Raw genomic sequence first — 115343 nt, 5'->3', positions numbered from 1 at the left:
TTTGCGAACCTACGTCGTCCACAAGCAAGTTCGGATGATAAATTAATTGACTTGCTCGTGGATGGAAAAGGTAAGACTCTAAATAAACACCAAATTGCGCTACCTAGAGATATGTTTTGGAAACCAGCATCTCAGCATCAACCAACTGATTCCAAAGATATGGTTGATTCAGTTGCGCCTGCAAAATCAGAATTTTAACTGGGATCATTAACCACGAAACTCTTATAATCCACAAGTCTCGGCGCTCAATATTCTGATGTATAATATACAGTATAAGAAGGATTTATAGCATCTGCTAAACGATAGGAGATTCTGATTATGGACGTGGATATTTTATATATAGAAGATGATATTTTTGATATTGAAGCGATGCAACATGTATTTGCCAAAATGGAAAAAAAGGTGAATATTGCTATAGCCAAGGATGGGAAACAAGCACTGGATATGTTGTATGGACGTCATGGCAAGCAAAAAATTAACCCGAAGGTGATATTGCTTGATCTCAACTTACCCAAGATGAATGGTATCGATTTTTTGAAGGAAGTAAGAAAAACGTTTGATTTTGAAAAAGTGAAAGTTTTTTTACTTACCGGTGAATATACGACTAAAGAAAAAATTGCTAAAAGTGAGTTACATGTGTCAGGCTGCATTATCAAACCCTTGCAATATACCGATGCACTCAACATTGCATGGTGTCTTTCTGCCACCGAAGAAATATCGAAGCTACTGTTTATGCAGTAATTGCAACGATACCAGTACGATTTAAATTCACTGATCTCGTAATATCCAGCTCATTCTAAAAAATAATGGGATACACCTAGGCTCAAACAATAGATTTTATTCCTCGAAATCCGAAATAATACTTGGTTTGACGCTATATTGTTGTATCGACGGAATTTTTTTACAGAGACCGCTTTCCTCTTTTGACCCCTTGCTTTAAAATTCCTTTGTGGATGCAAAGAATAACAATAATTTGCCAACCTGGAAGGTAAAAATTATTTTATTATGTTAGACCGCGCAAATGAGGAACTCTATGGGGTATACATTCAAAAGATTTTATCTTGCAATGATCTTAGTCGTTGTAAGTCCTATTCTTTCCGCAAAGGCAATTATCGATGCCGACGTACTTCAAAAGTTTAAATATCCTAAAGGTTCAAAGCAGGCTACATTATCACTTCTGGTTTTCTTGCATAATCAATTGGAAAAAGAATCGTTTATCGAAGAAATTAAAAAAATTCCGGATGTAAATATACAAGATTTAGGGTTTATGCCTGCAGTCGCACTACAAGTTCCAAAGGATCGCAACATACTCTATCAAATTGCTCATTTAGACGCAGCGGCACAAATTTCTTCACATACCGCAGCCTCACCGGAGTTGGATGTCAATGCCCAAGTTTTAAAATTGGCACCTTCATCTTTTTATCCGAATGTAAATAATTGGTGGGCGCATGGTTATACTGGCCAAAAAGGAATTGTTGGCATAATCGACACTGGGGTAGATCCTTTGCATCCGTCTTTATCCAACAAAAAATTAATAGTGCAGCAAGATGTAGGTTCTGGGTATTCAAATCATCTTAATGGCGTAAAAGAACCCCATGCAACAGGAGTAGCCTGTATTTATGCGAGTAACCATGAAAAATACAAAGGCATGTCTTATGGAGCATCTACCATCATTTCTGGGTTAGCTGGAGAGGAAACCCCGGATCCAACAAGTATTATGCGTACTATGGAAACTTTAGATTGGATGGTGAACCGTTCTGAAATTAAGCCCACTATCATTAATTACAGTATGGGAAATGGTCGACTGGATTTAAATTGTCCTGCTTGTCCTGAATGGAGCGGGCTCGCAAAAGTCATAGACTATGTAGTGAATACCCAAAAAATCCTCTGGGTAAAATCAGCGGGAAATGCTGGATATATAGAGCCAGCACATCAATATACTTTTGCCTCTACGCTAACCGTCCCTGGTGATAATTACAATGGACTTACAATTGCCAATATGAATACCGTGGTTACCGAAAATGATTCGGTTATTGTTAAAACCGCAGATAGAAGCAAACATCGTATAAGGGAAACCAGCAGCCGAGGGCCTACGCCATTTGGAAGACGTAAACCTGATTTAACCGCCCCAGGTCATGATACCTTTACATGCGCTCCTGATCCTAAAGTTTATGGCTTTGTCTATTCGAATGCGATGAAGTATAAAGATGGATACCGCCTCATGGGTGGCACCAGTTCTGCAGCACCGCATGTAGGTGCGTCTGCATTGTTATTACAGGATGCAGGAATTACAAATCCTATGGCCATCAAAGCGTTACTTATTAACAGCGCAGACACCTGGACCGATGCCGGTACAGCAGACTCTGGACATACTAAAATCATGGGCTCCGCGTGGAATAGAACCTACGGCTGGGGGTATCTCAACATGGAAAAAGCATTTCAACAGAAAAATAATATTATAGAAAGTGAGTTAACAGTAGAAAAACCAATATGGGAATATGAGACCATCCTTAAAAGAGGGCAAAAGGTTACCCTAGTCCATGAACGACGTGTGGGTTACACTGACGAAGGAAATGAGTGGAAGTTGAGTCATTTGGCATTAACTCTTATTGATTTAGAACACCAAAAAGTGATTGATAGCGACAACAGTCCTATCGATACGGTACATCAAGTTGCCAATTGTAAACGTGAACCGCAAGAAACAAAATGTTCTGAGGAAAGTAAGACAATGCGAGTTTTAGTTCGAGTGCAATTATTAAATAATTTCATCGAAGGCAGTTCCAATGAGCCTTTTGCTATTGTGGTTCCTCCGAATGAGAATTCCGTTAAAAACGCAGAAAAATAATGGTCTATGAATTTTAGTAGAGGTTTAGTGAACCTCAAAGAATGGTCGGGCCAAGGCCCGACCTAAGTGTTATTGGTGGTTTCGAATCGTTAGAAGAGGCAGCATACCTCATAGCATCAGATGAACTTGCAGTCGTTCCCTATACAGTAACACAGCCTGCTTGCATTAGGACAAGTCCAAGGAGGCAAGTACTAAGAAGAGTTGTCCGGTTCATTATTACTCCATATAAACCATTCTCGATTAGCTAATTATAGGTGACCCACACGTCAATGTATCAATCTAAAGCACCCTAAGTCGGGATCCATTATTGTATGAGCATGGTGCTCAATCATGGATGAACTCCCGCCCTCGCGGGAATGACACCATTCACTTTTTGCTTAACTTGACCGCTATGGAGGTATATAGCCAGGCATCTTCCCCTTAGGTCCAAATGATCGTTACAATAACTGCATGTGCTATAATTGTACATATCATCTGGAATTATAAGAAGTTTTTATGCCCCAATTTAATGAAATGAGGGATGAAACTAAAGTAAGTATAGTTAATGATTTGATTAAAAAAATAAAATTGACGCTTCCTTCTGCTGGTCTTCAACTTAGGACGCTTGATGATATTGAAAAAATCGCACCCTTTTTATCTCGATTAGAAATCATAGATAGATTGGAATCTTTGAAAAACAACGTCCCCAAACCAGATCAAAATTTACTCCTCATACTCCTCATACAAGAAGCGATAAGACACCTAAGCAGAGATAAATCACTTTTTGAAAATAGTAATGCTAAAGGTCTTGCGGCTTTATCGGTCGTGTTGCAAGAAACAACAGGATATACCAGTAGAGAGAAATTAATGAGTAGGCTGGTTGACGAGACAGCTGCGATGCTAAAAAAGGATTTACTTAAGTTACCTGAACAGTTTAATGAACCTTACCAAAAACACATAGAAGATTCTATACGGCTTATCATCCATCACTCGAAGAGTGAACCAGAGGGATTAGAAAAATGTAGGATCATTCTTTCTGATGTTTTGCAGTCGTTACACATTCGAAAAGATCATGCCCAATATGAAGAATTGATGAGTTTTGTCAATAAGCTAATGAATCAAGTAAACATTCAAATAGACGATCAAGAATACACAATTGATTTCAATCAACCATTAACTGACAATGACAAAGAAATGATCAAGAAGACTATTGAGCAGTCAAAAAAAAGAAATCCAGATGACATTGAAGATGTAAAAATAAGAAAGAATGAAATTTTTTTCGTTCAAACGCCGCATGGCATTTCAAAATGTTCATTATCACATTCAGTTTTACCCGAGCAAGGCAAGAAAAATACTAAATATGAAGTAGTCGGTTTACGTTTGGGAATGGGAGGAGCAGGGACGGTTAAGTTTATTCTTAAAACCCTTAAAATAAGTGGTGATAAATTAATCGAGAAAGAACGCAATGAAGATAATGCAAAAGTTGTTAAAGCAGTGTCGATTCAAAGTGATAGTCTTGGACTTAAAACTCGTGAGCAGGTTGTACGTGTTACTGAGGAAGAAGCGAATTTAAATAGCAAATTTATTGAGGGAAATAAAAATGTAACGCATAGAGAGAGAAAGGAGTCTAAAAAGTCTACTTCGTATCACAAGTCTTATCTTTTTATGCCCTACATAAAAGGACAGCCCATCTCGAAATTTACACCGGATGGCAAATCGCCTCAACAATTATTTGATCTAATTAACAATCTCGTTCAGGCTGTAGCAAAAATGCATGCTACAGGTTGGGCTCATTTAGATCTTAATGCAAAGAATATATTATTCGATAGCAAAACGGACGAAGTGTATTTAATTGATTTTGGCACCGCAAGACGTTTGGGGCATAAGTCGAGGTTAGGGGGAGTGAGTCCATCTATATTCCCCATAGATTTGCTCAGTGCTTTTAGTAAGCAAATCGAGGTAATGATTGACGATAAAATTGACGTATATTCGGTCGGGTGCATCATCTCGATACTGCTACAAAAGATAGAAAAATTGGCAAGCCCAACGTTTTCTCCCGAACTGGATATGGGACTTAGGTCTTTAGTCAACAAGATGGTTTTACGATCTTCTGACGATAGGCCTAGTATGGATGAAGTGATTTCGACTCTGAATCACTTAAAGAAGGCGTTCTTGGAAGAAGAGAGCAAAATTGATGTTACCCCCCCCATGAAGTGATTAAGGCGTCACTGAGCGCATAATTGGATTTTGCAGGGAGATAAGGGTTTCGGTGGATTGCACCTCCTCAATAAGCTGAATTTTATTCACCAAAAGTTGCTGTAAGGTATCAATTGACTGGCACATGACTTTAATAAAAATATTAAAATGATGACCAATAGTGTAATAAGCCTCAAGGACTTCTTCTAGAGCTTCTAACTTTTTCAGGACGGATTGGTAATCTTTCGCATGATTCAGAGTAATCCCGATAAAACAACAGACATCATACCCCAGCCGTTTGGGGTTAATGTGCACATGCACCCCTTCAATAATACCTGCTTGCCGCATTTTTTCAACGCGAACATGAATTGTAGCCGGACTTACAGCATAAGCTTTAGCTAATTCTGCATAAGCAGTACGTGCATTTTTTATTAATGCATGGAGTATTTTCTTGTCAAGATCATCGATTTGATAATTTTCCAGGTCTTTCATAGGTTATTTTTATATATTATTTAATTTATTTGCTATTTTATTAAAAATTATTTTGTATATCTATACATATTTTAATTTGATAATAAAAATAATAGAAAAATACAATATAATGTTAACTTAATTTTATTGTGGGGTAGTTGAATGAAACAGGCATATATTGAAAAACAAAAACAAATAAGTTTTGTGAAATCTTTTTTTTCTCGTGAACTTGAACAACGGTTAGGCCTTGTGGAAGTGCAAGCACCATTATTGGCTTGTGTAGGCGATGGCGTGCAAGATAATTTGTCAGGTACAGAACAAGCAGTTTCAGTCAAGGTTAAAGCCATACCGGATCGTACTTATGAAATCGTTCATTCCTTAGCTAAATGGAAAAGAAAGTTACTGGGAGAATTCGCCTTTCCAACTGGAGAAGGCATCTATACCCATATGATTGCTTTAAGACCTGACGAAGAGGTATTAACTGCGACTCATTCTGTATTGGTGGATCAATGGGATTGGGAGCGTGTTATCGATACTAAAGACCGTGGCTTGAATTATTTAAAACAAACGGTCATCGAGCTCTATGATGCCATAAAAAAAACGGAAAAAACCGTCAGTGATCTTTATGGTTTAACTCCATTTTTACCCTCATACATTCATTTTATGTATACAGAAGAATTACTTGCTCTATATCCTAATCTATCTCCTAAAGAGAGAGAGCGGGCTATTACCAAAAAATATGGTGCTGTTTTTTTAATTGGAATTGGTGGTTCTTTATCAGATGGAAAACCGCATGATGTTCGTGCTCCAGATTATGACGATTGGAGCTCAGTAAATGAGGTGGGATTTACAGGCTTAAATGGAGACATTCTGGTATGGAACCCAATCATCGATGATGTTTTTGAAATTTCTTCTATGGGTATCCGAGTGAATGAAGCCATATTGAAATATCAATTGGCATTAACAGGTCATCAACATCGTTTGGATTATGATTGGCATCAGCGATTGATTGCGGGCTCTTTGCCGCAAACAATTGGTGGTGGCATAGGGCAATCGCGTTTGGTGATGCTTCTGTTGCAAAAAAAGCATATTGGGCAAGTTCAATGTGGTGTTTGGCCTGATGAATGCATTGCAATTGGAGACATGCGAACATGTTGATCATCGCAGGGGTGAAGGGAAGCGCCTAAGCTAAAATCAACAGGTCACTTCAATCCACTTATCAGATTTTGTGTTCCATAGGTTGGTCTACTGTATTTTCTGGCATGATTTAATAAGCTCAGAACCATTTGAGTGGTTTACTAGATATTGATTTCTTCCCATTATATATTAATGAATAGGGGCAATTGAGAAAATGGTCATCCATGAAACTTATAATTAATAAAAAAAATAGTGCAGAATCAATCACTCTCGATCTGCAATCATCAACAGCAGTGAATGAATTGATGTTTATTCTTTATGCTCGTAGGAGTAACAATTACGAACAGTGTTCTTTTAGTGAATATCAAAAATTTATTTCGGTGTATCAGTGTGTTCTGTATGCGGATCGATTTAAAAATAAATTACTACCTGACACTCATTTAAGTGACTATCAGCTTGAGGATCCCTGTCATTTGATCTGGGAAGAGTTCCCTGAGGAGCAGTGCCTATTAGTTCCTCATGACGATATAGATAGACGGTTTCTTTTTTGGAATCCCAGTACCAATACAAGTAGAGCGAACATTAAAAAAGAGTCTTTCTCGGACGATAATAAGCAGCATTTGCCACCCAATGCCCCTTAAATGGGTATACGATAAAGACACCATTTCTAGGTTTGATCACCACCTGAAATGGTGAAGCGCGCTTTAAAAGTCTGCCGAAGGCTCCATGCGCCGTCAACAGAGTTGAAATAAGCTCTCTTGTGAGCCTGGCTTGGGTGAATGAAGAGCTTGCTTAGGTTCTGCAGGTGCAAATACATTTTTAACGTAAGGTCCTATATCTTGAGGTTCCCCCATATGTGTTAAATCTTTTTTAGGTTGAGGGGGAAAACCTAATGCAGACAAAGGATTAAAGGTTTTCTCTCTAGGCGTTTCTAAATCGAGTGTGGTCCCTTTATTGGTTTCAGCCAATACAACTTCCTGTTGTTTAAACCGGTACAAATTGGTTAACACAATAGCCGATTCAAGCACCATCATTGCAACACCGAGGATGGGATTCAGCGCAAAACCAATGGCCACAAACAATCCTGCTGCCACTAAAGTAATGACTGAGTTATAAGTTAAGCTCACAAACAAATTTTGGGCAATATTTTGTTTTGTTTTTGCTGCTACATCAAATGCAGTGGCGATAGGAAATAATACGCCCTGGTGAATGACGATACCTGCTTTTTGTTGGATGATCTTATCACCAATACGTGATTTAACTGCAATGGCGAGATCAGCGTATGCAAAGGCTTCCAGATCATTGGTGGCATCACCTATCATCGCCACTTTATATCCTTTGCGTTTTAGCTCTTGGATGTAATTTTTTTTAGGCTTTTCATTAGGCTTAGTGGCGGTACCTACAGTATTTGCACTAATATTTTGGGGGGAAATACCCAGTAATGCAGCATATTTTTCTGCGGTGTCTTGATCTGCTCCGGTACAAATATGTACTGTTTTTCCCAGCTCTTTTAATTGTTCTACCGTCGCAAAAGCGTCTTCACGTAGAGGGTCAAATAAAGAAATTTGGCCTATAACTTGGGTCCCGCGCACAATATAAACAGAACCCTTTTTTGGATCATTATAAGGTTCATTAATCGTTCTAATTCCATTCGCAAGCAGCATCTCTTTATTGCCTACCATGAATGTTTCGCCATCAATGTCGCCTTTTATGCCAGAATGATAACTTTTATCAACGGAGGTTATTTTTAACTGCTGATCTGTAACAACGCCTTGGCCTGCTATGTAAGACTTAATGGTTGATGCCATCGGATGATCGGACTGGCTTTCTAATAATGCGAGGTGGTGTAAAAATTTTTTATCGTCAATTTTTAGTGATTGCACCACACTTTTGCCTTGGGTAAGGGTGCCATTTAAATCAAAAACAACGGTATCTATATCAGCTGCTGCTTGCAGATCTTTTCCGTTGTTAAACTGAATTCCGTTTTCAGAGGCTTTTTTCATGCCGATTTTAACTGCCATGGGTGTAATCAAACTCAAAGCGCAGGGACATGCACTGACAAGAACGGAGATCACACATTGAATAGCCAGTGCAGGGTTAACCAGAGTACCTATGACAATACCCGAAACAAGAGCGACCAGGAGTAAACCAGGAACAAAATATTTCACGACTTGATTTGCAAATAGCTCGACAGGGGCTTTCTCATCATTTGCTTTATCAATATTTTCTGCGATTAATGACAGGTAGGATTTTTGATAGGTTGTTGTAACGCGCATTTCCAACGAAGGAATATGATCGGCTAAGCGCATGCCTGCTTTCACCTCATCCCCAGGCTTGAACTCCTTAAGCTCGGGAGAGCCATCAATTCGAGTCGTATAAAGCAATGCTTTCTGCGTTAATATTCCATCAACCGGAATCACCTCTCCTTTTTTAATGATGATCTTATCGTTAGGAATTAAATTTCGGACCGAAATTTCCTTATTGGGTTTACCCTTTAATAGGACTAATGAAGGCAAACAATCACGAACATCTAATTTTTTTTCAATTGCACCGACTAAGGTATGTTCAATTCCTTCACCTAAATGCCAAAACCCCAAAACTAATGGAGCCGCCTCGAACATCATTGGGAGTCCTGGAATAAACAGGCTTGCAAGCGACACCGCGACGATAGTTAAAGTGCTGATCGTGTATAAAGCAGTGGTATCCCATTTCTTTTCAAGTAATGAATACCATGCTGATTTATATACATTATATCCCAAATATAAGGTCATTAAAGTGGTAAGGCCAGTGATAAGAATATAGGCTGTTAGAGGAATATTAAAACTGGCAATAGAAAGAGCGAGCAGACCTATTCCCCAAATCAAACCTAATGCAGCTTTAAGCCAATGATTTTCATGACCATCCTCATCGGAATGACCGTGACCATGACTGTGGCTGTGACCATGACTGTGGCTGTGACCATGACTATGGCTGTGACCATGACTATGGCCGTGTTCATGACTAAGGTCATGACCCTGACCATGGTCGTGAAAATGGTCTAGAGACTTTACATGAGAACCCTCATCGGCATGCTCATGCGGTTTACGTTTTTTTCGCTTCTTTTTAAGATGTTCAGAATGTACCGGTTGAGATGGAGAAACAGGATTTTCATGTGGTGTTTCCTCATCATACCAAAGGGTTTCATTCTCGAGCAATTCGGTTAATGCAATCCCTTTTTCCATTAAACGCTCAGCTATGGTTGTTTGTAAAACCTGGGTATCTGGGGATTTACATAATAAGCTGATACTTGGGTTAGGATCAGTCAAATCGATTGCTACCCGTATTAACTTCAGGTTGTGGGTATCATGCAAAATTTGTTCGATGTGTGCTGCAGTTTGTTCTTGGGCGAAAAGTTGGGCGTCACCTGAAAGGCGGAATCTATAATAATTAAGATGCATGGTTTCCTCCATTTATAGGACATATAGATGTTAATGAGGGGTAACTATCCACTTTTTGTAAAAGCCCACTGGTAGAGAGCTTTCCTGACTTTATCAGTTGTACGTCAATATTAATTTCAGACATATCATGACCATTACAGTACTTTTTAAACCTAACGATTCGATTTTGAGTCTGGTGCAGCAAAGAATTTTCTGCTAAAAAATCGCCAGAATAGTGACTGCTAAACATTCTAATATCAAAAAAGTGTTACATTGTAACATTATCTTGCCAAAGAACAAGACACTTTTAATGATTTTTAAACCAAAACAACTTTTACAATTAATTTAATTCTTTTTTTAAAATAAGGTCGGTTTACATCAACGCTCACTTCAGACAAGAGATCTCCCACGTAAAACGGTATTACAGTGTAGAATCCCATCACTGTGTCCGATTTTGACCTTGTTTATGAACAAGAGAGTAGAATGGTAAACAGACACTAAGGACTGTGGTATAATAGAATATTCGAGCACTTTAAATAAAAATGATTGATGAAATGCACTTTGTTGGACAAGGCCTATAAGCATTGTATAAAACATGGCTACCGATTTACGGAGCCAAGAGAGCGTGTCCTCAAAATATTAGCGGATGCGAGAAAACCTCTTGGTGCATATGAAATTCTGCAAAGATTATCCCAACAAATTGAAAATCCAAAACCACCTACAGTTTATCGTGCGATTCAATTTTGGCATCAAGAAGGGTTTATCCATTGTATTGATAGCCTTAAATCCTATGTTGCTTGTTTGCATGGACATCATGTGGGGCAGGCGCAATTTCTCATTTGCAATCAATGTGATTTCGTCAAAGAATTAGAATGCATTATTGATTTCGCCGCGGTTACAGAATTTGCAAATTCAATTGAGTTTTCAATAATCAATTGTACTGTAGAAATTAAAGGGCTGTGTGAGCAGTGTAGGCGGAACAATCTAAAATCCGAGAAGTTGATCTAAGAAATGACAGACAACTTCAATCATGAAAGTGATTTAAAGATAGGGTAGTTCTGTTTGCGCCGCACCTGTGCTTTCAGTTTCTATTGGACTGCTGCAATCTTGTTGTGAGGATTTCATGATGGATTTTTCCGGTGTCTTTAGAAAAAATGAAATCATGGTTCCATGCTTTGATTTTCCGGAATTCCGGCTGCTTGCTACAGCAGCACTGGGTTGAGGAGCTGGTTTAGGGTGATAAGAGCCTATAATCTGCAAAGCCGTTTGATTATCATGTTCCTTAGCGATGTCGTAAGCTGATTTTTCATGGGTATTAGTGAGTTCGGCGTTGGCCCCTGCTGCTAAAAGCATTTGAAAGAGTGCGGGCTTCTTTTGTGTGTAGGATGATTTGCAGGCTAACATTAAGGGAGTCATCCCTTTGGCGTTTGTCGGGTTCACTTCAATACGATCATCTCGAAGTAGCAGTTTCACAATCGCTTCATTACCATATTTACAAGCAATTCCAAGTGGGTAATTTCCAGCATGATCGCAAGATTGGTTGATGTTGATTGTAGGAATATTTTTGAGTTGATTCATAATGTCTGATCGATTGCATGCTGCTGCATAAAAGAGCGCATGTTCTAATTCGGATTGACTGATTACAGGAGATTTTTTATGTAAGTGCAGTAGTTCTCGCACGGTATTGCGATCATCATTTTGCACGGCCAGAGCGAGAGCTCCATAACCACGACAATTGGTGATTAGGGGGTTTTTGGAGTGGACAGGGTATAATGAACCAAGCCCCCGGATATGTTCAGTTAATCTTCGCTGACCTGTTTTCGCAATGAAAGAACAATGAACTATTAAATGCTTGCTGGTTTCAAAAAGGGATTGATACAAAATGGGGACCAGTTCTTCACTCGTTAAAAGTTGATAGGGGTATTCCTCAGTTTGTTCATACATGTGATTGATATCCAAAAATAACCAAGTATTGTCTTTATGCTTTTTAAAGCCAACCGTATGTTCTTCGCTGCTGCATACCACCACGACTTGATTTTTAGCGTTGAGGAGCACATTAAGTTGATGAAAAAATTCGTTAACCTCTTTGGGGGATGCGAAGCCCATTGTTTTACTAAAAAGATTTTTAACGGTATTTTGCTTTCTACTCAGGTTCAACTGAATCATCTTGTAGATGATATCGATGTCGGACTGCTGGATTGATTGGGCATAAATTTCAGCGTAATCATCGGGAGATTGAGCCAGGCAGACGGCTTCAAGAAAGGGCTTTATTTCATTGAGTTTTCGCTCTTTTTTGGTTAATGACAGACTTGCTTTTATTTTTTCGGTAATTGTATGTAAGGTATGGGGTAAGGTTGCCTTTTCTTTTTTAATTAAGTTAAGTCGATTATAAAATTGATAATCTAACCCTAGAGCTGCTTCCTGTGCCCAGGTTAATGTAAAACCATGGCATACACCATCGCCATGTTCATAATTAAATTTATCAAAAAGAGTTAATAAATCTTCATGCTCTAAAGCATTACGTTTTGATGTAAAGTAGGATAAGGACGGAATTATTTGATTAAATGATATCAACTTAAGTTTCAATACAATCATTAGACTGATTAAGAGAAACAAATAAAGGACGTATATCATTATACTTGCCAGTTAATTCCCTTTAGTAAAATCAAAACATAATCACTAAACGAAAGCAACTGCATCCCATCGCATCGACTGGAGCATTCGAAATAATGGGCTATTTTTTATAATAAGTTCCATTGGCATAGACATTATGTCCAAAACCACAATCAAAATCAGCACCTTCTTGTTTTACAGACACCATTCCTGGTTTGATGAAGGTTATTGTAATGGTACATTGGCCAAATTCAGATGAAGAGTAAATTGCCGTATCCCCTTTAATACGGGCTATGCCGGATAATTCTCCAGTATTGGCTTGAAGCGCTCCATTGGCCATATAAGGGTATATTAACTGAAAAGAAATTTTAATTTTTCCACCACCCAATGCATCGACAGTGAGCGTATTGGTAACATCATTATGAGGGGCAGGAAAATGCATAATGAAGGTACCATTCACTTCTTCTTTAGAGACACTGTCCCTGTGCGTTTCAGTAAAACCAAAGGTTGAGTAGGTGAAGAGTAGACTGCATAAGATACTTTTAATAATCCAATGGTTCATGATGTTTGAGCTAATATTGGTATTGATTTCTTAAAGCTATCATGAATGTACCCTTAAAACCACCCCATTCAAGAAGACATCATTCAGTTACATTTTGTCTCAGAAAGTTAATGGTTTCATCAACGACTATATCTTTGTCGTTATCTGCTGTAACAATATGATAACTGTTAGTTAAAATGACTTTTTTCTTAGTCTTAGATTGAATCTTTTTTTCTAGAAATCGTACATTTCGAACACTTGCCGTTTCATCTTCAGCGGCATGGATCATCAGTATGGGACAATTGATATTCGCTAAATGTCGTTTCACGTTTTTGTTTAATCGCTGTGCCTCATAGAGCCGGTAATAGGATATTTTTGAGCCACCTGTAATGGAGTATCGATTTTCCTGCATTTCATCTTCAATCATTTTTCTTGTTTCTTCATTTTTAATGCCATAGGGTGCCTTTTCTTTATAATAAAAAAAATATTTCAGCGGCGTGTGATAAATAATCGGCGATAAAAAGGAATACCAGGGCACGGCCCAACCATCATAAAAAAAGGAGGGGGAAAGAATGATCAACGATTTAACCTGTGAGGGAAACAATGCAGCAAGTTTCAGACTGAGAATAGAACCAACGCATAACCCTCCAACTGAAACGGTTTTATATTTTTTTTTCATGCGCTGAAAATAGCGAGCTATTGATTCTATCCATTCTTCATGAGGGACATTCGTGTTTTTATCTTTAAGATAGGCATAGCCATCAATATGAGGAATTTCAATGCTATAACCTTGTTGATTGAGATTTCTGGCTAAATACATTAATTCAAGCGGCGTACCACTAAGCCCATATAATAATAAGACGGCATGTTCTCCGCCCTCAAAATGGATATCCTGAGGCAAATTTTTAGCGGGGAACGATTGTGCAATCGGTTTTTTAAATTGCAGTTGCTCTAAAAGATAATGACTCAGCGATGCAATGTGATCGTTTTCAAAAAATACCTCATTCGTTAGAGTAATCGTATCTCCTAAAAGCTTTTGCAGCGTGTTTTTGAATTCAATGAACATTACAGAGTCGAGGCCCAGTTCCAAAAAACGACGAGTTGGATCAATCACCGTCTCTTGAGGTAAATGCGCTATGTCTTTAACGAGCTGTTGCAGATAATTTTGCAAAAGTTGTGGGCGTTTATCCTCTGGCGTATCTTCAAGAATGGACATCAGTTGATTTTCCAATTTTTGATAAGACAAATTATTTTCTTTTAAATCATCTGTTGCACAATAGGAGAATAAAGGGGTAATTTTATTTTCCTCTATGAGTTCTTTGCATTTGATTCGCTGTAATTTACCACTTGTGGTCTTAGGAATTGATTTGGGAGGTACTAATAGGATTTGTTTTGCTGCAAGATGAATTTCCTGGGCGAGCATTTGATTGATCTTAGTGGTCATTTCAGGATAGGAGTGCGGCTCAGTATTTGCTTTTACCTCAGCGACAATAACTACTCCTTCTTCATCATTAAATTGATTGGCATAGGCAACAACGCAGCTTTTGCGAATTGAGGGATCGGCATGAGCAACAGCTAATTCAATATCATGGGGATAATAATTTTGGCCACGAATAATGATCATATTTTTTATTCGCCCACATACATACAGCTCATTCTGATATAAAAAACCAAGATCACCTGTCCGCAGATAATGCCCTTGATCTGGGTTATTTTTTAGACGCGCATGAAATGCTTTCTCTGTTTCATCTGGGTTATTGTAATAACCTTTTGCTACAGACCGACTTTGTACCCAAATTTCACCAATTTCTAAGGACGCACATTCGTTCTGATCAACGGGATTCACTATTTTTAAAGGCATTCGTGGTGTTCCGGAACTGACAAGAACCGTTTTTTCTGTTTCGATCTCACATGCCTCAACAAGATTATGTTTTAATTTTTTCTTATTGACTGAAAAGGTTATATCGTCAGTCAAACATGATTTACCAGATACCATCAGTGTAGACTCAGCCAAGCCATAACAGGGTAAGAAGACATTTCGTTTGAGGCCTGCTTTAGCAAAAGTATTATAAAATAGTTCCATTGTTTTATAGTGAATTGGCTCTGCCCCATTGGCCGCAGTAAGTAAACAACTTAAATCCAGCTGATTCAGCAAGTCTTCAGGAGTTTTTAACGCACATAACTCATAAGCAAAATTAGGTCCCCCGGTGAGATTGCAACGGTATTTGGAGATTCCCTCAACCCAACGAGCAGGGCGCTGAATAAAGTCTAAGGTTGGTAATATAATAGAGGTTCCACCAGCATAAGTTGGTTGGATAATTCCCGCAATTAGCCCCATATCATGATAAGGGGGGAGCCAGGAGTAGGTAATTACGTCTTCAGAGTTCTTTTCAGAATTTTGACACATTTCTTTAATAATGCTGGAGTTATGCATAAGATTAGCATGAGTAACTAAAACACCTTTGGGATCAGAAGTAGATCCAGAAGTATATTGAATGAATGCGACATCGTTTTCTGCACAGGGATAGACAATTTCTGATGGTGGATTTACTTCATGCGATGGGTCAATAAATAAGGTATTAAGAGGTGTATCTTTCAGTTGATTAAATAAATGTTCATGGATACTTGATACCCTTAGAAACGGCTTTAATAAATGTGGCATAAACTGATTGGACTTTTGATCTATATGCAGCATGTGTGACGTTTTTTTATCAAATAAAATTAATTGAGCTTCTACATTATTAATAATATGTAAAAATCGATTTATCATCATTTTATTGAGAGGGGGGATCAATGGGACTGCTATCGTTCCTGTAGCGAGACACGCATAAAAGCCCACAATAAAATCCAAACCAGGTTGCGCACAAAGTATTACTCGGTCTTGGGGGTTGGTTCTTTGCTGGATTTGGTACCCCAAATGAAATACCTGGCGACACAACTCATCGTAGGTTATGTAACCCGACTCGCTGTCCTTATTGATAAATCGATAGGCAACTTTTTGAGGATTTTTATTTTTATGCTCAATAATTTGATGGAAAATTGTGTGAAATGAATACAACGAAGAGTACATTTTTAATACAACCTGTGTAAATACCAAGCCTAATTATTAGAGAGTATAGTAGATAAAACAAAAAAACATCGTTTGATGAGTAATTTTTTACTGCACTGCAGCAAATAGGGCTCATTTAGCATGTACAAGAAAATCCCGCATTATGAGTAACTCATACGGGTTATTCTTAAAAGACTTGAGAAAATAGTTATAAATTAGTGGGAAACGCTGGGCGTTTGCACATTCTTTAATAAGCGTGATTCGGAAGGATTTGTTAGCGACCCACGATGCAATGAAGGGGAGTTCTCTTGTAAACCTTGTTCCAGAAAAACAAATGTTTCAGAATTAATCCAAAAAGGACTCCACGCCAGCATACCTTTAGGAGTAATTCTCATGGTCTTCCCTGATGCAAGCTCAAGTGTCCAAATGGCCGGCGGAGGTTCATCCCAGTTTTTCCTGTGGATGTTTTCATCCATATCTACGTCCATAATCAATGTTTTTCCATTGGGAGAGACGTGAATACGGGAGCCACTGCTCATCATGCCGTGAGGAATTATTGCATTGAGTGGCCATTTTTTTATTAGATTACCTTCAAAATCCATCCAATAAATTGTTTCAATATCATGACTGAGAAAAGATTTTCCATCTGCAGCCCACGCAGGGCTGTATTCATCTTCAGTATTCTTGATGATGCGATAACCACTGCCATCGATATTGATTAAGGCCAGATGCCAATGACTGCCTACAAATGTATTGAACAGTAATTTTTTACTATCAGGCGACCATACCGGATTGAAATTATTTGCAGAAGGCATATTGTTCAATTGGGTTACCTTACCGGATGCAAGCTCTACTACAGCAAGGTAACGGTTTCCTGATGGGCTATTATACATTACATTGTAGGCAATATATTTCCCGTCAGGAGAAATTTCTGGGATGTAACCCTGGGTTACTTTTTGGGCTTGACTGCCATCAAGGCAGGCAGTCCAAATGGAACCATTACGTTCAAAAGCAATCATCGGTTGTGCTTGAACAACGGCACAATAGACTAAGGCAAACAGGAACAAATGAATTCTCATAAGAAGTAAATGTCCTTTAAAAATAGAAACAAAAGAGAGTTAATTATTTTGACTGACAAGGCTATTGAGGTCAAATTTCCCTTTAACGCCATCCACCATAGTCGTTTGTTCCATATTCTTCACCACCGACATTCTGGGGAATGGAGTTTTTATTGCCTGCACAAGAACCAAGGAATAAGACAACGCTTCCTAAATAAAAAATGATGATCATTTTTCTAAACAATTGATATGTACTCATTATACATTCCTTGTTGATTGATAACCGACCCTGTCCATTTACATAATCTCGTGCTTACCCGAAAATGATCAGTCATTTGGCTAAGCATAGGGCTCATTATTTTAAAATGTGAATGTTGCCGAACAGAGTTTATAAGAAGAAAGTAGCTGATACAACTTTTGGGAGTGCATAAGTCTAGCAAATAATATATGCGGATAATTTCCCTTCTCTCCATTGGGGAGAAGCCGTCTAAGGGAGGATGAGGGATTGACGCCTTACTTTGCAAAAGGAATTTCTTTTTGCCTTGATCACACTTTATAGTGAAAGGGTCTATTAAAATTTCAAGGGTAAACCTCAGTGCGATTTATTCTTACTTACCATCTATTTATTCACCATATACGGTGATAACATCAGCAGCGATTAAGTAACGCTAAGGAAAGTGATACTATGAATGAAGGAGTTAATTCATTTGTTTTTTTTGTTGCCTTGATTGCCGGATTCGGTGGCTTTTTATTTGGTTTTGATTCCAGTGTGATTGCCGATGTGAAGGATCAGGTCATGGTCCAATTATCTCTCTCAGAATGGCAATGGTCTGAGGTGGTGAGTATCAGTTTACTCGGTTGCGTTTTGGGTATTCCTTTCAGCGGACTCTTTGCGGATAAACTCAGTCGGCGTTATCTGTTAAAAACAGTTGCTTTGGGTTTTATTTTTGGAACCCTTCTTTGCGCACTGACGCATGATCTCACGCTTTTATTAATGGGGCGATTCATCATCGGCATTTGTATTGGCATTGCTTCTTATATTGCACCATTATTTATCGCCGAAATCGCTCCACCAAATCGCAGAGGAACTTTAATATTAATAAATGGCTTAGCGATTACTTTTGGTCAGGCTATCGCCTATTTAATTGGCTATTTCTTTCATGATTACTCTGCAAACAGCTGGCGATTTTTATTTGCTATGGGCACTATTCCTGCCTTGGTTTTATTTGTAGGAATGCATTTTGTTCCTCATTCACCGCGTTGGCTCATGAAAAAATATGGCATCGATAAGGCAATGCATGCCTTAAAAAGGATTCGTCCTGCGGGTTATAACGTTCAAAAAGAAATTGATGAAATTCAGCGAAACTTAACTACGGTTCAGCCCAAATTTAATCTTTTAATTAAGCCACCCATTATTTTTGTTCTTTCAGTAGGAATCGCTTTGGGAATATTTCAACAATTTTCAGGGATAAATGCGGTGATGTATTACGGGCCGGTGATCTTTGAATCAGCCGGATTTTATCCGATTTCCAATGCGATTTTAGCTACTTTTTGCATGGGGGTTGTTAATTTTTTATTTACATTATTGACTTTATTCTATGTTGATAAACTAGGTCGACGTTTTTTATTGTTAGCCGGTACGCTTATTGCGGCACTGAGTCTTTTTGCGGTTGGCTTGTTATTTAATATGGAAGTGCCGAGTCAAAAATTTTGGATTTTGGGTGCTTTATCAATCTATGTGATGGGTTATTGCATTAGTGTTGGTTCTTTATTCTGGGTCCTGATCTCTGAAATTTATCCTGTATCTGTCCGTGGTTTAGCGATGAGTATTGCCACGGTGGTGCAATGGGGGGCTAATTTTGTAGTCTCGATCTCCTTCTTAGCAATTTACCAAAATTTAGGCGTACTTACTTTTGTTTTATTTGGTTCATTATGCTTTGCGGCTTTTTTCTTTATTTATTATTTTGTACCCGAGACAACGGGAACTTCCCTGGAGGAAATAGAAAAAAATTTGTTGGCGGGTAAGAAAATCAGAGATATAGGTCAAGAATTATCGGGAATAAAAACAAACGAATTTGAATTAGTGAGAGATTAGAAATGGACAGTACAAATCTACAAAGAATGTGTCGTATAGGAATCATTGGTGCGGGACGAATCGGTAAATTGCACGCCGAAAATATCAAATATCATTTGCCTCAATTTGAGTTACAAGCGATAGCTGATCCTTATCTGAATAAAGCATGGGCGGATAAATTGTCTATTACCGGTCAATATACTCAATTTGAGGAAGTGCTTGCGCATCCCAATTTAGATGCCATTTTGATTGCTTCCCCATCGAATTTACATGTGGAACAGATTAAAGCAGTAAGCGAAGCGGGCAAGGCTATTTTCTGTGAAAAACCAATTGGCTTGCATGAAGAAGAAATTTTGGAGGTACTAAAAACAATTCAGGCGAACAATACGTTACTACAACTTGGCTTTAACCGTCGATTTGACCCCAGTTTTTCCCATTTACAAAGACAAGTACAAGCAGGTGAAATTGGTGCAGTGCATCTTGTTAAAATTACTTCTCGCGATCCGGTTTGTCCTACTAAAGAATATTGTGCAACCTCAGGCGGCCTGTTTCTGGATATGACCATCCATGATTTTGATATGGCACGTTTTCTGACTCAATCCGAAGTCGTTGAAGTGTATGCGACGGGTGCTGTGCTGATTAATCCTGATTTTGAAGCATTGGACGATATCGATACAGCAATTATCCAAATGCGTTTTGCTAATGGGGCATTAGGAGTAATTGATAACAGTCGTCAGGCCGTTTATGGATATGATCAACGGATTGAGGTATTTGGCAAAGAAGGGATGCTAATAGCAAATAATCATTTGAAGCATTCGGTGATGCATTACGCCAATGCAGTCACAGAGCAAGCGAATCCTGAATACTTTTTTCTAGAACGCTATCATCAAGCTTTTAGGGCAGAATTAGATTCTTTCTACAATGCCTGGCTTCATAACAGCCCAAGTCCAGTTTCTGGAAGGGATGGTTTACAGGCTTTGCGTATTGCACAAGCAGCGAAACAATCTTTAGTGACAAAATTGCCTGTTTCTTTGAGTTGAGGACCTATGACTTATCCACCATTTTATTATGATGTGAAAAGACCTGTTGATTTGATTTGTATGGGACGTGTGGCTGTTGATCTGTATGCAGAGCAAATTGGTGTATCCCTCGGTGAGGCACAGAGTTTTAGAAAATATTTAGGCGGTTGCGCAGGAAATATTGCTGTAGGCGTAGCACGTCTTGGGTTGAAGTGCATGATGTTTTCTTGTGTTGGCCAGGATGAGATGGGGCGATTTTTAAAACATGAATTAGAACTTGAGGGTGTCAATACTGATTTGCTCTATGAAACCGAAAATCATTTGACTGGACTCGTCTTGCTGGGCATTAAGCCCCCTAATGAATTTCCCTTAATGTTTTATCGTACTGATTGCGCCGACATGCAAATTAAATCGACGCACATTAACAAAGACATATTACAACAAGCCAAAGCCATTTTAATCACCGGCACAGGATTATCGACAGATGCCATGTTGCACACTACAGAAGAAGTGATTCAGCTTGCAAGACACACGGAAACTGCCGTAGTGCTCGATCTGGATTACCGTCCCGTGCTTTGGGGCTTGACCGCGCGTGGGAATGGAGAAACGCGATACTGCTCGAGTCAGAAAGTAAGTAAAACCTACCAAGGCATCGTGCCTTTTTGTGATTTAATCGTCGGTACTGAAGAGGAAATTTGTATCGCGGGCGGGAGTGATGAGGTTCATACGGCGCTTAAGAACATCAGAGCATTGACTCAGGCTCCTGTAGTGCTCAAGCGAGGTGAAAAAGGGGCTGAGGTATATTTTGCGGGCAACAGCCAACCTTTATCCTCTAAACCATTTCCTGTTGAAGTCCTTAATGTATTGGGAGCCGGCGATGGATTCATGGCGGGTCTCTTATCTGCGTTGTTACAAGGAGGATCTTGGGAGCTCGCTACGACTCATGCAAATGCCAGTGGCGCTTTAGTCGTTACCCGTCATGGTTGTGCTCCAGCCATACCCTATAAAGAAGAATTAGACTATTTTATTCAACATTTTGATGCACAGCCGCAGATTTGGAACAGTGCTTATTTGAGTCAATTACATCAAAAAAACGTGGCGCGTAATCCACAGATTTTGATTAAAAACCCACAAGGTTTTGCTCGGGGAGCGAATGCAATTGTTACTATGGATCCCCTCTCCGATAGCGGTATGAATTTTAGCTCGCTTAAATTAGATGCTGGACAAAAATATTTATTTAATGAGCAGTACGAGTTTGCGGCATTGTTAATGATTGGAAAAGTCGTATTTCATTATGCACATCAAAGCCAACATGCGGAGCGTTACGATTATTTTTCTCAAGAACCTATTGTTTTACATTGCCCTTCAGGCCAAATTGCCTCGGTTGAAGCCTTGAGCGATTGTGAGATTTTGTTGATTGAAACTGAGAATGACGCTTCCTTTGCTCCTTTATTATTTAACCACGCGAATCTTTTAGAATTGGATAATCGCGGAAAAGATATTTTGGAGGACAGCTCTTACCGCATTGTGAGGACAGTATTTGATAAGCGCAATAGACCCGAGTCTAATTTAGTGGTGGGCGAAATCATTACGTTCCAAGGACGTTGGTCAAGTTATCCCTCCCATTATCATGACCAACCTGAAATCTACCATTACCGTTTTTCTGAACCTCAAGGCTATGCATTTGGGGAGAATGGGAAAGAGATCTTGCGCATCGAGAATTATGATACCTATCACATTGCAAAGGGGCAGAGTCATGCTCACTGTGCGGCGCCAGGATATGCGCTTTATACTCTTTGGTTTATACGGCATTTAAAGGACAACCCCTATACGATACCGACTTTTGTTAAAGAGCATGAATGGACGAGAACCAGTAAAGCGAATAATCGGGTATGGAAGGAAGAGGGTAATGTTCGGAAAAATAAATAATACGAAAGGATGTTTATGAAAATTCGATTAACAATGGCTCAGGCTTTATTACGGTTTTTAGCGAATCAATATGTAGTCATGGACAGTAAAGAACATCAATTTGTCGCAGGGGTATTTGGAATTTTTGGTCATGGTAATGTCACGGGTTTAGGTGAGGCTCTTGAATACGATAATTATGGTTTGACTTATTACCAAGGCCATAATGAACAAGGAATGGCTCATGCTGCTACCGCTTATGCAAAACAAAAAAACAGATTAAGTATTTTTGCCTGTACCTCATCTATAGGACCGGGGGCGACCAATATGATTACGGCTGCGGCAACAGCAACTACGAACAGAATTCCTTTGCTGTTGCTTCCAGGCGATACATTCAGCTGCAGACAGCCAGATCCCGTATTACAGCAACTTGAAGTGGCCTACGATTACACCCTATCGGTAAATGATTGTTTCAAACCCGTCAGTAAATATTGGGACCGGATTGCTCGGCCGGAGCAATTGATGACGGCATGCCTCAACGCGATGAGGGTTTTAACTGATCCTGCTGAAACGGGTACAGTCACCCTATGTCTGCCACAAGATGTGCAATCCGAGGCATACGATTATGAGGCCTCTTTTTTTAACAAACGGTTTTGGCATATTGATAGAGAATCCGTTAGTGAGCGCGCCCTTGAAGAAGCAAGCCAACTGCTTCTAAAAGCAAAAAAACCACTCATTATTGCAGGAGGAGGGGTGCATTATTCATTGGCTACCCAGGTTTTAGCGCAATTTGCAGCACATCACAAAATTCCAGTCGCGGAAACCCAGGCTGGAAAAAGTGCATTGCCAGCGAGTCATCCCATGAATGTGGGGGGAATAGGCGTCACTGGCTCGGAAGTAGCGAATATTCTTGCTGCGCAAGCGGACGTTATTTTAGTGATTGGCTCACGGCTACAAGATTTTACTACCGCATCCAAATGGGGTTTTAAAAATGAAGAGAGCCGTATCATTCATCTAAATATCTCGCGCTTTGATGCGATCAAAATGAATGGTTTGATGTTAAAGGGCGATGCGAAAACAGGTTTAGAGCAAATAGGGAAGAAATTAGCAAGTTATCAAACATCTAAAGAATATCAGCAAGGCGTACAACACTATCAGAACGAATGGCAACAGGAATTAAAACGTATTGCTGCCGTGACTGATGCTGAGCAACAGGGGTTATCGCAAACCAAAGTGCTTGGACTGTTAAACGAGATGGTAACGGAAGAGGATGTGATTATCTGCGCAGCAGGTAGTTTGCCTGGTGACTTGCATCGTCTTTGGAAATCCAAAAAACCCAAAGATTATCATCTGGAATATGCCTATTCTTGTATGGGTTATGAAGTCGCTGCAGGTTTAGGCGTGCGGTTGGCGCAAGCCAACAATACGGGTGAGGTTTACGTATTCGTAGGCGATGGGAGTTTTGTGATGATGCATTCAGAGTTGCTAACCAGCATTCAAGAACATCAAAAAATGACGATCATTCTTTTTAATAATCATGGTTTTCAATGCATTAGAAACTTACAGGAAAGTCAGGGCAGTCAAGGTTTTGGTAATGAGTTTCGCTATCGGGAAGAACAAACCCATCAATTGTCTGGAGAATATCTACCGATTGATTTTTGTAAGTACGCCGAGGGGTTAGGGGCGAAAACCTTTTTTGTAGATTCTTACGAGCAATTGGCTGGGGCTATGGATGCGGCACGTCATGAAAAACATTCTTCAGTGATCGTCTTACCCATATTACCTAAAACAATGAGTCATGGTTATCAAACCTGGTGGCGTGTAGGTGTTGCCGAGGTATCTAATTCTGTAGAAGTAACCAATGCGCATCAAGCAATGCGCGAACAGTTGAAACAAGTGAGAGAATATTAAGGAAATTATTTATGCACATTAAACTGGGAATTGCACCAATAAATTGGTGCAATGATGATGATCCTGAATTAGGTAAAGAGATTAGTTTTGAACAAAGCATTAAGGAAATGTCAGAAGCAGGCTATGTGGGTACTGAATTAGGGAATAAATACCCGCGCGATGTGTCCATTTTAAAAAAAGCATTAGCTGAGCGTGGATTACATTTATCAAGTGCGTGGTTCAGTACCTTTTTTACTGAGCCAGGACAATATGAACCTACGTTATCACGCTTTATGGACCATTTAAGTTTTATGAGAGCGATGGGTGCATCGTTTATCAATGTATGTGAATGTGGGCATGCGATTCAAGGAACAGAACTTCCTATCCTAAGTCCACATAAACCTGAATTTAGTGAGCAGCAGTGGGAACAGCTGATTCAAGGATTACATGCTCTGGGTCGTATTGCCCATGATTTTAATATGCACCTTGTTTATCACTATCATGCAGGAACAGGGGTTTTTTATGAGCATGAAATTGATTATTTAATGGAAAATACCAGCCCCCAATTGATCTCGTTATTACTGGATACCGGACATGCGGCATTTGCTGATATTGATTCCCTTGCTCTAATCAATAAATACCATGAGCGTATTTTATATGTTCATTTAAAGGATATTCGCGCGGACGTGCTGAATAAAGTGAAGCACGAACACATGAACTTTATGGATGCCGTACGTGCAGGCGTATTCACTGTTCCAGGCGATGGAGCTCTTGAATTTGCTCCCATCTTTAAAATGATGCAAAAATACCAATACTCTGGTTGGATGATTGTAGAGGCAGAGCAAGATCCCGCTAAAGCGCCCCCCCTTCAGTATGCTAAAAAAGCTTTTGATTTTTTGCAACCGTATATGAAGTAGCAGCACATTGTATTTCGGGGGCTGTATCAGCCCTCTGGGGTTTCGCTGGTCTACTCCTAGCTTGTATCGACACATTTGATGTTCTCTAAGCACACCGAAGCGCCGCAAATACTAAATCCTTAACTATACTTACTTATAGTGAAGTGATCGAGCTGCCTTTAGTGATTACTGCTCTAGAGCGTCTACTCATTCATTTGTTCTCAGTGAGGTTGTTATGGGTCTAGCATTAACACAAGCGTTTACTTTTGGAGACAATGGACAACATACAGTTGAGGTAACCCTCAAGGATGGAGACAGAACGCCGAGTACTTTGGAAGAGTATCTCTATGTATTAGATCATATTACTCAAATTTGCGAAGATGAAGGGGAAGCGTTCTTAGCTAATGCTTATGTAAAGAAGTTAACAAAAATTCTATTAGAAAAATATCAAGAACATCTTAGGGCAACTCAAAGCGATTGGTATGATAAAGATAATCCCAAGTTATATACGGTAGCAAAACAGCTGGAAGCGTTTGCTTTTCTAACCGGGGAGCAAGAGGGAATTGAGGCAATCAATAAAGAATTTCCTCTATTAGAAGGTATAAAAAGTGAGTACAAGTCCTATCATGGGGATAATAATTTTTTGGATAAGGATGTTCCTCTTAAATTTAAAAATTTTAATCGTCCTCTATTAGCCTTACAAATGATGATGCGTGTCCTAGATCCTCGTTACATCAATCAACGGGATGAGCAGGTCTGTGGGGTCAATGCTTTTGTGCACAATATCACCCTGTTTAATCCTATGAAATACGTCCATATAGTATCTGAATTGGCCTCTACAGGGGTTTGCGATCTTAAAGAATTTGCTGGTAAAGAAGGCGTGTTACGCGTCGAAGTCACTGAGGGCGTGGCCAAAAAAGAAAGCTCGGATGGAAGTGACATTCGTGATGCGGATCATATTATTTTGAATGGTATCCGTTCATCAGAAAATACTATGATCCGTTATAGCAGCGAAGGACCAGAGCTTGCCAAACAACTTTTTGGGGTGACGACTCATAATGAAATAAAACGTTGGATGAAACAAGCAGGGTATCATCATGTACAGAATATACCTGTCCATGAGAAAGAAGCCGTAAAGCAATTAAATTTACTAATTAAAGATGGCTATATGGTGGGACTTGCTGGCACTGGAAGTCTCGCTAATTATATTTTGAATCCGGAAGAAGGAGCACCGGATAGTCAAAATGTCGTGCAACGTTTTATGGATGGTCACTTTTTTATTATTCGAGACATTGACTTTGATGAAGAAACGGATAAGGTTCATGTGCGCATTATGACTTGGGGAGAGGAGAAGTCGGCGTCTATTCCTTTTGCCGATTGGAAAAAGAACATAGGTCTTGTAGGAACTGCCGTTGTTGGACAAGACCCCTATATGAATTCGGTACTTCGTAAAAAGGTCCAAGAAATCGATCTTAATCCTTCTAATCCTAGTACATATTGTTCTCCTGAGGCTTATTGTTTATTTGTAAAACAGCAATATGGCTCTCAAGATAAAAATATTGATGCACTCTTAGACGAGGCTTTTCATCATAAAAATGGAAAAACATGGTGGGCAGCCGCAAAAGAAATCCAGGATCTTCTCCAGAAATTACCAAAAGGTGCAGTAGAGAGTACTCTGTTAGAAATTTCAATTATTCCGGTAGTTAATTCAGCAATTAAAGCAGAATTCGCAAGAATTAATCAGATAGTGGATCCTACAGAAAAAATAAACGCTTTAGAAAAAATAGGAATCCAAAATAATATTGAAGTACAACGACAATTAATTCCATTATATGTGCAGAAAGAACGTTGGGATGATGTTCGTGAGATACTGCGGCATTCCAAAGGTAGCGAAACGGATAAGCATATTATAAAAGAATGTTTGGGGGTGGCATGTTCTAAAGTGAGCTCTGAAAGCAGGAAATTGACTGTTCCTTCCGATATTAGGGAGTTGCTGGATGCGGATGCATTACTTGCTATTGCACAACTCCATTTGATAGCTGATGCAACAGAAAAAATAAACGCTTTAGAAAAAAAATTAGGCATGCAAAACAATATGGAAGTACAACGAGAATTAATTCCATTATATGTGCAGCAAGAACGGTGGGATGATGTTCGTAAGATAGTAGAGAATATAAAAGATTACAGCCGAGCTGATCAGAAAATGATACAAGACTGTTTGGAGCAGGCTTGTGCTAAACAAAGCACTGAGAGTAGAAAAGTAACTGTTCCTCACGATATTAAAGAATTGCTGGATCAGAATACAAAAATTGACGTGACACCTAAGAAATTAATTGATGCAGTCAGTGAGATGACGGGGCTGGCTAAAGGTGGGGGCTTTACTTATGGACTTCGAGGCAGGTTATTAGAGTCGCTTAGATCTCGATATCAGCAAGAAGGAAGAGAAGTGCATCATTTGAATCAAGCGAGCTTATTGAAGAAAGATGTTTATCATTTTGTATCACTTCTTGATAGAGAGCTTCACCGAGCAGAGCCCGCCCATAAAATAATGAACAAACAAAAACTAACCCAATTTTGTACGACTCTAATTGATACTATCCATAAACCGGAAGTTTTGAAGGATTTCTGCTTCCGAAAAAACCGAGTCTTCATGAAAATATGTGAATTTTTCTTAAAAGTGGCTTCCTATTTTGATAAGAATATAATTACTAAAGGTGTCGAAAAAACCAGCAACTTTAAGAAAGACTTCAGTGAAATTAAAGAGAATGATGATTTAAAACCAGAACCAGAACACGCTAATGGAATTAAAGAGAGTGATGAGCTCAATCCAGAACCAGAAAGCAATAGTGCAATTGAAGAGAATGATGAATTAAAGCCAGAAGCAGAAAGTCCTAATTTTGCGTGTAATTAAAGGTCGCAAAGGCGAATAGTTTCATAATCCATCCGCCTTTGATTGAGGGTAGCCATAAGGATTAGTTACAACTTAGTTCTTTACCCATTGATTTTTCACTAAACTCCTTAGTCAAAAGTTCGATTTTTTGTCCCAATTGATTTTTCCCCATTATTTTTTCCGAAGCTTTATAAAATGATTGGGAAAAATAAGTGTACATATACCCTGAATTCGTTTCTTCTGTTTTACGTCGTTGAATGTCTTTTTCCTCAGAACACAGACTATTTAAAAGTACTTTCATGAGCTCTTGGTATTCCGCCTCATTCTCATTTTCATAGCGAGAAAAAAGATTTCCGGCATTTTGAATGTATTTAAGGATTAAAGTTTTCTTGGCATCAAAAATATCTCTATCGATTTTAGTGGTCGCGAATTCAAATTCTTTATCAAGAATATATTCATATAAAACAAAGGAAAAATGATAAAACCACGGGGCTTCTTTTTTACTCGTGAATAATGATTCATCCTTGATATTCAGGATGATCTGAGGACTACTTTGAACCAGGTTGCTTAATGCGTTAATAAAACTGATCAAGCTTGCAGTGAAAAAAGTTTCATAAAGATCAGTGGTGAACGAAGTTTTATATTTTTTGTTATATTCTGAAACAGCATTGCTCACTTCTTTCAATTTCGCGTTAATGGTGTTTAAAACCTGATCGAAATATTTAATATAATCATTTTCAAATTCTATTTCTTTAATGGTTGTGACTAAATCTCGAGCAATTTCATTTCTTTGAATTAATAATTCAGCCTCTTTACCTTTATATGTCTTTTCATCTACCTGCGCCTGGTAGGCATCCAATATTTTTTGACAATAACGGTGTGTAATATCTTTAAAAATGCACATTGTCCCTCTCTTTTTTGTTCGCTTGAAAGTGCCTAAAAATCATTTACATATTTTCAGGAAAATATCCGTCTTTACTCTTCACAGCTTCGTTTTCAAAAATACTAACAGGGTCTTTTTCTATTGCTCTATCATATCCTCATAATGAATTTCCCAACCTGCAGTCCATTGGGGGATTCAAAAAATAAATGGTTTTAATAATAGGTAAGATAATCACAGTGCTTAATATTAACTCATTGTAAGTGGCACGAAAAGTCACTGAGCTAGTTTATTTTCATCAGGTTTTAAGTTGCGGATGATCGGGATCCCGTGGGCAAGCCTCGGGACTAGATAGTAGTGTTTGTCGTATCACGAAGAGCAAAGTTCAAAGAAATTGAGCTTTACACGCCAAAATATCTTCAAAAGTTGCCTAAAGCGTTAGAAACTACGATTGAATAAAGAAACGTTAGGGCAATATTTTGCTCCGCATAATGAAGAAAATGTACTAAAAGCCGGTAGTTGTGTGCTTTTTTGAGATGGATTTGATTTTGAAAAAATTAAGACCTTCAGGTTGTCAACAATAAAATGAATGACGCTAGAAGACGAGCCTATAGGGGCGATCGGCTTTTGACTCTATGTCTTTGGTAAATTGTTCAAAATGCTCACGAAGCGGGCCGGGTAAGTCGGAAGCTTTTAACAGTTCATTGATATTTTGAATTTTTGTGAGGGCTTTCGTGAGCAGATCTGGGTCTATTTCTTTGTCCTTATCAACTAGGTTATCTTTTAAAACAGCAATAAAAAGTTGAGCTATTTTAGGCTGTATTTCCATTAAAAAGTCTTGCAAAATTACTTCCTGATCCGGGGCATCATCTGCTGGATTTTTAATTTGCGCAATAATTTTTTCCATTTTCTTAAGTTGGTAAGTAGAAATGCTTTCACATAAATGAATTAAGTCCATTAAAGAGTAAGACCAAGTGTTAAATTTTTCAAATTTAAGTAGTTTGTCAACGACTACGTCATCAACGTCACTCTCTTCTAAATCAAGCATACTGATATACTCTTGGCAGCGTTTTAGATCAGAAATATTATAACTACGTGCTAATCCAAGATAATAGAGATCTCGAATCCCTCGACCACCTGGTTCGGCGCTGATATGCCCGGTCCTAAAAAAATAACCGTGTTCTTTGCGGATTACATTTTCACATAAATTACCCTCTTCAATAGTCCAGTATTCTTCAGCCGCAGGACCCAAGCTAAATAAGGAACTCATCGGGTATAATAAACTCATCAAAGGATCATCACTGTATTGGGGGCCGTGAAAAAAAGGCGCAAAATTATAGCGTGCTTTGCCGGTAAGATTATGTAAGCCGTGAATCAGTTCATGGGCTAATAAAATAAAAGGTGGGCCCGCATCAGTTAATCCATTTCCAGTTGATGCATAAGTATCTAAATTCAAAGAGGAAATTTTATCGTTATAGCGAAAATCGATACCGATATGTATCTTTTTTGCCCCCACTCCAGGCATGGTTTCTCTCTTTAAAATCGTTCTAAGCTCTTGCTCAGGAGTAAGGGATTTGCTGCTGTAGTTTGGATTAATCTTTGCAAATCCAGCTGCTGCCATCGAGCATTCGAAATCATTACTGGGTGTTAAAACTAACTTAGCCTCTTTGGTTGTTAACATGTAATTAAGTTTGACAATTAAGTTTATCCCTCCGGGTCTGGAAACAATTTGCATTAAGAGCGAGTAAACATAATCTGCCTCTTCTGTACTAAGCGAATTATTATTTTTTATATTCTCTAAGAGTTGATAAAAGCTTGCACGTGCGATTTCTTTAGGTTTTTTTCCTTTTAACTCAGGAAGGATGTATTTTTCATTTAATGAAATATCTTCTTCATTATGTATATATATCTCTGAATTTTCGCACAAATTTTTTGTTAGCTCATTATGAATAACTTGTAGTTCTCTTAAGATATTTTTTATCGCTATAATTCTTTTAAAAAATTGAAGCTGCTCATCTATATTGAAATTGGGGTCAAATTTGGAGTATTGTTCTTCAATTGCTTCATATGCCGCATGATTTAAATGATCAACATAGGCCATATGCTGCATCGTCTCATCATTGTTTTCCAGTGGGGGGACTTCTTGAGGATTAATGCCTAACCCCGATAAACGCTTGTAAATCTTTTCAAATTGTTTTTTCATGATTAAAAGAAGATCAGTTGCTTCTTTTTATAGTATAGGTGATTATTTTTTGCGCTGGATTGTGCTCGTTGAAGTGTGTTTCGCGAAAGAGCCAATATAAAGAAGACATTCTATACTTATGAAATCGGAGTAATTTTTGAGAAAATGCAATGCATGAACATTTTATCTCGATGTGGTTTAGCCCTTTAACGCTATTATTTTTCATAAATGCGTTTTTTTTATTCTTTGTTACTTCATTTGTTTGGACTATTTTTTTTCATCTTAATTACACCAGTTCTTTATTTAAGATGTATAAAGCACACCCTTTATTATTGAAGGCAGCATTATTTTTTCCTCTGATACTCATCGCGTTCATCGCAGAGTATAAATGGTCCTTGTTGGGCCATTTCGATTTCTTTCCTTTAATCAGCTCCTCTTTCGTCCGCTTTAATTTTATCGGCATTATTGTTTCACTCATTGCGCTCATTTTTGTTAAAAAATTAGATAAAGAAGAAGACGGTGAAGAATTTAAGCTGCCGATATTTTTAATCACTTATCCCATTGTTTTGTATTTATTTTATTTAATCATTCTTATTGCAACGGTTGTCACTCGCTTAAATGCATTTCCTGATGGATTCCCTAGAAATTATTTTTATCTTTCTGCAGAAAGTATCAACCAATATGTAATGAGTTATGCTCGAATCTGGTGTATGGGAAAAATAAATTAGGTGGCGTATTCTGTTGATTGTTCCGCAAGAACATAATCAACAAAAGGAACTACGCCATGAAGAATTGTAAACTGAAAGAAGTCTCAACACCAGTTGAAAAAATTGCTGATCCCTTAACTGAATTATTGAGAAATGGAGCCCGTGATTTGATTAGGCAAGCAGTAGAAGCGGAGCTCAGTGCTATGTTGTCTGAATATGAGGATTATAAATTACTCGACGGTAGACAGGCTATCGTTCGCAACGGTTATTTGCCAGAAAGAACCATTCAGACAGGCGTTGGTGATGTCAGCATCAAAGTACCCAAAGTGCGGGACCGGGGAGGCTCTGGTATTCATTTTCAAAGCCATTTGTTACCTCCCTATTTAAGACGTACAAAGAGTATTGAGGAATTGATTCCCTGGCTTTATTTAAAAGGATTATCAACGGGTGATTACTCCGAGGCTTTAGGTTCTCTGTTGGGTGAGCATGCAAAAGGCTTATCTGCAAATACGGTGTGTCGATTAAAAAGCCAATGGCTTGATGAGCATCAAAGCTGGCAGCGTCAGGATTTAAGTCACAAGCGTTATGTTTATTGGTGGGCAGATGGTATTTACAGTCAAGTGCGAATGGATGACCGCTTGTGTTTGCTGGTTATTATTGGCGTTACTGAGCACGGTCATAAAGAGCTAGTCGCTGTGAGTGATGGGTTCCGTGAGTCCTCAGCAAGCTGGGAGGAGCTGTTGACAAGCTTACGACAAAGGGGGCTTGCTCACACTCCAAAACTGGCTGCAGGGGATGGTGCATTGGGCTTTTGGAATGCTATTAGCAAAGTGTATCCCGATACCCGTCATCAACGATGTTGGGTGCATAAAACAGCCAATGTCCTGAATAAATTACCGAAATCGGTGCAGCCCAAGGTGAAAGCAGCATTGCATGAAATCTGGATGGCATCAACACGCAAAGAGGCTTATAAAGCGTTTGACAACACAGTGGAGTTATTCGCGCCTAAGTATCCAAAAGCAATGGAGTGCTTAAGTAAAGACCGTGAGGAATTACTCGCATTTTATGATTTTCCTGCGGAGCATTGGATTCATATCCGAACAACAAATCCAATTGAATCCGCTTTCGCTACAGTGCGCCTACGTACAAAAAAATCACGTAACTGTGGCTCAAGAGACAGCACGTTGGCAATGGTATTTAAATTGATGGAGTCAGCTCAGAAACGATGGATTAAAATTAGAGGGTTTAACCTATTAACTCTTGTTGTTAATAACGTGAAGTTTGAAGACGGAGTACAGGTTGGTGAACAATCAGACAGAAACGCCGCCTAATGCTGTACACCACTTTTGACAATAACTCATATGTAATTGGCATACTATTTTTGATTCACTTAATTTTTGTTTTTTTTGCGGTGTCTATGAAAGTTGCACCGCGATTTTTATGTTTATTAGCGTATACAATTGCCCTTACTTTCATTTATGGACTCGTTTTTAGATAGTCTCTAAACCATAATTTAAATAGTTAAAAAATGATGCAAATCACGCATTTTATTTTACGAACGGATACCCAAAGGGAGATCGACCGTTTTCTCTTCATCATCCTGTTCTTTTACAGAAAGACTTTTTTTCCAGGAAGTCAATAAAAGAGCGTAAAGATCGGGTGATGGATCTTTTGAAAACACGCCTATTTGGGGTGCTTTAACCAATTCGATTCCCTGCTCAGCAAGTTTTGCCAAGATATCAATTTTTATTTCAGTAATAAGCTTTGCTGCTTTTCTTAATAATTCAACTTTAAGCACAGGAGTTTTGGCTGATGTGACGGCGCCAAAATGGTCTATTTCTGCTTTGATAAGCTCAATAAATTCTTTTTTAATGGTCAGTGAGCCATATAAAGTAGAGTAAGTGTAATGATCGGCATACAATAATCCAGAAAGGGTCTTGAGTAAGGTATGCCAACTCCGATCATGGAGCATCCATAAGATGGGATTGTTAGGAAACTCCAGATAACAATTTTGTAAATGAACTATTCCCGATTCTAATAATTCGACCAATTTGCTTGTAAGCGAATCGATATCCATTTTAAACTGATTTATTCCTTCACGTACTTTTTCAGACCGCAACGCGCTGATAATTTCTTTTTCTATTGCTCTTACTTGTTGATGTAAGGAAATTAAATTGACACTTTCTTCGATTTGCTGTTGTAACAAAGTCGCTGATTGAATGTAATTGGACAAATACTCTGTTTGTATCCCTTCATGACGATAAAGCGCATAATAGGTTTCACAAATTCCTAAACACACCCGATATGCGCTCAAGGAATAAGCAAACTGGCACATAAAAGCTTGCGCCGAAGGCGTATAGGGTTTAGCCGATTTAAAGAGATATACTCCATCTGTTTCACGCAATTCAATGGGCAAGCCACATTTAAGAACATGAGCATCAAGAGCGGCGACAAGACTTGGGTTTTTTGTATTATCACTAATTATTTGCGCGGTTTTTACTAAAGTCTCTTCTTCGACGAGACATCGTTCCATAGCCTCTTGAACCAAGTTGAAGCTAAAAACTACTTCCTCGTTCTTGGCAACTTCTGTGAGTTTTTGTGTTCGCCATGTATTAAAAAAATATTCCTTTAACAATTTCCTTATTTCAAACATGGCATTACGGTAGTGCTCAAGGCGTGCGAAAACAGGCTGAATCGCTGTATTCATTTCTTTCTGACAGAGCTCTAATTCTCCTCCCATAATCTTCTCCTTCTAAATCCTTTAGTGCTTTAATTTCTACAGTGCGCAGGCATCGGTGTCAAGGTGTTTAATTTTTTTGATTCAATGAGTATGAGTTTTTCATTTATTGCCTGCATTTCATGATGATTTGACTTAAAATTATCTGCTATCGATTATTGAGGATACAAAGCTCAATAAAAAGAGTAACGCTGGCGTAACGAACCATGGGATTTTTCGAAGTACCATTCACCCCCTTTTCGCTCCGCTGCCTCTGGGTTACCTACAAATAAGGAATTACATGGATTTTAAAGAGAAAAAAGTCATTGTTACCGGTGCGAATCGCAGTATAGGCCAAAGAATAGCGATAGCTTTTGCAGAGCAAGGAGCCGATGTGGTCATCAGTTATCGCAGTGATGCACAGGGGGCAGCGGAAACGGTTCAAGCCATTGAGGCACTAGGGCGAAATGCAAACGCATTTTATGCTGATTTTGCCAAAATGGAGGATGTTGCAGCTTTTGCTACGCAGGCAATTGAGCATTTAGAGGGTGTCGATATTTTAGTGAATAATGCCGGGATGTTGTGTCGCGAAACCTTATTTGAATTATCTCCGGAAAAAATGCAGCAAGTTTTTCAGGTGAATACGATTTCCCCGCTTTATTTAACACAATTATGTGCTAAGAACATGGTGGAAAATGTTAATAAGGGATGTATTTTAAATATTTCTTCAATCAGCGGCATTATGACGATGAACAAAGGGATTGGTTATGGATCTTCGAAGGCGGCGCTGAATAAATGGACGAAACATGCGGCCTTGGATTTGGCGAAACACGGCATACGAGTGAATACTATTGCACCAGGCGTGATTGAAGCAGGAATGAATGAAGATACAGCGACCAGCAACCCAGAATTATGGCAATATTATGTGAGCAATATTCCTTTACAGAGGCCGGGAACGCCAAATGATATTGCAAACATGGTCTTATTTCTTGCTTCAGAAAAAGCTAATTGGATTACAGGTAAAGTTTTTGCAGTGGATGGAGGACATGTTATCTAGCTCGATAGAATCGAATTAATGGTTAGGGTGAAGTTCAATTACTGTCTTTATTGCCCATAAAAAGATCATTATGTTATAATGAGTGAATACCCGTTTCGAGCCAAAAGTAATGAAAATAACCCAATTTTATGAAAATCTAAATGATATCCTCGCTATCCTTGAGGACGGATATATGGGGGGGCTTGGAGCTTTTGAGGTAAATAACGTTGGAGATGTCTTAACACATCATGCTGAAATCACCCCCGCTTTGATTAAAGAAATGCTGAAATCACCCATTTCAGAAGATTTTTTTGACCCACCTTTTTATTTCCCAGTTAATGAAAAAATGCTTGAACAGCTGAAAAGATATCAGCTCGACAAAGAAAAATTTCAAAATAGCTGGGGAAATGTAATTGATAAAAAATTAGCTCAAAAACATCAAATGGAAGAACAGTTAATTGAGCTGGTAACCCGCATCATTCAAAAACAACAAGAACTTGCAGAAGATCCCCGATATTTTAAACGAATTTTAGTGAATCGTATGAAGGCTCTGGAGGAAGCTCTTGAGTTAATCGATGATAAAATAGAGTCACTCCAAAACAGACAAAAAAGTCCAGGTTTTTTTGATACCGAAGAAAATCTTCGGGCGAAGATAAGTCGGTTGCGATTAATAAAAGATCAATTAGAAACTGCATATATCCGATATTATCTCGTGTGTAAGCCATCCCAAATCAGTAAAAAAATGGCAGGCAAGATAAATAATTTATTGGTTCAAGACAGAGGAAAGGACTTAGAAATAGAGCAATTGGAAAAATTACAAGCTAAAGTTCAGGGCATGGTTACCGACTATCCTCAACTCAGTATGAAGCATAAAGCTCATTGTGAGCAAGAAAAAAAAGAAAGGTCTAAACTGCAGATGGTCTCTTTATTTCCTTCGGAAGAGTCAGAACAAGAAGAACTATTTGATCAACAATCCTATATGCTAGAGGAGCAATTTAGTTCCAGTAGAACGAAGTTGGTTAAAGCAGCGCACCACTTTCTGCAAGAATCAAAAAACCAATTAAGTAAGGCTTTTTCTAAAGCGAGAGAGTACACTCTGGAGGAAGCCAGTGGGCAAAGGCACTGTAATCCCTTCATGAAATTTTTAGATACGCTGTATCATTGTATCACGCGCGGTTTTTGTCATATTTTAACTGATACTGAGTCGGTTATAGAAGAAGCGGGCGAAACCCTGAGCTATTCTTAGTGGGATTGGCTCGATGAATTGTGTTGTACTCTTAATGGTATTCACTACAAATTTCCGCTCATTCGCTTTGATGCCCTACATGAAGCTCAAGAAAGGAGTCTACACCTAAAATCACCCAACTCTGAAAAAGAAAAAGAGAATGAGAGGGAGGGCCAAGAAAAGCAGCAGCGCAAATCCACGAAACTTGCTGCACCAAAAGCGTCAGGATTATTTTCAGCAACTCAGCAGAATATCGCTCATAAAATTACAGCACCTCTTGAGTGTTCTGGAATTAACAGGAGCACTTCCAACTTAGGACTAAGAATGTTTCTTGAAACACAGTATGTTCAAAGTGAGACTCAAAGAGAAAGGAACTGGTGTATGTTTGCCTATTCAGTTATTATTTATTTTCAAGGCTCTTCAAAATATGATCGGAGTTTATTCCCATGAAACGTCTGATTTTCTCATTACTACTGACTTTGGTTGGAATTGAGGCAACCTATGCGGGGCAAAAATCTGTTGTTTGTCATCTGCAAGGAATAAAAGATTCTATCTCCTTTAATCTACCTGACAAAATAGGTGATATGCCTAAAATTGATTTTGATTATCCAGTGGAGGTGACCCGATTCAGTATGCGTACAGGTAATTTTCTGCTCGTTGCCATGGATCAGGATGAGAAAGATCGACCAAGAGTTTTTATTTCAGCGCAATTAAACAAACAAAGTCAAAAATACATCGGGCAATTTATGACGGATTTTGGTGGAAATGAATTGCAACTTGATAACGGTCCGGTTTCTTGTGTGGTGAATTAAACCATTCTTTTTTAATTATGATTCGATCGTACTGTTCAGTGCTTCGATTTGATCAAGAATCTTTAAAAATTGTTTTCCAAATGGAGTAACAAAATACTCTACTCTGGGAGGAATTTCGTGAAAAATGTTCTTCCCAAGAATACCGAATTCCAGGTTTTTTCTAAGGCATTGATTTAAAACTTTGGTTGTGAGGCCTTCGACACGGCGTACCATTTCGCCGGGGCGATTCACTCCCTTTTGCAACAGAGAATAGACGGTAAGTGACCATTTGCAACCATAAATCGTCTCAACCATCGTCATTGTTTTTAGAGGTTTTTTTTGTTCCAACTTTTTTTCTTCAAATAATTCAATAAGGTATACCAAAAAGTACCTACCGTACCGCTAAGTACCTGCTTTTTTTAAGATTATATAGTACCCATACTCCATGGAACAAATATTTATAAAAAACGGGGATAACATGTCAAATCAAAATTTAGCGATAATTATAGGTGGTTCCAGTGGTATGGGATTAGAAACAGCAAAAAGACTGGCAGCAAATGGTTTTGATTTATTGATCACGGGAACGAATGAGCGAAAACTCAAGCATGCTGTTGATGAAATCAAGAGTATAGGGGGAAATGTAGCGAGTTTAGTGGTTAGTCTTTATGATAAAACCCAGGTGTCACAATTGATTGTGAACATAAAAAATGAAACACGCGTAATAAAGTATCTTGTGAACGCGGCTGGCTATTTCAAACCGGTACCCTTTTTAGAGCATACAGAAGAAGATTACGATCTGCAGGTCGATCTCAATAAGGCATTCTTCTTTATTACCCAGGCCGTTGCTGAAAAAATGAAACAGAATGGGGGCGGGGCAATAGTTAACATTGGTTCCATGTGGGCCAAACAAGCAGTCAAGGCTACGCCTTCATCAGCTTACTCAATGCAAAAAGCAGGGCTGCACTCGCTAACTCAACATTTAGCAATCGAACTTGCAGAATTTAATATCAGAGTAAATGCGGTAGCACCTGCAGTGGTTGTAACCCCTATCTACAAATCGTTTATTGACGAAGATAAGATTGAAATATCGCTACAAAACTTTAATGGATTTCATCCTTTGGGCAGAGTGGGACAAACCCCAGATGTTGCTCATGCGATTGAATTTCTTCTTTCCGATAAAGCAAGCTGGATAACAGGAGAGATTATGAATGTTGATGGAGGCGTTATGGCTGGAAGGAATTAACAGCGATTTGAGAGAGGCTCTGGGTTAGTTCCCTCATCCGCTTTATGGGCACCTTCTCCCCAAGGGGAGAAGGGAGTTTATTTAGGATGGAATCGTTTAAAAAATTGAAGCATTTCATAAAAAACGTAGGGTGCTGCATCCCGATGGTCGAGTGTATCACTGACCGATTGAATATAAACAGCGCTGCTGTATTTTGTAAATTGGTCATAGGCAAGTTCTGCGCCATGATAAGGAACGTCTTTATCTCCTTTCGTGCCAACGAGCAGCAAAGGTGCAGTGGGGGAAAAATCATAATGATTGAAATAATTCCTGAGGTTTTCGGAATTGCCATCCGTATGCTCTAAGATGGCATTGAAAAATTCCTGTTGAAAAATTAATGCCGGATTTTTAGGTAGTGCATTAAGGATTTCTTTAGAGGAATGGAGCCCATCAAATAATTCTGGAACTATAGCATTATACGGACTAACAAATATCTGATTTAAATCAGTCCAATAATTTTTATAGGTTTGCAGGGAAAAGAAAAAATACGCTAAATATGCAGTTGCTCTTGGACCAGGATCCAGCATAATGAATTTCATAGTTTCATCCCAATCATAAGGAGCAGAACCTAACGCAACTGCAGTAACGGGTATGTTTGGATACTGTTTGGTCAGTAATTCAAATAGGACTAAAGAGGAGAACCCACCTTCGGAGTAACCACCAACATAAAGCTGCTCATTCACTTTAATATTTATTATTTTGGCAAGTTCTTTGGCCGCTAAAAGCATGTTGACGCTGCTGCTGGCAAGCGTTTCATATTGAACGTAAGGATGCAGCATTAACTCATTATCGCCGAAACCCAGGTAATCCGGCAGGACAGTCAGATAACCCCCATGACTGGCAAACAAGGCAGGATAAATCGAATCGCTTTCCTTCATTCTGGAGGGAGCATCTTCATGATTGAATCGAGTTCCATGTTGATAGCTCACAATGCCCACGTCAGCTGTTACTGATGGTACAGCCATTAGGCCTGATGCAACCGTCATATGTCCATCAGGGGCGGAAGTTTTATAGTTGATTTTATAAAGTGTCACATCGTAACTGGCTTCAAGTACATCAAGTGGAGGCATTTTTTTTAATATTGTCTGTGCTGCTTCTTTGGACAATGTGCCAAGATCCGTATAGCTCACTAAGATTGTTTGATGGTTTGTGAGTGATTGGCTGTACGTGTTGATACTTAAAAAGAAAGAGAAAAAAAAGAGTGTTATTTTTTTAAAATGGATCATTGCGATCTTGTTTTTCTTTAAAGGAATCGATACATCAGCTTATTTAATTTTGATTTAAATATCAAGGAAGTAACGAGACAAAAAATCCTCCAATGAGCCTCCTTTTTGTTGTTCTCTTCCTAATCTAATTGAGGCTAGAGGTTTATTCATACAAGTTAATGTAAACCTGTAGACATACAATAAGTTTCTGTTAACCTATAGCAATCAGAAAATTTCTGATTCAATTCTTTTGTAATCTGTTAAATGGAGTGAACGTGATCATATTAAAACAAAAAAGGAAATTTCTTTTCAGCTTATTTCTTGCAAACAGCACCTTGGCTTTTTCTGGTACTATGGGTGGTGCTCAAGATCTTACTAATGGCTTTTTCGTTACTGGAGCTCCAATCTATGGCTCTTTAAGTGATGAAGGAATTAATAAAACCTTATTTGCCGATACTTTTTCTGCGAATGGTGACATTGAAGGACACCAAATAAGCCTTGATTCACGTTGGGGTTTCTTACTGGGTGTAGGTTATAAATTTAACCCAGACAATGATATCACCTTGACGTATACCAATTTAAAAAGTAAGGGTTTTAGTGACATCGATAATACTGGCCCCAATGGCGTATTGTCTAATCGATTAAGTCAAATCGTGCAAAATGAAACAAATTTTATTGTCAATAATCCTGTAACTGATATAGCGTTTAATGGGCAGCAAATGATCGATGCGAGCGCGTCCGTTAGTTCGCATTATGATTTTCAAACGGTTGAGTTGCTCACCCATCATTATTTCCAAAATTCATTTTTAAATCATGTTCGATTCTCACGTTTTTATGGAATAAAGGCTACTGAGTTTAAAAAAGGATTTTCTGCTGAGTATGCTGGATCATGGGCATTATTTGATGTGGATGTATTTCCACCTACTACAGTTCTAGTGCCATTAGAGGACGAAATTGATTACGCTGCAAAATATTTCGGAATTGGTCCCCAAATTGGTATGGGTGCAACTTGGAGTCTAAATCGTTATATTAGTATCGTTGGTGATGTATCTGCGGCTGTTTTAGGTGGTTCATATAGCTCTAGCTGGGATGAGGATTTAAATACGTCAAGAGCTATTCCTAATATTCCAGTTACCCAAAACAATGGTCATTATGGTTACGATCAATCTACACCAACAACGCTTTGGACTTCTATTGTAGTAGGTTCGAATTTAGCAGTTGCGGCACAGATTCCTTTCAGTAATGGCAGCAGTTTTGGTGTTCAAGGAGGGATTAATACCGAGCAATATTGGTCGCAGGTTAATGCCGATTCAATACGTAGCAGCATTTCTAAAAATAATGTCTATTTTGCTCAACGATTTGCTGTTCGTGATGTGTTCATTAAATTAAGCTATACGTGTTAATCTAAAAACGTGATATCCAAAAGCTTGTTTAGATTGATAAAGACTTTACGAGGTGCATTAGGGTAGATACTTAATGCGCCTTTGAAAAAGGACTGTCGTTTTGAGATTTAAGTTGTGGAGGTAAAAATGCTAGTGAGTCAATTAGATCATTTAGCAAGTCCTGTTATTCCTACCCTAAATCATATTCATCCAACCGCATTGATTGCTCCTGGGGCTAAAATCGGCCCTAATGTCACAATTGGTCCTTACTCTATAATTGGTGAAAATGTAAGGATTGCTCAAGGAACGTCAATTGCTTCTCACGTAACCATAGAGGGGTGGACAGAAATTGGGGAGCGTAATCAGATAGGCGCAGGGGCAATTATCGGAGGCATTCCTCAGGATCTCAAGTTCAATGGAGAGATCAGCAAAGTACTCATTGGAAATGATAACATTATTCGAGAGTACGTCACGATAAATCGTGGAACCAGAGGAGGGGGCGGCAAGACGTGTATTGGCAATAATAATGTGCTGATGACTTCAGCACATGTGGGCCATGACGTGCTCATTGGCGATCATAATATCATTTCAAATGCAGTCGCCATCGGTGGGCATGTTGTCATCGAAGATTGGGTCACTGTTGGTGCGCTTTGTGGTTTGCATCAATTTATCAAGTTGGGCCGTATGTCCATGATAGGAGCCCTGAGTTTAATTACTAAAGATGTTTGCCCTTATGCTTTGGTTTCCGGAAATCCTGCAAAATTATATGGCATTAATGTAGAACGCCTACGCCGAAGAGGATATTCATCTGAAGCCAAAAGTTGTATCAAGCGTGCGTATAAGACTTTATTTAATAAAGGGTTGGGTATTGCAGAAGCAATCATCCAAGTACAATCTGAGTTTGCTGATAATATTGACATCCATCACATCGTGCAATTTCTTAAAGGTTCAACGCGTGGATTGTATCGTTAAGATTCATTAATTAAAGGTATGTAAATGACGCCGTTTCGTTTTTCTACTCCCAAAGGTCCTTTTAGCTTGGCTTATTTAGCTGAGTGCTCTGGTGCATCACTTCATCATCATGATGGAGCCACATATACCGTTTCAGATGTTGCCCCTCTTTCTAATGCCCAAGTAAACCATCTGTCCATGCTGCATGAGAAAAAATATATAAGCGCATTAAAAACCTCTCGAGCAGGGGCCTGCATTATTTCACCCAATTATGTACATCATGCCCCCACACAGATGCATTTATTGATTCATCCTAATCCCTATAAAGCGTATGCGCTCATTGCCCAGGTTTTTTATCCAGCTGATTCCATTACGGGTTTTATTGCCCCCACCGCTTTTATTGCTGCAAATGCTACCCTTGGTCCAGAATGTTACATTGCTCATGGTGCTTATATTGGTGAGCATGTTCGCATCGGTGCTCGCTGTAAAATTGGAGTCAATACTTTTATTGGTGATGGAGTAGTCATTGGTGATGATTGTTGCATTGAAAATAATGTCAGTATTAGTCATACCGTAATGGGCAATAAAGTAATGATTTATCCAGGAGCTTGTATTGGTCAAGATGGGTTTGGTTTTGCTGGTGATAAGCAAGGATATTATAAAATACCTCAGGCGGGCGGAGTGGTTATCGGAAACAATGTCGAAATTGGTGCCAATACGTGCATTGATCGAGGTTCTATGGAGAACACCGAAATTGGTGATTGGTGCCGCTTGGATAACCTGGTGCAAATTGGTCATAACGTAAAAATAGGAAAAGGTTCTATTCTTTGTGGGCAAGTTGGGATTGCGGGCAGCAGTCATTTAGGTGAGTATGTCACTTTAGCCGGGAAAGTAGGTATAAGTGGTCATCTTACCATAGGGGATGGGGCAACGATTTTAGTGGGCTCTACGGCAACTCAGAACGTCGAGCCAGGCGCCCGTGTGGGTGGATATCCTGCTCTTCATGACCGAGACTGGCACAGACAAACCTATTTTTTAAAAAAATGGATTAAGAACGGGAAGACTCCAGGAGCTGATAAATAGCTAAGGCGGCCTTTTCATTTGCTTTTTGCCTTAAACAATGATGGATGGACGTAAACTGTTGTTTTAGTTCCTCAGTCTTTGCAGTATGAAACAACTGTAATACTTTTTGTGCAATCGGTTTGGCCAATGCTTCAGATTGGATAAACTCAGGAATTAATTCCTGGTTTGCTAAAATGTTAGGTAATGAGATAAAGGGTATTTTAACTTGGGGGGCGATAATGGCGTGATTCAAAGCGCTCCATTTAAAAGCGACAACCATCGGACGCTTTAATAACATGGCTTCTAATGTCGCTGTTCCTGATTTGACCAAAGCAAAATCTGAAGCCAGTATGGCCTCACGAGATTGTCCGTCCAATATCTTAAGTTTTAAATTGTACCCCTTATTCTGCACCTGTTGTAAAAAAAGAGCTTTTAAATTGGCACTGGCTGTGGGCACAATAAACTGAACTTCTGGCATCTGCGTGGTGAGCTCATGCATGACATCAAGAAACAAGGGCCCCATATATTTTATTTCACTGGCTCTACTCCCTGGCAAGATACTGATTACTTGATCGTGTGCTGTAAATCCAAATTGTTTTCTAATGGGCTCTGCATCAATCTCTAGATCGATCTGATCCGCTAGAGGATGACCTATATAGCGAACTGGAACATTGAATTTCTTATATAAAGCTTCTTCAAAAGGAAATAAAGTAAGAATCAAATCAACCGCTTCCTTGATGTAAAAAACTCGTTTTTGTCGCCAGGCCCAAATTTTGGGACTGACCAGGTGAACGGTTTTAATCCCCAATTTCTTTAAACGCAATTCCAGTGATAAGTTAAAATAAGGATAATCAATTCCAATAAACACATCAGGTGGATTGTTTTGCCATTCTTTATAAAGCATTTTTCTGATTTTAAATAATTTGGGATAATGAAGTAGGGCATCGCTAATACCCATCACAGAAAGGCGCTGCATATTGATCATGGAGTTAAAGCCTTCCCGTACCATCTCAGGGCCACCAATACCCATCCATTCAACATGGGGCAGATATTTTTTTAGTTCCCGTATTAATCCGGCACCCAGTAAGTCTCCGGAAGCTTCTCCGGCAACTAGGGCTATCCGTGTAGGCGCTTTGAGTGTATCCATAATGATTAATAGGTAGTTTGGTAATTCGCCGATATTACTTAACTGATATTTAAAAGCCAAATACTATTTTACTTTCTAAACCGCCGCAGTTAGACTGCGTGAGCACATTTTCTGCTTGTTTCAATCCACAGATTTAGGATGTCATATGCTCGAGTTGAAACGCAATTTTAATATGCTTCCGGTACATTGGATGGGATGGATCGTTTACTTCCTAATGCCTTCAAAGTACAGCATGGCTCAAAAAAATATTGAACAGGTGTTTCATAGCCTCCTTTCTTCATACGAGAAAAAACGTATCACTGTTGCTTATTACTCCCATATGTTTCTTTGCATCAAAGAACTTTTTTTAATGAATTTTCTAACAAAAAAATATTTAGCGAAGCGGGTTAAAATTGTTGGGGTCGAACATCTATACAATGCACTCAAAAAAGAAAAAGGGGTGCTTATTTTAACCGGACACTTTGGTAATTGGGAATTTGCTCCTCTTTTTTCTCTGAATCAAGTTGAAAAAGGAGCCCATCATTTTTATTGTGTTCGTAAGCCATTGCGATTAAATTTTTTAAACTCCATTTTTTGGGGTCGTTTTGAAAAAGCAGGTTTTAAAATAATTAAAAAGCATAATGCCCTTGCTGAAACCCGCAACGCGTTAAGAGCTAAAAATGTAGTTTTTTTTCCTTTTGATTTGCGGCCACCTTGCCATAGTAAATCCACTTTAAGAGCTAGTTTCCTAGGACAATCCAGTAAAACTTATGGGAGTTTGGCTCATCTTGCCTATCGTCTGAATTGCCCTGTTTTGTCGGTTAGTTTTTATCGCTTAAACAAAAAGCAGCACGTCATCGAATTTCATCCTGAAATTCCCAGGGATACGTCACCAGACAAAAAGCAAACCTATCTGGAAAATACGGAAAAATATAATAAAAGACTAGAGGAAATGCTGCTCGCATATCCTGAACAATGGCTTTGGTCTTACAAGCGATGGTAATGTAAGAGGAGATGTAGCACTTGAGGACTAAATTTCGGGTTAGTGTTGCTGGATTTATTTTTTATCATTTATTACCTATCCGCAGACACATCGTATTGGATAATATTAATCGAGTTTTTAAAGAGACGCTGTCCACAAAACAAAAAAAAAGATTGGCTAAATCGTTTTATTCGCATGTTGCTTCTTCATTAAAAGAGTTGATTTTTTTGGATTGGTATAAAAAAAGCCGGCTGGATAATATGGTGGAAATCAAAGGAGAAGAATATCTTTGGGAAGCAAAAAAGCAAGAGCGGGGATGTTTTCTCCTCATGAGCCATTTAGGGAACTGGGAGTTGTCTTTTTATATAGCATATCCCCAGCTAAAACCCTTGCGCGGCTGTTCTAATGTCATTAGAAGGCGCATGAGTATACGATGGATTGAACGATTTATATTCGCTTTTGCTGAGCGTTATGATGTAAAACGAATTGATAAATCAGGTGCCCCAACAAAAATGATCAAGGCACTAAAAAATAAAGAAGTCATTTTATTTGCCCTGGATCAACATGCGGAACTTAAAAATAAAGAAGGGATTGCGGTCAATTTTTTCGGTACTCAGGCTGGGACTTATCGAAGCCTCGCTTTTTTTGCAAATAAATATCAAGTTCCGGTGGTTCCAGTTTCATGCTATCGCCAACCTTCTGGGAAACATGTGCTTGAGTTTCATCCGGCCTTATCATGGGAACCTCATCCAGATGAAGAGCAAGCAATCTACAATAATACCCTCCGCTATAACCAAAAATTGGAGCAATTAATCCTCGAGCATCCCGAGCAATGGTGGTGGGTTCATCGTCGGTGGAAACTCTGAAAATTGAAGGTTCTTACTTCATTATTAATTTAAGTTTATATGAGAGAAAGAATGAAAATATTGGTAATGCAGCATAAAAAGATTGGTGATATTGTGATCTCCACCGTTCTTGCTAATAATTTAAAAAGAGTAATGCCGCACGCGCAAGTTCATTATTTAGTGTATCAACAGGCGCTACCTATATTAGAGGGTAATCCTAATATTAATCGAGTTGTTACTTTTGATCCAAAACATAGAACAAGTTTACGGGCCTTTATAAAACTTGTTTTAAACATCAGACGCGAGCAGTATGACGTGGTGATTGATGCGTATACCAAGTTGGAAAGCTGGCTTATTGTTTGGCTTTGTGCCGCAAAGCGGCGTATTTCCTATAAGAAAAAATATAGAAGTTTCCTCTATACAGATAATCTTTCCAGGGAAACAGTAGAAAGCAACCAACCTGGGCTGGCGATTGACTTAAAACTTCTTTTAATTAAACCTTTTTTAAACGATGTGGTAGCGGATCGCCATCCGCAGATCTATCTTGCTGATGATGAAAAACGCAAAGCAGCTTTTCTATTTAAAAAGCATCAAATACCTGCTAAAAAAAGTATCATGCTGAATATTATTGGAAGCTGCCCCTTAAAAACCTATCCCCTTGAATATATGGCGACGCTTGTAAATCTAATCGTAAGCCAGGTGGATGTGAATATTTTATTTAATTTTATGCCTCACCAAAAAGGTGAAGCACAAAAAGTGTATGAACTATGTAATGAGAAAGCTAAAGAAAATATATTCTTTGAGTTATCCGATTATGACTTGAGAACGTTTATTGCCATAATGAATGAATGTGATGCGATTATCGGCAATGAAGGCGGTGCAATCCATATCGCTAAGGCGTTAAACAAGCCTTCGTTTACGATTTTTTCTCCCTGGATCAAGAAACAGGAGTGGTCTACTTTTGAAGATGGCTTAGATCACGTCGCCGTGCATCTTTTTGATTTTAAGACGGCATTATATGTGAATACTCCTGACCCTGAACTGAAAGAGAAAACGTTTGAACTGTTTGAAGAGCTAAAACCAGAGTTTATTGTGCCTAAGCTTAGAGCTTATTTAGCCCATCATTTTGGATAGCATACTGATGAAATAGTGTTTTAGACCGACACCTCAAAAAATATTCAAGCCGTTAGTGCAAGAAAAGTTAGTCCTTTTTTGTATTTTTTTATCAAATGGGTTAATATGAGTCATATTTGTATTTTATTCGATCTTTATGTATTACCAGTTAAACAATCTAGCCTCGCTTTTAGGAAATCATTTCATAACCACTTTTAATAGTATCCCTAATGGTTGTCACAGCCTGAGTTTATGCTCGAATAAGCTTTTCAATAAATCTGGAGCAGAATTAGCTGAAGCATTTTCAAAAATTCCAACCAGTGTCATAAGGCTTTATTTAGGGGGCAATTACCTTGGTGTCAAATCAGGTGCAGAATTAGCACAAGCCTTTGCCGCAATCCCGATAAGCATCTTGTTACTCAATTTGGAAAATAATGGTTTGGGGACAAGATCAGGTAATGAGTTAGCTCAGGTTTTGGCAGTCATTCCCAATTATGTGGAATCTCTTGTTTTAGCAGAAAATGGTTTAGGCGGAAAATCGGGTGCTGAACTCGCGCAAGCTTTTAAGGCAATACCAATCAGTGTCAACTCACTTGATTTATCCATGAATGGTTTCTGTAATACCCCTGGTGCTGACTTAGCCTTGGCATTCGCCAATCTTTCGAAGGGGGTGAGGTCAGTTAACCTCAGCGGAAATTATCTTGGCGCCAAATCTGGAGCTGACCTCGCTTTGGCTTTTGCAGCGATTCCTGAGCAGGTGACTTCGCTTGATTTAAGCGGAAATAATTTTGGCGACATGCCTGTTGCTGATCTGGCTCAGGCCTTGGCCGCTATTCCACCTCATGTAAAATCTATTAATCTAAGTTTAAATAAGCTGTTTGTAAATAAAACAGCGCAACAAAAAGATACCCTATTGCAAGCACTAGGCGAAAACCGATCTCGATTTATTCTGACCAGAAATGGTGAGTCTGATTTGGCAAGGGCTTTGGCACCGATGGTTGAACTTATTCGTGGAGACAGCACAACCTATCGACTACCCTTTGATGTAGTTTCCTATATTCTCACTTTTCTATCTACAGAAAATCCCAATAAAGGACGCCCAGGTTTCTTTCAAAAGCAGCTGGAGGCTACTTCAGAAAAAATGGTCTCTATTGAAGAAAAGAAGTCGGAAAATCAATTCAGTTAAGCAAAAAAATCATTTGGAAGTGCATCATGGACAAGTAATAATACTGTCCTAATAAGTTGGAAATTGTTGAATTCAGTAACTAAACTTATTGAAATATCTTGAGAATTAAATGAGTTACACCAAAAAAGCAACTCATCTTGCTACCATGCAAGCTTATACATTGGCATGAGGAACGCGTAGTCTATAAGGTGACTTATAAAATGGTACACGACAAGAAGTCAAAACTGCTTTGGAGTATTGCGGTAATCATTTTAGGGATTCTTTTATTTCTGCTCTGGCGATACATTCAACCTGCAAAACTTAGTAGTGATTTTGCCAGCGGTAATGGGAGGATTGAAGCCATAGAAGTTGATATTGATACTAAAGTTGCGGGCAGGATAAGAAGCATCCTGGTTGACGAAGGGGATTTCGTGAAGACCGGCCAGGTACTTGCCATTATGGATACCGATTCCCTTGAGGCTCAGCTTCGTGAAGCGCAAGCCAAATATAAAGAAGCCCAAAGTAATGTGATTAGTGCGAAGAATCAGGTTATTCAACGGAAAAATGAAAAAGAAGTGGCTCTGGCTACCGTAGCACAACGTCAAGCGGAATTAAATTTGGCGAAAAATCGTTTGTCTCGAGTCCAAAAATTGGTCGCCAAAGGAGTGGCATCTGTAGACAATCTGGATGAAGCAAGTGCACTTTTTTATAGTGCACAGGCGGTGTTTAAAGCAGCCAATGCACAAGTAGCAGAAAAGGACGCAATGATAGCGACCGCACAAGCACAGGTCAGTGGCGCAGAATTATCTGTTGATGCGGCAGATGCTACCATAGAACGGCTAAAGGTTGATATTAAGGACAGTACCTTGGTAGCACCCATTGATGGACGTATTCAATTTCGTGTCGCTCAGCCAGGAGAAGTACTTGCCGCGGGAGGGAAAGTACTGAATATGGTGGATTTAACCAATGTGTATATGGTTTTTTTCTTGCCAACTGAGCAGGCTGGGAGAGTGCAAATTGGTGCTCCTGTTCATTTGGTTCTTGATGCAATCCCACAATACGTCATCCCAGCAAAAGTGACTTTTGTAGCTGATGTTGCACAATTTACACCGAAAACTGTGGAAACGGCGAGTGAACGCCAAAAGCTGATGTTTCGTGTGAAAGCGCGAATCGCTCCAGAGCTGCTAAAAAAATACATCCATGCCGTAAAAACAGGATTACCTGGAATGGCTTATGTTCAGTTGAATCTGAACAGCCAATGGCCTTCTAACTTAGAAGTGAATGTCCCCAAATGAGTGACGATAACGCCAAACTCGTGGGAACACTCGACAATGTGAGCATAGGGTTTGGACAGACACAGGCTCTAAAGCAAATTTGTCTCGAGATTCCTGCCAGTTGTATGGTTGGGTTCATTGGTCCCGATGGAGTTGGTAAATCAACTTTATTTTCATTAATCGCCGGGGCACGTGTCATTCAACAAGGAAAGGTGATGGTTTTAGGCGGCGACATGAACAATGCATCGCATCGTGATGCAGTATGTACCCGCATTGCTTATATGCCTCAAGGATTAGGAAAAAATCTTTATTCCTCACTCTCAGTTTTTGAAAATATTGATTTTTTTGGTCGATTGTTTGGTCATGAGCGGCGAGAACGCGAGCTCTATATTACCCAATTGTTAACTTACACAGGCCTCTTGCCTTTTAAAGATCGTGCAGTAAGCAAATTATCTGGCGGAATGAAACAAAAATTAGGTTTATGTTGTGCTCTAATCCATTCACCTGATTTGTTAATTTTAGATGAGCCTACTACAGGTGTTGACCCTTTATCACGACGTCAATTTTGGGAATTAATCAATGACATTCGTCAGGCTAAACCGCGAATGAGTGTCCTGGTCGCAACGGCCTACATGGAAGAAGCTGCGCAATTTGATTGGCTGGTTGCAATGAATGATGGGGGAGTTTTAGCGACAGGGACTCATCGTAGTTTGTTAGCACAAACTCAGACTGAATCCTTAGAAGAAGCATTTATTGCTTTATTACCCCAAGAACGACAACAGCATCATCAAAAGGTAATAATTCGTCCTCGTTCACAGCAAGAACTTACTGAAATTGCTATTGAAGCCAAAGGCTTGAGCAAATGTTTTGGCAATTTTATGGCTGTAAACTCTGTAAATTTTCGTATTGAACGGGGAGAGATTTTTGGTTTTTTAGGCTCCAATGGTTGTGGTAAAACAACAGTAATGAAGATGCTGACTGGATTATTGCCCATTAGCGGCGGCCAAGTGTGGCTTTTGGGGAAGACAGTTGACGCTCATGATCTTAATTTACGCCGACAAATTGGTTATATGTCGCAATCATTCTCCTTATACGGAGAACTGACTGTTTTTCAAAATTTATTATTGCATGCACGCTTGTTTCATTTACCTCAAGAACAAGTGCACGCTCACATTGAGCACCTGGTAACCCGTTTTTATTTAACCGATGTCCTTAATGAATATCCTAACTCCTTACCACTAGGATACAGACAAAGACTGTCGTTAGCGGTAGCGGTGCTTCATCAGCCGGAAGTTTTAATTTTGGATGAGCCTACTTCGGGTGTGGATCCTTTGGCGCGTGATTTGTTTTGGCAATTAATGATTGATCTTTCCCGTCAGGATCGGGTGACCATCTTTATTTCCACCCATTTTATGAATGAAGCAGAACGTTGTGATCGCATTTCTCTGATGCATGCGGGACGTGTATTAGTCAGTGATACGCCTAAAAATCTGGTTAAAATGAAAAAAACCAAAACTTTGGAAGAAGCATTTATCAGTTATCTTGAGGACGCACAAAAAGAAGAGTCCACGACGCAAATGACTCCATCATCAAATAAGCCCCAGGAAGGTTCTCTTTTTCTAGAGAATCAAATTCAAGTTAAACGATTCTTTGATTTCAGACGAATGTACAGTTACTGCCGGCGAGAAACATTAGAACTGATTCGTGAGCCAATTCGTGCGATTATGGCGTTTTTAGGTACGGTCATTCTCATGATCATCATGAGTTATGGCATTAATCTGGATGTGGAAAATTTATCCTTTGCCGTTTGGGATCGGGATCAAAGTACGATTAGCCAAAATTATGTGCTTGATATTGCGGGCTCACGATATTTTAGTGAGCACGTACCTGTTACAAGTTACGCTCAATTAGATAGACGAATGCGCTCAGGAGAATTGAATCTGGCACTAGAGATACCCAGCGGTTTTGCCCGTGACTTAAAACGAGGTAGGGCAGTGCAAATAGGTGCCTGGGTTGAGGGGGTTATGCCTCAACGCGCAGAGACAGCAAGAAATTATATTCTTGGATTACATCAACATTGGTTGGTGAATAACATACCTGAATTGAAACAAAGTAATCCTCAGGATTACTTCAATATCGAAACCCGCTTCCGTTATAATCCCGATGTTAAAAGTTTACCCGCGATGGTTCCTGCGATGATTCCATTACTGTTAATGTTGATTCCTGCAATATTAACCGCTCTTGCCGTGGTACGAGAAAAAGAATTAGGTTCCATCATCAATTTATATGTAACCCCGGTTACTAAAATGGAGTTTTTGTTTGGAAAACTACTGCCTTATATTGGTCTTGCCTTAATTAATTTCTTATCCCTGGTAGCTCTTTCTGTCTTCTTTTTCAAAGTCCCGATCACTGGCAGTTTCTTAACTTTTGTCATTGCTGCTTTTATGTACGTGGTGATTGCTACATCCATGGGTTTTTTGATTTCCACGTTTATGCATAGTCAGATTGCGGCTATTTTTGGCACCGCGATATTAACGATTCTCCCGGCCTCTCAATTTTCAGGAATACTAGAGCCCGTATCGTCACTTGAAGGTTTAGGAGCGATGATTGGTCATGTTTACCCAGTGACTCATTTTCTAATTATCTCCCGCGGTATTTTTTCAAAAGGACTCAGTTTTAATGACTTACACCATTCTTTTATTGCTTTATTATTTACAGTGCCCGTCATACTGGGACTTTGTTTGTTGTTTATAAAAAAGCAGGAGCAATAAATGACAATAAGTAATATAGTTTACTTAGCAGTAAAGGAATTACGTGGCATGTTGCGTGATCCCATTATGCTGATACTTATTATTTTTGCCTTTACAGTTTCTGTATACGCTGCTGCTACTGCTCTGCCAGAGACACTGAATAAAACGGCCATCGCCATAGTTGACGAAGATCAATCTCCTTTATCGCAAAGAATTACTGATTCATTTTATCCTCCGCAATTTCTTCGGCCTGTAGCCATTCATTTGACGGATATGGATGCAGGTTTAAATTCCGGAGCTTATACTTTTACCCTGGATATTCCACCTAATTTTCAACGCGATCTATTGGCTGGTCGTCAGCCATCTATTCAGCTGAATGTAGATGCTACGCGCATGAGTCAAGCATTCGTTGGTTCAGGTTATATCCAGACCATTATCAATGGAGAAGTCGGTGAATTTTTAAGACATTACCGCGAAGTTACTGTGTCCCCTGTTGATTTAGTATTGAGGATTCGCTTCAACCCAACCTTAAGTAAAACCTGGTTTGGGGCGGTTATGGAAATCATTAATAATGTAACCATGTTATCCATTGTGCTTACTGGTGCTGCATTATTACGCGAACGGGAGCATGGGACTATCGAGCATTTACTTGTGATGCCCATTACTCCCTTTGAGATCATGACGAGTAAAATTAGTGCGATGGGTTTGGTGGTTTTGGTTGTGAGTACCTTCTCATTGATTGTTGTAGTACGTGAGTTACTTGCAGTTCCTATGGAGGGCTCTATACCTTTATTTTTGCTCGGAACGGTAATGAATTTATTCGCAACCACCTCTATGGGGATTTTTATGGGGACTATAGCGCGTTCTATGCCCCAATTTGGCTTGTTATTGATTTTAGTTATTTTGCCCTTAGAGATGCTTTCTGGAGGTATGACCCCACGGGAAAATATGCCTGAGTTTGTACAAACCATTATGCTTGCGGCACCTATCACGCATTTTGTGATGTTGGCGCAATCTGTTTTATTTCGAGGTGCAGGTTTGAATATTATTTGGCCCCAACTTGCCGCCCTTGCTTTCATTGGCTCCATTTTTTTCTACAGTACACTACTTTATTTTCGTAAGGCGATTAGTCTGTTATAGATTCTTCCATTGACTTACGGTAATTGAGACTTCCTATTTTTGGTAGAACCTATTAGAGTACGCAATAATTATGTGGGATTAATGTATAAAAGGACTTATTTATGAAAACAGCATTGGTATCTGGATTTGCTCGTTCGTTTATATCCGGTCAACCTATTGCCGGTGCAACAATTACCGTACTTGAAAATAACCAGCTAAAATTTCAGACCGACTCTTCCGGCAAATTCGGGCCATTTGAATGGCCTGTTGGCGAACCCATTACTTTAGTTTTTGAAAAGTCTGGATCTTTTTGGACTGGTTATAAGACGACACAAACAGCAACTTTGATTGTCCCACCAGAAGGAATCAATAACGAAAATTTCCTGAACAATATTTCATTCCAAGTCGCTTCAAATATGGCTTATAAATTTCTTGCTTTTGCTATGGGGGAAACTGAAGATCCGCAAGCCTGCCAAATTGCCGCAACCGTTACACCTCCTAATACGACCATGGATGATATTCCTCAAGGCATCGAAGGGGTTACAGTGAGTTTATCTCCTAAAGTCGATGTAAGAGCATTCTATTTCGGTATTTTTCCAATTGTCCACAAAACCAATCCGTTTATCCGCACATTGAAAGAGACCTCAAAGGATGGGGGCGTCGCCTTTCTCAATGTTCCACCCGGTGATTACACTATGGAGGCACGCAAGGATAACATCCCTTTTTCTAAGGTAAGCATTAAGGCACGTAAAGGGATGATAGTGAATGCGAGCCCGCCACAAGGGCCTACCATGCTTATGGATGCAAGCTTGGCAAAGGATCCTACAATGACTCAACAACCGAAAATGCATGGAGTAGAAAGGAAGCTCAATCAATTCAGTTTTTTTAAGCCTGCTTTAGCCTTAGGATTAACTGCAGCGGTGGTAGTTGCTGCAACTGCGCTAAGTAAGACTAGTGCTGCGCAATTATAAAGTAAGCGAATAATATTGTACTATAATTAATAATTATGTTCTTATTTTATTAATTTATCATGCAAGACAAAGAGGAAAGGCCCAACGGGCATGGCAAACTGGTTCTTTTAATGCAAGCATTGAATTATACCAGTGATGAACAAGGCGTCTGTAATGGTTATGCTTACATGGGAATGCAAGCTGCTTTCGCAAAGGAGTTGGATGTTTTTAATCAAAGAGTCGAGCGTTTATTAGATATTCCTCTTGATGAGTTAGACAGAGCCGCGGAGATTCAAGCAGCGAACGAAAGCGGTAGAAGAAAAAAAACTAAAGAAGCTTTTTTAAAAGAAAATTTGGAAAATTACTTAAGGGATCATCATTTCCTTATCGATACCCTTGCCTTTTTTGATGGTATTGAACTACATCATCAACGCGATCAATATCCAGAGTTATTTGATGGTACAGAATCACTCAGCCAAAATAGCTTTGTTGAAATGATTACCCCCGAAAAAATTAAAAATAAGAATAAGATTATTTCTTTACCCCAGGAATTATCTGGTGTTTATAAACAGGATGGGTTAGCAGTTGATTATTTTGGGCTTTTGAGAGAAAAAATCAAAGCCATGAATCCAAAGCCAACAGAATCTATATGTTTTTCAATTGGGGGTATGGGATTAAAACATGCAGTGGCCGCCTCCTATGATCCTCAGACTGATAAATGGACTTTAATTGATGCAAATAAACCTCCATCTCAGGAGTATTCTGATGATGTTGCCATTGCTCAGGCTTTAATCGCAGCGCTCTCGGAGAATGAAATTGTCGCAATTAAAACCAAGGTTTATACTCTTTCAGGAAATGAGCAGCTAGAACAAACATTAGCGGGATGGGGGCAGGAAGCTCTGGATCGGGCTCAGAAGGATATAACAGATAAAGTTCAATGGGTGGATTCTCGTGAAGGAAATTGGTTATTTACTGCTATTGCAGCAAATAATGCGGAGATTATTCCTCTGGTGGTGAATGAGGGGAATGTTAATAAGCCGAAAGCTGATAATATTACGCCTCTAATCTATGCAGTTGGGTGGGGAAACAAAGAGGCAATTGAAGCACTAATAAATTGTGGTGCAGACGTGGATCTTTCTACTAATGATAGTAACGAAATTTCTCCTTTAAGTTTAGCCTTATCTAAAGGAAATATGGATATTATCAAAATGCTTTTGGAAAAGGATGCTGATCCTAATATTATTAGTTCTCGTTCCAATTTATCTCACTTTGAAAAGGCTATTCTTACTAATGATTATGACTTGATCAAATTAATGCTTGATCACGGAGCAAAACTTTTTAGAAATTCAGTGTCAGGTATAAATCTCCATGTAGATCTTGCAATACAACAAGGCTATCTCGAAAGTCTAAAAGCGATCCTCGATCATGGCTTTGATCCTAATAAAATTGATTATCAAGATCATAATCCACTCCTTTGGGCTGTTCAGAATAAACAGCTTGAGGTGGCCAGGCTATTACTTGAATATGGGGCAGATCCTGATCAACAGGGAGAGCTTGAGGGAAAATCTGCGCGAGAATATGCACAAGGGCAGAAATTAAATGAATTTTTAGATCTTTTCGATAATCCTCCCGCAAAAAAAGAAAATATTCAGAAAAAAGCTAATTTCTATTATGTTCCTAAAGAAAAATATCTTTCCAAACGTGATTATCAAGCATTTATCGCGGATCTTAAAAAATATTGTGAGACACGTCGAGCAGAATGGGACCTAATACCCAAATGGCTGCATATCAATAAGAAAGATGTAGAGTCTGCTCGCTTTAAAACAAAAATGAATGTCTTAAAGTTTGGTTTTAGTGTCGAGGATAAAATTAAGGCGGCAGAAAAATTAATTGATGCTTTAGAAAATAAGGCAGCAAGAGAACCTTTAAGCGATTTTGATATTGCGGCACTCCTTAGTTCCAGACTGTATTCTACTGTAGTGGCAAAACATGAAAGTATCTTTAATGCGCTAGAGGAAGTTATAGACTACAAGAATAGATCTCAAGAAAATAAAAAGTTCTCAAATCGCGCAGCGTAACAGGTTTGATGCCTTAAAAAATGATCTGCTCTATCAAGGAACGAATGAAGATGACTACAGCAATAGAAAAGACAGTGAGAAGAGTTTTTGATGAACTGTGGAACCAACAAAAGGCTGCAGTAGCCGATGAGCTCTTTTCAGCAAAGACATTAATTCATTTCAGCTATAATCAAGCAGCAAATTTACACGATTTTAAACAAGCTTTGTTGGAATGGTATAAGGCCTTCCCAGATCTGATGCATTCTATTGATGACTTTATTGTGAGTGGCGATAAAGTGGTGACGCGCTGGCATGGTCAGGGAACCCACCGAGGGGAATTTTCAGGCATTCCCGCCACAGGGATATCTGTATTTTATAGCGGTATTACCATTTTTCGTTTGGATGATAATAATCAAATTGCTGAAGCTTGGGTGTACAGTGATTTAAATGACATGATTGCCAAAATGCAACAAAATCAAAAATAAAGGGCCTAATTATGGAAAAGGACAGAGTGGCGCGTTATGAGAAGTCAAAAAAATTTCTTCCCCAAAATGTTTTGGGTTTAATCAAGAACTTACAACCGGCGATCGCATGGTCACCCAGTGAAAAGCTTATTTGCTATCGTCATGATACTACCAAAGGTTATGAGTATCTTATTTTTAATCTGGAAACTAAAAAGAAAGAGCGTGCATTTGACCATTCAGTACTGGCAAAAACCATTGCGAAAGAATTAAAAAGCGAAGTAAACCCCTTTGCCTTACCCATCAATAAAGTCGATTTTTTTAATGAGCATGTTTTGCAGCTCTATATGGAACGTTTTATTTTTCATTATGATCGAACAACTCAGACCCTCGAACTTATGGCGGATACATCAAAGCCAACGGCCATGTCCCATTGTCCTTCGATTATGGAAATTTGGGGATTTGTTCCTGCCTTAATTGTATCGCGAATACGTTCACCAGATCAGTGTTGGGAACTATACAGCAAGGATCATAATTTATTTCTTTTTTCATTGGATGAGCATGAAGAATATCAATTGACTGCAGATGGTAGTGCGAGCAATGCATATGCTGCTTCCCCTGATACGAATTTAACTTCCTTGTCGCTGCGTCGTATGCAGGTAACACTTCCACCTATGGCTCTTTGGTCGCCTGATTCACAAAAGATCGTGACGTTCCAATGCAATCAAGAGCAGGTAAAAAAATTACCTTTGCTACAACATGCTCCTGAAGATGGTTCCTTGCGTCCCCAGGTTTTTGAGGCCCATGTTCCTTTTGTAGGGGATGAAGTTATTCCGGAAATTAAATTATGCTTGATTGACGTGCAAAAAAAGAAGCTGCACGCGATTAACTTACCTCCCTTGATGCCGGCATTGGTGGGGTCTCCAATTGAAGCAGGCTATGTATGGTGGAGTGAAGACAGTAAAAAAATCTTTTTTTTAAAAGAAGAGCGTGGAAACCATCAACTGTCTTTCTGTGAACTGGATGTTGCTACAGAACAGCAGCGGACTATTTTAATCGAAAAATCCACCGCCTACGTCGAACCCAGCCAGCTTATTCTCTGGCAGAATTACACGCGAATATTAGAGAATTCGAAAGAGTTTGTTTGGTTATCCAATCAGAATGGATGGGCGCATCTTTATTTACATGATTTACAGACCGGACAACTAAAAAATCCGGTAACTCAAGGTGAATGGATGGTGCGCAAAGTATTCCATGTAGACAGCACCAATCGGTGGATTTACTTTTTAGGGAATGGCAAAGAACCCGGTGTTGATCCTTATTTTCGTTATTTATATCGTGCCCGTTTGGATGGGAGTGAGGTACAATTACTGACTCCGGAAACAGCAGATCACACCATTGTTTTCTCACCATCGCAGCACTATTTTATCGATTATTATTCGTCTATGGAGTCCCTGCCAGTCACTAAATTACGCGATAACAATGGCCATGAAATCATGACACTGGAAGAAGCCGATTTTTCCCAATTATTTGCTTTGGGATATAAGCAGCCACAGCCCTTCTGTCTCAAAGGAGCTGATGGGGAAACTGATATTTATGGCCTAATCTATTTCCCTACAGATTTTGATCCAAAGAAAAAATATCCAATCATTGATGAAATTTATCCTGGCCCACAATTGACTCGGGTACCCAAAACCTATTGTTCTGACCTTCCAGAATATGTACACGGTTGTTGGTGGCCTCAAAGCGTCGCTGAGTTGGGTTTTATCGTCATTAATGTGGACGGACGTGGCACCCCGTTTCGCTCTAAAAAGTTTCATGAATATTCTTATCAGCATTTAGAAACCGCTGGAGGATTAGAGGACCATATCGAGATCATTAGGAACTTAGCCAAGCAATATTCCTATATTGATATCGAGCGAGTGGGGATTATGGGACAGTCAGCGGGAGGATATGCGGCAACGCGCGCATTATTGACCTATCCTGAGTTCTATAAAGTGGGTGTCTGTATTTCTGGGTTACAAGATTTACGGAGTTATTTGGCATTCTGGGGGGAGCGATATCAGGGGTTGCCAAGCGATGTCGATTATACTGCGCAATCAAACTATCTGCTGGCGGATCGATTGCAGGGAAATTTATTTTTAATTCATGGGGATCTCGATGATAACGTTCATCCAGCCAATATGATGCAACTTGTGGATGCATTAATTAAGGCCGATAAAAATTTTGATATGTTATTAGTTCCTAATGCAAACCATTCAATTTATTTCATGGATTCATATGTCTTACGAAGAATAGGGGAGTATTTTGTTGACCATTTGTAAGAATCAATGGGGTAGCATCAATGGAGTCAGACCCTATTGATGCTCTTTAACTGGTTTTGCTTAAGGAAAAATATTGCGCTATGATGCAATTTTTTTGATTAAAAATAGATTTATCTTGGTGTATTGTGACCTCCTTCGTGATCGATTAATTTTTTAAATTAAGTTTTTTATAGAGGTCATCTCGATAACTTTTTAATTGTTTATATGTCAAATATCTGGTGTGGAAGTAGAAGATAACTTATGAATTATAATGAAATTTTATTAACCATTAAACGTCTCATTACCGGCATACTCCCGATGCTACTGGTTGCTTGTGTTCATCAACAAGCTAATGGTCCGGATCACTATGTGGTCAGAGGTAAAACATATCATGTGATGAAATCTGCCAAAAATTACAAAGCAAAAGGAGTTGCTTCCTGGTATGGGTCACATGCTCGGAATCAAAAAACATCGAGCGGAACGCGCTACAACATGTATGCGATGACAGCAGCTCATCCAACACTCCCATTTGCTACACGAGTACGGGTTAAAAACCTCAATAATGGCCGGACGATTGTGGTTCGGATTACTGATCGAGGTCCTTTTTTATCGAACAGAATCATTGATTTATCCTTTGCTGCCGCTAAGAAACTCGGTATAAAAGGCACTGCACCTGTTGAAATCGAAGTCGTTTGAAATTGCTAAGAAGTGTGGCCTGGCCAAACTTAATCGAGTTATGAACTTTTTTGAAGAATGGATTGCTGCCTGCGCGGGGATGACAGCGTATATGATAAAGCGTTCAGATCATTTGAAATGCTATCTTTTAGTGGAGATTGATCAGCTCAGGGGGATTTAAGGCGTTTCAAAGAATTCCTTGAAGAAAGAGCAGGCCACTGCCATAATAAATTTACTTCTTAAGCAGTATTTCCGCAAAAGGATTTTTTATGGCTACGGTAGGCACTTATCTTGCGCAACGCCTCCAAGAATTGGGAATAAATGATTATTTTGCAATTCCTGGGGACTACAATCTGGGCTTGCTCGACGAGTTCTTAAAAAACGACTCCCTGCACATGATTAATTGTTGTAATGAATTGAATGCAGGTTATGCAGCAGATGGTTATGCGCGTATCAAAGGGGTTTCGGCACTGGTTGTAACCTATAGCGTTGGGGGCTTGAGTGCGGTTAATGCAGTTGCAGGGGCTTACGCTGAGAATTTGCCGATCATTGTGATCTCCGGGGGGCCTAATACAAACTCGGTGCAGGATGCGGAAATTTTACACCATACGCTGGCAACGGAAAATTACAGCTATGTCCGTGAAATATTTGCGAAAATTACAGCACATAGCGTATTTATTCATAGACCTGGCGATGCGCCCATGCAAATTGATTCTGCCATTGCCATTGCACTTGAAAAGAAAAAGCCTGTTTACATTGAAATTGCATGCAACATTGCTGGAGCAAGTGTTTCCCCACCAACGCAGCGGGCGCTGAATGTCAAACGTTTGAGTGATACCTCTTCTCTTGCTGCCGCAATTGAAGATGCAGCCGATCACCTTAATTCTGCAGTCAAGCCTGTGTTAATCGCAGGAAGTAAATCGCGCCCCTGTGAGGCTACGGCGATGATTGAAGCCTTAAGCCATTCCTGCGGTTATGCCCTCGCTGCAATGCCTGATGCAAAGGGCTTTGTCTCAGAACAACATCCCAATTATATTGGCATTTATTGGGGACCAGTCAGCTCCCCAGGATGTGCAGAAATTGTCGAATCAAGCGACCTTTATTTCTTTATAGGGCCTAATTTTAACGATTACACCACGGTTGGTCATATGTGTAATATCCAACCCAAGAAGCTTATTGTCATAGCTGATGGTAGTGTTTCTGTTGCAGGTAAAGTATATACCGAAGTGTACATGAATGAGTTTTTGCGTGGTCTTAAGGATAAATTGAAGGGCAATGATGCTTCAGTGAAAGCTTATAAACGCATCGCAGGATCTGCCCCCTTGTATCACGAGCCGGATGATTTAAACTCACCGCTCACTACACGATTCCTGTTTGGACAAATTCAGAAACTATTAAGTAGTGATTACGGAATTTTGGCGGAGACTGGGGATTCCTGGTTTAATGGCATGCGTCTTAATTTACCCGAAAACTGCCCATTTGAAATTCAAATGCAATATGGATCGATTGGTTGGTCTGTAGGAGCACTTTTGGGTATGCAGGCAGCGCTTCATAATAAAAAGCGCGTTATTGCGTTGATTGGTGATGGTTCTTTCCAAATGAGTGCTCAAGAACTGTCAACGCTCATTCGTTATGGTTATAAACCCATTATCTTTTTAATGAATAATGCGTCTTATACCATTGAGGTTCAAATTCATGATGGCCCATACAATGTGATTAACAATTGGCATTATGCTGATTTAGTGGAGGTTTTTAATGGGCAGCAGGCCAAAGCTCGAGCTTTTAAAGCACCAACGCATCAAGCGCTTTTGGATGCAATCGTAGAAGCAAAGAAAACAGATGCCTTATGCTTTATCGAGGTGATTTTAGATAAAGATGATTGCAATAAAAATCTGTTAGAATGGGGTGCTCGGGTTGCTTCATATAATGGCCGGCCACCAAGAGCGAATTAAAATGCGTTGCCCTCCAATTCGCTGAAATGGCTGTATTTGCGCAAAAATAATGCTTCAAAAGCATCAGAAACTGATGCATGCTCCGCTCCTCGGCCGATATTATTTTTGCGCCCAATCTTCACTCAAATCCAACCGTTTTCAAACATCCAACATCCTCAACTTTGCTATGACTAAAAGAGCTATACTTATAGTCACAATGACTAATAAAGGGACTCTTATGAAAATCTATCTCAATCCTCAACCCCATGCGGTGGAACGTATTAATCAACTTAAGAATAAACCCAGCAGTATGCCAGTGCCTAAACATAAAAAAGTAGCAGAAGAGCACTCAGAAAAGTCAGACACAGAAATTTTTGAAACGGAGTCTGAGGAACAAGCTTGGAGAGATTCTCTTGAAAAGGATAAACATAGTGCGTTTGGCCAAATACACCTACCAGTAAACTAAAAAATGCATAAACAGAGTTTCTCAAAAAGAGGAGCTTGAAATGAAATCAAAAGAAAACTATTGGGAACGACTATTTAAAGTGATGAGCGCAGTGGGTAAGTGCAAGAAGATTTCTGCAGAGAACAAGCTATTCCTGAGATCACCCAGTAATTACAGAAATGCTCATTGAATAAAATGAGGCAAAGTTGGGCCAATGCTCCATCACAGCCGCCTATATTGGCTCAGGTTTGCCAAAGTAGTAGCCCTGATAATAATCAATCGGATAATGCTTCAGGCAATCCAGTTCTTCCTGGGTTTCGACACCCTCAGCAACAGTTTTTATGCCTATTTGTTGAGCTATTTCAATGATTTTTTCAACCATGACCTGTTTGACTGGTGAGTTATGAATGTCGCGGATCAGTTCCATATCCAGCTTGACCAGATCGGGGTGAAGGTCATGGAGCATATTAAGCGAGCTATATCCTGAGCCTAAATCATCGAGGGCGATACGGTAACCCCTCTCCCGGTAAAATTGCGTAATACGCACCAAGTGCTCTCTATCATCCACAAGGCCTGATTCAGTGATTTCAAATACGATTTGCTCGGGCTTATATTGTGCCTGCTTTACTGCTTCATCAGTGGTACGCAGACAGAATTGGGGATCGTAAATGGATGTAGGATTGAAGTTGATGAACAGCCGTTCGAGCTTTTTTTTGTGCTTGCTTGCGGTGTTAATGGCGTTGATACGGGCATGGCGATCGAGTATAAACAGCATATCCGCTTCTTTGGCACTAGAAAGAATATCCAGGGCACCGATGGTTTTTCCGTCTTGTTCCGCGCGGAGCAGACATTCGTGAGCATAAATTTCATGCGTTACACTTGAAACTATTGGTTGAAACCAGATTTTGAGCAGGTTTTGGTCTAGCATGTGAACCAGCCATTGTGCAGAGGCCATATTTACAAAGGAAGCCAGCGTTCGTGTCGCCTTGAGCGCCTCTGCAGGGCTGATGCTGGTTTGATTATCATACAGCATGATAACACTGGAGTCGTTGAGTTCCTGTTGGCTTAATAATGCCTTGACTAAGGTAGCAAAGTGATCAAATTGCTCAGGGGGCAGATCGAGGTAGAGGTAGCCGCGATCTAATGCTCCCAAATTAAATTCAGCCTCCAACCCGGATTTTAATTTGGAAAATGTATGGCCTGTGGGGGTTATAATATGGAGAAATACTTTCCCCTCCAATACGTATGAATCAATAGACTCACAGCGTGAGCATCCTGGCATTGTGAACCCTTTTTTTACCTCCGTATAAAACATATAGTAGACTGGTCTCATACCTGTCAAATAGGTCCATTACTTTTGTGTGTTCTTTATGGGTTGCGGCAGTTGCTGGAGCGAAATCTATCGTGGAACGCATGGCTTTAGTGGCGGATGAACTACCTTCATCAATACGAATACTAAACCTCCCTCATTGATTTCAAGATAAGGAACGGCATTAAATCAATTAAAAACTCAAAGAAAAACGACCAAGGGTCATTTTAACTTCAAAAAAAGCAGCGTCATATTTTGTTAATAATAAAAAGGTAAACTGTATGTATGAGATGTAGTGGAGGGGGGGCATTATGGCAACGTCAAAACAGATTATGGAGCCATGGCTTGTATCCACGAAAAAATGGGAAAGTATTTTCTCCTTGCATTTACCTAAGCCAGCAGAATTATTAGAGTTAATGGAATCATGGTCTGGTTTTAGACAAATGACTGTTGGTCTCCTAAGAGGATCCGCAAAAATAGCTGGAAGCGATAAATTTTTTCTTGATGCCCATGCTTTTTTAGAAAAGGCATGTACGTTTTTTGATGTTCAATCACCCGAAAAGCTACCGTTAGCTATGGATTTGGCTGAGAAGCTGCGAGAAGCATCAGCAAAAGTAACCACAGCTGTTAGTCCATCGTTACTGTCTGTAGAAATTTTTAAAGCTGATTTTCCAAAAATTATGACAAAGGCTCAGAATTTAAAGGAAGAAAAAGTAAAACAAGAAGAGGAAAGAGAACAAAAAAGGAAAATACTAAAAGCGTCTGATCGTGTAACAAAGGATCCGTTCTTTACCGCAGCTGCAACGATTCAGGGTAGAATTGAAAGAGAAATAGAGAGAATTCGTGGAAAAAATGCAGATGACGATCGTATCGTCCATTTAATAAGAGTTAAAGGTTTGCTAGAAAGTCAAATCAACAATGCGAAAGAAGAATGTAAAAAGGACTATTTATCAAAGAATCCAGGCAGCAAACTGAAGGAAATCAAGTCACAATGTAAAGCTGAAATGGCAGAAATTGTAACTCATTTAATGGAGAATAAAACATTAGACATAAAATTTAGAACATGGCTTGGAAGAGTGATACTGAATTTAATTATTGCGCTACCTGTGAAAATGTATAGCAAGTATACTCATGTTCCTGCAGACCCAATCTTTTTTAAATTAAAAACGCAAGCGCAAACCAATATTGAAGAAATTCATGAAGATATTGGAAAAATTGAGCTGCCTAAGCAATAAGAAGATTTTTTTCGTCCTATAACCGTGCTCTAGTCGCATTTGCGGTTGCTACTTAAATGCTCTACTCTTCATTAAGTTTTTAATTAATCCGGTTTGCAAATTTATTTGTTTTAATGTGCTAAATTTATCATAATGGCTGCTTTTTCAGTCTAAGGGTATCATGTCATCATTGCTTACCATCAATTTGTTAGAAGATTTAGTTCATACCGCAGAGGTGAATCAAGAGGGTAAAACGGCGGATTATATTCCAGAGCTTGCTAATGTGAATCAAGACTTGACTGCAATTGCTGTACAACCCTTAGGTGGGCAACTGCTTTTTTACAGTAATAGCCCGTTGAGTCCCGTAACATTGCAAAGTACAGCCAAGATGATTCCTTTGATTGGACTACTTGAAGAGTATGGGGAGCAAGTGTTTGAATGGGTTAAAGTAGAACCTTCTGGAGATGATTTTGCGTCAATTACCCGTTTGGAACAATTTGGTCCCAAGCCATCAAATCCCATGTTGAACGCTGGGGCGATTACCTTATGCTCTCATATTCCGGGAAAAGGCGAGCAGCAATTTGGTTGGTTAGAACATTGGACACAAAAATTGTTTAATCAACGTCTCAGTATTAATCCCCTCGTTTTTGCTTCTGAAAAACGCACAGGTAATCGTAACCGTGCTCTTGCCTATTTACTCAAGAGTAGAAGCAATCTTGGCGCAGATGTTCATGAAACTTTGGATTTGTATTTTGCACTTTGTTCCTATGAAGCCAATTTAGAACAAATGCTTTTCCTGCCTACCCTATTAGCGAATGCAGGAAGGGACCCAAACTCTGGGGAACAAATTATTTCTACTGAAACCACTAAAATTACTTTAGCGATTATGGCAACCTGTGGACTCTATGATGAAACAGGCACCCATATGGTCAAAACTGGGATGCCCGCTAAAAGCGGCGTATCCGGCTACACTATTGCAGTCGTTCCTGGTAAAGCAGGGATTGTAGTGCTTAGTCCCAAAGTGAATGCCAAAGGCAATAGCATCCGTGGTGAAATCATGCTCGAAGGCTTGTCCAAAGCAATGAATTGGCATTTTGCATTGCCTTAGGTATTGTCGCCTCGATGAAGGCGTAATCCGGGTTTTAGAATAAACCCGGATTACGATTAGGAACAACTAAAATGAAGAGCTTGGTTTATTCAAGAGCTCTTGGAGATCTTCAAGATCCTTTTCGAATTTCGCAAGAACTTCATCATTTTCTTTGTCTTCATCGGCTTCAGTGAGTGAATCCGCTGTGCTGCTTTTTGGAAAGGAAAATATACTGGAGAATTGATTCAATAATTCACTCATTCCCTTTAGGGGCTCAAGCTCTTGGCTTAGGCTTTTAAGCGCTTGCTGCAGTGAGCTAAATGCTTCTAACGAATCATCCAGTGCCTCAAAATCTTGCATCAGAGGATTTTCTTTCTCTAATTCCTTTATTTCTTGCAGTAAAACATTTTGTTGGCGCATAAGATCTTTGTAGTTTTTATTGGCCTTTCTATTTCGATAACGCAGTATCTCACTTTGAATATCGAGGAGTTCAGATTTTTTTTGGATTAATTCTAAATGGTTGTTCAAACCTTCAATCGCTTTAGTTTTAAGAAAATCAAAACCAAAACTCATTACATCGATTTTGGCCAATACTTTCTCTAGGCTTTCAATATGATTAGAGACATGAATTTTTGCCTGTCGTAGTTGGTGCTTACTGAGTTTAGAGTTTAGCATAGCGGCAGCTTTTTGAACTTTTTTGTTTAAATCGATTATCTCTGGGTCTTGCCGCAATTGACTTAAGATTGCCCCAACGAATCGTTCTTCTAGGTGGTTCACCCGTTTCATTAAAAAACGCGAACTTGGGTCTTCCATACCCAGAGTTTGCAAGTTTTCCAATTGAGACTCAAAGCTTTTTAGATCAGACTCTATAGCGCTTTTGTCTTCAATACTCAGTGTCTCTCGTGTTAAATAAACTCGAAGCAACGCGTTCAATTTTTTGAAAAATTCAACGGATTCAATCGTCCTGGCGCGATTCATAAATAAAGCTTTTCTTAGTGGATGTGTATCCCCGGTGAGAATTGAATAAACAAGAGGCAATCCTTTATTGTCGGGAGCAAACAGAGATGCTCCGTGTTTAATAAGAACAGAGAGGCATTCACTCATAGGATGTGAGGGGCTATCCTCTTGCAGACAGGCATGTACAGCGGAGGCGAATGATTTTTTGAACACGGTAACCCGTTGGTTATTTAAGTCAATATCGCCATACGTCAAAATAAAATCAAGAAGCCTTGAATTACCTGTTTGTAACGCGACAGCGAGGAATTTCTCAGCGCGCAAGAGATGATGGCTTGAGGTTAACAACGCAGCCAGTTCAAATTGATTGCCAAACAATAAACTAGGTAATAAATCCGCTTCAAGTTTCTGCAGTTTTCGACGGATTTTTTGTAACTGATGCAAATCCTTCAATTGGATATGACGTTCATAGGTCAGGTTAATTTCATAAGTTTTTGCCAATAATTGTTCGATTTTTTTTGCCTGAACCTCTCTGGATGCTTTACTCAATTCTTCAAACTGAATATCTAGCGCCCGTAGTTCCTCGGCTAATTTATCAATAATCAAAACTTTGGTTTTGGTGCTTTGGGTCGCTTTTTCATATGAGGGGTTAGCTTCTTTTTGCGCCGCTTTATCGTGTGAAGATGCTTCATCTTTTAAAGAAGCTTCATCTTGAGGATTAGGTACTTCTTCCACAATATCTTCGACATGATTATCCCCATGAGTACTTGGGGTGCTGGTAATCAGTTCAACCGAGGTGCTAGGGGCTTTCTTAAGGGAACGAGCGGTCGCTTCATGAAAGCGAAGAGCCTCTGTGTAACTGGATGAGCGGACAAGTGGGAGCAGCTCCCTTAACACGCCACAGGCTTCTTCGGTAAGTTCCAATATTTCGGTAGTATTTTGTTGTTCTGAATCAAAATGTTTTAAGAGCCTTTGATCGCAATCCTGGTAATGAGTTTCTAAATCTTTAATTTTTTCCTGATGTTGTTGTCTTAAATTATTGATCAGCGGTTCAGTGTGTCTTAGTGCTAAAATGATTAGTTGATTTCTCATATGGGTACTGTCGATTAACTTATAGCCATCAACAGTCGCCTTCTCAAAGGCAATATTTTGAATTAATTCATCGAACGCATTGAAATACACATGAAGACGATAACGCTCACCCGAAGGGTTGATAAATTCAGCAGTGTAATGGTATTGACTTAATTTGGGATTTTGACGATTTTCATTTTCATACACACTCAGGTGATGGTTATCCAATGTATACATGTTCTCTTGGTCTTTTATACTAAATTTTTCAATAGGCAGTTCAATACGGTAATAATAGTGTTGGCTGCTTTTATTGAAGCCTAATATCAATTTATGTCCTTGAGGTAACTGGACAATAGACTCATTTTGAGAAAGAAAGTTAAAAAGAGTATTTTTAGCCATTTTTGATCCTAAGAATAAAATATTGCCCACATTATACTTAAAGATTACTTTTAGTAAAAAAATAATTTTTTTGGGTGATTTTCGGTTCTTTTTGTATCAATTAAAACCCGATTGTACTGCTTAATAAGCAATAGGAACAATGCATTACGGACGCTGTTGAGGTGTCAATTCAATGAGTCATATTATTGCAGGAGTCAATGTATGAATTACTTTTTAGGGGCGCTAGAAACGGGGTGAGATCCCTTGAAAAAGAAGTATTCCATTTTTATAATGCGCTAAAATAATAACCGAAGAAGTTCTATTATGATCATTTCCACAATTTACTTTCCAAATTTTTTTCAAACGCCTGCTGAAAAAGCCATCCGACAGAAACTTATAGCCAAAGAAACTTTAAATTGGGAAATAAATAAATATCAAGCATTATTGCAGCTAAAGAAGCATATCTCAAAAATTACTGCAAGCCTCCATGAATTAAAAGCGGTGGTAGAAAATTTAGACACCAAATCTTTAGAGACACTCATTGCAGAGGTATTAAATAAGACACTATCCGATGACCATTATAATCCTGCTTCAGACTTTAAACCCTTAACTAATCTCTTTGCTCGATTAAAGTCTGACCTAGAAGAAGATAAAAAAGCAAGTAAGTGTTTTGGCGGTATTAATATGCTCGCTAATTCCATAATTGCTACTGCTGGCGGCCTTGGAGTTGTTCTATTTGGGCTTACTGTATTTACTGCCCCCTTGGGTACGGCCCTTCTTGGTTTAGGAATGATGCTTGTATCCACTTTAGTTTTTGCAATTACAGCCTACAGTCTCTATGTGGACGGACGATTTATGGCAGATAAACAGCTTCAAGAAATTGAAGCAGGTATAAATTTTTTATGCAGTTATCCCCATGTGGAGTCGCTGAATGCTAAGTCCGAGGATCACGATGACAGAACATTTTGCGCATTTAAATGTTAAGCTAAAGAACCGTTTTGGTTCGAGTAACCCATGATGTTATGGGGCTTAAGATCCCATAACATCGTTCAAAGTTAGATTGTGTAGGTTGATAGGGCAAAATGTTTATCAAACTCCTGCTGTAATTCAGGGCTCTCATGGTGGTGTTCGATTAAATGTTCTTTTAATGAACTAAGTTGAGTATCACAGACAGCGCCTCTTATTTTTAAGGCGTTAAGTATTTCTTCTTTCTTGGGTGGTGACTGATTTTCAACGCGATCAATTAAATCAATGAAAATGTTTTTGGCATGAATTATAGCCTCCAGAGCCTCCACTTCTTTTCCTTTAAGTTGGGATGCAACACGGGCAAATCGCAGATCGGCATCAAGGCGTTCCCTATAATAACAGCCTAATAGCGCGTCCTTATAAAAAATATAAGCTTGTTCAAGATCTCCAAGGCGCTCATAAATGGCGCCAGTAAGCGCTGCGTAGCGACTCTTATCATCATCGAATTCGGCTTTGCTCATGTTGGCTGCGTAAAGGGCTACTTTACTAAAATAGGATACACTTTGCTCATAATTCCCAGCAAATAAATGCAGAAAACCCAGTTGCTTATACGTCTCGTACAAAGTTGGACTCCCTAGATTGAGTACTGGATTTTTACTTTCACTCATTACCGCTTCTATTCCCTTAATGATTTTTTCAAGTTCAGTTCTTTTGTCTTGCATCAAGGAGCTCAGTTCATTTGATGGCTTTAAAACAAACTGCTCTATTGTTCCATAGGGGTCAATTGATTCTAATATAGACTGTGAAATTTTTTGAGCTTCATCCTGTAAACTCTTTAACTGGCTTCTCAGCTCCATTTGTTTATCTTCTGGAAGGATATCATCAGTATATTGGTGTACATTATTGTCAAAAGCGTTCTTATAAGGTTCGGTATATAAACCATTTCTTGAGATGACTGTTAAAGATTCAGATTTCGGATCAAATGCAGTGCTGTAATAGTAAGCATGCTCCAAGGCGTTATTAATAATTACATTAGACTTGACGACTTTTCCTGGAATTCGCTCTTGTAATGTCTCTAAAATTTCTTGTTGGACTTTTTTTACATTCCAATACTCAGCATTTACAACCACAATCACTTCTAATTCGGAGTCAGGATGAGTTCCGATCGCTTTGCTGCCGTAATAGTGTGGATCTAAATCGATGTAGGCTGGTTTTTTACTATTGGTCAGGGATGCATCAAAATTCATGGAAAACATACCATACATGCCAGTGCTTACCACTGTTCCCGCCAATTTATTTACTGGATCATAGGGTCTTCTCAGTGCTTGTGGTGATACATGCAGCATAAAAAAATTATTATGCGTACGATCTTTTACAATCACCGTATGACAATGGTGTATACCGATTGATTCTAGAATAACCTCTTCTTTAGGATCGATGATAATAGGTTCATAAGTAGTTGTATCTGTCTGAAATGACTTATCAAATTCTGGGTGCAATCGATAAAAGGTTGATTGGTCTGGAGAATATTGAACCGCATTGTCTTCTGATACTTTTATAACAAAAGGCATATTTTATCCTTTTAGATTAACAATAAAACATATAGTGTAACGAGTGAAACTTAAGATTTTATTAATGGTTTATTTATAATGCTTAAAATAAATGGATGTTTATAAGGAAGTCCAGCTCGTGTTCTAAATACAGTTAATTTTTAGGAAAGAAAATCGGTTATAATGACTGGGCTTCGAGTATACTTAAAACAATTAAAATTGTTGTAGCGTGTAGAAATGGAAGAAAAAAAAATCACTGAACGTGAACCCAGGGTCATGTTGATTGCAGGTCAAAATGAAACAGTGAGAAAAACGGCGACCCAAAAAGGATTCCCGGCTACAGTAGGGTTAGAAGGATGTGTGGCACTCATTATTGCCGATAAAAAAGGCAATGTTAGTATCACTCATGTAGACGCAGATACCGATTTATCCTTCATTAAGGACGAAGTTGCGTTCATGGATGGAGCTTTTACCATTGATTTAATAAAAAAACCGGCTAAAGGCCAGCTGGATCTAAAAATTCTTAGGGCTTTACATGAAATGGGTTTATCTCAAATCCCCTCAACAGGTGAAAAGAGAGTTGTCGAGAGTGGTGAAGGGACCGTGGTTTATAATTGTTTAAAAGGAGTCCCTCAGACATTTTCATTTAATGATTTTATAGAAATTGCTTCGCCAAAGGTGATACCCAAAGCAACAAATAAGTTATACACCTTGGGTTATAGTGCTGAAACGTGTACTGAAGATGCTCTGAAATTCCAGTTAAGAGTGTACAGTCGTCAATTAAATCAGGCTTTATCATCTAAAGCTACTGCTTTACCAATATTAGTACACGATGCATCAGGTTGGCTGGAGACAGAAATGAAAATAGATAAAGAAGTAGAATTAATTTTAGCTAAAGGCGGGCCACAACACGTCTCATTTTTTCAATCATCGCAAATGCACTCTTTAAATTATGTTTTACCACGCTACACGAAACTGGTGAAACATCTTGAGTCTCAGCAACAAGCCCCATCTTCTGATTTTTAAAATGGGCGTAGGTCCATCCTACGTTGGCCCCAGATCGCCAACTATGCTATATTTATATTTAAGTTTGCAATAAATTAAGAGTAATTTTAAAACCTTATTTTTCAACGTGCATCTCTAAAAAATATGGAGAATGTTAGATGAGCACTCAGCAATCTATTCGTATAGGGCAGTCAACCGCAAACGATCCCCAGGCAGCGGTCAAGGAATTTTATGCTGCAGTGCATCAACCAAATATGGAACTGGTTCTATTTTTTTGCTCGAGTCAATATGACCTGGATGTCATAGCCAAGCAAATAAATGAGTTGTTTCCAAATATAAAGGTAATTGGATGTACAACGGCAGGTGAAATCGGACCCAGCGGTTATATAGAGCATTCTCTTTCAGGAGTCAGTTTTTCATCAGATGGTTTTACCGCTGTGGCTGGACATCTTAATGATATAAAAAATATTAATTACGACAAAGGACAGGTATTTGCCAATAATCTCCTTCAACATCTTGAAGCACAGGCACCATCTACTAATTCTGAAAACAGTTTTGCTTTTTTATTAGTGGATGGATTATCCCTTCGCGAAGAGCAAATCACTCATATTTTGCAAGATGCATTAGGAGAAATCGCACTTTTTGGTGGTTCTGCAGGCGATGATTTGCATTTTAAGCAAACCTGGATATTTGCCGATGGGGCTTTTCATACTGATTCTGTCGCGCTTGTCTTAGTCAATACAATCTATCCTTTTAAGCTATTCAAATCACAACATTTCGTTTGTGGGAATGAAAAGCTGGTTGTGACGCAAGCAGATCCTGAGCGTCGCATTGTTAATGAAATTAATGGCTATCCGGCAGTGGAGGAATATGCGCGTATCGTCAATACTCACGTTGACAAACTGGATCCCAAACAGTTTTCTGCGACCCCACTTGTAATACGCATCAACGGAGTTGATTATGTACGTTCGATTCAAAAGGCTAATCCCGATGGAAGCTTAAAGTTTTATTGTGCAATTGATAACGGTCTAGTTTTTATGGCCGCACATGGTATTGATCTTATAAAAAATATTGAGCAAACCTTTCAAGACATTAAATTATCTATAGGTACGCCGCAATTGGTTCTAGCGTGTGACTGCATCCTTCGTAATCTGGAGATGCAAAGGGAAGGATTGAAAAAGGACGTAGAGAAAATTTTTCAGAATCATCATGTCGTTGGTTTTAGCACTTATGGAGAACAATTTAAGGGAATTCATATCAATCAAACCATCACCGGCTTAGCAATAGGCGAATTACGGACAGATAGCGATGTCTGAGAAAAGCAAGCCTAAAAATACACAGGAATTGCAGGCTGAAATCGAGCGCCTCAATAAGATTATCAAGGCATTGATTGATAGAGCAGAACAAGATATGAATACGCCAAGAACAGATTTTGGAGTATTTCAAAATACAATTTTTCTTGAAGATAAGGTAAAAAAACGTACCCAAGAGCTGGAAGAAGCCCTGCAACTCAATGCAAAAATAACACGTGCTTTACAACAAGCGAAAAAACAGGTGGAACTCAGTGAGCAGTATTTACGTGACATTACATCGGCACTTGGCGAGGGGTTAGTCGTTATCAATAAAGATGCTGCGATAGAGTTTATCAATGCTGCTGCCTGCAGTATTTTAGGCTATCAGGAAGCGGAAGTGCTTGGTAAAAATGCCCATTTACTCTTTCATCATTCGTATCATACTCATGCTCCTTATCCGATTGAGGATTGTAAAAATTTGGAAGTCATAAAAACCGAGAAACCCTATGCGAGTGATGATGATTACTTTTGGCGGAAAGACGGTACATGCTTTCCTGTTTCTATAATTACAACGCCAATTAAACTCAAAGAAAGCACTAAAGGAATTGTGATCGCATTTCATGATATAACCCAAGCGATACAGGAACGAAATCGTTTACGTGAAATGCAGTCGGCTATTGAACAGAGCCCAGTATCCGTGCTGATTGTTGATACAGAAAGAACTATTATTTACGTTAATCCTCAACTCATTAAATTGTCAGGCTATGAGAAAGAAGAATTTTATGGTCATACAACTGATTTTATCCAAAATAATCTAACACCAAGAAAGGCGCTTAGTAATTTACGAAAAACTATTCGATCTGGTGCATCCTGGAATGGTGAACTTCTCTTTCACCGAAAGGATGGTAGTACGTTTTGGCAATCTTGGAGTTTTGCCCCCGTTTTTAATAACTATGGAGAAATCCAACATTATGTGGGAGTAGGAGAAGACATTACAGAAAAAAAGAAGCTGCAAGTTTTGCTGCAAGAAATGTCTTATCTGGATGGATTAACTGGCGTAGCCAATCGTCGTCGATTCGACGACTTCCTGAAACATGAATGGAAGCGTGCTTTGCGCTATGCCAAATCAATCTCCTTGATTATGATCGACATCGATTTCTTTAAACGTTATAACGACAGTCTGGGGCATTTAGCTGGTGATGATGCCCTTAAGTGCGTTGCGCGTGCGTTAGCTGAGACAATCAATCGTGGTACCGATTTACTTGCGCGCTATGGTGGTGAAGAATTTACATGTATTTTGCCAGATACTCCTATTGCAGGTGCTATCCAATTTGCGGAAACATTACGTGAAGCTGTTTATGCATTGAAACTGCCTCATCCTGATTCAGATGTTTCTCGTTTTGTAACGATTAGCTTAGGTGTTGCTGGATGTATTCCACAGAACGATGATCCCACTTACTTAATAAGGCTTGCTGACGACGCTTTGTATCGTGCTAAAACTTTAGGACGAAATCGCGTTGAATTTAGTGATTCCATCAAATAATTGTAAAAATAAGTCCTTTTCCCGACAAGGGTGGAGGGATGCCTAATCCCCTCTCCTCACACCTGGAGAGGGTTTAGGGTATCCTATATTCTGCAAAAAGCATTTACTTATTTGGGTGTCAATTGCTCAGTCGTAGTTGTCGTGCCATTGTTATTGGTAGTTGGTTTAAAGAATTTTTGGTCTGAAGGGAGTGATTTTTTACTTAAATCATCTAAAAACTCATTCATCAAAATTAATTGATTTTTAAAATCTTCCTCCAATTGAGGATTTTTTAAACGTTTTTCTTCAAACATTGTGATTGTGAGTTGAAGTGCTTCTTTGGGTTCAAGAGAACCGTTTTTATCTTGATAAGCGTTCAATTCAGAAGATATTTCGCTTTGTATGGCAATAAAGGGTAAGTGATTTTCAATGGCACTATAAAGGTTGAGAATAAATAATTGTTCTAACTTTATTTTGAGCTCGGGATCCTCTTTTGCAAACTGGTTGATAAATGCGTTTTTAAGCGTCATAAAGCCAGTTAATATTTGTCCCATCGAATGTTGCTTGGAGATTAATGGCCTATGGTTAAATTTTTTCAGATTTTCATTAACATAAGGATAATAATCTGCAGCTTGCCCCCCACGAAATTGCATTACTCCATCACTATAAAGCCACGTGGTTATTTTATCCTTTTGTAAGGAAGTGGTCTCGACAACTTTATCTATGAACGCTCGCATTTCTTTTTCATAAACGCTAAAAGTAGAAAAATTGGCCATGAAAGATCCTTATTCATTAAATTTGGGAAAAGCCAGGGTACATAAAATACCCACAAGGGTAAAGAATTTATTTTAAGGGCCTAGAACATTTCAGCCATGCTGGTTCCAGCTCGCGAATGTAGAGAGAGCCATAGAAAATGGTGATAAATAAAATGACACAATGGAATTATTAGACATAATGAAGCTCATTTTGGTAGAGTCTGTGAATCATGGAGCGTTGTAAGGAAACAGAATGTCAATAAAAAACGTCATACTAAAATTGATGCTTATCGATATGAATGATCTTATAGCCTTATCAAATAAACTTCGAAATCATCCAAATTACCCTCGTTTGCAATCGATTATCCAGATCTTGCGTGAGCAAAGCCATTTATTAGACAAGATCCCCTCCCATTCGTGGAGCTCTAAACAAGTACGGCAAGTGTATCATCAACTGGAGCAGCTCCTTACTGAAAATAACCGATGCACTACTTGGTTCACTAAAATTATAGATCGCTATTGTGCCAATCAACCGGAGCTAAACCAACGATTGAATCATTTTATTCGGCGTATTCTTGGTCCAGTCATCAAATTATCGGAATATACTCATGGTGATAAAAAATCATTGGTAATTGAGTTTCCAAATCAGGAAATAAGAGATGTATTTTTGCGTCGATACGGAATCAAAGAGGTACAAGAGACCCAAGAAACTTGCGCCCTGGTTGTCGATGGAAATAAGGTTTCTTTTCCCGCTTTTCTATCAAAAAATCAGCTGTTAGGGGTTACCTTTCCGACGGTTGAAGCAAAGGAACGCGTGATTCATATGCTGAATTTAGCTCAAGCAAATCTTATCGTTTCTAATTCCAATGAGCGCACTCTCTATCTCAATGACCGACGTATACATGATACTGCTTCACGATTTCATATTGCGGTAGTTTGTTCGTACTTCACTGAATATTATAAAATTCAATATGCTTCTCATATGCTTGCTCAAGCCTCTCGCGATAATAACAGTTTCTTTAGTCCGGGCAAATTTCCTCTGGAGTTGACGCTAAAAATTGCATCGGATAGTTCTTCTTCCGATGCAATTTCTATAGAGGAGAGAGAGCAAATTGCCTACAGCAATTTTAATCGACCGTAAACTAGCGTTTAATGTAATACGTGTAGCTTATATCATCATCAGTTTTGGCTGATTTTTTCTGCGTATCGAGACTTTCTTTGCGTGTTGGTATGTCGGAGTCATCCTGGGCAAAGAAGGTGCATTGACTTACATTTTTAAAGCCCAAACAATTTGGCTTAGGACGTTCGGTTAGCGCTCCAGCATCACATGTTTTTGTTTGCACGGTGACTGATTTTTTACCGAATTCACCCAAGCCTGTGTAATAAAGCTCTGCTGAGCCGCTATTATCGAGATTGATTGTATCGGTACAACCGAGTGCTTTAAATAGATCCGCAAACTCCTCGGCGGTGACTCCAAAATTGCGATTAGGATTATGGATGACCATTACAACCAGGGTTTTGCCATTATTTTTGTATCCTACGCCGGTGCGTGGCAATCGATTTGAATGATTATTATTTAAGTCAGGGGTTTTTTGCTGGGTTTTATCCTGAAGAATAATAAATCCTGATACGGCATTTTTCTGATTATAAAAGTCGGGATTTTTTTCTAATTCAAGATCAATTTGAGCATGTGCAATGATCTCCGCTTTTTTAGTTGATGCATCAAAGGTAATCGTATCTAGGCCAACATTTTCTTGATCAAGCACCTTATGGGTAGATACCAACTCACCGTTACTCAGGGATAACCCAATAAGATAGGTACGTGCTTGTTTTCTAGGGTTGATTTTTTCTCCCTCGTTTGGCACACCGGAGGTCCATACATTAAACCAGTTTGCATTGACTAATAAATCGGGCTGTTCCATATCGGGGTGCCCTTCTTGCCAATGGTCACGCCATTCTTTTAAGGTGAATAAGGGCGCATCAAACTGGCCACCATCATAAGGTTGACCATAGCGATCAGTGAAGTGAGGTCCATTAGGTACAAATGTCTGATATTCAGATAATGGAATTTCAGCAAAATAACCTTGAATATGCTCACGGTGTGGATTTTTACTCAAAATTTCATCGAAACTTGCTAAAGATCGTATGTCTTGTACCTCAGTCGCTTTCGTAATGCGGCTGATTTTTTCATTGACGGCATCAGTCCTTGTTTTAGATTGCTTGCTGAACACAGATTAACCTCACTGTGGTTTAAATATCATGTACAAAATAATAATATTTTTTTATTAAGGAATTATTAAAAATAGGCTTGATTGGTCAATTTGTTCACATGTTTTGCTTTTTTGTTTATCATTTAATAAAGTTTTTTACCAAAAAAAATTTTGCGAGGTGGCGAAAAATCCATTTTATCAGCATGGATTTTTCAAGGCGCTTCTATGGAGAGCGGGAGGCAGAATGCTTAAAAAGAAGGGCTATAAAATTTGAAAGGTGAGGTTTTTTTCTCAATCTGTTGTGTTAACTCACTGACTTTTTGTTGCAGTTCAGCGATTATTTTTTGTTGCGTGTCGAGCATGGTCTTTTGCTTTTCTGCTCGTGCTAGTGTCCTTTGATAGTGAAAGCAGAGCAAATAAGTAGCCAGCATTTGTTTGGAAGAAACGCTTTCTGATTTTTTTTGTTTTTCTTGCTGTTGTGTTGCTATTGAATTCAGTTTCTCTTCGTATTCTAAATTTGTCTTTTTATGAAGAGCAATTTGCGTGAATAATTCAGGTACTAAAAAAGTATGCTGATGTTCGTTGCAAATTTGTTTTGCTATGTTTTTAAGATCTTCATTTGAAGAGAGTATAGTGATTTTGAATGGTTTTAAAACGCTATCTTTTAAAATATCTCCTGAATTACATAATCCGTCTTCGAAATATCCTTTGATTTTTAAACCATAAAGAGGATTAGGAACCGCCGGACTCTCTGCAGTTTTGCTGTAGGTGACTTTATAAGTTTTTGATTTTGGGGTATCCAATAGTCGTTTTAGATCTATGAATAATTGAGCAATTTGATTGGTGTATTCTTCTAATTGTATCGGTTCAAGTGATTTTTTTTGGTCCAACAATGCTTTAAGCGAGGCCACTTCATGCAAGAGATAATTTAAGAAAGGACTTCTTCCACTATCGTTACATTGTTTAATCAGATTACTTAAATAGATTTTAAAAGGAATTTCTTGATTTTGAATTATTTCTTTAGCACAAATGAGGTATTTTGCTTGCAATAGTTCTTCATCCGTTTCCGTAACTAATTGTTTTACTTTAGGTTGGCCGTCGTGATAACGAAGGATCACGGTGGTTAAGGAGTAGATTAATTCTTCTAGTCTGGTCATGTAAAATTCCTTTTAAGCTATCCATAGTCTAAATGTGGAACTACATATCAACTTGATATTTCCCTATACTGAATGTTTGGCTGGGGCGCAAGGTCTGCTCACGAGCACGTATGCGTTGGTGTAAGTGAGTGTGTCGTGAGTATTTTTATTTTAATCCTTGATCAATGGCACGTAATAAGGACTGAGGATCTTCAAATGCTAAATCTTGTTGTAAACTCCAGAATGATACGCCGCCCAGTCGTATGGGTTTGTTAGCATTGTTACCCAGCAAATTGTTACCCTTAATATAAGCCATTTTATTGGCAATAGATTGTGGGCTGTCACAACTCATGAAGCGATACATAGTGCTATTTTCTAGGGGGATAAGGCCATAATAATTTTTTGTCTCCAGAGTAGAACTGGATTGCTGACGGTAGGCAAATAATGCCTCTCCATAATGGTTCCACGCCTCATTATAACTCACTTGAGAATTAATATTAGGGTCAATCACTGGACTATGTAAGCCGGGATTTTTTGCCTTAGTATCGATTAATTTTCCATCTACATAATACGAGTGGCAATAAAAAGGTACGCCAAGAAGAATTTTTTCAGCGGCTAAACCTTGTTGATAATAATGGGATACCGCCATATCACCAGAGGTTTTGGGATAGGGATAATTGGTGTCTTCAGGACGATCATTTTCGTAAAGGGCCGCACCATGTTCGGTTCTCATACCAAACGTACCATAATGGTCATAGGCCATGACTGTCGTCCAATCTACAGCCTCGAACCATAGTTGAGCATCTGGATATTTTTCCCAATACCAACTTGTTCCGGGAACGGCATTACTTACACAATATCCTGAGGGGCCGATTTCTGCTTTTAATTCGCGGATTAATGCGGCGATATTTCTTATCTCCTCAGCAGAGGCCAGCAATTCATTTTCCCAATCAATATCAATACCATCCAGTTGGTTTTCTTGCAGCAAAGATTTTGTTGCCTCAATAAAGGCTGCTCGCTGTTTTGGCTCGTTAATAAAGTTACTGAATCCCTCGCGATCGCCCCAACCACCAATAGCGATGATCACGGGTAAATCAGGTCGAAGTTGTTTTAGTGTTTGGATATTTTTTATATCACTCATTGTAAGTTTGGGAATGGTATTACCCTGCGAGTTTGTGACAAGTCGTACAAAAGCATAATTAACTACATCAACTGCATTCAATTGGGCCCGGAGTTTTGTCATATCTTCCTGTTCAATATTCCATTGCGAGTCTGCTCCTAAATAGGCAACTATCTTATTGGCTTTGGTGGTGCTTTGCGAACAAAAGGGTTCCCAGGCATAAGCACTTAAGGTGGTAAATCCTAATAAAGCCAGGAGGACATATTTTTTCATAGTTTCTCTTCTTAATTGCCAAAATGTTTGTTTCGTCTATGACGATGATTGGTTTTTGTACATTGCTTATTATTGTACCTAAGGTAAACAACCATGCGGATCTGTTATTTCTGACAGGGGGGTAATGATTTATAGAGGTAAAAATGATTGGTATCCGGATCGGAGGAGCCGCTTGGAAAGAAAAGTCCCCAAGTAGTTGGATAGGACACCTCTTTATATTCTTAATATGTCGCGTCTTAGGGTGCAACCGTGTTGATGTTGGGAACATTAAATAACGTGAGTGATCAATTTAGTAACAAAATGGTATAATTATTTTTTATTTATGGTGGTGCATGGGTTAGATTTTATTATGGCTTTATTATCAAGAGCAGAGTTTGTAGCAATATGTACTCAGGCAATTTTAGACACACGAAAGAAAATAACGATCAGTAACCAAAAAGGTGGATACATCAAATATCACCGAGAGATTAAAGAAAATAGCTATTTCGCGAAAAATGTTCGTGCTCCGCTTAACGAAACTGAAGAGTATCAATATAAATATCGACATGATCTTATTGAGTATGTGGGTATGGGTAATTGTCATGAATTGGCAGATTATCTTTTAGTGGAGATAGGTAAAGAAATTGATCGTCTAGGCGCTAATGCGCGAATTCGTGTTGTTCGCTCGGTCAAATGGGATCATGTTTATTTAGAAATTAAAATTCAATTAAAAGATGAAAATGATTACTCTTTTTGGGAGGTTGATGCCTGGGATCCACGTATAATAGATATCAGTACCCGACCGGATGGGTCCATTAAAAATCATGAGTCCCTGCTTTATGGATATTCCACCGATACACAAAATTCTGTATATACCCATGAAATTAACTACAAAAAAAAATATACTTTTTTTAATACGCTACCTCAACCCATCCCGGGAGGTCCTCTTGGAAATGCAACTCCAGAGCGAGAAATGGTGAGTAAGCATGCTCTATTGTACGATGATTACACCTTGGAGGAGTCAATGGAAGCGGAAATGTTTGATTCATCGGGAGAGGTGCATTATTTGCAACAAGTTTCAGGCTGGCAGCATAAATAATGGTTCTAGGAGAGTAAGCAACTTTTCCCCTCATCCGCCCTGACGGGCACCTTCTCCCTGATTCGGGAGAAGGGATACGGACAATTCAGATACAGGGCTTATTTTTCTTATTACTAAGGATTTTGCAATCGATATGGAAATAGGGAAAAGCCTCAGCGGTGAGCTGGGCAACTTTAATACCTACTATGGAGGAGGGGTGAGCTTTATGTTTTAAACATCGAGTAAAAGTAATTTCTCCCTGTTTAACAGGATGGTTTTTTTTCTGCCGATTCAGCATAATCAAACTACCAAGCAAGAATTTGAATTTTCTCTATCAGTTACAGGAGCAAGGATGTCCTCTGAATTAATCGATAGCAATCGTCGACAGTTTCTTAAAAATGCAGCCGTTGTCGTTGGCGGTACTCTTATTGCAGGTTCTACACTTGCAAAACCTCTATTAGCATTAGAAAAAAAAGCGGAGGATGTCTCTCCTGATGAGGATTTGATGCGGGAGCATGGTGTTTTGCGTCGGATCATGCTTATTTATCGAGAAGCGATTAACCGAATTGAAAAGGCACACGATTTAAATCCCGTGCTTATTAATAAGTCGGCAACGATTATTAGGCAATTTATTGAAGAATACCATGAACAACTGGAAGAAAACTTTCTATTCCCACGCTTTGAAAAAGCCGGTCTTCTGGTTGATTTGGTGATCACCTTGAAAACACAACATCAAGCGGGCAGAAAATTAACCAATTATATTTTAGAGACGACTCGCGCAAAACGTTTCAAATCACACGATAAAAAGTTCATCGAGGTTTTGTACCAGTTTATAACTATGTATGAACCTCATGCTGCCCGCGAAGATACGGTGCTGTTTCCTGCCTTTAAGTCGATTGTATCTGATAGTGAATACCAAGAGTTAGGCGAAAAATTTGAAGATGAAGAGCATAAGCGTTTTGGAAAAAAGGGATTTGCAGGAATTGTGTCGCAAGTTGCTGAAATAGAAAAGGAATTAAATATATATAATCTGGCCCAATTTACACCGCATGGTTAACTCATCTTGCTAAAAATAGCCGGTAAGGAAGCATTAGAATGAAACTCATTAAAGCTGCTCGTCATTTTACAGAAAGCGAATTATTGAACCTAGTTGGATTAATTCTTAATGATGCATTGCCTATGAATCCCAGAGCATTTTGGGATAAATATCATTCTTTTGAAGTTCCTGAGCAGCTAATTCATTTTAAATGGGAAAAAAACATATCCGCCCTCTGTTTGGTGCTGAAAGCAATCTCTGATTGTAGGGAAGAGGAAGAGTCTTGTGCCTTAGCAAATTTATTCCTTTTTTTGAGTTTTTTAATCGACAGTGGAGCAGATATAAACATTAGGATAAAAGAGAACTCTAATACGGTAATAAGTCCTTTAAGCTATCTTGTAACAGGCCCATTTATTATCGGAATAAATTATTTTTATCAAATTTTGGATATTGGCAGACGAGCTAAATTGCCTATAGCAGCTTCCATTTTAGAAGAAATGATATTGGAGTTACTTATAAATCCCTATATCCCTGATCTTAAAAAAAGGGAATTAGTTGATCTTTTGATTTTGAGCGGTGCCGATATAACGCCCGACCACGCGACGGTGTTGGCAGGTGATTTATTCTTTCAGGAGAATAAATATAGATGGCGTTGTATCGTATTGGAACGCAAGCATGAACAACTGCAACAAAAAGTGGAAGGCTACGAACAGAACATGCAACGTTTGGAGCAGCAAAATAATTTACTTACCGAACAACTAGCGCAATTGACGCAGAAGCTCGATTCTTTTATAAAATCCTCGGAAAAAGTTGACATAGATTCAGAGCCAACGCGGCATTCTTTTTTTGGACTTTAAGTCAAGTCTCTGAATAGGCATAATTATCTTCATAGAAGAGGAACATGGGTTTAATTAATCCTCAAATTGAAAGGAATCAAAAAATGAAACTTATCAAGACCAATCGAATTTATACGGAAAGTGAACTGCTTGACCTGTTTGAAAAAATTTATCGTGATGCCTTGTGTAAAGATACAGAGGATTTTACAAAAAAATATGATCCTTTTGAAATTCCTGAACAGTTAATTCAATTTAATTTTGGACATGGAGAAACCATTCTCCATAAATTAATGAAGGCAGTATCGGAACTATTTGCAAGAAATAATAGTGTCGACTTTTTCGATGAAAAACTCGCTCGCTTACTTTATTTTTTTGAATTTTTAATGAAGCATGGGGCAGATATAAACAGTACAATCAATGAAAGCATTACCCCTTTCACCTATCTTTTGGCCAGTCCATTCCTCGAGAATATTAATATAAGTCACATCCTTAATAGCATTGGCCAATATAAACATATAATAAATAGCAAAACTTTTGAATTAATGATCCAAGAGGTACTTATAAATGAACATGAGGATAATTATACTAGAAAGCTTTTAATTGATGATTTTATCTCTTGGGGGGGCGAAATAACGTTTGCTCATGAGATTGTTTTCGTCCGTTCTAATTTTCTTCAAGAGAATCTGCATCGTTGGAAGCACGCTGCACTATTACGGAAACAAGACATACTTAGAGAAAAAGTGGCAGAACATGAGCGGACAATTGAGGATTTAAGACAAAAAAATAGACTCATCGAGGAGCAATTATCTCAATTAACAAAAAAAGTCGATTCTTTTTTTAATAGTTCGGAACCCCCCAAAACAAATCCAGAAATTTCGAGAGCAAATTGTTCATTTTTTATAAATTAACCGGCTTAGAGTAAATGAAGGGAATCCATAATGAGATGGTGAAAACGGCTCGATCTATATGAAAAGCAAAATTTATAATTATTTTTCTTATCTCTGCGAGGAATGACATTGCATTTATTTTGAATTATTGAATAATACATTTTCATCAAAGTACATTTCTTAAAATGTGGCAGTATGGGAGGTAACATAGTTCATTATCATTACAAAGACGTTCTATATCTCTCTAATACACTGGGTGTTTCTTCAAGCGAATCACTGGTATAGGCTAATAATTGCTCCGTTTTGGAAGACTCTTTGGGATTGGGAAATATGAGTTTATTTAGGTCAAATCCTTGTTTGTCTAATAGTTCAATTAAACTATCAAAACTTTTTTCAGGAAGCGCTTGGCTAAAAGCGGCTTCAGCACGTTTTACAAAATCTTGGGCTTGGAAGTTATCCGCGGGAGCAAACTTCCATCTCCCAGCCACAAATCCCATTCTTCCATGAGAATAGTTGTTTTTTTCATGACTATAAAAAGTGACAGTCAGAAGGCCTGGGACAGAGCTTTCACGTAACAGCCATACTTCCTTGTCTGATTTATGGCGCGCATCTTCCAAGTCTAATCGTATACCAGCCTGAGCAGCATTCATTGCGGATGAAAAAATGATTGAATTTTTTTCTGATTTTGCTTCCATGATCACTCCATCACACTAGGGTCGAATAACGATTCGTTAATAAGCTTTATGTTAAGTGTAGACTGTTTTAATGCGGTGAATCGAAAGGGTGAGTTTGCTAAAAGCGCCATATTACAAGCACGAGTTGCAGGGGGCTGAGCTTTGGGTTATAGATGGTACTAAAAGCCATCTCTTTTCAGTACAATCATTTTTTCTTTGGACATATCCTTCATCGTCCAGGGTATTCCTCCCACACCATAACCCGATTGCTTTAATCCAGCAAAGGGCATCCAATCGGTGCGGAATGCCGTGTGATCATTAATGAGTACTGTTGAGGCGTCAAGGTGTTCGGCAGCGTTTAATGCAGTACCTAAATCTTCTGTAAATACGCTGGCTTGAAAGGCAAAAGGCAATGAATTTGCGGTATGAATTGCTTGCTCCATCTGTTCATATTCATAAACACAGGTGACTGGACCGAAAATTTCCAGTTGCGATACTTTGGCATCAGCCGGCGGATTGAGCAGTACGGCGGGGATTAAAGTGGTTTCAGAAAGGCGACCGCCACCAAACAGTTTTGCTCCTTTGGCTACGGCTTCATCAATCCAGGATACGACACGCTCCGTTTCGCGAGGGAGTATCAATGGCCCAACTTCAGTTTCTTTTAATAGCGGGTCGCCCACGCGCAGTGATTTGACCCGCTCCACGAATTCCTCCATGAATGAAGAAAGGATCTCTTTATGCACAAAAATACGTTGTACAGAAACACACACTTGTCCGGCATGATAATAGCCGCCTTTAGTAAGCGCTTGCGTGGTTTTAGCCCGATTCGCGCTGCGATCGACAATTACGGGGGCCGCACCTCCATGTTCTAAGGCACAGCGCGTTCCAGGTGCCAGTTTGCTTCGTAAGTACCAGCCTACTTTTGCTGAGCCAATAAAACTTAAAAACGCGATCCGCTCATCGGTGACGAGTTGTTCGGCTAAAGAATTATCTTCGGTAATGAACGTTTGACACCACGCTTCATCAAGGCCGGCTTGCCGTAGTAACTTAATCAGTTCCAGACAACATAAGGGAGTTGTGGTTGCGGGCTTAATAATGACTGGACAACCTACAGCGATTGCAGGCGCTACTTGGTGAACAATGAGGTTTAGGGGATGATTAAAGGCAGAAATAGCAGCCACTACGCCAATCGGTTCTTTAATCGTAAATGCCCAGCGATTATCACTGGCAGGGGTAAGGCCCATGGGAATTTCTTTGCCTGCAAAATGTCGTAGTTCTTCTGCCGCATCGTTTAATCCATCGATAGCACGAGTGACTTCAATTGCTGCATCAGTAAATGGTTTTCCTCCTTCTTGTGCAATAAGCCGTGCAAAGCGGTCTTGGTCCGCTGCCAATAATTGGGCGGCACCTTTCAGGATGGTCATGCGTTCGTGAGGTTTCAGCCATCCAGCACGATATCTTAGAGCAGATGCTGCCGTATTAAGCTTGGTTGCAAGAGCTTGGGCATCATCCGTAGGAATTTCTTTGATTAATGTGCGATTAAATGCGTGTACCACATGCAGTGTTTTTTTCATTATTTCACCTTGTGCTCTGGTGGCAACCGATTTTGTAATTCATCCACAAGTACGCGTTTATTCTCCGAGTAGTCGATTGGAAAAATGACCAGATGTACCCCTCCCTCATTGAACGCATTCTCCAAAATGGATTGAAAATCTTGAATGTGCTCCACTCGTGTACCTCGCGCCCCATAGGCTTCTGCATATTTGACTAAATCGGGATTAGAGAAGGTCATTCCAAAATCGGGGAAGTGATCTACTGCTTGTTTCCAACGGATCATGCCAAAGGCATGGTCTTCGATCACGAGGACGACAAGGTTTAATTTAAGGCGAACCGCGGTTTCTAATTCTTGGCTGTTCATCATAAACCCCCCATCGCCACACACCGCCATCACCCGGCGCTCTGGATACAACAGTGAGGCCATAATGGCTGATGGAAGGCCTGCGCCCATGGTCGCCAGCGCATTGTCGAGAAGAATGGTATTAGCCATTTGGGTGCGATAATTTCGCGCAAACCAGATTTTATACATGCCATTGTCCAGCGCGAGAATCCCATCGCGTGGCATCACTTGTCGCACGTCATGAACCATGCGTTGTGGAGTAAAGCGATCTTCAGTAGAGCGTGCCGTAATTTTACTTAAAATACCTTCCCGCAAAGGAAGGAGGGCATCTGCATGAGGAATCTTGCCTTCTATCTTATCGGCCAGTAGTTTTAAGGATGGCCCCATATCACCAATAACCTCTGCCTGGGGAAAATAAATTTTTTCTACGGTAGCGGATTGATAGCCAACATGAATGACTTTCAGCTGGGGACCCATGATAAACGGTGGCTTTTCAACGGTGCTGTGACCAATGGTAATAATGAGGTCGGCTTGTTCTATCGCTTCATGCACATAATCGCGTTCTGAAAGAGCTGCAGTGCCCATATAAAGTTCTGTGGTTACAGAAACCGTGCCTTTACCCATCTGCGTGGTGAAATAGGGGATATTCGTTCGAGTAATAAATTGAGCCAACGCATTGGTTGCTCTTGGACGGGAAGCTGCTGCGCCGAGCATCACAAGCGGGCGTTTCGCCGCCATGATTATTTCAGCGGCACGATTGAGGGCCTCCTCACTCGCAATAGGGTATTCAAAAGGATGTGGCGGAATGAGCGGCACCTGTTTGCTTTTTTCTGCAGCAATGTCTTCAGGGAGTTCTAAGTGAACTGGGCCTGGGGTTTCTTCTTCTGCAAGATGGAATGCTTCGCGCACTATGGTAGGAATCATTGAGGGGGATACTATTTGGCGAGACATTTTGGTTAAAGGTTGCATTGCCGCCACGGTATTCACCATTTGAAATCGCGCTTGCCGTGAGGATAAAACTCCTTTTTGTCCAGTAATCATGATCATGGGCATGTGCCCAAGAAGTGCATAAGCTGCCCCAGTAGTAAGATTGAGGGCACCAGGGCCAAGCGTGGTGAGACAAACACCAGCCTTACCCGTTAAGCGACCATAGGTTGCTGCCATGAATGCAGCGGCCTGTTCGTGTCGGGTCAGTACCAGTTCAATGGACGAGTTGCGAAGTGCTTCAACAACGTCAAGATTTTCCTCGCCAGGAATGCCAAAAATGTGTTTCACACCTTCGTTTTCTAGGGCTGCAACTAAGAGTTCGGCGCCTTTGATCATAGTATCCCTCACCTTTTCAAAAGAATCCTTATCTCCATATTATAGGCTTATATTTTTTATTGCGTTGATTATGTTAAGGAGTGACTTTTCTGCCCCAGTCAGGGAACCATTTAGCAAAGTGTTTCCCTTCTTATAATAATTACTTGATTTAATTTGAAATAAAACGAAAAAAATTATCTTTTTATGGGGGCATAACGTAGACTCTTTTCTTTTTTATAACGTCATGTATAAAATGCTTGCTAAATCTGAAAAACCAATACCAACTGAGACCACAACACACACTCCTGCTCGGTTACAAGACCTTGTTCTCACCAAGATTGCTCGCGATTATCCGGGGCTTAGTTTGCGCATTATTCACGATGAATGTCTTAAGATACCCAGTTTTAAAGAGTTTCTAAACAATAACTCTGCATTCATTAAGCTATTACCTAAAGAATTGAAGCTTACAATCATTGAGCTGCTTTCGATCAATGACAGGAAATCATTAATGAAAGTGAGTAAAGAATGGCGTCAACTGGTTGCCTATGCAGCAAACCCGCACCTTGATGCTCTTACTGGCAAACTGGAACCCATTTTGACTTTTGATTTTGTTCCTGTGATGGAACAATTGTTGTTTCGCGTTGAGGCTTATTTTGAAAGCAATCAGAAACGGGCGACGCAGGTGGAACAATTAAGGCAATTGAAAAAGGACATGTCCTTCTTAACCAAGTCATTGGCAAAATTTATTCACTGCCAAAAAACGATAAATAAAATAATTCAAGAAGTCCTAGAACCAGAATCTCGGTCTGGAGTCAGTTTTTTTTCTAAGCTTAATATGCCTCGAAATAATGAATTGCTTGAAATTCTCCATTTCTACAGCCCCGAGTGTTTAAAATTCGCCAAACAGTCTTGGTTTAAAGAAGTAATGATTTATGGTGAACTTGCTCCTGAACATCCTGTTTCCAAATTGTTTGCTGATGCTTTTTCAGAAATAAAAAATTTGCAACGCATACCCGTTAAATTGGATCCGGGATTAAAATTTAAAGGCGGACTAAAGCTTTCTCAACATACTCTTTCCACGCTCTTTCCTACTTCGCGCGCAGAGATAGAATCCGAATTGTCCATCCCGACCGTCTCACTTTCCATAGCACCGTTTCGTTTTTCTAAGTAAGCGGAGCAATTTAATGTTGAGTTTATCCTCTAATTCAGCAACAGTGGTTTGATGACCGACTGAATGTAAATCGCCAACCGGTGATTTACCGGCAAATAAAATATAATTATCGCTTACTGTTGGACAAATAAAGAGTTCAACGAAATACTCCTGCAGGCATTGAATAAAAGGGGAATCCAGTTCAGGGAGCTCGTGAAAATTGATCACAAGCCACCCCCTGCCATCCAAAATACGATGAGATTGTTCTATAAATTGCTGTTGGATTTGAAAAGCGTCCATCCCATAATCGAGGTACATATCAGCAAAAACGATCTGTGTGCTCTGACTTTTTTGAAATTTGATTGCGGTTTGCGCATCCGCAATAAGTATCTCAATATTTTGAGCCGCAGGTAATTGAAAAAAATCCATCGCGACTTCATAGACTTTTTTACGAAGTTCAATACAAAACAGCGAGCACTCGGGTAAGAGAAAATGAAGGCAATGAAGCAAACTGCCCCCACCCAATCCTAATAAAGTGATGTGGGTTGGATGAATAAATGCCAGAGCTAACAACATCACGCGCGTATATTCATGGACGGGGATATGGGGATATTGAAGATAAATACCGGTTTGATCATAGACTGGATCGAAGTTCAGTGCTCTGATACTGCCTCTATCAATGACAAAAATATCACCCCAAGAATCATTGGTGCGATAAATAATCGTATTGCCAAAAAAATCATGGTCATTAAATTTGTTCTTAGAGCTCAATTATTGATCCTTTAATACTTCAGTGTTTTTTTGCTCAGATTAAAGTTATTCTGACTTATTATAGAGATTGTTCCAATACAACTGGATTGGGAATTTTTGCGATTGGGTAGCGCGTTAAGACTACAGGCCATGGTTTTTAATTTTCCTTGGCCTGTAGTACGTGAACAGTGGACTTAAATAAGTGTTGGCGTTACTGGTGGGGTAGGAGCATCTTTGTTTGTATTTTGCACTGCAAACATACCATGATGAACTGCAGCTTTTACACTACCAGGCAACAGAACAGACTCCATGGGCTTCTTCGCCAACGATTTTTTATCATCCAGCAGTGTTGTACCGTTACCGTTGGTGATCGTTAAATGCACGTCCTCATTATTTTTGCACTCTATCGGTTTTAACCGAACAAATTGCCCAGACATATCACAAGACAGGACATATTCCTCTGATTTAGTATCCAGGCTAAGATGGTCAATAATATCTACACGAGAAGTGAATAATTCTCTAGCTGCTGCCCATTCTTGCAATTTACCTTTTTCAGATAGAGCTGCAGTAAAATCAACGGTATCTGTTTTAAGAACAGGAGAGCCAAATACTTCTGCCACTTGATGCAACACTTCAGGCTGTTTTATACCATAGCTCAGGATGAAAAATTTATTACGAGCTCGAGTTAACGGGTTGCCTTCACCCAAAGATTTGACAGTTTTCCTCAGCATGTTTATTTGTTCTGCCTCGTTACCCATTGAATCTTCACCGTCGGTAAATAATAAGACGTTATTATGCTGTGTTGAGTACCGCAGCTTGGATAGTTGATCGGAGACTGTGCCAAAAAGTCGGGTTGAGCCCTCTGCTTGTAATTTATTAATCTTTGTAGCAAGCAGAATGCCGTTTTGTTTGCGATAGCTACCTACTTCTTTAGTCGTAGTATTGAATTCGGAGAGATTAATTACTGCATCAGGTTGGAATTGAAACAAGGCGTCTGCCAATTTGATGACACTATTTTTCAATGTATCCAAACGCTCACCACTCATACTATAACTTGTATCCAAAACAAAATGATAGGTAGGTGGTGTCAGCGCATCAGGAACGAAAAAGTAAGGAGTTACTTCAGTTGTATCTTCACTCACTTTTTTCTCGGCATAAAATACTTTTTTATTTTCAAAGGATTCTGAGTGGGCAAAGAGTAAAGGTGATTCTCCATCAATTAAGATGAGTTCTTCTTTATGCGCATTTAAAAATTCTTTGATGTTAAATTTGATCTTTTCACCTTCGATGCTCATGTATTTATAAGTTAAAGCGCTAAATATTGGAGCATAAACAGGAGATGGAAGTTGGATATTAAGGTATTCTTGTTGCTCGTCTAGGGTGTATGTGAGTGTCAATAGATCCAATATTGCCAGACAGGACTTTTTGAGTGTGTCACTATTTTTACTGTCAGAACAGGTTGCATCAGCAATCTCCTCGGCAAGTAATTCAGCAACGGTTCTTCGTTTTATCGGTTGTTTTACAGCATCTTTTTGGAGGAGATTTTGCAAGTTTCCAGCCAATTCCTCACCTTCTTTGATGTGTTCCAGATTAAAAATAACACGTTCGTCTTTGCAATTAACCTGGTCCTTTTTTACAGGAATACCCATGGCGTGCAACAACTCCACCATATTTTTTGTACGCAAGACATTATTAATAAGATGCTTCATAAAAATCCCCTTTTATTAAAATAGATGCAAGATTGTCGGGAATAATACACAGAAATAAAAGGGAAAAATAGCCAGGTACAATGATGTTACCCAAATAAAGATGGAAGTATTCTTGGAAAAACCTTAATGAAACCACAATTCATTTCTATAAGTTCTCATTGAATTTCTCAAGGATAACATTAAAGAACGAGCTAAATTTTTTGTGTCACTAGAGCATAGAATTTGCTATAATTGTATTTATTTCGCACAAAACAGAGGGTAATTATGTTCAGTCGTTCAAAAGATGTTAAAAAAGATCTCGATGATATACGAGCAATTTCTGAGTTTAAACAAGTTTATCAACAAGTAACCGAGGAAATGTTGGGAGCGGAGCAGTGGTCGCCAGACGAGAAGGAGGCGATGCATTTACTCTCTCAGGGACATGATCCAGAATCCATTCGTAAACAAGTGAAATTAGAAGAAGAGTCAAATAAAAAAATAGCGGATATGTATTTTATGATTTTGCTCAATACACTCATACGAAACAAAACAAAAATGCCATTTAATCTACCTGAAAATGAAATTGATTCTTGGCCTGATAATTATTCCAGAAATCAATTTGCTGCCGATCTCTTGAAGCATAAAAAAGAATTGAGCGCTACGCCTGTTGGCAAAGAAGTGATGAAAACTGCTTCGGAATATGCTGCATTATATGAAAGTACGGTGGGCCCAAAACCTGATAGATCTGTTGAGCAATCGGAACAAGGGAATAAATCAAAACAAAATGAAAGTTCTGCTGTCGATAAAGCATGCAATACCGTGGGCTTTTTATATGGCCTGGTCGATGGATTATCGTTTAGTGCTGCTCAACCATTCCCGGGCGCGCTCACGATGGGCAGTCAGTCTGCAAGTGCAGGATATGCCGCTGGAATGTTTGCAAAAGGTGTTTTTGAAATGGGCGGGTTGGTTGCATCGTTAATGAAGTAAGCGCTTAATTCAAATTTCTGATGTATTCGGCGCATCACTATTTTTGTTTCGAAAATAATTTGGGGGTTAAAAGTCCCTAGCGATTCATCAAAACACGTGTCTGTTTGGTACAGCCCTTCTGAGTTTCCGCGCTCACAAAATCGATGAAATGACGGAGGGCAGGAGTTAAGCCTTTTTTTGAAGGATAAATTAGGTACAAACTGGCAGTCGATAAAGACCAATCGGCAAGAACACGACTGAATGCACCACTATTTATTTCTTGTTGGCACAACTCTAGAGGAAGCAGTGCAACACCCAGATCGGCTAAGGCGGCTTGTTTCAATATCATCCATTCATTGCTCTCAAGCCTGGAGGATAATTGCATGCTCACTTTTTCTCCTGTCTGATGTACGAATTGTATTTGCTGATATCCTTCGCCTCTACTTTTTCCCAACCAAGAGATTTTCGTTAAATCATGTGGTGTCTGAAGGGCTGAATTACTATTGAGATAATTAGGGGTGGCGACCAGCACGTGGGTGCTTTCTCCCAGTTTTTTTGCGATGAGATTGGAATCGGTTAAATCGTTGATCTGAAAGCGCAAGGCTACATCAAATCCTTCTTCGATTAAATCTACTTTTCTGTCATTAGCATAAAGATGGATCTGGATGTCAGGATAGTTTTCCATAAAACGGATAAGAATCAGGCCGAAATCAGATTGAGCAAATAAAGTAGGGCATGTCACATGAATTCGTCCTTTGGGTTGTGCTTGTGCTTGCAGTGCTGCATCTTGAGCAAAGCTTGCTTGATTCACCATAGCGATGCTGTGTTCGTAAACCAAGCGTCCTATGTCGGTTAGACTGAGATTACGTGTAGAACGGTTCAGTAAACGCACCCCTAAATGATTTTCTAATTCGCTAATTCGTCTGCTTAGCTTGGATTTAGTCAGCATCAAACCTTGACTGGCTTTAGTAAAGCTTCCTTCATCAACCACACGACAAAAATAAAATAAATCATTTAAATCAGGTAAAAAATGGTTCAAGTGTAATCCTATTCAAAAGCACTAATTAGTGCTAATTATAGGACAATATTTCATGAAATAACCAGATTATCTTTTATTGTTTTATATATATGCTTAATTAAAAGAATGAATGTTGGAGGTTTTATGAAATTATTAGCTTTAGATTCAAGCATCCTTGAAGCAGGCTCCGTCTCACGCCAATTAATGACTCATTATTTGAATCATTGGCAACGTACATACCCCGACGGAGAATTGATTTATCGTGATTTGGATAAGCAAGGTCTTAGCCATCTATCCTCTGAGTCACTGACTGCTGCCAAGCAGCCTGAATCAATACGATCCGAAGCGCTAAAAAATGAGTTGGCGCTTGCTAAAATTTTGTTGCATGAATTTTTAAGTGCCGATGAAATAGTCATTGGAGCACCGATGTATAATTTTAGCATCCCCTCTCAATTGAAGTCTTGGATTGATCGTATTTTAGTGGCTGGGCAAACATTTAAGTATACCGAGCAAGGAGTCATGGGACTGGCAGGTGATAAGCGCGTGATTATTCTTTCTACTCGGGGCAATTTTTATACGAATAACGCATCCATGCAGGCGATGGATCATCAAGAATATTATCTGCAGATTGTTTTTAATTTTATAGGGGTAACCCGTTTCACGGTGATACGTGCAGAAGGATTACATCTTAGCGAGGAGATCAAGACTCAAGCCATTGCTTTAGCCGAAGAAAAAATTGAGGCTCTTTTTCTTTGAATGGTAAATCGCTAAGTTATTTGTAATATTACATTTTGCGCATAATTATATCGTTTTCGTGTAGATGAGAATTGTCGAGTCATGGGTTAATGAACCCTCCCCTGTGCAACCGGAATGATGGGTAACACTTTAAACCGGGATGATAGGTAACAGATTAAAATTTTAGGGCCTAGAAATTTTATTCTGTCTCACATCAATCATCCCTAGTTTTAGTTTCGAGAAGAATAAAGAGGCTCTTCCATCATCAATGATTTGCAAGCCGACAAGTTCTCCTCTTAGTAATTCAGAAACATAATATTTTTTACCAAACCATTTTATCTCACCGTTGGTTCTCACTTTCCGCACTTCATAATTACAAGGGTAACTGACTTCTGGGAGTTTATTGGGTAAACTTCTTGATGAAGCGCGATAGATATCTGCAGGTCTTTTTCCATCAAGTGCTTGGTGAGGTCGTTCTTGATTATATTCATTTCTAAATGCATCAAAACAGTGTTGTTGTTCCTCAAAATTTAATTTTGGAGGTGAAGCCACCGCTTCTTTTAAAGTTCTATGCATTCTTTCGTGTCTTCCGTTTTGTTCTGGATGACCTGGTTCAATGCGCTCAGGCATTATCCCGAGTTTTAACCACCAGATTGAAAGTGTTGTTAAGGCACCAATCCCCATTCCAGCGAAAGGTTGTCCATTATCGGTTCTAATTACATCGGGAAGACCATACTCAATAAATGCCTGCCTAAATCCTTCTTTTGTTTCTTTTTGTCGAGGACCAACTAATCCTTTGCATAACAATAAGAAACGACTGTGATTGTCCGTTATCGTCAGTGGATAACAATAGGTGCCACCTACCTTAAATTGTCCTTTAAAGTCAGCACTCCAGGTATGATTTGAATCGTTGCATTCCCTAAATGGTTCTGTACACGCTGATACGCGCCTCCTGTATTTCCTCGGCTTAACTAAACCATGCTTCTTTAAAATATCTCCTATAGTACTTACTGCCGGCCACACTTCTTCGGACTCATTAATTAATAACCAATCTCTTAATTTGTCCGGGCCCCATTTAGGATAACGATATTTCAACTCAATTAATCGTCGTTGCTTCTCATAAGGTGTTCCATTTGGATGGTGATGCCTTGCATGGGATTTTGGTTTCAACGCAGCCTCTCCCTCTGCTTTATAGCGATTTATTAGTTTATAGCCTGTTTTTCGACTCACTCCATAACGCTTACACAACTCGCTAAAACTAAATTCTCCTTTTAACCAATCTCCAATAAATTTTAATTTCTCTATTTCAGCCTTTGTATTCAGCCAATTCATTGGTAACACCTTTTTCTCCTAGAATAGTGTTACCTATCATCCCGGTTTAAAGTGTTACCAGTCTACCCGGTTTGTACCCCCCAGCCCCTCTTCCACTTGTGGGAGAGGGGATTCTTAACCCAAAAGGGATTTCCTTGCAGTCACTTCCATTAATTTAAGAAACGTCCCTTATCCCCATGGGGAGAAGGTGCCGTAGGCGGATGGGGGCTTGATTAAGTTTTAATTGGCTTTAATAAATCTCATGGCATTAAGTATGAGCAAGTTCCATTGCCACGTTGACGTCCATTTTCGTAATCAGCGAAAATACATGCTCTAAGTCTTGGGGTGGGTTATTATTCTTTAAAATTTTCATACAACGATAAGCCAAAATAAGTGCTTCTAAGGCCAAGCTTGGTTCCCAAGTAATTAATTGATGCTGTTCAATGAGCTCCACAATAAATGCAGTATAGGGTTTTAAAATGGCGTGCTCATCTGCAGTAAGCAATGACTCACATACAGCCATATAGGCGAGTAATTTCACCTTATCGCTTATTGACTCTTTGCGAAGTAATTCAAGTTGATGGGGAGAATTGTGTTTTTTCTTATCTCGCTGTGAGATCGCCTCTTTGATTTCTTGAAGTTGCTTTTGTTCGATTGCGGACAAGGCTTTCTCACTGTCCCCACTCTGTGGAACCTTTCTTACCACAAGTTGGTTCATTTGCTCTGCATAGGGTTCGCTAAGAAAAGGAGTATCGTCATTAAATCGTAATTGTTCAATGCCAGGGATTCTGTGGATAAAATGGATTAATTCGAGTTTGACTGCATCATAAATGTGATTAAATTTCTTATCGAGTTTTTTTAACGCATTAAGGCTAATCAAATTTAAGTCCAACCAAAAAGGCTCTTGGGGTATGATTTCTTCTGCCGTTACTACTATTTCAATTAAGTTCCCCGTATTTTGTACTTTTTTGATGCGCTCTCGATTAAAGAACTCAGGAGGCTTTACAAGAGTTAATCCCTCTTCGTTATAAGGTATCGCATTGATTCCCCCCCAAGCCGCAATCCGATTTAAATAATAAGCATAAGGGTTGGATGGGTCCTTCTCCATTAATTCACGTGCGGATTGAGTGAGCATCAGTAAGGCAGGTTCTAAATGGATATTCGATTCTTTCTGCGGTTTTGATTCATGCAACTCGAAAAGTGATTTTTCCTTCGGTTCCATATCTGGTGGAACAAAGGTATTGATCGATTCTATTTTTTCTCGCAAATTGGCAAAAAGATCGATATTTACCGCACGAGCAAGTAATTCACTTTCAATATTTTTTAAGGTATGGATAATTGGTTGCTGGAAATCTTCATCTTCACTAGTTAGCTTGAGCTGAGATAAATGATTCAATGATTGAGTTGCATACCAGTTTAATGACTCAATTTTTGCTTGCAAACGTCCTTTCGGGTATGCATCTTCCCAGAAATTGATAATGAAATCCAAAAGAAAATCAAGGCCTGTTGCTAATCCTTCAAGTTGGTATTGGTGAAATAAGCTGCACGCCAAATATGAAGCGATTTGTACGTCTTTAGTGTGATAAGTCAGTAACTCAATTGCATTATCGCTAATGCGCGGCCAATCAATTTCGGATGATTGACCAATCCGTGATAGTTTTTGAATCTCGTTACGTATCAGTGTGTACTGAGAAAACTCATAACATTGTTGACCTGCTTTGCTGAATCCAGGAATAGGGTTGGTTCCTAACTTACTGACGGAATCCATCTTAAACATCGTATTCCCCCTGAGCCCAACAATCCGTGATGGTTCTTGGAAGCTTAGAGACTTGGGCGAGATTTTGTTGTGCTACTTTGAGGTCTCTTTGTGCTGCAAAGTATTTTTCAATCTGCCACATGATGTCACCGCCCCCTTTGATGTAATAACTCATGCGAATTTTATCAATTTTGTGCGCTTGCAAAAATTTAGTATGTTCTGGAAAGTTATGAGGATAAAAATCTTTTACACCGGTATTAAAATCCTGTAAAAATCGCAAAAATCCTTCATCTCCGTGGTATTGGATTGCTAATTTAATCCCACCAAAGTAAATAGAAATTTCGGTAGGGCCACAACTTTCCAATTTCCAATTAGGAATTTGTTGCTGTGACGGGTAATTATAATTTTCTAATGTATATTGCTTTTCCTTACATTCAACGCGTAAAACTGTTTTATAAGGCAGCGTAGTCGCCTTTGCATCTAGGTTTGTGGGTAGCGCATGAATCATCAAATCAACGGCTTGTCCCTCTTCGGGTTTTTGTTTCATATGACCTAGCGCTTCCAGGCCTTCATTAATTCTCATGCCAAAGGTTAATAATTGATAATATTGCGGCGTGAAGGGGAACTCATGATTCAAAACATATCTGGGTAAGAATTGAGTTCCAATTTGCTTGACGAAAGGAAGAGAATATTTGTCATGGAATATCCAAACCAAACCACCCTTTGCAAATAACGTTTGATTCAACTCTTCACCACTTAAAGCAATCGTGCGGAGGTACACTTCATCAAGCCACTTTTGTTGTATAAAGCAAGAAGCAAAACGATTGGTATAGTCAATGTAATAATCTAATGGACCCCGCATCAACATCCAAAAAGGATTGGATGAGTCAAGTTGATCAAAATGCTCCAGTGATCGCCTCATATCGACTAGAGCTTGATATGCTTGCATGACTAAAGAAGATTGTCTGTCTACTTCAATTTGGCTCAAATACAGTTCTCTAGCACTCATATAAGCTTTAACCGATTGAACGTAGGGCTCCTTATAAAGTTGCTTGAGTAAATCACGGTAGCGCATATAAGATTTCACTGCGTTGACCTGGGTATTAAAATTTAATTTATTAGCAACGCTAGGAGGTCTGTTGTATAGGTTATTTGGACCAACGATAGGGGGATTTTGATTGTCAGCACTTTTATTGTTCCATTGGGAAGGTTTTTCTTGGAGTTTTTTCATCCACTGGGAAACAAGATCAGAAAGTTGCTTAAATTCAATTCCTTTATCACTACTATGGCTGTACACCATGAGATCGGAAAATTGAAGAACAAGTTGAATCCAATGAGGTGTTGTAAAGGGGAGTTTACCTTGAAATTCTGATGCTAAATCGTGTAAGAAGGCATTATACGGACTACTGGCTTGCAGCATGTCATTAAAAGTTTGATCCCACTCATATTGAAAGGCCAGTGTTTTGGTTCCTTTATAAAAATTAAGCGCAAAGTTTTTCCATAGACTGAGTCGGGCCGCAGCATACCACAGCTCAAAGCTATTTTTGGGGCCACTGATGTCGATATATACGGGTAACGCATGATTAATTTGTACCAGCAGAGACTGAATGGCTGCAAATCCTGCTTTGGTGTATGCTGGAGCGATGAGATAATCTCTCACGATATTTGAGCCTATCCAGAAACTGTTTAACCCTATTTCAGACACACCTTCTTGGGTATTTGCCCACTCAAGCAGCCAACGCAAATCCGATGACAAGATATGTGATTGATCAAGCCATAAAATTAACTTACCTGATTCACCTCTTAGTTGCTCGGTGTTCGAATCCCAAATGACATAATCTTTGTAGAGTGGACCAAAAGTATTCAGAAAACGGTCAGGCAACCGGTTGTATCCCAAATATCTTATTTGTGGATCGGGCATTTGCATTAAAGTGTTGGGACTGACACCGCTTATTATCTTTGCTTGGATTAAATTAATCCGGCTTACCATATTTTGGACTAAATAGGCTTTTTGTGTATCCGTTAAACTACCACCATGACCAAGCATTTGCTCCATTCGATTATCAAGAAGCGTTAAGATATATTTTTTAAAATGATCGACATATTGCTCACTGTAATAAGTATATAATCGATTTAAACCGCCACGATAAGGTAATACTTTAATTTGCAATTGATTTCTAAAGAGATCGAGTTGGCTCATTAGCGTATGATAATCACCAAATAGCAGTAAGTTTTGTTCCAATTGATCGGAGAAGGATTCTTTTTTAGGTAAAGGTTTTATCAGTTCGACTAAACGATTGGATGTTGCATTATAAACATAGATTAGATAGCCTGCAGCGAGTGCACTCGCAAAATACCAGACACCTAAATACTCCCATCTTCGTTTGTTTCTTTGTTTGATTTCCGAGCCTAATAAAGACATAGGGCGTATCAGGGAGAGCTGAACCTGATCAATAAAATCATAATAAAAAATACTCTCTTCAGAGCCATCGTTCTGATATTCGCCGAGCAAATAAACTCCATGCAACACTGCAGGTTCGGTATAGGGTGAGGGAGCAAAAAATAAATTGGTGAACCTTGAATAATTTTCTTTGAGTTTTTTCACGGTCAATGGGAAATTAAATGCAGCGACGTCTATGGTTTTTTGCGTCTCATATAAAACAATATCAATGACCTCTTCAGCGCGATTACTGATGTAGTTGAGTGGCTCTGTTGAAGTAGACTCTTTAAGGGGATTCGCAACAATGTAACCCATAGCTTGAGTCCATAGGTTCTCTGGCATGAGTCCCACGAATTCTTGAAAACCATTTAAGTCATTACATCGAGTGATGCAAAACAGCACTTGCTGGCGATAGCCTGTGAGCAGACTGACTTGATCAATACGATCTTTCAAGGTTCGAGCAAGATGCGCAATGTCTGATTTATCACCATTTAAAAGTTTCGAGGCAGGGAGTTCAATGACCACTTGATCTATAGGCGTAATCGCTTTCTTTTGACTCTTAATGTACTTAAGAAAATCCAGCCATTGTTTTTCTACTTTTTTTGAGGTGTTTGTTTCAAAGAGTTCTGCATCAACACACCATATGACAAAATTATCGAGCACATAAACTTGATTCCGCTGAAGCGCTTCATCTTCCGCATCACCCACCATAAAATGGGTATGTAGCTTCAATCCGTTTGAAATGAGAATCGTTGTTTTACCGAAAAAAAGTATCCAGGGCATTTGCCAGAAACGCTTTGCTCCACCGGCAATATGATTTGTTTCTATGTAATTCAACGCATTTTCTAAAGTTAAACGTAAACCTTCAGTTTCAATTTTTTCGCCGTTCTCTTTGGCCTTCGCAGCTTTTCTTTTTTTATACCACTTCCTTATAGCCCAGGTAATGCTGTCGAGAATCAGGAATGCCAAAAGCATGGCCAAGAAAATAAGTACACCTACCCAGATAGGATAATCGAGATGAAACGTTATAAAAGTGGCATAAGCCCCCAAAATAACGACAAGCAAGATCCAAAAAATGATATGTCCTAATCGTCCCATTCGACTCTCTTGCTAAGGATTTGTTTCCATATCTACACCCTTCACCAAACTTTCTTGATTTTTTGCGCTCCGATGCCCACATTTTACCGCGTCATCCTGAGCGAAACGAGGATCTCCTATCCTGATATGGTTATATCGTGGAGCCCCTTCGCTTCGCTCGGGATGACAAGGGTTGTTTGCCGTTTTTCGGTGTTCAAAATCAAGTCATTTTGACTCAAGCTCGCGATGTAATACAAACCCTATTTAATTAAATGTAAATAATTAGTAACTGTATTATTAATTACAAAATAAAAAAAGAAATATATTATTAAAATCACTGGAATAGGTAACAACCACCAGAGAAAACTTCGATATTGATCTAATTTTGGAGGAATAATTTGTAAATTATCATTTTTATATGCTAGAGGGAATGCAACAAACTCACTAGGATAATTTGCCATATTAAACCCGTGGCTCAATTGTTCTAATGCAAAATTTTTATACTTTAGCAAATCAGGTTTATCAAGTGGCTTATGATAAACTCCTTCAAATCCTAAAACCAAACATCGGTAATAAATTCGAACTAAGTCATCTTGTTTACTGGGAATTTTGCTTAAACGAGTAAAAAACTCTTCGCCCGCACTCGTTGTGTTAAAATATTCAGCTTGTAACAATTTATCTTGCCACTGTCTCACACCTACCCAATTTGATTTTTGTACTAATTCATCAATCCATGCACAAACTGCAAATAAAGCTGAATTTAAATTATATTTATCAACTTCATGTTCCTTCGTTTTAATTTCAGCAATTAACGATGTGACTTTGCCTCTGAATTCATCATAACTAACGCTCGCAAACTGATTTGCATTTAAATCCCAAACGTATTTAAATAAATCATAAAAAATGGCTTGTAGATTCACTTTATCCTCCTACAGCGACAATATCGATCACGATGTCTACTGGTGTTTTTCCTAGATAAAATGCAACTTTTCTTTCCATCTCAATTTTGGACCACATTACGGATTTATGGTCAATATGATAATAAAGACAGTTTGCCCCTTTGGGTATTCCTTCAGGAACTGAGAGAAGTCTGGAGATAGGTGCTCCGGGTAATGCAAAATCGATGTAATTTTCAATTTCTGAATAAGCACATAACTTACCAAAATCTTTAATCATCTCCGCAATTTCTTCTTGATCATCTTGAGCATAAATCACCAAGAAATAACTTCTATCCTTTCGGATAAAACTGTTGCCAAGATCGGCATAATAATGATTTTTCTCTTTAACCATTCGACGAATGCGATCCGGATCGGCAGTAATAATGATTAACAATTTGGTAACTAATGCCTCGATGAGTTTATAACTTTTACTCAAATCACTGTGATCATAAACAGGCATTGCCGAAATAGTTCCACTGCCGCCCTCAAAAAAATTAATTTCAGTTGAATAAAAACTTAATTCACTAATTAGTTGTTGTAAAAGACCATAAACTTCCCAGGGATGAACGGTTTTGGCATTGAGCAAATGATCCATTACGGCAACATTTCGTAATAATGATCGGAGTGAAAACAAACGCGCAAAATTGCTGTTATCAATATGGGTGCTGTAGGTATCAAGCGGCTGTTTAAATTTTTCTAATTTGCTTGTTGTTTTGACTAAATCATTCTGAATTCGGTTTAGGAGTGCAATTAAATTTTTGTGCGCATTAATGCTGACACAAGAAGGATAAAAGTCAGGAGCAAAATAAATTTCATCGTTGGTACGTCGTAACTCAGCTACCTGGATAATGGAGTAGTTATGAGTATTTTCAATTTCGAACTCCCAAAATAATTTGACTACATAAAATAATGATCGTAAATGAGCTTGTGCTCCTTGGTGATAGTAATCGGGAAGTTCATCGCCCGCACTGTAACTAATGTAACGAGTACCCACACTATTTAAGTTTTCTAAATTTTCGATAGTGGTTACATTTGCTACATTTTTCGAAAGTTCTTTTACACCGATGTATACTTTCAGTGAATTGGCGTTTGCTGGCCAATCAGATTTAAATGAGCGGGGTAAAAACTTGGCGTTCACATCAATCTCAACAAACTCCCCACTGGGTAAGAAAAATGACATTTTTTCTATATCGAAAATGCCGCTTTTAAATGATTTGTCATTGACTTCCAATTCGGAAAAACCCCAAAAAAATGGGGTTATGTAACGTAAAAATTGCGAATGAACATAATGCTGATTGAGTTCAGTATATTGAAAGTGTTGTGGTTGTAAAAAAAGTCCATGTTCCCAATCAATCGGCGTATTCCAAATCATATTTATTTATCCCAATATTTTTTTAAGGACACACGATTCTTTGTTTTCGTGATTACGGTCTTTCTTGAAGAGCTTTCAGTGTAGTTAATAGCTTGCGAGCCAAATTCCAAATAAATTCCAAGTCGTCCCATCTGTTTTGTTTTTTTCCAAAAAGTAAGCGGATTCCATTTATTAAATACGGGAACTTCATAGATACGAACTACCCCAGCAGGGGTTAAATTATAATATCCTGCGACAACGAGAACTTTTTTTGTCTCAGCCATCCGTGCAATTGTAAAGGTTTGGGTCATTCCAGGTGCGATAAAAAAAGTGCGAATGTGTACTTTTTTATTCGTTTGTGTGATGTTGTCCGCATCAGTATCCGCATCAAGTAATTGACTAATTCCTTCGGCAGTAACTATTTGGTTTTGCACATCATCTAATTTTTCAACCTGGACAACACTGAATTTTAAAGTATGTTTTTTATGATCATATTCATTTAAGTCTTTGCTGGCTACGGCACGAATAAGAATGGCATTATCTTGATAGCTGCTGGCTAATTGGGGCTCTTTTTCTTTTCCACCCGTAGTGCAGCCACCTATAATGAAGATTAAAAGGCAAAATATTATTCTTAGCATGACTTTAATTTTTTTATCCTTAAACCTGAGCGTTAATTAGGGGCTTTGATAATTCATTTTTCCACGTCTTGTGACGTGTTTCCGAGAAAATCCCCACAAATTTTTTCACTCTACGTACCGCGCATGAATGCGGAACATAGTCCTTCTAAGGGAATGAATATTTATTCCATGGTATCAGAACCTTTAAGGAAAACAATAGAAGCCAAGTGTATAACCTTCCTTAAAGGCCAAAATTATAAACTTTAACCAGCAAATTTAACTCAATACAAATCAATCGTGCCCATCGGGTCACTTACTATGATTCTTTATAATTTATTGATAATATATGTTTTTTTTAAGGGTTATAACAACAATCCTTAAAAAAAATGAATCAATTAGGCAAAAAAATTACGGACTGAATTATTAAAGGGATGAAGAAATTGTTAAGAAAAATAAATGGACTTGTTTTAATGGTTTCCTGTGTCACCGGAATGCTCTCTCCAGTGGGTTTTGCTGCGGACCCAACAGTAAAAAAGCATGCTGTTTGGAAAGACCAGACTGAGAAATCAATCAATTGGCACTCTCTGAATTGGCGGGCTGTTTTGACCCTCTCAGGAGCCGCCGCATTCGGGGACAGTGTTGGGGCTTCAGAATTTATTCCTATTGCCGATCCGCTCGAAGACGAATTTTTTGATTATTCACCCACTCGATCAGATCAATCCAAATTTTTATTCGGTGTCTTCTTGGGGGCAGAGTATTTATTAAATCCTTCTTGGAATTTGCAATCAGGGTTCAGTTATTATCAACCTGCATCGTTCCATGTTAACGGCATTGTCACTCAAGGTTTGGATGAGCTATCGGCTGATTCATTTCCATATGAATACGATATTCAGGTTCGGCAAGTTTTGTTTGAAAATAAACTCTTATATAACGTGACGTTTCAACCTGTAGTGCTTCATCCCTATGTTTCCGGAGGGATAGGTGTGGGCATAAATTCTTTTCAGGATTACGAGGTTACGATTACTCCGCCATTCACTACCTTTAGTAATCAATTTACCGATGAGACTCATACTAATTTTTCATACAGGGTTGGTGCCGGTATTGACGTTGACGTGAACAACTGGGTACGAGTGGGTGTTGGTTATCGATTTGCAGACTTCGGTAAAGTAAAGTCAGGAAATGCTTCCATAGATCAGGTCCCAACATTTAATAATTTATCACAATCCCATTTCTATACGAATGAAGTGATGGGGCAATTAACTTTTATCATGTAAAAGGATGAACATGAAACGTTACTCTCTTAATTCAATTGGCTTAGCAATTTTTTTAAACTCAATGACAATTTACGCTTTACCCTTCAATATCATACCACAAGGCAAATTGCCAACGACGGTTTTTAAGGGTGAAACGGTTAACGCTTTATATACAGTGACAAATAATACGAGAACAGCACGTGTCAAAAATTTTGTTAAATGGCTACCGCCTAATGTAAAACAACTGACGGATCCTACTGATCCAACTGTTTGTGGCAGCACGTTTGATTTAGGACCAATGGGTTCGGTGAATCAAAGTTGTACATTAAAACTTGCAGTATCGGGTGAGGTAAATCGAGCCGATCCCAATTCTGAGCACCATTTATTTATTTGTCTTCCCGGCGGTAAAACCTGCGCAGGTCCTACGCCCGAAAACTCATTAAATGTGACGGTAGATAATAATGGACCTGGTCCAACTACGATTTCGTTAGCGGTTGGTGGTTACGGAACGAATACAACCGCTGCTCCGCTTGTTTATAAAAGTAGCGATAATGGGATGACTTGGCCTACCGCCGTGCTTCCATCAGTTACTGGAATTTCGAATTTTCAAGCCTTCCTTTTTGCGGTTGCATGTACTGGCAAATTCTGTACGACTATTGGTAATTATTTTACCAATACTGGCACGGTGCAGCCAATAAGTTATTCGACTAAAGATGGAGGCGCGACTTGGTCTGCTGTTAATGTACTTTCAACTAATGGCATTCCTGCAATAAATAATTACAACCAAATTAATGCAGCAAGCTGTGTGGGTTCAAATTGCACTGCTGTAGGCTTCTCAGGTCCTGCAAATGGAGCTAATCCGTTGCCACTGACTTATTCTAGTGCTGATTATGGCACCACGTGGTCTCAGCCTAATTTGCTTTCTATTGCTGCACTTCCTGCCTCAAACCAGGGGGCCAGGTTAGGTGCGGTTAGTTGTTCTGGAACAAATTGTACTGCTGTTGGTTTTTATTATGATAGTTTAGGTCAACGTCAACCTTTAAGTTATTACAGTACCAATAATGGTGTGACGTGGTCATCAGCAATCCTGCAATCCACTACCGGGATTCCTGGTGGATATCAAGGAGGTGCCAAACTGACAGGGATCAGTTGTATTGGCAATAATTGCAGTGCTGTTGGGGAAACACCTGATCCCGCAGATACGTCGATTACGCTACCGCTTAGCTATACAAGTACCGATGCCGGACATTCGTGGTCTCAAGTAACAATACTTTCAATCAGTGGCCTCCCTGTCGGAAATAAAGGGGCTACCCTGAATGCAGTGAGTTGTGTTGGCACGCAGTGTGTTGCGGTAGGTTTATATCGAAATGCAAGCCAGGAAGGGGCACCAATTAGTTATACCAGTAGCAATAGTGGTGTAACATGGTCAACCGTTTCGCTTCTGCCAACCAACACTCTGCCATCGGGCTTTAAGTTTGGCGGCTTGCTAGGTGTTAGTTGCATTGGCACAAACTGTTCTGCCGTGGGTTCCTATTCTGACCCAAGTAATAATGGGTTTCCATTGGCTTACTATAGTGCGGATAATGGGATGACTTGGACTACCGCGTTACCGAGTATATCCTCTATTCCAGGTGCTCTAAGCGCTGCTCTTTTCAGCGTAGGTGGTTCCGAGAGCGGGAATTTACAGACTTAATTCATTTACAGAGTGTGTCGCCCGGATGAGACACGGTCTTAATCCGGGACTACATATCCCTATAAGTACTCTGCATTTAAGCTTATTTTTTTGAAATTATTTTAACCAGTAACGCACTTTAAACATCTCAATATCTTTCTGTGGGGATAACCAGCTTACAACGCCTAAAATACTCGTTGTTTCGTGTGCCAGTCGTATGGGTTTGAAACACCCTTTATCTAAAATGACTTCAATAAAATAGGAGAAGGGCTCTTTTACATAGAGTTGGAGTAGTAATTTTAATCGGTTGATGTTTTCAGTATTGATTAAAAATTTAGGAAATACATCGGCACTTAGTGGGCCTATAGAAATTAATAAGCTATTGCTAGTCGATTTAAATTGGCTTCCTAAGTACGCTGTTTTACTTAAGTGATGATTCGCTTTACCCAAAAGGCAATATTGCTCCTCAGGTATATCTTGTATTGATCGGAAAAATGAAGCGACATTAATCGGCACCTTGAAGTAATCGTTTAATAGACTTTTTAGACTCCAAATGGATTTATTATCTGCCACCCAGTGGCTGGAATAGCGCAGCAAGTCATTGTAATTCGGTATTTTGTCTCGCAGCTCTTTTCCTGCCATCCCGATAAACCCAAAAAGTGCTTCTCTATAAATGGCATCGTGATGTTCTGCAAATTGTTCAAATATCCTATTTTTCGACCATGCTTGAAAAAGGATTTTATAAAGTCGCTTATGAAAGATATCGAGCAAACATTTTACCTCATCCGAATCCTGATCATTATCTTGGATAAGTTGTTCTGTATAAAAAGTAGGAAGCGGAGAAGTTGTGCCATATAAACTAAAAAAAGTGGCGATTAGAGTAAAATGATTTGTGTCACTATGACGGCGAATCTCATGAATGTCGGTTTCAGGAAAGGCCAAGGTCAATAGGGGAGTGATATCTAATTTTCCTTTTAATCCCTCGTGTGTTGCTTCATAGTCTATGAGATGGCCAATCAAACGAATTGCTTGATAAAAATTAAAACTTTTAGGTTGAGTTAATAGCTTCTCTAAGATATTAAGCTCGGATTGTTCAACCTCGGCTGCCATTTCCATACCTCTTTAGTTCGAGCATTTTGTAAATGTAAGAGAGTAAATGTATTGATTGGGGCATTGAGTCCGAAAAAAACATCCATCATGCAGCCAAATAAATACATATCTCCAATGCATTTAAAACAGTCAGGGTCACAAATGAGAGTAATATGAGACCCTGCGATCATCTCTCCATAATAAAGACGACGCGCTTTATTCACAATGATATTTTCAATCCCTTTTACTCTACTCATATTCAATTGATAGTTTTCCCCTTTTTCATAGAGATACAAATTAAAAATATGTCTGAGGCGATTTTTATCCAATAGTTGCAGTAAATTCAGTGCTAATAATGACTGAAAATTCCATATTAAAGCCCTATCGTAAGTTGGAATTAAAAAAGAAGAGGGAGGGATAAGATTCGTATAAGTCAAATTTTCAGGCGAGCTGTCAGTGGGTAACGTAATATCGCCTTTATCTAAAAGTCTGGGTAAAGCCCCATTACTGCACACAAGTTCTATAGATAAGGTTTCATCAACAGGAAATCCTTTGTTAAAATCATAAAAGAAACTAATGTAGGTATTTCGCCCAGGTCCAGTAACCGAAGGCCGGTGATGATAGGTATATTTATAGTTTAAATTCAATTCCTGGTTAAAATTTAATAAGTGATCATACTCGATACGTTTTCTTTCTTGTTGGCGGTATCCGGTAACCTTCTTCACGTCATATACTGCATAATTTTCGCCAAAATCATTATTGGGGATAATTTGATAATCGGGCTGCTTATGATCAAGAAAAATAGGTTCAGCATGATGATCAAATAAATTAATTATAGGGACGGCATGCAATACCAATTGTAAATTATCTAAACCCGCCATCCACTGAGGAACTTCTTCCAATTCAAAATTGATTTTAAAATCAAAACCATCAGTCTTCCTTTGCCATTGTTCTAAACCAACTAAACGAAGAAATAGAAACTTATAGGGTTGATGAAGATACTCATACAACACGCGATGAGGGTGATGAATGTTGGGGGGAAGTGGGTATAACACCTCTTCATTATCAAAGCCACACGGTTGCAACTGTTCTGGTGTTAAAACCAGTTTTTCTTCTCCTGGTGCTTCAATTGTAATTCGGCTAACAAACCTTTGCAGTAGATAAAAAGTATTACATGCATCATGCAAATTTTGATTAATAAAAAAGCGTAATGAAGAGGCTTGCCAATTTTTTAAGGTGATGCCGCAAAGATGGCAATTGATTTCGAATTGACTCACACCACTAATTGAATCTTGAAAGTGAATACTCGTAATCGTAACGGGCTCGACTTGTATCGGGGTCGTCGTACGAAATATACATTTCATCTCATTAATTGGAATAGAGGCTAATTCAGTCCCTTCAGGGACGAAAAGCGGTTCACCTAAGTTACTTTTAGGAATAAACTGAATGACTGACGTACTGGGTACTGGTTTTGAATAAAGCGTAAAGAATAACTGGGTTAAGTCATCTACCATTCCAGGTAATTTTTCATCAATTACCATCTGTACTTGGCTCGTAAGAAAAGCAACGCCTTCCAACAATCGCTCGATATCGGGGTCAGTACTTTGTTCCCTTAACAAAGGAGCGATTGCTGGATAATGCTCTGCATATTCTCGGGCTAGTTTCCGTATCTTATTTAATTCATTCTGGTAATAATCAATTATCATTTCTCTGCCTTAGAGCCTGTTCAAAGTCTCTTAGCTTGGCTATAAAACACTGATGTTCCTGCATCCAGCGGCTTTGTTGAAAATCGTATGTCATTCCCACGATGGCGGGAATGACAAAAAAGCAGTTGGGTAATCTGCGTATCCCTCCAAACAATTTATTCAACAAAGCCCCTCACGCTAGAGACTTTGCAGCGGCTCTTAGAGTTACAACGTAACAAGCACGCGTCCTTTGTTTGTTAAAATAGTAGTAAAGTAAACGTTGAGGCTATCAAATGATTTCTGTAATTGCGCAAAAATATTACATGTGATAATTTGCTTACTTGGATCAATTAAAATTTGAGACACCTGAACAGATTCCAAACGTGGTTCATAACGCAGAATGGTTTCTTCCAAATGAGCTCTTAATTCTTCTTGATAAGCAAAAGAGTAATCCTCAACAAGTATAGGTAACTCAGATAATCCGTACTCCTTATCAATGGGTACGCTACCTTGTCTTGTGGATAAGATTTTTTCAACGTGATTGCGTATGGATTCAATCAGTATGGATGAATCTAATCTAGCGGATAAAAGAGATCCTTGACGAGCATAGCGACGAACTCGTTCCGTTAAACGCTCTTCTCTCATTAACCAACTCGCATTAATTTAGTTAAATCCCATCCAAATTCTTGATTGTTCTTCTTATCCATTACTTTATAAACTGTGGGGCGCATATCCACAATAAATAGAGGGCCTGCTGGATGAGAATAGGCGTAATCTACCTCTAAGACTTTGGCTTTCTCTAGAGTAATCTCAACTGCGGCTTCAACTTCTCCCGAAGCACTAGAACGTAGGCAATGGATAATGGCCGAATTGATGTCCTCGCCGGTAAAGATACTTTGAGTATGGGGTACAACGCCTGCCTGATCCCACAATCCAGTGAGACGAAAATATTTGCAATCGGGAACGCCAATCAGTTGATTTTGCGCATCGAATGCTCGCGTGATGCGTTGTTTAAAATCAAGGAGAGTGACCCATCCTTCATATCCTTTTACAGTACTGCTGCCTTTCACGACTCCGGAGGCCTGAGTAGTAATTTTTGCCATGAGTTTATACTGAGTCCTAGCAATCTCAGAGTCTGGTAACATAGGTAATATGGCTATGTCATTGCCTTCACTTTCATTTGAAGCCACTTTTATTCTCCTTGTTTAAGATCGAGACTACCCGTTAATTGTAATGTGATGTAAGCACCCATGAATTTAAAATGAGGTCGAACAATTAAGACACATTTATACCATCCAGGCTCACCAGGAACATCTTCTACATTCACTTTAGCAAGTCTCAATGGTTTTTTTGCTCTGACTTCGGGGACTGGATTATCCATATCAACCACATAGCCATTAATCCACGTATTTAACTCCCGTTCTATATCATCACGTTCTTTCGCTAGACCAATTTTTTCACGTTGTATCACTTTCAAATAATGAGCAAGTCTGCAAATGATAAACATATAAGGAAACTGAGTTCCTAATCTATAATTCGTTTGAGCTGTTTTACCTTCAGGGGTATCTGGAAAATGTTTCGCTTTTTGGATTGAGTTTGCTGAGAAAAACGCAGCATTGTCTGCCCCTTTACGCATCGTGAGTGGAATAAATCCTTGCTCCGACAACTCATATTCACGTCGTTCGGAAATGAGTAATTCAGTCGGGATTTTCGTTTGAATTTCACCCATTGCCTCAAAAAAATAAGAAGGTAAGTTTTCAACTGCCCCACCGCCTTGAGGACCAATAATGTTGACGCACCAGCGATATTTGGCAAAACTTTGAGATAAGCATCCAGCAAAAGCAAAAGCACTATTTCCCCATGAAAAAGCATTTTCGCCAGAACTTACATCTTCCTCATAATTGAATGAACGAACCCCATAAGTGTCTTTACCGTAGGGCATTCGTAACATAAAACGAGGTAAAACCAGGCCTATATATCGTGAATCTTCAGATTCTCGTAAACTGTGCCAAGGGATGTAAACAGGGCTTTCAAATATTGCTTCGATGTCATTCAAATGAGGTAATTCAGACATTGATTTGATGTTGAAAAATTCAGGACTCGCTGCGGCTATGAACGGAACATGGGCCATTGCACAAACAGCCGCAATATTTCGAAGCAGCGTTACATCTTTATAACTTGGAGTAAATGAGTAATTACCAATGATGGCACCATAAGGTCTACCACCAAATTGCCCATATTCTTTCGTATAAACTTGTTTATACAAGCCTGATTTAGGAATTTCTGGCGCATCAATAAAGTCATCGAACAGTTCATCTTTTGATACATGGATGAATTCAATCAAACTGTTTTCACGGAAATCGGTACGATCCACTAAATATTTTAAACTGCGCCATGCAGATTCGAGTTTTTGAAACTCAGAATTATGGAGGATTTCATCCATTTGTACCGAGAGTTGCTTATCCAATATTGCTATCACGTCATCCACTAAAGCAGGTGTCACAGTTTCATCGGTGCGTTTGTTTTCAATAATATTATCTATAAAAGCAAGCAAACCTTTCTGGGTGAGGGCATATTGCTCTTCATCCTCAGTAATATTGGTTCCTGCAAATAACTCCTGCAGCGCTTTTTCTTCTTTTTTCTTAGCATTATCTTGTGCATCAGCCATGGCTGTCTCCTTGATCCTGCGGCTCTATTTTTGGGGGCCTATTTCTTGTCCTTAATTTCCTTGATGAGCGCCTCGCGTGCTGCAGAATCTTTAACAATAGCATCCAGTCTGCGTCGAAACTCCGGAATATTTCCAAGTGGGCCCTTTAGTGCTTTTAATGCTTCTCGTACCTCAAAGAGTTTTTGTAACTGTGGGACTTGATGTAGGATTCCATCAGGATCAAAGTCTCTCATTGTTTCAAATTTTAAATCAATGCTTACCGTATCGTCTTTGTTTTTGCTAAAACGATTGGGTACGCGAAGGGATAATTTAATGTGGTGTTCTTTGAGCACGTCATTAAAATTGTCTTTGTTGATATTTACAGTGCGGCGCTTTTCTAAAGGAGTGTTGTCTCCTCCAGGATAAAACTCTCCGAGAACGAGTTGTCGTAAAGGAAGTTCAATCTCCTCCTCAACTCCTTCTATCAGCGCTTTATAAACAATATTAATACGTTCTTTTGGAGCGACAGATTGTTCCTTGTTGGTCATTTTTTATCCTTAATAAACCGAATTCATTATAATAAAAAATCCTGTAATAATAAAAAATTAGCATATATTTCAAGATTTACAAAATTATTCCAGAAACAATTTGTTCCTTCATCCCGAGGGGAACGTGGGATCTCCCCTCCGGACGCACAGCCAGGGTATGGATAGCCTTCGCAGTACTCGGGATGAAGGAGTATAAAACCCAATCCTAATTATTGGATTTATTCTTTTGATTCTGCGATATAACCTGGGGTATGAATAGTGGGGCCTAATACGTGGCCTGTATCAGCTAGTTCCACTGTCTTTCCGGCTTTTGCCAAAACAGGAGAAACAAGTGATTCATTGGCTTTACCCAGCTGATTGATCAAAGTTGCTCCTACCTCTGCAGTCGCTTCCAATCCAGGAATCTCCTCTTTAGCGGCAACCCAAGCAGCTGCTGCCGATGCTCTGAGCGTTGCGGTTAAACCCGTAGCCATTACCAATTCCTCTTCAACAATAGCCTCAGCCATGGCTGCTGCCGCATCTGCTGCTTCCCCAGCGCCAGGACCGAGTTCTACTTGGGGGCCTCCAGACATCTCGCCTGATATATTGACTATGGCGCTTGCCAAATTGATTGTTGGCGCCGCTAAGGTTATAGCCGTTTCTGCAACAAACTCAAGTGCAGGTGCTTGTAAGGTAATTGCGCCATCGGTAATGGTAATGGAACTGGTACCTACTGTCAGTGAAATGCTTTCTTCGGCTTCCATCATCACCACTGGGGCTGTTTTTAAACTCGTCGAACTGTCTTCTTCATAACGCCAGCCACTAGTAAGTTTCACTTGAAATCCAGAAGTTACATCGATGGTGGCACCGGTTCGTTCTATAAAATCAAGTCCCAAGACTGATTGGGTTCGTGCACCATAATAAACATAATAAGCCGCTCCTTTGTTCGAATAAGAAGTAACACCCCAGACATCAGTGAAGTTGTTACCGCCAATATTCTGCGCCTGATGTCCGGATATGTCACTTATCGAGTTTTTTTCAATACGTTGATATGCATTACTTTTAGTATTAAGAAAAAAACCTGCATCAAGTTGTGATTCAAATACATTATCAGTACCCAGGGTTAAGGTGGTTTCATTATGGGGTGTTGAAAGCTGTATCCCTTTAGTATCGCCATCCTGTTCGTTGATAAAGAACAGATTTTCTTCTTTAGTATAAAGCCCCATATAATTTTGATTTTTTGAGGTAATCACATTTCGATGGGTGGAATTATTCACTGTACCCAATAAGATCGGTAGATCAGGATTACCAAATTGAAAACCGATGAGTACTTCATCGCCTTTACGAAGAGGCAGGCTAAATGCGTATTGGTCGCCAATATAGGATTCCATTTTGCGCACCCACCCTGATCCTTTCCCTGGCTTGTCCTCGCTAATCGCAATTCGAAATTTGTAGAATCCTTTTTTGCTGATTTGGACGGTATTATCATCGCCCTCATGATCGACAAAACCGGGCAACATGCCCTGGATACGCGGAGTACGATCTTGGATGGTCTGTCTGTAGGCGATGGATTTATTGATCGCTTTATACTCACATTTAAAATAATCTTCATGGTGGTGTTCCTCGCCACTGTGAAGCGATGCAAAGGAGCGCTTTTGCGAGCCATGATAAGTACTTTCAACAATTAACATCGGAATATTTAATGAAGCCACTTTGAAATTTTTATGGTGAATGATTGTTCCTGGATTAATGAAAGATCCTGAAGAAATTCCAGTTAAAATTTCTTTTTTCCATTGATAACTTTCGCTAATAAATTTCGCTAATTGCTGATTCTCCTGATTGCTTTTAATGTTCTCCGCCCAATACAATATTTCGCCGTGGCCCATTGCATCAATAATCGCTTTTGAAGAATAGGGTTTTGATGATTGCTCTGAATTATAAGCTTTGACGGTCACCTTTTGTGGCAGTGCTTCGGTAGTCAATTGAAAATTGTATACCAAATTTGCTGTAGGGTTATTTTGACTGGCCATAGTATAAGACTGGTAATACATTTCATGGATGTCTTGATTACTCTTTAAAGTAGAATTGGCATCGGTTATGACTAATTTTTCCTCGTTTTTATCCTGAGTAAAATAATAAAATAACCCTTCAAACTCCATCCACCGGGTAATAAAATCCCAATCCATTTCATTGTATTGAAAAATAAACTCTCTGGGTTTATGTTCCATTATTAAGTCGAGTTCAACTTGCGTCATTCCATTTTTATTTAATATGTGTTTAATGACTTGAGGTATTGATTTGTTAAGAAATACTTCTGTATTTCGGATGTGTTGTAGACGATGAACTTTAGGCATGAATTGAATTTTATAGCGGTGATACTTATCGTAATTATCCAGTTGAGTAAAAGATACAACCTCACCATTTAACGGAGTTGTTCCGCCGCCTTTTTTAGCAAATTGTAATTGTACTTTTTGACTCATGACTTGTTGTGCGTGAATGGGGGGTTTGCTCACAAACTCAACGGTAAAGCGATATAATGAGGAAATAG

The 115343-nt window shown here is 39.1% G+C and carries 92 protein-coding genes (2 of these 92 only partly in view); 53 read left to right on the top strand and 39 right to left on the bottom strand.

Translation table 11 applies throughout. The features are described from left to right. The 4 genes from ACF8MK_RS03975 to ACF8MK_RS03960 form a co-directional block, all read left to right on the top strand. Positions 1–198, top strand: partial view of a uridine kinase gene (locus ACF8MK_RS03975; RefSeq protein ID WP_392538269.1) — the 3' portion only. 369 nt of this gene lie to the left of the window's left edge; only the last 198 of its 567 coding nucleotides appear in the window; its start codon lies off the left edge, out of view; it ends in the stop codon at positions 196–198. A 120-nt stretch (positions 199–318) separates the two neighbouring features. Further along, the gene (locus ACF8MK_RS03970; protein WP_392538268.1) at positions 319–741 is read left to right on the top strand and encodes a response regulator; all 423 of its coding nucleotides are present in this window, start codon (positions 319–321) and stop codon (positions 739–741) included. A gap of 292 nt (positions 742–1033) precedes the next feature. After that, positions 1034–2845: a S8 family serine peptidase gene (locus ACF8MK_RS03965; protein ID WP_392538267.1), complete on the top strand. Its 1812-nt coding sequence runs from the start codon at positions 1034–1036 to the stop codon at positions 2843–2845. A gap of 495 nt (positions 2846–3340) precedes the next feature. Beyond that, positions 3341–5041, top strand: a complete 1701-nt coding sequence (locus ACF8MK_RS03960; protein WP_392538266.1) for a lipopolysaccharide kinase InaA family protein — start codon at positions 3341–3343, stop codon at positions 5039–5041. On the opposite strand, the gene asnC is transcribed toward ACF8MK_RS03960, so the two are convergent. Further along, on the bottom strand, positions 5042–5512 hold the full coding sequence (asnC, locus tag ACF8MK_RS03955) for a transcriptional regulator AsnC (RefSeq protein ID WP_392538265.1): 471 nt from the start codon (positions 5510–5512) through the stop codon (positions 5042–5044). A gap of 141 nt (positions 5513–5653) precedes the next feature. On the opposite strand from asnC, the gene asnA reads away from it, so the two are divergent. Beyond that, positions 5654–6649 (top strand): aspartate--ammonia ligase, encoded by a 996-nt coding sequence (asnA, locus tag ACF8MK_RS03950; RefSeq protein WP_392538264.1) that lies wholly within the window; start codon positions 5654–5656, stop codon positions 6647–6649. Between the two features lie 203 nt (positions 6650–6852). Next, positions 6853–7269 carry a hypothetical protein gene (locus ACF8MK_RS03945; protein WP_392538263.1) on the top strand — a complete coding sequence of 139 codons (417 nt, stop codon included), beginning with the start codon at positions 6853–6855 and terminating at the stop codon, positions 7267–7269. Positions 7270–7362: 93 nt separating this feature from the next. Here ACF8MK_RS03945 and ACF8MK_RS03940 read toward each other — a convergent pair whose 3' ends face one another. Then, a complete protein-coding gene (locus tag ACF8MK_RS03940) occupies positions 7363–10065 on the bottom strand; it encodes a heavy metal translocating P-type ATPase (protein ID WP_392538262.1) in 2703 nt (900 codons plus the stop codon). 528 nt (positions 10066–10593) lie between these two features. Here ACF8MK_RS03940 and ACF8MK_RS03935 point away from each other — a divergent pair. Continuing rightward, complete coding sequence (locus ACF8MK_RS03935; RefSeq protein ID WP_392538261.1) at positions 10594–11052, top strand: Fur family transcriptional regulator; 459 nt, start codon at positions 10594–10596, stop codon at positions 11050–11052. 33 nt (positions 11053–11085) lie between these two features. On the opposite strand, the gene ankG is transcribed toward ACF8MK_RS03935, so the two are convergent. From ankG to ACF8MK_RS03910, 5 genes are all read right to left on the bottom strand, one after another. After that, a complete protein-coding gene (gene ankG / locus ACF8MK_RS03930) occupies positions 11086–12639 on the bottom strand; it encodes a Dot/Icm T4SS effector AnkG/AnkZ/LegA7 (RefSeq protein ID WP_392538260.1) in 1554 nt (517 codons plus the stop codon). 139 nt (positions 12640–12778) lie between these two features. Beyond that, a complete protein-coding gene (locus ACF8MK_RS03925) occupies positions 12779–13219 on the bottom strand; it encodes a hypothetical protein (RefSeq protein WP_265701929.1) in 441 nt (146 codons plus the stop codon). 79 nt (positions 13220–13298) lie between these two features. Continuing rightward, positions 13299–16268, bottom strand: a complete 2970-nt coding sequence (locus tag ACF8MK_RS03920; RefSeq protein ID WP_392538259.1) for an alpha/beta fold hydrolase — start codon at positions 16266–16268, stop codon at positions 13299–13301. 194 nt (positions 16269–16462) lie between these two features. Next, positions 16463–17326 (bottom strand): translocation protein TolB, encoded by an 864-nt coding sequence (locus ACF8MK_RS03915; protein ID WP_392538258.1) that lies wholly within the window; start codon positions 17324–17326, stop codon positions 16463–16465. An 82-nt stretch (positions 17327–17408) separates the two neighbouring features. Further along, positions 17409–17564 (bottom strand): hypothetical protein, encoded by a 156-nt coding sequence (locus tag ACF8MK_RS03910; protein ID WP_265701932.1) that lies wholly within the window; start codon positions 17562–17564, stop codon positions 17409–17411. A gap of 426 nt (positions 17565–17990) precedes the next feature. Here ACF8MK_RS03910 and ACF8MK_RS03905 point away from each other — a divergent pair, with 426 nt between their 5' ends. From ACF8MK_RS03905 to ACF8MK_RS03880, 6 genes are all read left to right on the top strand, one after another. Then, positions 17991–19400 (top strand): sugar porter family MFS transporter, encoded by a 1410-nt coding sequence (locus ACF8MK_RS03905; RefSeq protein WP_392538257.1) that lies wholly within the window; start codon positions 17991–17993, stop codon positions 19398–19400. A gap of 2 nt (positions 19401–19402) precedes the next feature. Further along, positions 19403–20419 carry an inositol 2-dehydrogenase gene (gene iolG, locus ACF8MK_RS03900; protein WP_392538256.1) on the top strand — a complete coding sequence of 339 codons (1017 nt, stop codon included), beginning with the start codon at positions 19403–19405 and terminating at the stop codon, positions 20417–20419. Positions 20420–20425: 6 nt separating this feature from the next. After that, entirely contained in the window at positions 20426–22327 is a 1902-nt protein-coding gene (gene iolC, locus ACF8MK_RS03895) for a 5-dehydro-2-deoxygluconokinase (protein ID WP_392538255.1), read from the top strand. 15 nt (positions 22328–22342) lie between these two features. Further along, complete coding sequence (gene iolD, locus ACF8MK_RS03890; protein ID WP_392538254.1) at positions 22343–24214, top strand: 3D-(3,5/4)-trihydroxycyclohexane-1,2-dione acylhydrolase (decyclizing); 1872 nt, start codon at positions 22343–22345, stop codon at positions 24212–24214. An 11-nt stretch (positions 24215–24225) separates the two neighbouring features. Then, complete coding sequence (gene iolE / locus ACF8MK_RS03885; RefSeq protein WP_392538253.1) at positions 24226–25110, top strand: myo-inosose-2 dehydratase; 885 nt, start codon at positions 24226–24228, stop codon at positions 25108–25110. Positions 25111–25324: 214 nt separating this feature from the next. Continuing rightward, positions 25325–28000 carry a hypothetical protein gene (locus tag ACF8MK_RS03880; RefSeq protein ID WP_392538252.1) on the top strand — a complete coding sequence of 892 codons (2676 nt, stop codon included), beginning with the start codon at positions 25325–25327 and terminating at the stop codon, positions 27998–28000. Positions 28001–28061: 61 nt separating this feature from the next. On the opposite strand, the gene ACF8MK_RS03875 is transcribed toward ACF8MK_RS03880, so the two are convergent. Together ACF8MK_RS03875 and ACF8MK_RS03870 are read right to left on the bottom strand one after the other, a co-directional pair. Beyond that, the gene (locus ACF8MK_RS03875) at positions 28062–28883 is read right to left on the bottom strand and encodes a hypothetical protein (protein ID WP_392538251.1); all 822 of its coding nucleotides are present in this window, start codon (positions 28881–28883) and stop codon (positions 28062–28064) included. Positions 28884–29454: 571 nt separating this feature from the next. Then, complete coding sequence (locus ACF8MK_RS03870) at positions 29455–31062, bottom strand: hypothetical protein (protein ID WP_392538250.1); 1608 nt, start codon at positions 31060–31062, stop codon at positions 29455–29457. A 149-nt stretch (positions 31063–31211) separates the two neighbouring features. Between ACF8MK_RS03870 and ACF8MK_RS03865 the strand changes: the two genes are divergently transcribed. After that, positions 31212–31769 (top strand): hypothetical protein, encoded by a 558-nt coding sequence (locus ACF8MK_RS03865; protein WP_392538249.1) that lies wholly within the window; start codon positions 31212–31214, stop codon positions 31767–31769. Positions 31770–31825: 56 nt separating this feature from the next. Beyond that, the gene (locus tag ACF8MK_RS03860; protein ID WP_392536665.1) at positions 31826–33079 is read left to right on the top strand and encodes an IS256 family transposase; all 1254 of its coding nucleotides are present in this window, start codon (positions 31826–31828) and stop codon (positions 33077–33079) included. 221 nt (positions 33080–33300) lie between these two features. On the opposite strand, the gene ACF8MK_RS03855 is transcribed toward ACF8MK_RS03860, so the two are convergent. Next, positions 33301–34488, bottom strand: coding sequence for a hypothetical protein (locus ACF8MK_RS03855; protein ID WP_392538248.1), 1188 nt, complete (start codon positions 34486–34488; stop codon positions 33301–33303). A 277-nt stretch (positions 34489–34765) separates the two neighbouring features. Here ACF8MK_RS03855 and ACF8MK_RS03850 point away from each other — a divergent pair, with 277 nt between their 5' ends. The 3 genes from ACF8MK_RS03850 (at position 34766) to ACF8MK_RS03840 (ending at position 37537) form a co-directional block, all read left to right on the top strand. Beyond that, complete coding sequence (locus tag ACF8MK_RS03850) at positions 34766–35521, top strand: SDR family NAD(P)-dependent oxidoreductase (RefSeq protein WP_392538247.1); 756 nt, start codon at positions 34766–34768, stop codon at positions 35519–35521. A gap of 109 nt (positions 35522–35630) precedes the next feature. After that, complete coding sequence (locus ACF8MK_RS03845; RefSeq protein WP_392538246.1) at positions 35631–36746, top strand: hypothetical protein; 1116 nt, start codon at positions 35631–35633, stop codon at positions 36744–36746. 425 nt (positions 36747–37171) lie between these two features. After that, positions 37172–37537 carry a hypothetical protein gene (locus ACF8MK_RS03840; RefSeq protein WP_392538245.1) on the top strand — a complete coding sequence of 122 codons (366 nt, stop codon included), beginning with the start codon at positions 37172–37174 and terminating at the stop codon, positions 37535–37537. Between the two features lie 15 nt (positions 37538–37552). On the opposite strand, the gene ACF8MK_RS03835 is transcribed toward ACF8MK_RS03840, so the two are convergent. Beyond that, positions 37553–37900 carry a winged helix-turn-helix transcriptional regulator gene (locus tag ACF8MK_RS03835; RefSeq protein WP_392538244.1) on the bottom strand — a complete coding sequence of 116 codons (348 nt, stop codon included), beginning with the start codon at positions 37898–37900 and terminating at the stop codon, positions 37553–37555. Between the two features lie 94 nt (positions 37901–37994). Here ACF8MK_RS03835 and ACF8MK_RS03830 point away from each other — a divergent pair, with 94 nt between their 5' ends. Further along, the gene (locus tag ACF8MK_RS03830) at positions 37995–38759 is read left to right on the top strand and encodes an SDR family NAD(P)-dependent oxidoreductase (RefSeq protein ID WP_392538243.1); all 765 of its coding nucleotides are present in this window, start codon (positions 37995–37997) and stop codon (positions 38757–38759) included. A gap of 77 nt (positions 38760–38836) precedes the next feature. Here ACF8MK_RS03830 and ACF8MK_RS03825 read toward each other — a convergent pair whose 3' ends face one another. Further along, the gene (locus tag ACF8MK_RS03825; protein ID WP_392538242.1) at positions 38837–40024 is read right to left on the bottom strand and encodes an alpha/beta hydrolase family protein; all 1188 of its coding nucleotides are present in this window, start codon (positions 40022–40024) and stop codon (positions 38837–38839) included. 254 nt (positions 40025–40278) lie between these two features. Between ACF8MK_RS03825 and ACF8MK_RS03820 the strand changes: the two genes are divergently transcribed. From ACF8MK_RS03820 to lpxD, 3 genes are all read left to right on the top strand, one after another. After that, the gene (locus tag ACF8MK_RS03820) at positions 40279–41406 is read left to right on the top strand and encodes an Lpg1974 family pore-forming outer membrane protein (RefSeq protein ID WP_392538241.1); all 1128 of its coding nucleotides are present in this window, start codon (positions 40279–40281) and stop codon (positions 41404–41406) included. A 126-nt stretch (positions 41407–41532) separates the two neighbouring features. After that, on the top strand, positions 41533–42357 hold the full coding sequence (gene lpxA, locus ACF8MK_RS03815) for an acyl-ACP--UDP-N-acetylglucosamine O-acyltransferase (RefSeq protein ID WP_392538240.1): 825 nt from the start codon (positions 41533–41535) through the stop codon (positions 42355–42357). Between the two features lie 24 nt (positions 42358–42381). Beyond that, on the top strand, positions 42382–43419 hold the full coding sequence (lpxD, locus tag ACF8MK_RS03810; protein ID WP_392538239.1) for a UDP-3-O-(3-hydroxymyristoyl)glucosamine N-acyltransferase: 1038 nt from the start codon (positions 42382–42384) through the stop codon (positions 43417–43419). Here lpxD and lpxB read toward each other — a convergent pair. Beyond that, complete coding sequence (lpxB, locus tag ACF8MK_RS03805; protein WP_392538913.1) at positions 43385–44545, bottom strand: lipid-A-disaccharide synthase; 1161 nt, start codon at positions 44543–44545, stop codon at positions 43385–43387. The genes lpxD and lpxB overlap by 35 nt on opposite strands. 145 nt (positions 44546–44690) lie before the next feature. Here lpxB and ACF8MK_RS03800 point away from each other — a divergent pair, with 145 nt between their 5' ends. The 15 genes from ACF8MK_RS03800 to ACF8MK_RS03730 all read left to right on the top strand — a co-directional run bounded on the left by ACF8MK_RS03800 (position 44691) and on the right by ACF8MK_RS03730 (position 62784). After that, a complete protein-coding gene (locus ACF8MK_RS03800) occupies positions 44691–45527 on the top strand; it encodes a lysophospholipid acyltransferase family protein (RefSeq protein WP_392538238.1) in 837 nt (278 codons plus the stop codon). Between the two features lie 20 nt (positions 45528–45547). After that, positions 45548–46372: a lysophospholipid acyltransferase family protein gene (locus tag ACF8MK_RS03795; RefSeq protein ID WP_392538237.1), complete on the top strand. Its 825-nt coding sequence runs from the start codon at positions 45548–45550 to the stop codon at positions 46370–46372. A 51-nt stretch (positions 46373–46423) separates the two neighbouring features. Continuing rightward, the gene (locus tag ACF8MK_RS03790) at positions 46424–47485 is read left to right on the top strand and encodes a glycosyltransferase family 9 protein (protein ID WP_392538236.1); all 1062 of its coding nucleotides are present in this window, start codon (positions 46424–46426) and stop codon (positions 47483–47485) included. A 136-nt stretch (positions 47486–47621) separates the two neighbouring features. Continuing rightward, complete coding sequence (locus tag ACF8MK_RS03785; protein WP_392538235.1) at positions 47622–48650, top strand: hypothetical protein; 1029 nt, start codon at positions 47622–47624, stop codon at positions 48648–48650. Between the two features lie 200 nt (positions 48651–48850). After that, positions 48851–49924: an HlyD family secretion protein gene (locus tag ACF8MK_RS03780; protein ID WP_392538234.1), complete on the top strand. Its 1074-nt coding sequence runs from the start codon at positions 48851–48853 to the stop codon at positions 49922–49924. Next, a complete protein-coding gene (rbbA, locus tag ACF8MK_RS03775; RefSeq protein ID WP_392538233.1) occupies positions 49921–52674 on the top strand; it encodes a ribosome-associated ATPase/putative transporter RbbA in 2754 nt (917 codons plus the stop codon). The genes ACF8MK_RS03780 and rbbA overlap by 4 nt, the downstream gene beginning before the upstream one ends. Further along, the gene (locus ACF8MK_RS03770) at positions 52675–53793 is read left to right on the top strand and encodes an ABC transporter permease (RefSeq protein ID WP_392538232.1); all 1119 of its coding nucleotides are present in this window, start codon (positions 52675–52677) and stop codon (positions 53791–53793) included. A 101-nt stretch (positions 53794–53894) separates the two neighbouring features. Then, positions 53895–54743, top strand: coding sequence for a carboxypeptidase-like regulatory domain-containing protein (locus ACF8MK_RS03765; RefSeq protein WP_392538231.1), 849 nt, complete (start codon positions 53895–53897; stop codon positions 54741–54743). A 110-nt stretch (positions 54744–54853) separates the two neighbouring features. After that, on the top strand, positions 54854–56800 hold the full coding sequence (locus ACF8MK_RS03760) for an ankyrin repeat domain-containing protein (protein WP_392538230.1): 1947 nt from the start codon (positions 54854–54856) through the stop codon (positions 56798–56800). Positions 56801–56850: 50 nt separating this feature from the next. Then, positions 56851–57264, top strand: a complete 414-nt coding sequence (locus ACF8MK_RS03755; protein ID WP_392538229.1) for an ester cyclase — start codon at positions 56851–56853, stop codon at positions 57262–57264. An 11-nt stretch (positions 57265–57275) separates the two neighbouring features. Continuing rightward, positions 57276–59564 (top strand): DPP IV N-terminal domain-containing protein, encoded by a 2289-nt coding sequence (locus ACF8MK_RS03750; RefSeq protein WP_392538228.1) that lies wholly within the window; start codon positions 57276–57278, stop codon positions 59562–59564. 240 nt (positions 59565–59804) lie between these two features. Then, entirely contained in the window at positions 59805–60239 is a 435-nt protein-coding gene (locus tag ACF8MK_RS03745; RefSeq protein ID WP_392538227.1) for a septal ring lytic transglycosylase RlpA family protein, read from the top strand. 248 nt (positions 60240–60487) lie between these two features. Beyond that, positions 60488–62170, top strand: a complete 1683-nt coding sequence (locus ACF8MK_RS03740; protein ID WP_392538226.1) for a thiamine pyrophosphate-binding protein — start codon at positions 60488–60490, stop codon at positions 62168–62170. Positions 62171–62387: 217 nt separating this feature from the next. Continuing rightward, positions 62388–62615, top strand: coding sequence for a hypothetical protein (locus ACF8MK_RS03735; protein WP_392538225.1), 228 nt, complete (start codon positions 62388–62390; stop codon positions 62613–62615). 40 nt (positions 62616–62655) lie between these two features. Beyond that, positions 62656–62784 carry a hypothetical protein gene (locus tag ACF8MK_RS03730; protein ID WP_392538224.1) on the top strand — a complete coding sequence of 43 codons (129 nt, stop codon included), beginning with the start codon at positions 62656–62658 and terminating at the stop codon, positions 62782–62784. 42 nt (positions 62785–62826) lie between these two features. Here the strand turns inward: ACF8MK_RS03730 and ACF8MK_RS03725 are convergent, their stop codons facing one another. Beyond that, complete coding sequence (locus ACF8MK_RS03725; protein ID WP_392538223.1) at positions 62827–63876, bottom strand: EAL domain-containing protein; 1050 nt, start codon at positions 63874–63876, stop codon at positions 62827–62829. Positions 63877–64214: 338 nt separating this feature from the next. Here ACF8MK_RS03725 and ACF8MK_RS03720 point away from each other — a divergent pair, with 338 nt between their 5' ends. Then, a complete protein-coding gene (locus ACF8MK_RS03720) occupies positions 64215–65138 on the top strand; it encodes a hypothetical protein (protein WP_392538222.1) in 924 nt (307 codons plus the stop codon). A 157-nt stretch (positions 65139–65295) separates the two neighbouring features. Further along, positions 65296–66225, top strand: a complete 930-nt coding sequence (glsA, locus tag ACF8MK_RS03715; protein ID WP_392538912.1) for a glutaminase A — start codon at positions 65296–65298, stop codon at positions 66223–66225. Between the two features lie 66 nt (positions 66226–66291). Here the strand turns inward: glsA and ACF8MK_RS03710 are convergent, their stop codons facing one another. Continuing rightward, the gene (locus ACF8MK_RS03710) at positions 66292–68628 is read right to left on the bottom strand and encodes a hypothetical protein (RefSeq protein WP_392538221.1); all 2337 of its coding nucleotides are present in this window, start codon (positions 68626–68628) and stop codon (positions 66292–66294) included. A gap of 303 nt (positions 68629–68931) precedes the next feature. Here ACF8MK_RS03710 and ACF8MK_RS03705 point away from each other — a divergent pair, with 303 nt between their 5' ends. Continuing rightward, positions 68932–69591: a hypothetical protein gene (locus ACF8MK_RS03705; protein WP_392538220.1), complete on the top strand. Its 660-nt coding sequence runs from the start codon at positions 68932–68934 to the stop codon at positions 69589–69591. 71 nt (positions 69592–69662) lie between these two features. Here ACF8MK_RS03705 and ACF8MK_RS03700 read toward each other — a convergent pair whose 3' ends face one another. After that, positions 69663–71144: a tetratricopeptide repeat protein gene (locus tag ACF8MK_RS03700; protein WP_392538219.1), complete on the bottom strand. Its 1482-nt coding sequence runs from the start codon at positions 71142–71144 to the stop codon at positions 69663–69665. 216 nt (positions 71145–71360) lie between these two features. Here ACF8MK_RS03700 and ACF8MK_RS03695 point away from each other — a divergent pair, with 216 nt between their 5' ends. The 3 genes from ACF8MK_RS03695 to ACF8MK_RS03685 all read left to right on the top strand — a co-directional run bounded on the left by ACF8MK_RS03695 (position 71361) and on the right by ACF8MK_RS03685 (position 74963). Continuing rightward, complete coding sequence (locus tag ACF8MK_RS03695; protein ID WP_392538218.1) at positions 71361–72149, top strand: hypothetical protein; 789 nt, start codon at positions 71361–71363, stop codon at positions 72147–72149. Between the two features lie 137 nt (positions 72150–72286). Continuing rightward, positions 72287–73444 (top strand): nitric oxide-sensing protein NosP, encoded by a 1158-nt coding sequence (nosP, locus tag ACF8MK_RS03690; RefSeq protein ID WP_392538217.1) that lies wholly within the window; start codon positions 72287–72289, stop codon positions 73442–73444. Next, complete coding sequence (locus tag ACF8MK_RS03685; RefSeq protein WP_392538216.1) at positions 73437–74963, top strand: diguanylate cyclase; 1527 nt, start codon at positions 73437–73439, stop codon at positions 74961–74963. The genes nosP and ACF8MK_RS03685 overlap by 8 nt, the downstream gene beginning before the upstream one ends. A 107-nt stretch (positions 74964–75070) precedes the next feature. On the opposite strand, the gene ACF8MK_RS03680 is transcribed toward ACF8MK_RS03685, so the two are convergent. Further along, on the bottom strand, positions 75071–75718 hold the full coding sequence (locus ACF8MK_RS03680) for a hypothetical protein (protein ID WP_392538215.1): 648 nt from the start codon (positions 75716–75718) through the stop codon (positions 75071–75073). Between the two features lie 232 nt (positions 75719–75950). Here ACF8MK_RS03680 and ACF8MK_RS03675 point away from each other — a divergent pair, with 232 nt between their 5' ends. After that, positions 75951–76838 (top strand): hypothetical protein, encoded by an 888-nt coding sequence (locus ACF8MK_RS03675; protein ID WP_392538214.1) that lies wholly within the window; start codon positions 75951–75953, stop codon positions 76836–76838. A 1-nt stretch (position 76839) separates the two neighbouring features. On the opposite strand, the gene ACF8MK_RS03670 is transcribed toward ACF8MK_RS03675, so the two are convergent. From ACF8MK_RS03670 to ACF8MK_RS03660, 3 genes are all read right to left on the bottom strand, one after another. Beyond that, a complete protein-coding gene (locus tag ACF8MK_RS03670) occupies positions 76840–77928 on the bottom strand; it encodes a phosphodiester glycosidase family protein (protein WP_392538213.1) in 1089 nt (362 codons plus the stop codon). 227 nt (positions 77929–78155) lie between these two features. Further along, a complete protein-coding gene (locus ACF8MK_RS03665) occupies positions 78156–79064 on the bottom strand; it encodes a hypothetical protein (protein WP_392538212.1) in 909 nt (302 codons plus the stop codon). A gap of 145 nt (positions 79065–79209) precedes the next feature. Then, positions 79210–80436 (bottom strand): glycoside hydrolase family 18 protein, encoded by a 1227-nt coding sequence (locus tag ACF8MK_RS03660; protein WP_392538211.1) that lies wholly within the window; start codon positions 80434–80436, stop codon positions 79210–79212. 349 nt (positions 80437–80785) lie between these two features. Between ACF8MK_RS03660 and ACF8MK_RS03655 the strand changes: the two genes are divergently transcribed. The 4 genes from ACF8MK_RS03655 (at position 80786) to ACF8MK_RS03640 (ending at position 84273) form a co-directional block, all read left to right on the top strand. Continuing rightward, positions 80786–81514, top strand: a complete 729-nt coding sequence (locus tag ACF8MK_RS03655) for a hypothetical protein (protein WP_392538210.1) — start codon at positions 80786–80788, stop codon at positions 81512–81514. 331 nt (positions 81515–81845) lie between these two features. After that, the gene (locus ACF8MK_RS03650) at positions 81846–82550 is read left to right on the top strand and encodes a hemerythrin domain-containing protein (RefSeq protein ID WP_392538209.1); all 705 of its coding nucleotides are present in this window, start codon (positions 81846–81848) and stop codon (positions 82548–82550) included. Positions 82551–82588: 38 nt separating this feature from the next. Then, positions 82589–83386: a hypothetical protein gene (locus ACF8MK_RS03645; protein WP_392538208.1), complete on the top strand. Its 798-nt coding sequence runs from the start codon at positions 82589–82591 to the stop codon at positions 83384–83386. 83 nt (positions 83387–83469) lie between these two features. Then, positions 83470–84273: a hypothetical protein gene (locus ACF8MK_RS03640; protein ID WP_392538207.1), complete on the top strand. Its 804-nt coding sequence runs from the start codon at positions 83470–83472 to the stop codon at positions 84271–84273. A gap of 200 nt (positions 84274–84473) precedes the next feature. Here ACF8MK_RS03640 and ACF8MK_RS03635 read toward each other — a convergent pair whose 3' ends face one another. The 3 genes from ACF8MK_RS03635 to ACF8MK_RS03625 form a co-directional block, all read right to left on the bottom strand. Then, positions 84474–84947, bottom strand: a complete 474-nt coding sequence (locus tag ACF8MK_RS03635) for a hypothetical protein (RefSeq protein ID WP_392538206.1) — start codon at positions 84945–84947, stop codon at positions 84474–84476. Positions 84948–85105: 158 nt separating this feature from the next. Continuing rightward, positions 85106–86500: an aldehyde dehydrogenase family protein gene (locus ACF8MK_RS03630; protein WP_392538205.1), complete on the bottom strand. Its 1395-nt coding sequence runs from the start codon at positions 86498–86500 to the stop codon at positions 85106–85108. Continuing rightward, positions 86500–88146 (bottom strand): acetolactate synthase large subunit, encoded by a 1647-nt coding sequence (locus tag ACF8MK_RS03625; RefSeq protein WP_392538204.1) that lies wholly within the window; start codon positions 88144–88146, stop codon positions 86500–86502. The genes ACF8MK_RS03630 and ACF8MK_RS03625 overlap by 1 nt, the downstream gene beginning before the upstream one ends. 232 nt (positions 88147–88378) lie before the next feature. Between ACF8MK_RS03625 and ACF8MK_RS03620 the strand changes: the two genes are divergently transcribed. After that, positions 88379–89296, top strand: a complete 918-nt coding sequence (locus tag ACF8MK_RS03620) for an F-box protein (protein ID WP_392538203.1) — start codon at positions 88379–88381, stop codon at positions 89294–89296. Here the strand turns inward: ACF8MK_RS03620 and ACF8MK_RS03615 are convergent. Together ACF8MK_RS03615 and ACF8MK_RS03610 are read right to left on the bottom strand one after the other, a co-directional pair. Continuing rightward, positions 89261–90046: a spermine synthase gene (locus ACF8MK_RS03615; protein WP_392538202.1), complete on the bottom strand. Its 786-nt coding sequence runs from the start codon at positions 90044–90046 to the stop codon at positions 89261–89263. The genes ACF8MK_RS03620 and ACF8MK_RS03615 overlap by 36 nt on opposite strands. 173 nt (positions 90047–90219) lie before the next feature. Beyond that, positions 90220–91734, bottom strand: coding sequence for a VWA domain-containing protein (locus ACF8MK_RS03610; protein ID WP_392538201.1), 1515 nt, complete (start codon positions 91732–91734; stop codon positions 90220–90222). A 264-nt stretch (positions 91735–91998) separates the two neighbouring features. On the opposite strand from ACF8MK_RS03610, the gene ACF8MK_RS03605 reads away from it, so the two are divergent. Then, positions 91999–92700, top strand: a complete 702-nt coding sequence (locus ACF8MK_RS03605; RefSeq protein WP_392538200.1) for a hypothetical protein — start codon at positions 91999–92001, stop codon at positions 92698–92700. Between the two features lie 76 nt (positions 92701–92776). On the opposite strand, the gene ACF8MK_RS03600 is transcribed toward ACF8MK_RS03605, so the two are convergent. After that, the gene (locus tag ACF8MK_RS03600; protein WP_392538199.1) at positions 92777–93718 is read right to left on the bottom strand and encodes a LysR substrate-binding domain-containing protein; all 942 of its coding nucleotides are present in this window, start codon (positions 93716–93718) and stop codon (positions 92777–92779) included. Positions 93719–93841: 123 nt separating this feature from the next. Here ACF8MK_RS03600 and ACF8MK_RS03595 point away from each other — a divergent pair, with 123 nt between their 5' ends. Further along, the gene (locus ACF8MK_RS03595; RefSeq protein ID WP_392538198.1) at positions 93842–94453 is read left to right on the top strand and encodes an FMN-dependent NADH-azoreductase; all 612 of its coding nucleotides are present in this window, start codon (positions 93842–93844) and stop codon (positions 94451–94453) included. A gap of 162 nt (positions 94454–94615) precedes the next feature. Here the strand turns inward: ACF8MK_RS03595 and ACF8MK_RS03590 are convergent, their stop codons facing one another. The 6 genes from ACF8MK_RS03590 to ACF8MK_RS03565 form a co-directional block, all read right to left on the bottom strand. Continuing rightward, entirely contained in the window at positions 94616–95764 is a 1149-nt protein-coding gene (locus tag ACF8MK_RS03590) for an integrase core domain-containing protein (protein WP_392536436.1), read from the bottom strand. A gap of 247 nt (positions 95765–96011) precedes the next feature. Further along, positions 96012–97520, bottom strand: coding sequence for a TssA family type VI secretion system protein (locus tag ACF8MK_RS03585; protein WP_392538197.1), 1509 nt, complete (start codon positions 97518–97520; stop codon positions 96012–96014). Continuing rightward, a complete protein-coding gene (locus ACF8MK_RS03580; protein WP_392538196.1) occupies positions 97513–101037 on the bottom strand; it encodes a type VI secretion protein IcmF/TssM N-terminal domain-containing protein in 3525 nt (1174 codons plus the stop codon). The genes ACF8MK_RS03585 and ACF8MK_RS03580 overlap by 8 nt, the downstream gene beginning before the upstream one ends. 239 nt (positions 101038–101276) lie before the next feature. Continuing rightward, entirely contained in the window at positions 101277–101936 is a 660-nt protein-coding gene (locus ACF8MK_RS03575; RefSeq protein ID WP_392538195.1) for a DotU family type IV/VI secretion system protein, read from the bottom strand. A gap of 1 nt (position 101937) precedes the next feature. Further along, positions 101938–103326 (bottom strand): type VI secretion system baseplate subunit TssK, encoded by a 1389-nt coding sequence (gene tssK / locus ACF8MK_RS03570; protein ID WP_392538194.1) that lies wholly within the window; start codon positions 103324–103326, stop codon positions 101938–101940. A 2-nt stretch (positions 103327–103328) separates the two neighbouring features. Next, positions 103329–103943 carry a hypothetical protein gene (locus ACF8MK_RS03565; protein ID WP_392538193.1) on the bottom strand — a complete coding sequence of 205 codons (615 nt, stop codon included), beginning with the start codon at positions 103941–103943 and terminating at the stop codon, positions 103329–103331. 419 nt (positions 103944–104362) lie between these two features. On the opposite strand from ACF8MK_RS03565, the gene ACF8MK_RS03560 reads away from it, so the two are divergent. Both ACF8MK_RS03560 and ACF8MK_RS03555 read left to right on the top strand, forming a co-directional pair. Then, positions 104363–105196, top strand: a complete 834-nt coding sequence (locus ACF8MK_RS03560; protein WP_392538192.1) for an outer membrane protein — start codon at positions 104363–104365, stop codon at positions 105194–105196. 10 nt (positions 105197–105206) lie between these two features. After that, on the top strand, positions 105207–106868 hold the full coding sequence (locus ACF8MK_RS03555) for a sialidase family protein (RefSeq protein WP_392538191.1): 1662 nt from the start codon (positions 105207–105209) through the stop codon (positions 106866–106868). Between the two features lie 96 nt (positions 106869–106964). Here the strand turns inward: ACF8MK_RS03555 and tssG are convergent, their stop codons facing one another. From tssG to ACF8MK_RS03520, 7 genes are all read right to left on the bottom strand, one after another. Next, positions 106965–107957, bottom strand: a complete 993-nt coding sequence (gene tssG / locus ACF8MK_RS03550; protein ID WP_392538190.1) for a type VI secretion system baseplate subunit TssG — start codon at positions 107955–107957, stop codon at positions 106965–106967. Further along, positions 107918–109642, bottom strand: a complete 1725-nt coding sequence (gene tssF / locus ACF8MK_RS03545) for a type VI secretion system baseplate subunit TssF (RefSeq protein ID WP_392538189.1) — start codon at positions 109640–109642, stop codon at positions 107918–107920. Before tssF ends, tssG begins: the two co-directional genes overlap by 40 nt. Before the next feature lie 204 nt (positions 109643–109846). Next, positions 109847–110266 carry a type VI secretion system baseplate subunit TssE gene (gene tssE, locus ACF8MK_RS03540; RefSeq protein ID WP_392538188.1) on the bottom strand — a complete coding sequence of 140 codons (420 nt, stop codon included), beginning with the start codon at positions 110264–110266 and terminating at the stop codon, positions 109847–109849. Beyond that, positions 110266–110811 carry a type VI secretion system tube protein Hcp gene (locus ACF8MK_RS03535; protein WP_028382584.1) on the bottom strand — a complete coding sequence of 182 codons (546 nt, stop codon included), beginning with the start codon at positions 110809–110811 and terminating at the stop codon, positions 110266–110268. The genes tssE and ACF8MK_RS03535 overlap by 1 nt, the downstream gene beginning before the upstream one ends. 2 nt (positions 110812–110813) lie before the next feature. Beyond that, a complete protein-coding gene (gene tssC / locus ACF8MK_RS03530) occupies positions 110814–112289 on the bottom strand; it encodes a type VI secretion system contractile sheath large subunit (RefSeq protein WP_392538187.1) in 1476 nt (491 codons plus the stop codon). A 38-nt stretch (positions 112290–112327) separates the two neighbouring features. Continuing rightward, the gene (gene tssB / locus ACF8MK_RS03525; protein ID WP_265710766.1) at positions 112328–112816 is read right to left on the bottom strand and encodes a type VI secretion system contractile sheath small subunit; all 489 of its coding nucleotides are present in this window, start codon (positions 112814–112816) and stop codon (positions 112328–112330) included. Positions 112817–113034: 218 nt separating this feature from the next. Next, a protein-coding gene (locus ACF8MK_RS03520; protein ID WP_392538186.1) for a type VI secretion system Vgr family protein crosses the window boundary here: on the bottom strand, positions 113035–115343 show its 3' portion. Its footprint extends 88 nt past the window's final position; 2309 of the gene's 2397 nt are visible here — the last part of the coding sequence; its start codon lies beyond the right edge, outside the window — the gene reads right to left on this strand; the stop codon is at positions 113035–113037.

Source organism: Legionella sp. 227 (assembly GCF_043161935.1).
In the GTDB taxonomy this organism is placed as follows: Bacteria; Pseudomonadota; Gammaproteobacteria; order Legionellales; family Legionellaceae; genus Legionella; species Legionella sheltonii.
The sequence above is the reverse complement of the archived record's forward strand: the minus strand, read 5'-3'. Positions and strand labels throughout refer to the sequence as shown.

Coding starts and splice junctions, on each gene's coding strand:
- ACF8MK_RS03970 (WP_392538268.1), top strand. CDS start 319: ATGGACGTGGATATTTTATATATAGAAGATGATATTTTTGATATTGAA.
- ACF8MK_RS03965 (WP_392538267.1), top strand. CDS start 1,034: ATGGGGTATACATTCAAAAGATTTTATCTTGCAATGATCTTAGTCGTT.
- ACF8MK_RS03960 (WP_392538266.1), top strand. CDS start 3,341: ATGCCCCAATTTAATGAAATGAGGGATGAAACTAAAGTAAGTATAGTT.
- asnC (WP_392538265.1), bottom strand. CDS start 5,512: ATGAAAGACCTGGAAAATTATCAAATCGATGATCTTGACAAGAAAATA.
- asnA (WP_392538264.1), top strand. CDS start 5,654: ATGAAACAGGCATATATTGAAAAACAAAAACAAATAAGTTTTGTGAAA.
- ACF8MK_RS03945 (WP_392538263.1), top strand. CDS start 6,853: ATGAAACTTATAATTAATAAAAAAAATAGTGCAGAATCAATCACTCTC.
- ACF8MK_RS03940 (WP_392538262.1), bottom strand. CDS start 10,065: ATGCATCTTAATTATTATAGATTCCGCCTTTCAGGTGACGCCCAACTT.
- ACF8MK_RS03935 (WP_392538261.1), top strand. CDS start 10,594: ATGAAATGCACTTTGTTGGACAAGGCCTATAAGCATTGTATAAAACAT.
- ankG (WP_392538260.1), bottom strand. CDS start 12,639: ATGATTGTATTGAAACTTAAGTTGATATCATTTAATCAAATAATTCCG.
- ACF8MK_RS03925 (WP_265701929.1), bottom strand. CDS start 13,219: ATGAACCATTGGATTATTAAAAGTATCTTATGCAGTCTACTCTTCACC.
- ACF8MK_RS03920 (WP_392538259.1), bottom strand. CDS start 16,268: ATGTACTCTTCGTTGTATTCATTTCACACAATTTTCCATCAAATTATT.
- ACF8MK_RS03915 (WP_392538258.1), bottom strand. CDS start 17,326: ATGAGAATTCATTTGTTCCTGTTTGCCTTAGTCTATTGTGCCGTTGTT.
- ACF8MK_RS03910 (WP_265701932.1), bottom strand. CDS start 17,564: ATGAGTACATATCAATTGTTTAGAAAAATGATCATCATTTTTTATTTA.
- ACF8MK_RS03905 (WP_392538257.1), top strand. CDS start 17,991: ATGAATGAAGGAGTTAATTCATTTGTTTTTTTTGTTGCCTTGATTGCC.
- iolG (WP_392538256.1), top strand. CDS start 19,403: ATGGACAGTACAAATCTACAAAGAATGTGTCGTATAGGAATCATTGGT.
- iolC (WP_392538255.1), top strand. CDS start 20,426: ATGACTTATCCACCATTTTATTATGATGTGAAAAGACCTGTTGATTTG.
- iolD (WP_392538254.1), top strand. CDS start 22,343: ATGAAAATTCGATTAACAATGGCTCAGGCTTTATTACGGTTTTTAGCG.
- iolE (WP_392538253.1), top strand. CDS start 24,226: ATGCACATTAAACTGGGAATTGCACCAATAAATTGGTGCAATGATGAT.
- ACF8MK_RS03880 (WP_392538252.1), top strand. CDS start 25,325: ATGGGTCTAGCATTAACACAAGCGTTTACTTTTGGAGACAATGGACAA.
- ACF8MK_RS03875 (WP_392538251.1), bottom strand. CDS start 28,883: ATGTGCATTTTTAAAGATATTACACACCGTTATTGTCAAAAAATATTG.
- ACF8MK_RS03870 (WP_392538250.1), bottom strand. CDS start 31,062: ATGAAAAAACAATTTGAAAAGATTTACAAGCGTTTATCGGGGTTAGGC.
- ACF8MK_RS03865 (WP_392538249.1), top strand. CDS start 31,212: ATGCATGAACATTTTATCTCGATGTGGTTTAGCCCTTTAACGCTATTA.
- ACF8MK_RS03860 (WP_392536665.1), top strand. CDS start 31,826: ATGAAGAATTGTAAACTGAAAGAAGTCTCAACACCAGTTGAAAAAATT.
- ACF8MK_RS03855 (WP_392538248.1), bottom strand. CDS start 34,488: ATGGGAGGAGAATTAGAGCTCTGTCAGAAAGAAATGAATACAGCGATT.
- ACF8MK_RS03850 (WP_392538247.1), top strand. CDS start 34,766: ATGGATTTTAAAGAGAAAAAAGTCATTGTTACCGGTGCGAATCGCAGT.
- ACF8MK_RS03845 (WP_392538246.1), top strand. CDS start 35,631: ATGAAAATAACCCAATTTTATGAAAATCTAAATGATATCCTCGCTATC.
- ACF8MK_RS03840 (WP_392538245.1), top strand. CDS start 37,172: ATGAAACGTCTGATTTTCTCATTACTACTGACTTTGGTTGGAATTGAG.
- ACF8MK_RS03830 (WP_392538243.1), top strand. CDS start 37,995: ATGTCAAATCAAAATTTAGCGATAATTATAGGTGGTTCCAGTGGTATG.
- ACF8MK_RS03825 (WP_392538242.1), bottom strand. CDS start 40,024: ATGATCCATTTTAAAAAAATAACACTCTTTTTTTTCTCTTTCTTTTTA.
- lpxA (WP_392538240.1), top strand. CDS start 41,533: ATGCTAGTGAGTCAATTAGATCATTTAGCAAGTCCTGTTATTCCTACC.
- lpxD (WP_392538239.1), top strand. CDS start 42,382: ATGACGCCGTTTCGTTTTTCTACTCCCAAAGGTCCTTTTAGCTTGGCT.
- lpxB (WP_392538913.1), bottom strand. CDS start 44,545: ATGGATACACTCAAAGCGCCTACACGGATAGCCCTAGTTGCCGGAGAA.
- ACF8MK_RS03800 (WP_392538238.1), top strand. CDS start 44,691: ATGCTCGAGTTGAAACGCAATTTTAATATGCTTCCGGTACATTGGATG.
- ACF8MK_RS03790 (WP_392538236.1), top strand. CDS start 46,424: ATGAAAATATTGGTAATGCAGCATAAAAAGATTGGTGATATTGTGATC.
- ACF8MK_RS03785 (WP_392538235.1), top strand. CDS start 47,622: ATGTATTACCAGTTAAACAATCTAGCCTCGCTTTTAGGAAATCATTTC.
- ACF8MK_RS03780 (WP_392538234.1), top strand. CDS start 48,851: ATGGTACACGACAAGAAGTCAAAACTGCTTTGGAGTATTGCGGTAATC.
- rbbA (WP_392538233.1), top strand. CDS start 49,921: ATGAGTGACGATAACGCCAAACTCGTGGGAACACTCGACAATGTGAGC.
- ACF8MK_RS03770 (WP_392538232.1), top strand. CDS start 52,675: ATGACAATAAGTAATATAGTTTACTTAGCAGTAAAGGAATTACGTGGC.
- ACF8MK_RS03765 (WP_392538231.1), top strand. CDS start 53,895: ATGAAAACAGCATTGGTATCTGGATTTGCTCGTTCGTTTATATCCGGT.
- ACF8MK_RS03760 (WP_392538230.1), top strand. CDS start 54,854: ATGCAAGCATTGAATTATACCAGTGATGAACAAGGCGTCTGTAATGGT.
- ACF8MK_RS03755 (WP_392538229.1), top strand. CDS start 56,851: ATGACTACAGCAATAGAAAAGACAGTGAGAAGAGTTTTTGATGAACTG.
- ACF8MK_RS03750 (WP_392538228.1), top strand. CDS start 57,276: ATGGAAAAGGACAGAGTGGCGCGTTATGAGAAGTCAAAAAAATTTCTT.
- ACF8MK_RS03745 (WP_392538227.1), top strand. CDS start 59,805: ATGAATTATAATGAAATTTTATTAACCATTAAACGTCTCATTACCGGC.
- ACF8MK_RS03740 (WP_392538226.1), top strand. CDS start 60,488: ATGGCTACGGTAGGCACTTATCTTGCGCAACGCCTCCAAGAATTGGGA.
- ACF8MK_RS03735 (WP_392538225.1), top strand. CDS start 62,388: ATGAAAATCTATCTCAATCCTCAACCCCATGCGGTGGAACGTATTAAT.
- ACF8MK_RS03730 (WP_392538224.1), top strand. CDS start 62,656: ATGAAATCAAAAGAAAACTATTGGGAACGACTATTTAAAGTGATGAGC.
- ACF8MK_RS03725 (WP_392538223.1), bottom strand. CDS start 63,876: ATGCCAGGATGCTCACGCTGTGAGTCTATTGATTCATACGTATTGGAG.
- ACF8MK_RS03720 (WP_392538222.1), top strand. CDS start 64,215: ATGGCAACGTCAAAACAGATTATGGAGCCATGGCTTGTATCCACGAAA.
- ACF8MK_RS03710 (WP_392538221.1), bottom strand. CDS start 68,628: ATGGCTAAAAATACTCTTTTTAACTTTCTTTCTCAAAATGAGTCTATT.
- ACF8MK_RS03705 (WP_392538220.1), top strand. CDS start 68,932: ATGATCATTTCCACAATTTACTTTCCAAATTTTTTTCAAACGCCTGCT.
- ACF8MK_RS03700 (WP_392538219.1), bottom strand. CDS start 71,144: ATGCCTTTTGTTATAAAAGTATCAGAAGACAATGCGGTTCAATATTCT.
- ACF8MK_RS03695 (WP_392538218.1), top strand. CDS start 71,361: ATGGAAGAAAAAAAAATCACTGAACGTGAACCCAGGGTCATGTTGATT.
- nosP (WP_392538217.1), top strand. CDS start 72,287: ATGAGCACTCAGCAATCTATTCGTATAGGGCAGTCAACCGCAAACGAT.
- ACF8MK_RS03685 (WP_392538216.1), top strand. CDS start 73,437: ATGTCTGAGAAAAGCAAGCCTAAAAATACACAGGAATTGCAGGCTGAA.
- ACF8MK_RS03680 (WP_392538215.1), bottom strand. CDS start 75,718: ATGGCCAATTTTTCTACTTTTAGCGTTTATGAAAAAGAAATGCGAGCG.
- ACF8MK_RS03675 (WP_392538214.1), top strand. CDS start 75,951: ATGTCAATAAAAAACGTCATACTAAAATTGATGCTTATCGATATGAAT.
- ACF8MK_RS03665 (WP_392538212.1), bottom strand. CDS start 79,064: ATGACCAGACTAGAAGAATTAATCTACTCCTTAACCACCGTGATCCTT.
- ACF8MK_RS03660 (WP_392538211.1), bottom strand. CDS start 80,436: ATGAAAAAATATGTCCTCCTGGCTTTATTAGGATTTACCACCTTAAGT.
- ACF8MK_RS03655 (WP_392538210.1), top strand. CDS start 80,786: ATGGCTTTATTATCAAGAGCAGAGTTTGTAGCAATATGTACTCAGGCA.
- ACF8MK_RS03650 (WP_392538209.1), top strand. CDS start 81,846: ATGTCCTCTGAATTAATCGATAGCAATCGTCGACAGTTTCTTAAAAAT.
- ACF8MK_RS03645 (WP_392538208.1), top strand. CDS start 82,589: ATGAAACTCATTAAAGCTGCTCGTCATTTTACAGAAAGCGAATTATTG.
- ACF8MK_RS03640 (WP_392538207.1), top strand. CDS start 83,470: ATGAAACTTATCAAGACCAATCGAATTTATACGGAAAGTGAACTGCTT.
- ACF8MK_RS03635 (WP_392538206.1), bottom strand. CDS start 84,947: ATGGAAGCAAAATCAGAAAAAAATTCAATCATTTTTTCATCCGCAATG.
- ACF8MK_RS03630 (WP_392538205.1), bottom strand. CDS start 86,500: ATGAAAAAAACACTGCATGTGGTACACGCATTTAATCGCACATTAATC.
- ACF8MK_RS03625 (WP_392538204.1), bottom strand. CDS start 88,146: ATGATCAAAGGCGCCGAACTCTTAGTTGCAGCCCTAGAAAACGAAGGT.
- ACF8MK_RS03620 (WP_392538203.1), top strand. CDS start 88,379: ATGCTTGCTAAATCTGAAAAACCAATACCAACTGAGACCACAACACAC.
- ACF8MK_RS03610 (WP_392538201.1), bottom strand. CDS start 91,734: ATGAAGCATCTTATTAATAATGTCTTGCGTACAAAAAATATGGTGGAG.
- ACF8MK_RS03605 (WP_392538200.1), top strand. CDS start 91,999: ATGTTCAGTCGTTCAAAAGATGTTAAAAAAGATCTCGATGATATACGA.
- ACF8MK_RS03595 (WP_392538198.1), top strand. CDS start 93,842: ATGAAATTATTAGCTTTAGATTCAAGCATCCTTGAAGCAGGCTCCGTC.
- ACF8MK_RS03590 (WP_392536436.1), bottom strand. CDS start 95,764: ATGAATTGGCTGAATACAAAGGCTGAAATAGAGAAATTAAAATTTATT.
- ACF8MK_RS03585 (WP_392538197.1), bottom strand. CDS start 97,520: ATGTTTAAGATGGATTCCGTCAGTAAGTTAGGAACCAACCCTATTCCT.
- ACF8MK_RS03580 (WP_392538196.1), bottom strand. CDS start 101,037: ATGGGACGATTAGGACATATCATTTTTTGGATCTTGCTTGTCGTTATT.
- tssK (WP_392538194.1), bottom strand. CDS start 103,326: ATGATTTGGAATACGCCGATTGATTGGGAACATGGACTTTTTTTACAA.
- ACF8MK_RS03565 (WP_392538193.1), bottom strand. CDS start 103,943: ATGCTAAGAATAATATTTTGCCTTTTAATCTTCATTATAGGTGGCTGC.
- ACF8MK_RS03555 (WP_392538191.1), top strand. CDS start 105,207: ATGAAACGTTACTCTCTTAATTCAATTGGCTTAGCAATTTTTTTAAAC.
- tssG (WP_392538190.1), bottom strand. CDS start 107,957: ATGGCAGCCGAGGTTGAACAATCCGAGCTTAATATCTTAGAGAAGCTA.
- tssF (WP_392538189.1), bottom strand. CDS start 109,642: ATGATAATTGATTATTACCAGAATGAATTAAATAAGATACGGAAACTA.
- tssE (WP_392538188.1), bottom strand. CDS start 110,266: ATGAGAGAAGAGCGTTTAACGGAACGAGTTCGTCGCTATGCTCGTCAA.
- tssC (WP_392538187.1), bottom strand. CDS start 112,289: ATGGCTGATGCACAAGATAATGCTAAGAAAAAAGAAGAAAAAGCGCTG.
- tssB (WP_265710766.1), bottom strand. CDS start 112,816: ATGACCAACAAGGAACAATCTGTCGCTCCAAAAGAACGTATTAATATT.